Source organism: Lactococcus hircilactis, from assembly GCF_009601015.1.
GTDB lineage: Bacteria > Bacillota > Bacilli > Lactobacillales > Streptococcaceae > Lactococcus > Lactococcus hircilactis.
Map to the genome: position 1 here is coordinate 1 of NZ_WITJ01000004.1, position 115,343 is coordinate 115,343.

Here is a 115,343-nt window from a genome sequence, read left to right on the forward strand (position 1 = left end):
TTTCAACGATTAACGTTGGATCGATGGCTCATTCAACAGGTAAAACGATGTTGAATAATGTTCTTTCAGCTAATTTGGATGATGTCGCTACATTTGAAAAAATGCGCGATCTTGGCGTGACGTTTGATGTCCGTAAAGTGCCAAGCGACTCTAAAGCTGACTTGTTTGCTTTGATTAAAAAAGCAAATGTTAAATAAAAAGGAGAAATAACTAAAATGAGTGTTATATCTGTAATTTTGGTCATCCTTGTCGCGTTTCTTGCGGGACTTGAAGGTATTTTGGACCAATGGCAATTTCACCAACCTATTCTCGCTTGTACGCTGATCGGTCTTGTGACAGGTCACTTGGCTGCAGGGGTACTTCTTGGTGGTGCATTGCAAATGATCGCCCTTGGTTGGGCAAATATCGGTGCCGCTGTCGCTCCAGACGCTGCACTTGCATCTGTTGCTTCTGCTCTCTTAATGGTTAAAGGTTGGGATTGGAGCAAAGGAACCCCTACTGTTCAAGACTTGCAAACATTTATCGCGTCTGCTATCGTCTTGGCTACTGCTGGACTTGTGCTTACAACTTTAGTTCGTTTCATCAACGTTGGTACCGTTCATTTGGCTGATGCTGCTGCTGAACGTGGTTCTTACTCTGGTGTTCAAGGATGGCATATGTTTGCCCTTCTTCTTCAAGGGTTGCGTATTGCGATTCCTGCAGCAATCATCACTGCCGTTCCTGCCTCAGTCGTAGCGGATGCTTTGAATGCTATCCCTGACTGGCTCAAAGGTGGTCTTGCTGTTGGTGGTGGTATGGTTGTCGTTGTTGGTTATGCAATGGTTATTAACATCATGGCAACAACTGAAATCTGGCCATTCTTCTTCCTTGGTTTCGTCCTTGCTCCTATCTCTCAAATCACTTTGATTGGTATGGGAATCTTGGGTGTTGTTATCGCTTTGGTTTACTTGGCGCTTTCTGAAAAGGGAGGCTCTGGTAATGGTGCTGCTTCTGGTAGTGGTGACCCAATTGGCGATATTCTAAACGATTATTAAGAAAGGAGACTTATAAAAAATGGAAAATTCAAATAAAAAGTTCCACCTTTCTAAAAACGAACGTTTCAGCGTTATGGTTCGCTCAATGTTCTTGCAAGGGTCTTGGAATTATGAACGGATGCAAAACCTTGGTTTCCTCTATGCAATTATTCCTGCATTGAAGAAATTCTATCCTGCTGGCTCTGACGAGGCGAAAGCTGCTTTGAAACGTCACATGGAGTTCTTTAATACTCACCCATATCCTGCTGCTCCTATCATTGGTGTTACACTTGCCCTTGAAGAAGAAAAAGCAAATGGTATTGATGTCGATGATGCTGCTATCCAAGGGGTTAAGGTCGGTATGATGGGACCTCTTGCTGGTGTTGGTGATCCAGTCTTTTGGTTCACACTTCGTCCTATTATTGGTGCGCTTGGTGCTTCTCTTGCTTTGACTGGCTCTATTGTTGGTCCTATTCTCTTCTTCGTATTGTGGAATGCAATCCGTATTGCTTTCTTGTGGTTCACACAAGAATTTGGTTACAAACAAGGGACAGCGATCACTTCTGATCTTGGTGGAGGATTACTCCAAAAAGTAACAAAAGGTGCTTCTATTCTTGGGATGTTTATCCTTGGTGTATTGATTGAACGCTGGGTATCTATTAACTTTACTGGTGCTAATGCAATGCTTCCTAAGCAACCTTTGGCAGATGGTGCTTATACCGGTCAATGGATTTCTCATGCACACAATATTGGTACAGCCGCAAGCCCTATTTGGTCTGCAACAGATGCTTCCAAGATTGTTGATGCAACAGCTCATGGTGCTCACTATGTCGCTGTAGGTAATCTTGGCAATATCAACGTGAGTGGTTCTTCACTTGGCAACATGCTTGGTCAAGTAGGTAGTGGTCTTGGACTTAATCCATTCAAACAACAATCATTGACAGATGTCTTTAATAGCTTGATTCCTGGTTTCATTGCTTTGATTCTTACGTTCATTGTCATCTGGATTTTGCGTAAATGGAAAAATCGTAATGCTCCTTTGGCGATTATCCTTGGACTCTTTGTATTAGGTATTCTCTTGCACGTTGCAGGGCTTGCTTAACCTTTAAAAGATTAATGAAAGGCGCTTCAAAAGAGCGCTTTTTTCTTGTTTTTATTTAGGATATTTATTGAAAATAAAGCCCTTTCGTGTTACAATGAGGATATGGTAAAATCAATAAATACGCGGGCAGACTTCACTGCAGAAGCCATTGTTTATCTTGGACTTCCAAAATACGGAAAAATTATGCTTGGTGATAAGGGAATGGAGTTTTTTAGTGATCGAAATGTCGCTGATAATATGACCTTTCCTTGGCCATCTATTCGTTTAGTTGAAGGACGTGTGACGCATCATGGGCAAAAGATAGGGAAGAATTTTTATCTTGTTTTAAATAATAAGCATCGGATTCGTTTTTCTTCTGGTCAAGCTGGACATATCCTTAAAATTATTCGTGAAAATATTGGCAATGAAAATGTCGTAAAATCTGCTACTTTTTTCGGGACTCTCAGTCATGCTTTTAAAAAATTGGGCAAAAAAAAGAAAGTGTAAGCTTTCTTTTTTATTTTTCAAAGAGGTTCTTTTTTATTTTTGTGAGAAGTGCTGTGCGATACGTTTCTCGTCCGATAAACCGCGTGACTTTGCTAAAAATAAAGCATGACAGCAGTGTAGTGGCAAAATTGGGAAGGGCTAAGTAGGTGAGAAGCGAAAGCATCATCACGACGACGTCTATCCCAAAGAGGATGCGATCAATTTTGAAATTCCATTGATCTTCCATGATTCGACTAAGGAGAAGCGATCCTCCAAAGGTGCCTTCTGAAACAACCACGAGTCCAGCTCCGATACCTGAGAGGAATCCATCAAAAATCCCTGCCCAAATCATTTGATCAAAAGTAAATCCTGTAATCCCGAGCTGTTCAAAGATCAGCATCCAAAGGCTCATTGCTACAGCTCCAGGAATACTTAGTAAAAGTTCTCTTTTAGTGAGTAATTTCCATCCAAACAAAAACAAAGGAATATTGACCAGAAAAAAAGTGAGGGCTGGGTTGATTTTAAAGACGAAATTAATAAAAACTGAAAAACCTGCGATGCCGTTACTGGCAAGGAAATTGGGTAAAACAAATATTCTTACGGAGAGGATATATAGTCCTACGCCAAAAATCAATAAGATCAGGTCTTTTAGAAATTTTTGATCTATTTTTACATCGAAAATACTCAAGTCATGCTCCTTTTTGGGGGAATGTTCTCTATTTTACTTGTTTTTTTATGTTATAATGCTGTTATAGAGAAGGGAAGGTTATTTTGTCTGATTTAATAAATGATGCGATTGATTTTGAGACGCGTGCGACATTTTTTTCTGGGGCTCAAATGGAGGGAACTATTAAAATTGGAAATGTTGGGTTTGAATTTGATTATCTCAATCAACGAATTGCAAAAAATATTTTAATTGCGTTTTGTGATATTCGAAAAGTTGAGATTAATATTTCGGTTCGTGGAAAGTTGGGAAAAGAATTTACGATTGTTTTACCTACTCAGGCGGTGTTGCGTTTTTCTTCAGAAGAAACAGGGAAAGTGATTAAAATATTGCGTGAGAAAATCGGGAAAGACAACGTCGTAAGAGCGCCCAACTTATTATCTTCTTTTGGTTTGAGACGTTAAGGATTAAAGATTCGCAAGCGTTGCATCATTTTTTGTCGATACTCTTTTCGTCCGATTAACCGCGTGACTTTACTAAAAATGTAGCAGGATAAAAGTGTGACAGCAAAGTTAGGTACTGCGAGATAGGTAATGAGAGATAAGATCATCACGATGAGATCAATAAGAAAGAGGGCTTTATCAATGGGCATCTTTGTGTGACTTTCCATAATGCGGCTAAACATCAGTGAACCTCCGATGGTTCCTCTTGAGAGGATTGCTAACCCTACGCCAATCCCTGAGAGTAATCCATCTGAGATTCCTGCTAAAATCAAATGACTGTATTGTATTCCTGGGATATTGAGGGCTTCAAAAATCATGAGCCAAAGGGTCATTGCTGTGGCGCCAAATAAACTTAAGAGGAGCTCTCTTTTTTCAAGAAATTTTCCTCCAAAAATAAAGAGGGGTAAGTTTACGAGTAAAACGGTCAAAAATGGGCTCACACCGAAAACGAAATTCATGAAAACAGATAATCCTGCAATGCCATTGCTTGCGAGCGCATTTGGGATGACAAAAAGTTTGACGGAAAGAGCGTATAAGCCTACGCCGATCAATAATATTGATAAATCAATGAAAAATCTTCGATCAAAGGTAATGTGAAATAAACTAAGCGTTTTTTTGTGTTTTGGGGATGAATTTGGGTCTTTTCTTTTCAAAATGAAGGTGCTCCTTTATCACTGTTCTATTTTTTATTTCTGAAAATTAGAAATAAATGTGTTTTATAAAATTTTCCCTATAATATTATTATAACATTTTTAGGTTTTTTTTCGAAACGTTTTTCAAAATTTTTGACAAGATGAAATTAAACTGGTAAAATGAGAGGGAAGACTGGGTGTGCTAAATTTTTGTAGAGAACTTGTGGCTGGTGAAAACAAGGAAAAGCGGCAGACTTCATCTCCTTCACATTTTTTCTATGAAAATAGAAACGGCAGTCTCACGTTACGAGCGTTAGAGATCTTTGTCTTTTTCTGTCATTACTGACAGAAGTTGTATCATCACTGACAAAAATGTTTTTAGGTGGAACCGTACTTATTGTGCCCTAATTCTTCTTTTAAAGGAGGAATGAGGGCATTTTTTGTGAATTAAAAAGAAAGGTTTGATTTCTTTAATAAGAAATCAATGTGAAAAAAATGTTAGATATTAAAAAAATTCGTTCTGAATTTGATCTTGTTGCTGAAAAATTGGCAACGCGTGGTGTGGCTAAAGAAAAGTTAGAAGCTTTGCATGCGTTTGATATTAAACGACGTGAATTAATCGTAAAATCTGAAGAATTGAAAGCAAAACGTAATACGGTTTCTGATGAAATTTCTCAGATTAAACGTCAAAAAGGTGATGCTTCTGCTCAGATTTCGGACATGCAAAAAGTATCTGCAGACATTAAAGCAATCGATAGTGAACTTACTGAAATTGAAACGAAAGTTAATGAGATTATCGTGATGTTGCCAAATATTCCAAATCCGTTGGATCCAATTGGTCCTGATGAGGAGAGTAATGAGGAACAACGACGCTGGGGTAAAATTCCTGAATTTGATTTTGAACCTTTAGCGCACTGGGATTTAGGGGAGCATCTTGATATTTTGGATTGGGATCGTGGTGCGAAAGTGACTGGAGCACGTTTCCTCTTTTACAAGGGTGCTGGGGCACGTCTTGAACGTGCAGTTTATAATTTTATGTTGGATGAGCATGCTAAAGAAGGTTACACTGAAATGGTAACTCCTTATATGGTCAATGCAGATTCGATGTTTGGGACAGGGCAATATCCGAAATTTAAAGAAGATACTTATGAAGTCAAAAATGAAGATTATGTTTTGATTCCTACGGCTGAGGTTCCTTTGACGAATTACTATCGTAATGAGATTCTTGACGGAAAGGATTTGCCAATCAAATTTACTGCAATGTCTCCTGCGTTTCGTTCTGAGGCTGGATCAGCTGGGCGCGATACGCGTGGATTAATTCGTTTGCACCAGTTCCACAAGGTTGAAATGGTGAAATTTGCAAAACCTGAAGAATCTTATGATGAACTTGAATCTATGACTCAGAATGCTGAAAATATTTTGCAAAAATTGGGACTTGCTTATCGCGTGATCCGTTTGTCAACGGGAGATATGGGCTTTTCTGCAGCAATGACTTACGATTTAGAAGTTTGGATTCCAGCGCAAAATACTTATCGTGAGATTTCTTCTTGCTCAAATTGTGAAGATTTCCAAGCGCGACGTGCGCAAATTCGTTATCGTGATGAGGACGGAAAAGTTCAGTTGGTGCATACTTTGAACGGTTCTGGACTTGCTGTTGGACGTACGGTTGCTGCAATTCTCGAAAATTATCAAAATGCAGATGGTTCAATTACAATTCCTGAGGTTTTGCGGCCTTATATGGGTGGTTTAGAAGTCATCACGAAATAAAAAGATTCTGTCAGCGCTGACAGAATCTTTTTTTATTTTTGTCAGTACTGACAAAAGTAAAAATGTGTTATAATGAGTTCAATTCATTTAAAGGAGGGTGTGATGGAACGTATTTTTCCTAATAAATTACAAAAAGGTGATGAGATTCGTGTGATTTCACCAAGTTCCTCATTGATTCGTACGGGCAAATTCGAGGATAAATTAAAAGCAAAAGTGCGACTTGAAGCACTAGGATTTAAAGTCACTTTTGGGGCACATCTTTTGGAAAACGATATTCTTTCGTCGAGCAGTATTGCTTCGCGCGTTTCTGATTTTCATGCCGCGTTTAAAGATCAAAATGTAAAAGCAGTGTTATGTACGATTGGAGGCTTTAATAGCAATGAACTTTTGCCTTATCTGGACTGGGAAATCGTTCGAAACAATCCAAAAATTTTCTGTGGTTTTTCTGATATTTCCGTGCTTCATCATGCGATTTTTTCACATACTGGCCTTGTCACTTATTATGGTCCTGGTTATATCGCTTTTTTGATGGATGAATTACAGGAATTTCAAAGTTCAGAGTGGCTCAAAGCGCTCAGTACTGACAAAACGTATGAATTGCGTGCCAGTGATGTTTTTACGAGTGATGCGTGGTATCTTCCAGAAAAGCCACGTCAGCTGCTAAAAAATGAGTGGAAAATCTATCATCATGGACAGGCGACGGGGGTCAGTTTGGGGGGAAATTTGAATACACTGATGCTTGTGACAGGTACTACTTCTCAAGTATCACTCAGCGCTCCTATTGCTTTTTTAGAAAATGCAGAAGGTGAGGATTTTTATGATTGGGACAGAGAATTGGCGCATTTTTTGCAAATTTATCCTGATCTCGCTGGACTTGTGATCGGACGTTTTCCAAAAGAAGAGGGAATGACCGAGGAAATTTTACACTTTATTTTGGACAAATATCCTCTCTTACAACACATTCCTGTGATTTACGACGTTGATTTTGGACATACACAACCGATTTTTACGTTTCCATTGGGGGGGGACGTGGCACTTTCAACTGATCCACTTCGCTTAACGATTTTAAATGGCTAATTTTTATTTCTGTCAGTACTGACAAAAAAGATGAGAAAAAATTCTCATCTTTTTTTTATAATTCAATGATATTTCCAGAGTTCAGATAAACAATCCATTCGCAAAGATTGATCGCATAACCTACGATGCGCTCCAAATAAACCAATGTCAGCAAATATTCTTTTCCTGTGGTAATGGTTTCTGAATTTTCTTTCATTGCTTCTAGGATTTTATTTTCGATTTCGTGATTCATTTCTTTGACGGTAACTTGTTGCGCTGCAATTTCACGTGCACGCTCATCATCCCCTTGAATATAAGCGTTAAGTGAGGCATCTACGATTGATTTTACCTTTTCACCGAGCAACGAAATGTCTTCTTCAGCTTCAAAAATGCGTTCCTCACCTTTAAGATGAATCGTCGCTTTTGCAATGGATGCCACATGATCGCCCATGCGCTCTAAATCAGAACTCGCCTTTAATACAGTAACAATCGTTCTTAAATCACTTGAGACTGGTTGTTGAAGTGCAATCATTTCAAGTGATTGTACTTCCAATTTCTTTTCTTGCTCATTGATTTCAAGATCTCCCGCAATGACTTCTTCTGCTAAATCTCTGTCATGACTGACAAATGCGCGAACAGCCTTATTTAACTGAGCAGAAACTTGAGTTCCCATTGCATAAAATTTATTGTGAAGTCTGTTTAAATCATCTTCAAATTGTGTTCGAAGCATATTTTTTCCTTTATTCTTTCTTTTTTCAATAGAGACGTTTGATCTTAAGATGCGTTGATTTATCCAAAACGTCCTGCAATATAATCTTCTGTTTCTTTTTTATCAGGATTTAAAAAGATTTTCTTTGTGTTCGCATATTCAATCAAATCACCGTTTAACATAAATGCTGTGCGATCAGAAATTCTGGACGCTTGCTGCATGCTGTGCGTCACAATGAGTATCGTGTAGTCTTTGCGTAACTCAAGCATTGTTTCTTCAACGCGTCCCGCTGAAATCGGATCCAGTGCAGAAGTTGGCTCATCCATCAAAATAATTTCAGGATTTACCGCAAGAACACGCGCAATACAAACCCGCTGCTGTTGCCCACCAGAAAGTCCTAAAGCAGAGCTGTGTAAAATATCTTTCACCTCGTCCCAAATATTGGCTGCTTTAAGCGAATTTTCAACGACTTCATCAAGCACCGCCTTATCTTTCACTCCTTTGAGCCTCAAGCCATACACGACATTTTCATAAATCGAAAAAGGAAACGGATTGGGCTGTTGAAATACCATTCCAATTTCTTTTCTTAAATCCACTGTATCCACTTTTGAGCTGTAAATATTTTTTTCTTTATAGATGACTTCTCCAGTGATTGAAACAATCGGAATTAAATCATTCATCCGATTAATCGAACGTAAAAGGGTTGATTTTCCACACCCAGACGGCCCAATCAATGCCGTAATTTCATTAGGATACACGTCCATACTGATTTCATTTAAAGCCTTCTTTTTTGCATAATAAAGACTCAAATCGTTAATTTTTAATATCGGTTCTTTTGTCATTTTCTCTCCAAATTGCACTCACACCGCCACATTATTTTCTGTCAGTACTGACAAAAAAATTTTAGCACCGTTTTTCATCCCGCCTTACGTCAGTTTATTTTTTTATCCAAAATGTCCAGAAACATAATCTTCCGTTGCTTTTAGTGTCGGCTGTGTAAAGATTTTGCTCGTTTCATCATATTCAATCAAATCTCCTGAATAATAAAACGCGGTATAATCACTCGCACGTGAAGCTTGCGCCATATTGTGCGTCACAATAATAATTGTATAATCCTTTTTCAAATCAGACATGGTTTCTTCGATTTGCATGGTCGAAATCGGATCAAGTGCTGAAGCGGGTTCATCCATCAATAGAATATCTGGTTTCACAGAAAGTGCTCGTGCAATGCAAAGTCGCTGTGCCTGTCCTCCAGACATCGCAAGCGCAGAACCGTTGAGATTGTCTTTGACTTGATCCCAAAGCGCTGCCTGTTTTAGCGCTTTTTCCACGATCTCATCTAATTTTTTCTTCTCTTTAATACCTTCGCGCCGATGAATAAATGCAATGTTTTCATAAATTGATTTTGGAAATGGATTTGGACGTTGAAACACCATCCCAATTTGTTTTCTTACTTCGTACACATTGACTTTCGGATCATTAATATTGACGCCTTCATAAGTGATTTCACCCGTCACACGTGCCCCATCAATTGTATCATTCATCCGATTTAATGCACGAAGATAAGTCGATTTCCCAGACCCTGACGGTCCAATCAATGCGGTAATTTTATTTTTGGGAAAACTCATGCTGACCCCATGAATGGCTTCTTTTGTGCCATTATAAAAAACGCGTAAATCTGTTGTTGAGAGTGCAATCTCTCGATCAAACGTCAAAATATGACGTTCATTCCAATCATAAGTTGTTGCCATAAATTTTTTCTTTTCCTTTTTTCCTACACACGATCACGCGATTTTAATTTCCAGAAGTTAATTTTTTGTGAATCCGATTTCCAACAAAACGAGCACCTAAATTAAAGAGAAGAACAAAGATAATCAATACTGCAGAAGCGCCTGCAGAAATTTGTTGCGCCGTTGCGATTGTCCCTTCTGTATTTAACGCCCAAATGTGAACCGCCAATGTTTCAGCAGGTCTAAATAAAGAAAGTGGAGAAGTTAAACTCATCGGATTCCAATTGGCCCAATCAATCGGCAAGTTGGTTTGTCCAGCAGTATAAATCAAAGCAGCTGCTTCTCCAAAAACACGTCCAGATGAAAGGATTACTCCTGTGATAATCCCTGGTACCGCAGCAGGCAAGATGATTTGCGTCGCAGTTTCCCATTTTGATAGCCCTAATGCCAATCCGCCTTCGCGTTGCATCGTCGGAATCGCCCGAAGCGATTCTTCAACATTACGCGTCATCAACGGAAGATTAAATACCGTCAACGCCAAAGCTCCAGAGAGCACTGAAAATCCTAATCCAAATTGCAAAACAAAAACTAACATTCCAAATAATCCCACAACGATTGAAGGAAGTGAAGATAAGACTTCAATGGCTGATCTCACCCATGATGTTAACCAATGTTTTTGATTGGCATATTCAGAAAGATAGATCCCTGCTCCCAAAGAAAGCGGAACTGAAATGATTAACGTTACCACTAACAAATAGATGGAATTAAAGAGTTGTACCGCAACCCCACCACCTGTCAAAGGATTTGAGGCTGTTGTCAAGAACGTCCAAGAAACATGAGGAAGTCCTTTATATAAAATATAAATCAGTAGAAAAGCAAGAATCGCAACAATAATTCCTGAAAGGACATAGAGTACACCTGTTGCAATTTTATCTGTTCGTTTTGCATTCATTATTTAAGTTGTCCTTTCTTTGCAATGGCGCGCATGGCAAGATTAAAAATGAGTGACATAATCAAAAGCAATAACGCAAGCGACCACAGCGCATTTGATTGAATTCCTGGTGTCGCATTTGGAATTCCTGACGTCAAGATGGAAGTCAATGTACTTGCTGGTGAAATCAAATCTTTTGGCATCATCACCGCATTTCCAACAACCATTTGAATCGCAAGTGCTTCACCAAAAGCACGCGCCATTCCAAAAATAACTGCAGTCAAAATTCCTGGCGCAGCCGCACGTAAAAGCACGCGCCAAATCGTTTGCCAGCGTGTTGCACCCAGTCCAAGTGAAGCTTCTTTATAATGTTTTGGAACAGCTTTTAGCGCATCGACTGTCATGCTTGTAACAGTCGGTAAGATCATCACAAACAAAACAAAAACCCCAGAAAGAAGCCCAAGTCCTGTCCCACCAAACGCGTTTCGAATGATCGGCACAACAACCGTCAAACCAATAAATCCATAAACAACTGATGGAATTCCAACCAAAAGTTCAACCACTGGTTGCAAGATTTTTTTCCCGTATTTTGGTGAAATTTCAGTCATATAAATCCCCGCTCCTATGGCAAAAGGTGTTGCCACAAGTGCAGATAAGACCGTGACAATCAAAGAGCCTGAAAACATAGGCAATGCCCCAACAGCGGGTTTCCCATCAGGACCCATATTCCCTGGGGACCAGTTGGTTCCAAAAAGGAAATTAAAGGGATTGACTTTATCTACAAAAAAAGTTGAGAGCCCTTTTTGCGCAACAAAGACGAGAATAGAAGCAACCACAAAGACAATTAATGCAATGCAAAGAAAAGTCAATGTTTTACCAAATTTTTCAAGGCGTGAATTTTTATTACTTGAAAGTAATTTTTCTTTTATTTTTGAGTTTTCCATAAAGACCTAACTAATTTTTATTGTGTGACGAAACGTCTTTTATTTTAATACACTCACCGATCCATGCGCGTCGCGATCGACTTTCATTTCTGAAACACTGATATACCCCAATTTATTTAAGGTTTTAGTATCGTTCGTGACATAGTTGATGAATTTATCTTCAACTTTATTTTCTTTTGAATTGTTCGTGTACATGTGTTCGTATGACCAAATTTTCCATTTATTAATTTTTACATTTTCATCATTGGGTTCAACACTATTAATCTGAAGGGGTTTTACTCCTGATTTGTGAATGTATGAAAATGAAACATAAGAAATCGCACCCGGCGTTTGCCCCACTAATTGAACCACTGATCCTGAAGCATCCTGAGTTGGACCATTGATTTCTACTGCACCATTAAGACCGTATTTATCAAAATTAACTCGTGTCCCTGATCCTGCAGTCCGTCCAATGACAGTAATTTTTTGATTCGGACCTTCTACTTGCTTCCAATTTGTGATTTTTCCAGTAAAAATGTCTGTCAATTGCTGATCAGTGAGATTAGAAACTTTCAGTTTTTCGTTAACAATTGGTGCAAAACCAACGACTGCAACCTTATGATCTGTAATTTTATTTGCTGTTATCCCTGTTTTTTCTTCAGCAAAAATATCCGAATTCCCAATTTGAAAAGATCCTGCTGCAACTTGTGCTAATCCTACACCAGATCCTCCACCTTGAACCATGATGATTTCTTTTGGATTTTTTTTCATATAATCCAAAGACGCCTGTTCGACTAGTGGCTGTAATGCCGTTGAGCCGCCTGCTGTGACCTGTTTATTTCCTGCACCACATGCACTCAATAAAAAGAGGCCTGAAAGGGCAGCAAACGTGATTAAAATTTTCTTTTTCATACTCCAATTATAGCATAATCGTGTGCATCTTTTTAAAACAAGAAAGCGTTATTTTGTAAATATTTTGTAAATGAGAAACACAAACAGCACAGTCTTTTTATAAGCTGTGCCATTCTATGAAAAGAAAATTTTGAAGGCCTCAGCAGCTTTTATTTGCTAAGGAATGATTTAACTTCATATTCGTGTGATGAATGTCAAATCTCGGATCTGCTGAACGAGTGTGTTGTACTTATTTGGGAAAAGCGTATCAAAGAGAAAAAATTTGGCATCGTTTTTTCATCTTTGTTTCAGCAGATGCGAGATCTGACAGTCCTGTCACCGTTGTCAAATCGTATGTGTTTTATTTTTTCGTCACGTTTCCGCTGCTGTCGCGATCAACTTTCATATCAGAAACCGCAATGTATCCCAATTTTTTGAGGTCACTGCTGTCATTTGATACATATTTGATGAATGCTTTTTCTGCTGCAGTCACTTTTTTCGTATTGACATACATGTGTTCGTATGACCATACTTTCCAATCATTCGTTTGCACGTTTTCATCTGTTGGTTTTACTCCATCAATGCTGAGTGCTTTAACATCTGGATTCGTACTTAAGTAAGAAAATGCAACATAAGAGATTGCTCCTGGTGTTTGTCCTACCATTTGGACCACTGATCCTGAAGCATCTTGTGTTGGACCATTGACCTCAGCAGCTTTTCCTAAAGCAAAATTATCAAAGTTGACCCGCGTTCCTGATCCTGCAGTCCGTCCGATCACTGTAATTTTTTGATCTGATCCCCCCACTTGATTCCAATTGGTTACTTTTCCTGTAAAAATGTCAATCAATTGTTGTTGAGTCAAGTTGTCTGTTTTTGTTTTCGTATTCACAATCGGTGCAAATCCAACAACAGCGACTTTATTGTCTGTCAGTGCTGACGCATCGATTCCTGATTTTTCTTCCGCAAAAATATCTGAGTTCCCAATTTGGAAAGATCCAGCAACAGTTTGTGTCAATCCAACACCAGAACCGCCCCCTTGAACGGTAATTTGAACACTTGGATTTTTAGCCATAAATTCTGTTGATGCTTGTTGTACCAATGGCTGCAAGGCTGTCGAACCACCTGAAATAATTTTTCCTGACAATGCTTTTGAACTGTCAGAAGTTGAGGTAGATGATTTTGAACCACATGCTGCAAGACTAATGAGTGCAGCGCCAGCAATGATACCCGCAAGAATTTGCTTTTTCATGATATTTCTCCAATAATTTCTATTTTTGTTGAGTAGATGATCTACTCGCAAGCCTTTTTGCTTACATTATTATTGTAGCATGCGACTTTTAATTTAAATGTAAATACTAAGCAAATAAAAAGTAAATGCTTTGTAAATAAAAATGTAACATAAAAAACTGTCAGTACTGACAGCTTTTTAACGGCTATTATCGATTATAGTTTTTAAGTTGGCGCGAAATGTCTTTATTTTGCTCTCTGCGCTTAATTGTTTCACGTTTATCGTATTCTTTTTTTCCTCGCGCCAGTCCCATCAAGACTTTGGCAAATCCATTTTTTAGATAAACTTTCAATGGAACAAAGGTAATTCCTGTTTCTGTGAGCGATTTCTGGATTTTTGAAATTTCCTTTTTCTTGAATAGCAATTTTCGAGTCCTTAATTCGTCAACATTGAATCTATTTCCCTCTTCAAACGGTGCAATATGTACATTTGCTAACCAAACTTCGCCATCTTTCACGCGTGCAAAACCATCTCTGAGTTGTATTTTTGATTGCCGTATGGCCTTAATTTCTGTTCCTGTCAGAACAATCCCTGCTTCAAACGTCTCAAAAATTTCATAATCATGTCTGGCTTTTTTATTTTGCGCTAACGGTTTATCTTCTGTATTTTTAACCATATTTTCCTTGCTCTTAAAAATGTCTGTTTTTTATGATGGGAGCTGCGTTGCTTGATCTACAATTTGATGATTATTTTTGCTAAGCGAAGCATATTTTGTCATTAAATCGGACTTCAAGACAGTTTCTTTGAGCTGCCATTGGATGTGATTCCAATCTCCATCAAAACCACTGTGACTTGATGGAACGTAAAATTCAACACTCTCTGGTTTCATGACAAATTTTGCTGAATTTTTTTGTCGCGCAAGAGAGATTCCAGCATAAGCATTACCTACTTTTTGTCCATCTTGATACATTTTTGATCCATTTTGACCATCATTGACAAAATATGTCGTGAGAGTATCCACATGATAGACCGTATATTGCCCTTGACTATTTTGCAGCCATGTTGCTAAGATTTGATCTTTTTCACTGGTTGATAAATCGTCAAATCTGGCATCCTTTGAACTTTGAGAAGTGGATGTCGTTGATGAACTTGATGACGTTGGTTGAGATGATGAAGTGCTGGTGCTGTTTTTTGACGTTTGACTTGATGCCACCTGTGTTGATTGGCTAGAATGTTGCGTCGCGCTCTTTTTTTGATTAGAAGTACACGCACTTAAAACTGTAAGTGCTAAAACACTGAAAACAAATACTGGTATTTTTTTCATCTGAATTCCTCCTATTTCCTTTATTTTATCATAAAAATAGCTCAAAAACTCAGCTTCTTTCTTCTGAGTTCTTGTTTTTTATTTTAAATTTTCTGCGACATGATTAAGAAGTTCGGAAATTCCATTTGCATTCGCTCCACCTGCCATTGCTAAATCAGGTTTTCCACCTCCACGTCCATCAATGTATGGTGCAAGCGCTTTGACCACATTTCCTGCTTTAATTTCAGGCTTTTTACTTGCCACAAGTACATTTACTTTTTCACCAATTTTTGCGACCAAAATCAATTCATCTGACCATTCTTTTTGTTTCCAAAGATCCGCCAATTGTCGTAAACCATTGATGTCTGAAACTTTGACTTGTGCTGCAATAAAACTTGTTGTTCCCACATTTTGTACATTTTTGAAAAGTTCTTCGGACTGGCTTACTGCAAGTTTTCCAGTCAGTGCTTCATTTTCTTTTTGTACTGTTTTGAGTTCCTCTTGGAGCGCTGAAACTTTTGAAAGTACTTGTGTAGCTTGTGGTGCTTTGATGACATTTGCCACTTCAAGTAACGTTTTTTCACTATTCACAAACGCTTCATACGCTTTTTGACCTGTGAGCGCTGTGATTCTGCGTACTCCTGAACCAATTCCTTCTTCTTTTACAATCTTGAACAGTCCAATTTCGCTGGTGGTTTTCGTGTGTGTTCCACCACAAAGTTCAACTGAATAATCCCCAATCACAACCACGCGAATATTAGTGCCGTATTTTTCGCCAAATAAGGCTGCAGCGCCCATTTCTTTCGCTTGATCGACTGACAGATCTGTCCGCGTTTGAATCGTAATGTTTTCCCAAATTTTTTCGTTCACTTCTTGTTCAAGTGCCGCAAGTTCTTCTTTGGTCACTTGAGCAAAATGCGTAAAATCAAAACGTAAGAAGTCCACTTCATTGAGTGATCCTGCTTGAAGTGCATGTTTCCCGACAATGTTGTGAAGTGCGGCATGAAGTAAGTGAGTGGCGGTATGATTTTTGACAACCGCATTGCGACGGACCTCATCAATCTCAAGATGATACGTCTCTCCTACTGTCAGTGCTGACAAAACATTGACCGTATGCAAATTTTGACCGTGAGGAGCATGTTGCACATCTGTGACTACTGCCACAACATCCCCATCTTCATTTTTGATGACTCCGTGATCGGACACTTGTCCTCCCATTTCCGCATAAAATGGTGTTTGGTCAAAGATGATCTGTGCAGTGCCTGATGCTAGTGTTGACACTTTTTTGTCAGCACTGACAATCACTGAAATCTTACTTTTAGCTGCGTGCACATCATATAAAAATTCAGATGCTTCTTCAATTGAGCTGAGTGTTTCATTTTGCGCCCCCATAGAGCCACCTTTAACCACTGCTGCACGTGCCCTTGCTTGTTGAGCTTTCATCGCTGCATCAAAACCAGCATGATCAATCTTAAAGCCTTCATCCTGCGCCAATTCTTCTGTTAATTCGACAGGAAAACCATACGTATCGTACAAACGGAAAATATCAGCCCCGTCAATCGTGTCTTTTCCTTGAGTTTTTAGTTCACTTAATAAATCATCGATTAATTTTTGTCCAGCATCAATCGTTCGATTAAACGTTTCTTCTTCGCGATCAATAATTTTTTCGATAAAATCAGCTTTTTCAAGAACTTCAGGATAGTAATTTTCCATCACTTGACCTACAATTTTGACCAAACTTGCAAGGAATTTCCCTTGAATCCCCAATCGTTTTCCATGCATTACCGCACGACGTAAGAGCCGTCTAAGCACATAGCCGCGGCCTTCATTTCCTGGCAATGCACCATCGCCAATCGCAAAACTCAACGAGCGAATATGATCAGCAATCACTTTAAAACTCATGTTATTGCCATCAGGATCATACGTTTTTCCGGATAATCTTTCAATTTCGTGAATGATCGGCAAAAACAGATCCGTATCAAAATTCGTCCGCCCCTCTTGGATGATACAAGCCATGCGCTCAAGTCCCATTCCTGTATCAATATTTTTTTGAGGCAGCTCTTTATATTGCTTGCGAGAAACGCTTGGATCTGCATTAAATTGACTCAACACGATATTGTAAATTTCAATGTAGCGATCATTTTCAATGTCCTCACTCAACAAACGTAAGCCAATGTTTTCAGGATCATACTGTGCGCCACGATCAAAGAAAATTTCCGTATCTGGACCTGAAGGTCCTGCACCAATTTCCCAAAAATTATCCTCAATCGGTACAAGATGCGAGGCAGGTAATCCAACCTCAACCCAACGCTGATACGTTTCTTGGTCATCTGGATAATACGTCACATAGAGTTTTTCTACTGGAAAACCATAATATTTCTCATCTGTCAGCATCTCAAAAGCATAAGCAATCGCTTCTGTTCTAAAATAATCCCCAATTGAAAAATTTCCCATCATTTCAAACATCGTGTGATGGCGTGCTGTTTTTCCAACATTTTCAATATCGTTTGTGCGAATTGATTTTTGAGAACTCGTCATGCGTGGATTTTCAGGTACAACAGAGCCGTCAAAATATTTTTTCATTGTCGCAACGCCAGAGTTTATCCAAAGTAACGTCGGATCATTCACAGGAACAAGGGATTGTGACGGCATAATCGTTGATCCTTTCGACTCAAAAAAATTGAGGAAAGTGTCACGAATTTCTGCTGAGGTCATGTATTTCATTTTTTTCTCCATTTTTTACTCGATTGCCACAAAAAAACTTTTTGTCAGTGCTGACAGCTTTTTGTGATCAGAAAACTTCTGATCGTGCAAATTTCGAGCATGTTTTCATCGTAATTTTTGTCTGTACTGTCTATTTTTATTCTGTCAGTACTGACAAATTTATTTTTGTGATATTATTCACAATAAAAATTCAAAAAACGATCGTAAACAAAGGGGCGACTGTCAAACAGCGCGGTACCACCCTCATTCACGATCGTATCTTTATCGTCTCTTACGTTTGATAATGCGGTTTGCTCCGCTTTTAAGCACAGATGATTCACTTCTTTTCACCACAACAGAAGCTCTCTTTAGGATCATTCAAATGTATTATTTAGATTGACTTGATTGTGAAGTAAATTGTGAGAATAATGAAGAAAACGCACTTTCTTTCACTGTCACATTATATTTTTTCAAATAACTTCCAATCACGCCACTAACATAAGTTGAATCAGACATTTTCTGAGTTTTGATCACTTTTTTAAGTTCAGATTTGTATTTATTCATATCTGTCCCTTTGTCTGACGTTTTGATCATCTTCACCACATAATAACTGGTTTGACCCGTTGATGCATCGCTTGAAGTCACGACTCCCGAGATTTCCCCATTTTTCAACTTGTACGCTGCCGTTTTCACATCATCAGATACAGTTGTACTGGCTGAGTTAAACGTGACTTTACTAGATGCGTTATCTTTATCAAATTTTGCCGCATCTGCTTTATTTGCCGCAATCGCCTTATTTGCTGCATCACTAGAAGTTTCACTCAAAACAAAAGCAGTCACATCTGGATGATAAGTCGCCCAAGCCGTTTTGAGATTTGCTTCGGTATATTGCGTTTTAGCAATATCTTTCTCAATTGCTGCTTGTTCCAACAATTGAGTTTTCAGATAAGGTTTAAAGTTTGCTTCGGTCAATCCTTGTTGTTGCAGCGCAGAATCAAATTGTGTGCCATATTGTTTTTTGACACTGTTGAACTGAGCATCCACTTTTTTAGTGGTAGCTTCTTTTGCGATAGCGGATTCCTTTTCAAATATTTTGTCAAATGTAATATTTTGAAGCAACGTATTTGTAGGAAGATTAGGGAATTGTTTGGCTCTGTCGTACAAATCATTGACTTGAACAGTATCACCTTTCATCGTGATAATGTCTTTACTTGCTGCATTACTTGAACAGCCTGAAAGTACAAGCACAGCTGATGTTGCGACTACAGCAGAGAGAACTAAACCAAGTTTTTTGAATTTCAAAATTTTCTCCTTCATTCATTTGTCAAGTCTCATAAAACCTTGACTGAATTAACTTCTAGTAATTATAACATAAAATTTTCAATAAAACTTAATTTATGCAAATCAAAATACTGAAAAAATAATCATTAATCCTGAGGTTTAATCATCAATAACCCATCACCAAGTGGCAGAATGCTCGTCATGTATTTTGGAGTGTCTAACACTTCATCAAAAAGACGACGTAAACCTCTTTCTAATGCTCTTTGTGAGCGCTTAATGTCCTGAATTGGAATTAAAATTTCGCCCGCTTGAAAAATATCATCCATCAAGATTACTCCATTTTCTGTCAGTAATGACAAAGCTTTCGGTAAAAATTCAATATATTTTGATTTAGCAGAATCCATGAAAATCAAATCAAATTTCTCATTTTCTTGCGCTGTCAGTACTGACAAAAGATCCGCTGCATCGCCTTCAAGTAACTTAATTTGTTTACGATGATCAAAATCTACCAAATTTTTTTTCGCTAAGGCAATCATCTCAGGATTACGATCCATCGTGACAATCTGACATTCTTTTGCCGCATCCGCCATCATTAAAGCCGAAAAACCAATTGCAGTCCCAATCTCAAGAATCCGTTTTGGCTGAAGTAAATGCAACAACATCTGAAAATAAACCACTGTTTCATGAGGAATGATTGGAATATTATTTTCACTTGCTTGTTTTAAAACAATCGCCAAATCGCCCGTCACAGCCGTTTGTCGCTCCCGCATCCACTGCACTAATTCTGGCTTAACTACTGGACGGTGCATCATTGGATTACTCGTTTTTTTATAAGTTGTTTGAATCTTATCTGGCACGATGAACTCCCTTAGCCACTAATGCTTCAAGCATTGATAACCGTTTTTCAAAGCGCTCAAAAGCAGATTCCAAATACACACCAGAAGCCATATCAACGCCTGCCTTTTTAATCACATTTAGCGGATAATCTGATGATCCTGCTTTCAAATAATCCAAATATGCCCGCCGATCCGCTTCATTTCCATGAACAATTTTTTCCGCCAAATAAGATGCTGCCGCAAAGCCAGTAGCATATTGGAAGACATAAAAATTATAATAAAAATGAGGAATGCGTGCCCATTCAAATTGAATTTCTCTATTTTCAGATGCTTTCAAACCATAGTATTTTTCATTTAAACGTCCATATAAATCATTCAAAAATTCACTCGTTAAAACTTCACCCGCAGCATCAGCACGATGAATTTCTTGCTCAAACTCAGCAAATTGAGTCTGACGATAAACCGTCCCCCTAAAACCATCCAACCAGTGATTCAAAATAGCAAATCGTTCTTTTTCATCCTTAGCTTCATCAAGCAACGTTTCTGTCAAAATGTTTTCATTCGTCGTTGATGCAATCTCCGCCAAAAAAATGGGATAATCTCCATAAACATAAGGTTGATTTTCACGCGTAAATGTCGAGTGCATGCTGTGCCCCATCTCATGGACCAACGTAAACAAATCATCCAAGGTCTCTTGCCAATTTAACAACATAAAAGCATTCGTATCATAAGCTCCACCAGAATAAGCACCAGAACGTTTTCCAACATTTTCTTTCACATCAATCCACTGTTCATCAAATGCTCTTTTGACCTGCTTTAAATAAGTTTCACCAAAAATTCCCAAAACTTCTTGCGCTTTATCAACCGCTTCACTATAATTAAATTTATAATCCAGACTAGACAATGGACAGTAAAGATCATACATTTTCAAATCATCCACCCCCAAAATCTGCTGGCGTAATGCAACGTACCGATGAAGTAAAGGCAGATGGCGATTCACTTGCTCAATAAGCACATCATAAACCTGCTCAGGCACAAAATTTTGCGCTAACGCAGCTTCTCGTGCAGAAGAATATCCATGCACCTGTGCTTTAAAATTATCTGCTTTTACATTCGTCTGTAACGTTTTTGCATACGTGTGTTCAAACTGCTCATAATTACTGTATAACGCTTCATAAGCAGCCTTTCTAACCTTTCGATTTTTACTTTCCATAAATGAAATGTAATTTCCGTGTGTTAACTGAACTTCTTTTCCTTCTTCATCCGTAATCATCGGAAATTTTACATCAGCATTATCCAAGATTTCAAACGTTTCAGCAGCAGCACCAAAAATTTCACTTGCCCCTGCCAAAAGCTTCTCTTCTTTTTGAGACAATACATGTGCTTTTTTTGCAAATAACCGCTCAAAAAAATGATGATATCCTTTTAATTCTGGTTTTTCAGACAAAAACTCCGTGTAACGTGTCTCAGACAACGTCATAAATTCTGGCTCAAAAAAAGCAAAAACCTCACCAAATTTTGCATATAATGCACTTGCTTTCGCTTGATATCCTTGATATTTTGTCACTTTTGTATCTTGATCATTTTTCATTGAAGCATAAACATAAAGACGCTCTACATCTCTTGAAATCGAAAGCATCGTTGACGTTGCCTCAAAAAGCACTTCTGCTGAATCCAACAAATGACCAGAAAAATCCACTGCTGAATGCACAGCATCAGCGTCCCAACTTGACTCTCCTGAAAGATTTGAGTTCACGCAAGCAAGTTCTTGTTCCCAATCTTCATCCGTCTTAAAAACTGTCGTCAAATCCCACTTAAAATCATCAGTGATTTCATCACGTTTTTTTGCCATCGTATCTCCTTTTCAAAAGTCACATTTCTTTAATTATAGCACAGAATAAGAGAAATCGAAGTTCCCAAAAACAAAGCACACCATGATGACTTTCTTTTTTTACTGTGTGTGATAAAAATAAGGTGGATAGAGAAATGATTGATGATGTGTCTGAAAATAACGATAATACTCTTGATAATAGCGTATTGTATCTTTGTGATGTAGCTGAATGAACTTTTGTTCAACCTTTTGAAAAGGAAAACATAATAAATCCAATCCAGCAGGAGCAACATACTTTTTTGAAAAATCAAGATCAAGCAAATGCTTCTGATTTTCATAAAAAAGCGCTTGCTTTTTGAGCCAACTCGGTGCACAATGATAAAGTTGACGCTGAATAAAATCAAACTGACTTTTTCCATCTTGTTCTGGAATCTCAAGAACAGGACATTTTTGCTTTTCAAACGGCAATCGCAAAAGCGATAATAAATTTCCTTTTTGAAACTCAAAAACATCGGTCAAATACATCGTGTGGTGCGCTAAATCTTCATGAATCAAGGATTTTAATCTTAATTTCTGATTTTTTTCATCAAGTTCCCAAAAATAAAAACCACGATTTTCTGAAAAACCCATCAGATTTTTTTGAAGTGTCGTCATCCCCTTTTGTATCCACAAATCCTTGCCCATTAGCCAAATCACCTTAAATCCATATGCTTGATAGTTTTCCGTGCGTTCTTTAAGTCTTTTTAGCGATAAACTTGAACATTGAATCTCAATAGCAATCCGATCATTCACCAATAAATCAGGCGTTTGCTCAAGTTCTGGAAGATATTTTTCAAGCTCTACTTTTTCAGACTGATGAAACCACTCAAAAAGCTGTAACTTTAAAGATAAATGTTGTGCAGATTCATTTTCAGACCATGCATGACAATCTTTCAACGTGCGATGAGCAAAATGTGGCGTATAGACTAGACCATTTTTAAAAATAAGTGACGCCTTACACGCAGGACAAAAATAAGAATCCATTAAAGAAGGCTGTTGAATACTATTTACACGATTTCCATATTTATCTTCTGCAATAATCATACCTTTTTATACGTTATATCATCTTAAATGTAACAAAAATCAAAAAAATCTGCTCACAAAAAAGAAAGTTACCACCAATCACTTTCTTTTAATCTTCTCTCTCAATTTAAAATTCCAACCTATTTATTATCCCTTTTGATCTCAATAAAATGATTTTTTTACCGTACATCTCCCTTATCTTTTCAATCACTACCATCATTTTATGATTAAGTTCCTCTTAAATGCTGAATCAACTCAACAATGACAGCAATCAATCCGAGTCCCCCAACGATACTCCCAACCCAAATCATGTGTTTTTTTCGCTCATTATTCATCACTGCAATAAATTCACGAATAAATGCTGGAACACGATAATAAAATGCTGTTTTTCCGCCTTTTCCTCCCTGAGCCCCTAAATTGAGCTGTCGAGCAAAAAGCGCTGCACGAAATACATGATAGTCTGATGTAAAAAATAAAAATGAAGTTTCAGCTGATTTTTCATCAATAATTTTTGAAGAGAACACTAAATTTTCGTAAGTTGTTTTAGATTGATCCTCAAGAAGCGTGCGTTCAATAGGAAAATTTAATGTTTCAACTGCAAATTTTTGCATCGCTTGAGCTTCTGAGAGATGTTCATCTTTACCCTGTCCTCCAGAAAACACAAGAATCGTTTTTTCTGTTGCGGCATTTACTGCAGCACGAATTCGATTCCCAAGTAAAACACCGACTTTATCGCCCTGTACTAATCCTGCACCCAGCACCACATAATAAGTCGCCGTCGTTTTTTTCATTTTTCTACCATAAATCCAACTGGACAAGAAAAATACCAAGAATTGCCACGACAAGTACAATGACAAGATTGGATAAGCAAAAGAAAGAATTTTTAACCAGATCCACTGATCTGAAAGCCTGCCTACATAAAGCGAAATCCAATCCAAAATAAAGAAAAGAAACATGATAATCGGCAAGATTAAATTAGCGATGCTTTTGGATTCCCGCCGCCACATCTTCACTGTCAAAATCAAAATTGCAATCGGCAAAGCAAATCCAAAAATCAACGGAAAAATAAAAATAAGAATTCCTTCAACGACTAACGCAATAATCCCAATCCGCGTCAAAAGCGTCGGATACTCTGAAAATTGGAATGCCACAGCTGAAGCAATCAGTGAATTCAACAAGAAAAATAGGCTCAACAAAAAACCAAAACCCAATCTTCCAAGTTTTAATGTCCTCAAATCGGGAATTTTCTTTATTTTCCAATAAAATAAAAACGTAGCCCCTAAAAAAATAAATGAAAAAAATAAAAAAAAGTAAAATATGCCTTGATCTGTCATAGGTCTATTTTAGCATATTTTTCGTAAAAAAGTCGCTGTTTATCAGAAAAAGTAGCGAAAATAAAAGAGCGACAGAATAAAAATCATCGCTCGCATTTTTTAATAAATTTTCGTAAATTGCTTGTATCGACACCATAAAATTCACCGTTTTTCATTTGACTTTCTTGATTTGCCACCAGCTGCATTTCCGCGAAAAATCCTTCCCAAAGGTAAGCGTATTTTTTCATCAATTTCCAAAGAACCGACCAAAATTTTTCTTCGTCAACTGGTGGAAATTTTTCATAACGCAAATAAGCTTGAAGTAAAACTGCCGCTAAGTAATCTTTCAAAAACGGAACACTTTTTCGCGAACTAAGAAATTTGAGTTCGTAATATTTTGACAGAACCCAAGTATCCGCAAATTCCGAACTGACCGATTTTCCAACATGCGACAATGATTTTTCGTGAAAAACATAAACATAAGTAATATCATCAATACTCTTGATTCCTGGTGTTAAATTATTGATCAAGTCAATAAAATAACTATCTTCGTAGATACGCAGTTCAGAAATAAAGCGTAATTTTATTTTATTCAACCATTTTCGTGCAATCCAACAAGCATAAACTGCATTTCTGTCATAGCCTGCGATAATCTCAATTAAATCACCATTTCCATTTGGAACTTGTTCGATAAATTTAGAACGCAAAACTTGCGCATTTTCATCTGATTCAGTTGCACTAAAAAAGCTTGAAAGTGCAGCAGAGTGATTAAGATAATCGTCTGCGTCCACAAACATCAGATATTCGCCCGCGCTATGATCAATCCCATATTGTCGCGCCATACCAGGACCGACGTTTTCGTGGAGCTCGTGATAATGTAAATCCAAATTCGCAAAAATCGCGAGGTTGTCGGTGTTTATTGGCTTGCCTCCATCATTGACGAGATGGACGTCAATTTTCGCGAAATCAACACTTACTTGATTGTTAATGCTCCTGAGCGGAATCGCGAGATCGCTCTCGTTTTGCCCGTAAAAGGGGATGATGATGCTAAGCTTCTTTTTCATCGTATTCTTATGTTTGCTCATTTGAGCCTGCTTTCTACCTCACAAGGAGTTCTGATTTTACAGGTGCGCCAACGAGACACCCTGGATACCGTGCGGAATTTTCATAAAAATCGCGAAATGGTGTGAATAGTATAGCCAGTTTTGCGATTTTGCGTAAGATTATGCCGTCTGGATTTTTCATATGAAAGCCCGTCACACCTGACTTTTCACGAAATTAATGTTAGTAATATTATATCATATCCGTTAAAAATTTAGCTTTTTAACCGCAGTGTTGGGATTTTTACAAAATAAAAAGCATTACAGTTTTTCAACCAGTAATGCTTCATTACTAAATACTCTTTGTATTCCTTATTTAAGCTTCACTTTCAAACAAAAAAGAAGACACAAGTCTCTTTTTATTTTCTTTTACAAAATCGCTAATACTGCAAAGTTAATCACAAAGAGGATTGCTACAACCCAGACGACGGGTTTGATTTCTTTTGGTTTTCCGTTGACTAATTTTGTGATGATATATGTAATAAATCCTGCTGCAATACCGTATGAGATAGAGTATGCGAATCCCATGAATACTGATGTAAAGAAAGCTGGAATAGCTTCACTAAGATCTGACCAATTGATTTCTTTAAATGAGCTGAGCATCATCATTCCGACAATGATCAAGATTGGTGCTGTTGCTTGTGTTGGAACGATGCTTAGGAGTGGGAGGAAGAAACTTGAGATGGCAAACATAATCGCTACAACAATAGAAGTCAATCCTGTGCGTCCACCTGCTCCGATACCTGCTGCTGATTCTACGAATACTGTGGTGTTTGATGTTCCAAAAATGGCACCGATTGGAGTTGCAATCATGTCAGCAAAGAGGGCTTTATCCATTTTAGATGAAAATCCGTGTGACGTTTCCATGTCTTTTAAATCTTCGTCGGTGAAAATTCCTGTTGCACGACCGGTTCCAATGAATGTTCCGATTGGATCAAAGATAGAAGTTAAGGAGAATGCAAGTACAGTCATCAAAACTTCAATAATTCGATTGGAGTTTGAGAACAATGTGCCAAATCCTTTAGGGCCAAATGCTGCACCAAAAGTTTGTCCCATTTGGTGAATTGCTGTTGCGAGATTATTTTCTGCAAACAAGGTGGAAAGATTTACTTTTACTACACCTGAAAGAATTGCGATAATTGTTGTTAAAAGAATAGAAATTAAAATTCCTGCTTTAAAGATTGGGTTCTTTGAGAGACGTCCGCGAAGAACGAAGTACATCGTGATGACAACACCGGCAAGTGCAACAAGGACACCAGCATTGTTAAACGTCACTAATCCCGGAACAATGGAGCTGTTAGCTGTAATCGTGCCATGATTATTTGTGTAGGTTCCTGGATCTGCGATGAATTGGAGAATTCCAGCATTTTTAATCCCGATGTAGGCGATGAAAATCCCAATCCCTCCACCAATGGCGTGCTGTAAGCTCTCAGGGATTCCTAAAATAATGGCTTTACGAATGCTGGTAAATGTAATAATGATGTTGACAATTCCGCAAATAAAGACCATTGCGAGTGCTTCTTGCCAAGTATATCCAAGGCTTAAAACTACAGTATATGCAAAGAATGCGTTCAGTCCCATTCCTGGTGCCAATGCGTAAGGAACGTTGGCAATCAATCCGATTGCTACGGTTCCTACGATTGATGCTAGGATTGTTGCTAAAAATACGGCTTGAACAGGCATTCCTGTTGAACCTAAAACTTCTGGATTCACAAAGAGGATGTAAGACATTGCAAAGAATGTCGTAATTCCAGCCATAATTTCACGACCAACGGTCGTATGATTTTCTTCAAGTTTAAATAACTTGTTCACGAGAGTTCTCCTTTATAATAAAACAAATGCCGAATAAATACGGTACTTTACTATTTTATATCAGGTTGGTTTAAGATAACAAGTTTTCTTAAAGTTTTTTGAGATAAATGGATTAGATTGTTCGGAAATAGCATTTTGATTTGTTTTTGATCATCCAATCATTCGCTGAAATAACCTGCGCTTTTATGATATAATGAAATAAATTAGTTTAATACCTCTCATTTTTTTAGTCAGGAAAGCGATGAATAACAAAGATACAAAACTTATTGCCATCGATTTAGATGGTACAACATTGCGCAGTGATGGACGTTCTGTCAGTGCTTATACAAAATATATTTTTAAACAACTTGAAGCGAAAGGTCATTTGATTTGCATCACGACGGGGCGTCCTTATCGGATGTCTCTTGCGATTTACCAAGCACTTGAACTGACGAGTCCAATGATTAATTTTAATGGGGCTTTGATTTCTAATCCAACGAATAAACATTGGGAACATACAAAAGCGCATTATATCACACGCTCTTTTGTATTTGAGCTGTTGCGCCATCAACAAAATTTTGACTTGGAATATTTTGCTGTGGAATATCGGAGAAAATTTTTCTTAAATACGTTTAAAAATGTTCCAACGGATATTTTTGGTGTGGATCGTTTTTTACCTTATCATCGTTTGCGGGCAGATCGGGTCACTGAAAATCCTCATGCGATTTTGCTTTCTACGCGTGTCAAAGATAAATTTCGTTTGGCTAAAGAGATGCAAGATCATTACAATGGAAAAATTGCAGTGAGTGGCTGGGGCGGTCCAAATGGGATTTTAGAAGTGGTGCCAAAAGGAATCACAAAAGCTTCCGCACTTGAGCATTTGCTACGTGTCCTTGATTTGCCCCTTGAAAATCTTTATGTTTTTGGAGATGAACACAACGACATCGAAATGTTCAAACTCTCAAAACATGCTTATGCCATGAAAAATGCTTCTAAGCTATTAAAACCATTTGCAACTGAGATTTTGCCATGGACTAATGATGAAGATGGTGTCGCGCGTCAATTAGAGAAACTTTTCTTAAAATAATGTTCTGTCAGTGCTGACAGAACATTTTTATTTGAAACGTGTTATAATAGGTTTTGCTTTTTTTAGATGGAGGTGATGGGATGAAAATTTTACTTATTGGATCGTCTGGTGCTGGAAAATCTACTTTTTCAAAAAAGTTGTCAGTACTGACAGGATTTCCTGTTTTGCATTTGGATAAAATTTGGCATAAAACCGATTATTCTGAGGATGCCCGTCTTTATTTTAGGGAGGCTCAAGTCAATTTTATGTCAAAAAATGAGGATTGGATTATTGATGGAAATTATTCTGGGACAATGGAGGTGCGTTTGCCTGAGGCAGATTTGATTATTTGGCTTAAAATTTCACGTTGTAAAGCGATTTTTCGGGTCATTAAGCGTTCTTTGAAATCAAGAATTCAAGGGCACAATCGATCGGATATGGCAACAAATTTTAAAGAAAAATTCGATCGTGAATACTTTGAATTCATGTCATTCATCTGGAATTTTCCAAAACGTAACACTCCTAAAATACAACATTTGATTGAAAAATATGACAAAATGGATCATGTCTTGATTGTGAAAAATCAAAAAGATAAAGAAAAAATCATGAGTATGTTCTCATGATTTTTTAATGTTAATTTCTATTGTTTCCTGCAAATCCGAAAAGACGAAGCAAGAAGAGGAATAGGTTGAGGAAGTCAAGATAAAGCGAGAGCGCCATTGAAATCGCCCAGCCATTGCTATCGCCCATTTGATAGTAAACTTGTGAGATTTTTTGGTTATCATAAGCAATCAAACCAGAGAAAATGATCACACCAATCACGGAAGATAACAGCATCAGTGGGGTACTTTGAATGAAGAAATTCAAAATCCCAATGACAATCAAACCAATCACTCCAGCCACTAAAGCTTTGTGCCAAGCACCTAAATCACGCTTTGTGGTTCGTCCGTAAACGGCAAGTCCAAAGAACATCGCAACAGCAGTCACAAAAGCAAGTGTGATGTCTGTAGCCGTGTACATTAGCAAAGTGAAACTAATCAAAAAGCCCATGAACCCTGAGTAAACAATGAACAGTGGCAGTGCAGCAGATGAATTTTTCATCGCTGAAGTCTGCATTGGTACAACCATAAACAATGGAATGAGCCATAAAAGCAAGAAGACAAGGCTTCCTTTACTATTTATCATTGATAATAAATTATTTTGGAAAAAACGAAGCATCACGAAGCTGACAAGTCCTGAAAGAAGTACTCCAATTCCCATCAACCCATATACTTTACTGAAAAAGGCATTCAATCCATCTTTTTTATCATCAAAAATAAGATTATCATTATTATTCATTAAGATTCTCCTTATTTATTTTCTTAATTCTATTCTATCAAATTTTTTTGTAAAAGTCATACGACTTAAGTCGTATTTTTTATTGGTGTTTCATTATTTTGATAATTTTATTTTTTAAATCCGTTTTTTGTTACTTAATTTTAACTTTATCGTCATTATATTTTAACAAAAAAAGAGCATATTATTATTCATAACTTTGTTTTTTGTGCTATAATCATCTCATGAATTTAGAAAATGAACCTTGGTTTAATGATGCTGAATACATGAGTTATGTTGGTCATTTCTTAGAAATGCCTGAACTCAAAAAACTGGACACAATTGTCCATCACTACACTTCGACGCGTTTGCAACACTGCTTGCGTGTGAGCTATATGAGTTATCGTATTGCGAAAAAAATGGATTTAAATGCTAAAGCATGTGCGCGCGCAGGATTGTTTCACGATTTGTTTTATTACGATTGGCGAGATACAAAGTTTGCAAAAAGTCATGCCTATGTCCATCCTCGAATTGCATGGCGCAATGCCTGCAAGTTGACCACGATTTCTCCTCTTGAAAAGGACATCATCATCAAACACATGTGGGGTGCAACAATTGCTCCTCCGCGCTACAAAGAGAGTTTTATTGTTACTTTTGTGGATGATTATGTGGCGATGCTTGAAGGAAAAACAACAGCAAAATATAAATGGAATCGTAGAAAACATTTCAAACGTCTCCCATCTTTCTCAAATTGAGAAAAAATCCTGTCAGTACTGACAGGATTTTTTAGATGTCTTTTACAATGACATAAAAAATTTCAAGCGGGCCGTGTAAGCCGATGACCAGCTGCATTTCAATGTCCCCAGAGTTGGACGGTCCGGAAATAAAATGAAGTGTCGTATTCTCTTTTTTATGTGCGTCGTACCATTTTGCTGCGCGTTGCATATCTGGAACAATACGACTTTGCGGAATAATGGAAATGTAATGCGTTGGTAAAAAATGAATCGATCGTCCTTGTCCAGCACTGGATTCCACAGCAATTGTTGCAGATTCTGCAAGGAAAAATTGAGCAAAAGCAACAGCAACATTCGCGTGTTGCGCATTCATGATATTTTCTTCACGATATTGCTCTCCTTTTTGCCACTGGACAACTTTGTCAGCACTGACAGAAAGTCCAAACTGTTCAAATTGCGGATCATCAGGAATCATGACTTGACCACCACCAGATTTTTGGATAAGGCGATTGACCACTTCGCTCAGATCACTGGCCTTTGTTTCCACCCAATTGGCTGATACTTGCCCAGCTTGTTCTTTTGCCATTACTAACAACTCATCTATCGTACATTCTGCAAGATGACGCACAGGTAAATCCGTAGGTGCGACGTAAGGTTCAAAGGGAGTATCTCCCAACTTTTCTGTCAGTACTGACAGAAAACTTTCACGATTTTGAATGCTTCCAGCCATTATTTTCCACTCTCCTTTTTGTGATTTTTATACCATTTGCGGAATTGATCTTTCGATTTTGGTGCAACAGGTAAACTGCGAACATCTGTCCATCCTTTAGCAATCGCTGGAGCGGCTTTGACTGCGCCACGCTCAAACATATTGCTCACACTTACTTCTTCTTTGGGTAATGTACTCAAGCCAGTATGTGCCATTTGTTGTGCCATACTGAACATCCACTTATGTGATGTTCCACTTCCGATCGTATTCATCTCAAAGTTCATAAATGCACCATCGTGATGCATTTTTAAGTCATCTTCCATCACTTTTCTGTGTTCAATCAATAAATTATGAATCGGGATTTTCACAGGGCATGTCGTCGTGCAAGCACCACACAGTGAAGAAGCATAAGGTAAATCACCATATTTTTCATATCCGCCAAGAACAGGAGATAAGATAGAGCCGATCGGTCCAGGATAAATAGAGCCGTAAGCATGTCCCCCAATTTGACGATAAACAGGGCAGACATTCAAACAAGCACCACAGCGGATACACTGCAATACAGGTTGAAAATCTGTTCCTAAAGCATTTGACCGTCCATTATCCACAATGACAACGTGAAAATCTTCTGGTCCATCAGATTCATCCGCTGCTTTTTTCCCTGCAAATGTTACATAAGTGGTTAATTTCTGACCAACCGCAGAACGCGCCAACAAATTATCCAGTACTTCTGCTTCTTGAATTGACGGCACAATCCGTTCCATTCCCATCAGAACAATCTGAGTTTTTGGAATCGAAATAGTCAAATCAGCATTTCCCTCATTGGTTGAGAGATTAATTTGCCCTGTATTTGCAATTGCAAAATTACATCCAGTAATTCCGACCTCAGATTTCAAAAATAATTTTCGCATCGTATCTCTTGCGCAACGTGCTAAATTGACAGGATCATTATCTCCCGTATAACCGAGTTTTTTCGCAAAAATTTCACGAATTTGATCTCGATTTTTGTGCAAGGCTGGAAAAACGATGTGAGAAGGTTCATCCCAATCTGCAACTTGTAAAATAAATTCTGCAAGATCCGTTTCAAGGACTTCCACATTTCCAAGTGCCACAAGCATCGGATCAATATCCACTTCTGTCGTCACCATAGATTTGGATTTCACAACATGCGTCGCTTTTTTTTGAACAATCACATCACGGACGTACTCTTGTGCTTCTTTTGCTGTTTTCGCAAAAAAGACATGACCGCCACGCGCAGCAACTTGATCTGAAAATTCTGTCAAATAATGTGGCAGATGTTCAATCGCATGCTTTCGAATCGCTTCCCCATGAAGTCGCCACTCTTCCCAATTTCCTAACTCCTCACGCGCACCTTCTCTTTTAATCCACTGTGCATCTTGCGCTTTAGCCACTGCGGCTTGAGCAAATTTATCGTTCTTACTTTCTTCTAATCGTTCGGCAAATGTTTTTGTACTGGTTGAAAGTCCCATTGTTTCTCCTTTATTCTGCTCTTTTTAATGACACGTTCTATGAAATGGTGTAGCTACTGGATCTGCAACCACATGCGCCTTTTCAATGGCATCAAAATCTGGTTTTTTAATCCGTGTCAAATCAACCTGATGATTGAGCACCTCTGCAATGTGCATCACTTTGATTCTTTTTCCATCACGATTTAATTTTCCTGCAATATTCATCAAACATCCCATGTCAGCACTGACAAGAATTTCAGCACCAGTATTTACGATATCTTCTACCTTTTCACTCACCATTCTTCCTGAAATTTCAGGAGATTTTACAGAAAAAGTCCCCCCAAAACCACAACAATTTTCAAGATGTTCAAGTGCAGAATAATTCAACCCCTTCACATTTTCGAGTAAAACAAACGGTGTTTCACGCTCTCCCAATAAGCGCGTCATGTGGCACGAGCGATGATAAGTCGCAACTTCACCATCGAATGTCGCACCGACATCTTTCACACCTAAAACACGCACGAGAAACTGCGTCAATTCCCAAGTTTTGTCGGCCAATGCTTGAGCTTTTGCATGATAAGGATCGCTTGCATCAAAAAATTCAGGATATTCTTTAAACATTGCGCAACAAGAACCCGCGAGACCAACGACATAATCACTCTTTTCAAAAGCATCAATTTGATTTTTGATCGTCGCCATTGATTCTTTTACAAGGCCACTATTAAATGTCGGCTGCCCACAGCAAATTTGATCTTCTGGCAAGTCTGTCTCACATCCCAAGCGCTCCAACACTTCAACCATCGCAATTCCTACATTTGGAAACATCAAATCAACGACACACGTTGAAAAAATAGACACTCTCATTTTATCTCCTTCTTTACATCACATGACACAACATGCCTGATATTAATCTCATTATAGGAGTTTTAACGATCAAGTACAAACATCTCAGCTGTCAAACAGATTTGACAGCTCATCTGAAATCAAAAAATGATGCCATCGCATCATTTTTTAACCTTATCTAATATCTCCCATCAATCGTAAAATTGGTTTTTTAATGACGAATAAGAATAAACCAATTAAAATTCCCACTCCCCCAACGATTCCAAAAAATGCTATTTCAGTCGTTGGCTTAAAGAGTGGTGCGATTAAAGCGTTGATTGCTTGTGCGCCAGCATCAGATAAGAGCCACATGGCGACCATCTGAGATTGAAAAGCTTCAGGCGCAAGTTTGGTTGAAACAGACAGCCCTACAGGCGACACTAACAATTCTCCAGCCATCTGAATCGCAAACATCAACAAAAGCCATAAGCTGCTGGAACGTCCATTCACTCCATCAATCCACCCCGGCAGCATCATTATCACGTATGAGCTCCCAGCTAAAATCAAACCGATTCCAAATTTAACAATGGTTGACGGTTGACGAGTTCCCATCTTATTCCAGATCCGAACAATTACAGGTGTCAATAAAATGATAAATAATGGATTAAGCAATTGATACCACGATGGATCAATTGTTACACTGATACCAAACCAGACTGGATGAAGGTTAGAACGGTCCAAGCCCCACGTCGCAATGACAGTTGAACTTTGTTCTTCAATCACCCAAAAAATAATCGCTGAAACAAACATTGGAACATACGCCATCAATTTTGAACGTTCTGCTTTTGTCACTTCTTTAGAAGTGAACATTCTGAACAAATAAATGAGTGGAATGACAATGCCGATTACAGAAAGAACATTAATCAAATGATCAATAAAATCTTCTTGATTCCACGCATAGAGTCCAAATAATCCCGCAATAATCACGATCAACAGGATTCCAAAAGTCACACTAAAGCGTCTTTTTTCTTGAGCATCCATCGGATTTGAAGGAGTTTTACCAATTTCTGGAAAAAGCTTCATACGTCCATGCCAATACACAAACAATGCTACCAACATCCCAATTGCAGCAATTGAAAATCCCAAATGATAATTATAAGATTGACCCACAGTCCCTACAACGATTGGGGCCAACAAGGAGCCGATATTCACACCAAAATAAAAAATATTAAATCCAGTATCACGCCGTGTATCTTCCTTAGTGTAGAGGTGCCCCACCATATTAGAGATGTTCGGTTTAAGCATCCCTGTTCCAAAAATGATCAACACAAGCGCCAAAAATAATGACGTAAGCCCCAAAGGAATGGCTAATGCAATGTGTCCAAACATAATCAAAATCCCACCAATAAGAATGGTTTTTGAAGCTCCAATGACACGGTCCGCAATCCAAGCCCCAACAATCGTAGAGAGATAAACTAAAGCACCGTAGATAGAAACAATCGCAATCGCTTCTGATTTTGGAAGTCCAAGTCCAGCATTCGCACTGGTTGTTGTTGTATATAAGTAGTACAGCAAAATCGCGCGCATCCCATAATAAGAAAAACGCTCCCAAAGTTCTGTTTGGAAGAGTGTTAAAAGTGCACGAGGCTGCCCAAAAAATGTCTTTTCAGACTGATTTAAGTTTTCCATAGTTTTAATTATAAATGGTTCTATACAACTTGTCAAGTTCAAAAAAATCTTGCGCACTTGACCTTATTTCCTTTTTAAAATCACACCTTATTTTAAATTTTTTAACAAAAAAGCACAGAAAATCTGTGCTTCATTTACTTTTTATGATGAGATTTGATTTTCCTTCAATCTCAATTTGATTAAGGAGTGTTTTGAGTTCGTCATCCACGACTTCTTCTTGTAAAAAAGTGAATGCATCAAATGAAAGACTGATTCTATCTAAGCTGGGATTAAACAAACTGATCCATTTCTCATCTTTTGAAAAACGTAACACACCAAGGATATTATTGGCATAAAAGGTCGAAAATTCACCCGCCTTTAAGTTCTTTTCTGATTTTCGATATGCGATCCATTTTTTATAAAGGTCATAACTCTTTGAATCAATGTTGTCCCAAGGGAAAAATTTTCGATTACTTGGATCTTTGCCGCCATCAAGTCCAGCTTCATCTCCATAATAAACACAAGGCACTCCAGGAAGACTAAACATTAACCCGATTGCATTTTCGTTATTTTCTAAACCAATCATCGTTAAGATACGCTCTGTGTCATGCGTGCCTAAATTATTTAAATTATTGTAAAAAATCTCTTTAGGATAATTTTCAGACAATACCATCAATTGATGTGCCATATCATGAGCCGAAAGTCCCCCAGTAAGATATCTAATGATCATGTCTCGAAAAGGATAGTTCATACACCCATGCAAACTATCTCCCAAAATATAATTTCTTCTTTTTCCATAAGAAATCTTGTTCGAAGCATCTTCCCAAACTTCTCCAATCAGCACTGTTTCAGGATAAGCGTTTAGATTTTCACGAATGCCACGAATAAAAGAATCGGGCAACTCATCTGCGACATCTAACCGCCATCCATCAATGCCAAAATCGTTCCATTTCTTTAGCACTGACGCTTTTTTCCCATAAATAAACGCGCGGAAACTTTCATTATCTTTATCAATTTCAGGAAGATCTTTAATGCCCCACCAAGATTTATAATCGTTAGGATAATCCGTAAATTTAAACCAATCAAAATAAGGACTTTGAATTGATTTCGTCGCACCTTCTGTTAAACCGTACTCACCTGAAATATTGAAATATCGTGAATTTTTTCCCACATGCGAAAAAACACCATCCAAGATAAGATGCATCCCATTTTGGTGCAAAGTTTCAAGCAAGACTTTAAATTCTTTTTCACTGCCAAGCATCGGGTCAATCTCGAGGTAGTCATTGGTATCATATCTATGATTACTGGTCGCTAAAAAAATCGGATTCAAGTATATTGCTGTTATTCCTAGCGCTTGTAAGTATGGTATTTTTTTGAGAATTCCTTTTAAATTTCCACCGAAAAAATCCCACCGCGCAATTCCGCCTGTTTCATCTTTCACATAAAAGGGATCGTCTTTATATGATCCATAAAGAAATGAATTCGGTTTTGGTGCATTGATTTTGTCATCTTCATTTCCATTATAAAACCGATCTGGAAAAATTTGATAAAAGACAGCTTCTCTGTACCACTCTGGGGCTTGATCATCTTTATCATAAACCGTTACCTGATAAGGACGAACATCGTGCTCTGACAGATATAAAACGCCCTCACCACCTGTATCACTTTTTCCATAATACTGTCTAACAGCGCTCCATTCCGTATTTTCGGTCACTTCAAAATAATAAAAATATAAACCATGTCCAACATCAAATTGAACAGAAGAACTGTAAAGTCCCTCTTCGATCAATTGCATGTCAAACTCATGACGTTGACCAAAATCGCGACGAATGATGAATTTGACTTTGATGTTTTGTATGGTGGATGAAAAATTTATTTTCATCACATCCCCTGTTTTTATGGCTCCAAAAGGTTGTTTGTAGTGTGAGTCCCAAGAATTAAAATAGTACATTATCTCTCGTTTCATTCATTTATAAAAATTGATTTACCATCAAATTTTTGATGGCAAAACTGCTTTTATAACGCAAGTTTATTTCTTTTCTTCTACATGCCAAATCGCATCAGCATACTCTTTGATTGTTCTGTCTGAGCTAAATTTTCCAACATTTGCAATATTCATCAAGCTTGCTTTTGTCCAAGCGGTCCGATCTTTGTATAGTGTTTCTAAATCTTTTTGGGCCCGAACATAATCATTAAAATCGCGCAAAACAAAATATTCATCATTATATGTCGTCAAGGATTCAAAGATTTCTGGTCCTTCTGCACTAATATTTGGAATAGTCCCATCCACAAAAGCATCCAAAATGCGATGCACGACGGGATTTTGTTCATAAATATCACGGGCATTGTAATTGCCATTTCTATAATATTCATAAACTTCATCTTTATCTAATCCAAATTTAAAGAAGTTTCCTTTTCCTGCAGCTTCAAAAATTTCAATATTCGCACCGTCCAAAGTTCCAATCGTCAATGCTCCATTCAACATGAATTTCATGTTGGACGTTCCTGAAGCTTCTTTTGAGGCAAGTGAGATTTGTTCTCCAACATTAGCAGCTGGAATAATGATTTCTGCTTTACTTACGTTGTAATTGGCGATGAAAACCACTTTCAGTTTATTGCCAACATCAGGGTCATTATTAATCATGTTTGCAATTTCATTGATGGCTTTAATGATTGATTTCGCGTAGTGATATCCAGGTGCAGCTTTTGCTCCAAAGATAAAGACACGTGGATAGACATCAATATCTGGTTGATCTTTGATGTCAAAATAGAGTTTCAAAATATGCAATACATTCAAAAGTTGACGTTTATAAGCGTGAAGTCGCTTGACTTGGACATCAAAAATGGCGTTGGGATCAACCGTGATTCCATTGTTTTCTTTGATGTAGTCTGCTAAACGTAATTTATCATCAAATTTTGCAGCTTGCAAACGTTCTAAAGTATTGGTGTCATTTTTATGGGCTTCAAGAAGTTTAAGTTCATTTAAATTATGGCGCCATGCTTTTCCAACCGTTTCATCCAAAACTGTTGAGAGTCGTTCATTTGCAATTTGACTCCAACGACGATCAGCAATCCCATTTGTTTTATTGTTGAAACGTTCTGGATAAATGAGATAGAAATCGTGAAGTTCGACATCTTTAAGTAAATCTGAGTGAAGTTTTGCAACGCCATTGGTTGAATGTGAACCAATAATCGAAAGATTGGCCATGTGCACTTGTCCGTCTTTGATAATCCGTGTGCTATGGACAAGTTTTGCTCCTACTTTTGGTAAAAGTTCAGCGGTTCTTCTGCGGTCAATTTCAAGAATAATTTGATAAATCCGTGGTAAGAGGGATTTAACCATTTCTTCTGGCCATTTTTCAAGTGCTTCAGATAAGATTGTATGGTTTGTGTAGGACATGACTTTCACAGTGATATTCCATGCTCTTTCCCAAGCAATATCGTACTCATCAATCAAAATACGCATTAATTCAGGCACACAAAGTGCAGGATGGGTATCATTAATGTGAACTGAAACATAATCTGCCAAATGAGTGATTGGTCTTTGAATCGTACTCACATAATGTTTGATCAAGCGTTGAAGTCCTGCTGAAACAAAGAAATATTCTTGTTTTAAGCGCAAGAGACGACCATCATAATTTGAGTTATCTGGATACAGCTCTGCTGAAAGCATCGCCGTTTGACGCATATAATCCAGATTTTGGAATTGAAGATCCAAATCCTTTGGCACTTCTGATTTCCATAAACACATATTATTCACAGTGGTATTCTCAAATCCGACCATTGGCGTGTCATAAGGAACAGCAAGGACACGCTCTTGATTCCGATATTTTGGTCTTAGTTTTCCAGTCCCATCATCTTCAAGCCAAACTTCTCCACCAAAAGTAACTTCAAATGCTTTATCAGAGCGACGCACTTCCCATGGATTTCCGTTGGAGAGCCAAGCGTCTGGAAGCTCTACTTGGTAGCCGTCAACGATTTTTTGCTTGAACAACCCATAACTATAGCGGATTCCATTTCCGTTCAATGGAATTCCAGTTGATGCTGCAGAATCCATAAAACATGATGCTAAACGCCCCAGTCCACCATTTCCGATGGCCATATCAGGTTCAAGTCTTGCAATTGAATCAAGCTCAATACCCAAGTCTGCTAATCCTTCACGGACAGTGTCCAAAATTCCTAAATTGAGCAAATTACTTTTTAACATTTTACCTGGCAAGAATTCGACTGAAAAGTAATAGGCTTGTTTTTTCTTGCTTTCGTATTTATATTCATTATCTTCTTGCCAAATTTTTGAATAATACGCTTTAACAACTGAAGAAAGTGCAGCTAATTTTTCTTGTGGTCCTGCTTTTTCAATGTCTATTGCGAATTTTGTAGATAGTCTTTTTTCAAAATCTTGTTTAAATTGCTTTTTTGTAAGTTTCAAGTGTCACCTCTTTTTTTCTAGTGCTTGATCTATTTTTCTTGCTTTCTTCAGTGCATTGAGATGCTTTGCAAACTGAAAACGAGCCGAACTCAAGTGCTAGTTCAAGTAGAATTTTCTACTTTCAATTAGCATTTTATCAAATTTTATGGATTTACGCAACCGTTTGCGTATGTTTTTATCATTTTTTATGGATTTTTTATGTGAGTGTTTCATAAAGTGTAACGTAATGTTGCGCTTTTGAGGCCCATGAAAAATCTTCTGTCATTGCTGACAGAACCAATTGATCAAAGGTTTTTCGGTCATTTTGATAAAGTGAGATTGCTTGTTTGACGGTCTGTGTCAATGTGTATCCATCAAATTGGACAAAGCCAAAGCCATTTCCTGTTTTTTCAATCGGATTAAACGGCGTCACTGTATCTTTAAGTCCACCAATTTCATGAACGATGGGTAAACTACCATAACGCATGGCAATCATTTGGGACAATCCGCAAGGTTCAAATGCTGAGGGCATCAAAAAGAGATCGCTTGCCGCATAGATTTCTTGTGCGAATTTTAAATTAAATGCAATATTTGCTGAAAATCGATCTGGATATTTTGAAGAGAAATAGTTGAACCCTGCTTCGATATTTGGAAATCCAGTGCCCAAAACAACAATTTGAACATCCTCTTGTAAAAGATGTTCGAGCTCTGAGAGCACTAAATCAAACCCTTTTTGGTCAGTCAATCGGCTGACAATTCCAATCAAGGGTTTGTCAGTACTGACAGAAAGTCCTGTTTTTTCTTGAAGGGCTTTTTTCATGGCTTGTTTTCCTGAGCGATTTTTCACATCAAAATGATGCTCGATTTGTTTATCTGTGGCAGGATTAAAGAGGTCATAATCAATTCCATTGAGGATACCTGAGAGCTTATCTGAGATAAAATTCAAAATCGGATCGAGTCCGCAGCCAAATGCAGGCGTTTTAATTTCTTGGGCATAACTTGGAGAAACGGTATTCACTTTGTCAGCATACAACAATCCTGCTTTGAGCATGTTGAGCATGTTATCGTGACGAACGACGCCTTCGTTAAAACGCTCCATTCCCATGCCAAACAAATCCACTAAAGCGTATCCATCAAGCCAGCCTTGAAATTGCATATTGTGCAATGTCAAAACAGTTTTAATCTTTTGATAAGCTGTGATCCAATTGAACTTTTCTTTGAGCAAAAACGGAATCATTGCGGTCTGCCAATCGTTGACATGAATAATATCTGGAATTCCAAAATCTAAACGCTCTAACAGCTGACAAATCGCTAAATCAAAGAACGCAAAGCGCTCACCATCATTGTCATAGCCATAAAGTCCTTTGCCAGAAAAATAATGCTCATTATCCAAAAAATAGTAAGTGACACCATCTTTTTTTAAAGATTTCACACCGACATATTCTCTGCGCCATCCAACATTTACGAAATCCCAAAGTTCATCTTTTAACTCTGATTTGAAACTTTCTTTCATCTCATCTTTGAAATAAGGTAAAATAACTGCTACATCATCCACTTCTTTTTTCTTTGCTAATTCTTTTGGAAGTGCACCCGCTACATCTCCTAAACCACCTGTCTTAAAAAAAGGCGCACATTCGCTTGCAGCAAACAAAACTTTCATTTTTATCTCCTTTGATTGAGTCCATTCTAGTCTGTCAGCGCTGACAGAATTCCATCAGCGCTGACACATTTATTTTATCAAATTTTAAGCCTTGATGACATCTTCTGTGACGACTGTATTTTTAGGAATCACAATCGGATGCTCCAAACTTCCAATGACAGAAACACCATTTTCGATCACAGCGTTTTTATCAATGATGGCATACTTGACGGTCGCATTTTCTTTAATTTCGCTACTTGTGCAGACCAATGCATGCTCAATCACTGCACCAGTTCCAATATTTGTCCCACGTGAAATTAAAGACGAATCCACACTTCCTTCAACAATACAGCCTGAACCCAATTGACTATTTGTGACTTTGCTGGCTTTAGAAAAATAAGTCGGCACTTCATTTTTGATTTTAGTCAAAACAGGTTGACTGCTATAGAGCAGTGATGTGAAATTTGCAGGTTCAAGCATGGCCATATTTGCATCATAATAAGATTTAACATCCGTAATATTGCTCATGTATCCCGTATATTCATAAGTATTGACTTCAATTTCATTGAAATGAAGACGAATCAAACTTGCAATGGATGCAATTTCACCTTGTTCTTGCATTTTTTCGATAAACGCAATCAACCACTCCGTATCTACAATAAAGACATTCACACCGAGTGCTTCTTTTTCTTCAAATTGCTCAATGTCTCTCTTGTATTGCCCTGTCGCATGTCCATCTTCTTCAAATCGAAGAATCGTATCATCCGTCGCCGCAATCTCAGGCGCTACTTTTTTATACACTGCTGTCACAGGTTTTCCATTTTTCTTGTGAATTTTTAAAACGGAATTTAAATCAACATTACAAATAAATTTACTTCCAATCAGTACTGTAAACGGTGCTTTGGACCGTTTCAAGAAATTAATGTGCTGATTAAAATAAGAATCTCCTTTTGCTTTTAATCGATCAAAATCTTGTTGGATATACACAAAATAACGACTATTAAAGGAATCAAATCCCCATTCTGATCCTGCTCCAAGATGGTCAAACACTGATTGCGTTTCTCCTTCATTGAAGGTCATAAATACAGAATCCACGTGCGCATTAGATAAGGAAGATAAAGGAAAGTCAATTAAGCGATATTTACAATCAAACGGAAGCGTTGCAATCGGTCTTTCGTCTGTCAGTGGTGACAGCTCAGGATGTCTTGTCACGTTCGATAAAAGTGCTGCCATTTTATTACTATTGTTCATTTTTCTCTTCCCCCTTTACTTCACCATGACCAATCACCTCAATAGCATCTGGGCTACCAATAATTTGCACATGATCACCAATTCTTGCATTTTCACCAATGATGGCATTTTTGATGACCACATGCTCACCAATATAAGTTCCACTCATGATAAAACTATCTTCAATTTCAGTATCATTTTGAACATGAACGTTTTGAGACAAAATAGAATGATGCACCGAACCGCTCACATAGCATCCATCTCCAACCAACGAATCCTTGACATCCGCTTCAGCAGTCACAAATTGAGGTGCTGAAATATCATTGCGACTGTAAATTCGCCATCCTTTATCTTTAATGTCCAACTCCATATTTAAATCGAGAAATTCCATGCTCGCTTGATGAAGAGAATCAATCGTTCCAACGTCCTTCCAGTAGCCTTTAAAACGGTAAGCAAAGACATTTTCGCCAGATTCAATATAGGCCGGAATGACGTCCCCACCAAAATCTTCCATTGGATTTCCTTTAGAATAACCGTTAACAAGCACCTCACGCAGCCGTTTCCAGTTAAAGATGTAAATTCCCATTGATGCCAAATTCGATTTTGGTTCTTTAGGTTTTTCTTCAAATTCTATGATCCGATCAGATTCATCTGTATTCATAATTCCAAAACGAGAAGCTTCTTCAATTGGAACTTCCATGACAGAAACTGTCAGTGATGCCCCGCGTTCCTTATGACTTTCAAGCATTGCCTCATAATCCATCTTGTAAATATGATCCCCTGATAAAATCAGGACATATTCAGGATTTTGTTGGTCAATATAAGCAATGTTTTGATACACTGCGTGTGATGTGCCTTCAAACCATTTTGACCCTTCTTGAGAAGAATAAGGTTGCAAAATTGTGACTCCACTGGTCACCCCGTTTAATCCCCAAGGTGCACCATTTCCAATATGCGAATTAAGGACTAAGGGTTGATATTGAGTGATCACCCCAACATTTTTAACATTCGAATTTGCACAATTAGAAAGTGCAAAATCAATGATCCGGTAACGTCCACCAAATGGTACAGCAGGCTTTGCCACATCCTTTGTTAATTTACCAAGACGTGTCCCTTGGCCGCCAGCAAGAATAAGACCTAACATTTCGATTCCCATCTCGAAACCTCCTTTTTTTAACTACATTATAATAATTTTATAATTATAAACACATAATTCAAAATGATATAAGGATTTTATTGTTTTAATTGCACACAATATTTAGAATTAAAAATATTTTCTAACTTGAATTCATTATATCATAAATCAATCCAAAATAAGCGATTGATCTCGATTGGATTGTCCAATCAATTCTGCTAAAAAATCACAGTATTCCTCTTCTTGAAGCAAATCTTCAAGTTCAATATGTAAGCGGTATCTCCAATAATGAAATGGGTGAGTAGGCACATTAATTTGTTCTTCTTGAGGATTCGACGCACGCAAATGCTCATCCATCCCTAGCCAGTCTTGAAGCGGCAAAATCACAAGCATCGCATCTGTATTCAAGTGGCGTGTAATGATTTCTCGAATGATTTCACCTGTGGCCACATTCGGAGCCTGTCCGTACCACCCCATGACGTCGTTATAATAACGTTGCGTGTTCTCGCGGTTTTCCTCCCACCATGCCCGCAAGTTACTGGTATCATGACTTGATGTTGTCAGTACTGACAGATAAGGAACATACTGCAAAGGATTGACAAAATGATCATCATTTGGCATTCGCTCGATGATTAATCGCAAAATTTCCAAATGATACATCACATCAGGAACATTCTCTGGCACCATTCCTAAATCTTCACCACAAGCAAGCATCGCTGTCGAATTTTTAATGATTGGCAATTTTTCATAAGCCTGATTTTTCCAAAAATCATAATTTCGACCATAAAAATAATCTACGTAGAGTCGATCAAGTTGCGCTTTATAATCCGCTCCAAATTCCTGATATGAAATCGTGGACTGAAGATTAATTCGAGGATGATACAAATGGCCATTTTCGTGATCTACTAAAAAGATCACATTCTCAATCAATTGAAAAAGTCCGTCGGTCAACCACTCATCTAAGTGCGCAGCCTCAACTTTTTTTTGCGTTTCATATTCCGGCTTTAAAACATAATTTCCATGTCCTACATACGTCAAATAATTTTGAATGATCGTATCTCGATAATCCCGTCCAAAGATCTGATCCAAGACCCAATCCTTGATAAAAGGTTGTGTGAACCGCTCAATCCCCCATTGTCTAAAAGGAATTCCATAACGCTGCTCGATTTCTTTGGCGTCCAATGCTAAAGCTTTTGAAAATTGCCCAAGTAACCCTCTCACACTTCCCTTAGGAATTTCCCAAATCCGAAAGAATCCTAAGATATGATCCAAACGATAAGCATCAAAATATTGACTCATGGCGACCATTCGTTGTTTCCACCATTGATACCCATTTTCCGCCATTTTTGTCCAATTATACGTTGGAAATCCCCAATTTTGTCCATTTATCGCAAAGAGATCTGGTGGCGCTCCGGTTTGGCGATCAAGATGAAACAGTGACGGATTTGTCCAAGCATCCGCAGAATCATGTGCAATACCAATTGCAATGTCCCCTTTAATTGCAATGCCAAGCTGATGACAATAGGCCACAGCATCTGTGAGTTGAACATGAAGCACATATTGAACAAAAAAGTGCAACTCAATCTGTTCTTTTTGCATTGGGTTTTTCAAAAGTGTCTTGTAAACCAGATCAGAATAAATCTGATGTTCTGACCACTGCATAAAATCAGCCGATTGATTTTGATCTCTTAAAACACAAAAACACGCATAAGCATTTAACCAGTTTTCATTTTTTTTGATAAATTCTTGATAATCTGATTGCGCTTGAATCGTTTCTTTTTTTGCGTGATAAATTAACGTGATGTATTTCCATTTTAAGGCCAAGACACGCTCATAATCAATCTGTTTCAGAGCATTCAATCGCTGTTCTTCTTTTTTTAATGCGCCGCGCTCTTGAGTGGTCAAATCATTCAGAAATTCATGAAGATTGAAATAGATTGGATGAAGTGCAAATACTGAAATCGCACGGTAGGGATATGAATCTCGCCAGTCCATAAAAGTTGTCGTGTCATTGATTGGTAACAATTGAATCACTCGCATTTTTGTCCGATGTGCAAAATCAGCCAAACACTTTAGATCTGAAAATTGACCAATTCCTGAAGAATCCTTTGTCCTAAGGGAAAACACGGGAATCGAAAGTCCTGATAAATGGGAATGATGCTCATTTATCATAAATTTGAAAGCCTCAGTCATCTTCACTCCTTTCGTTTTTACGCTTTATTTTCTAAAAAAGAAAACGTTCTCATAACACTATTTTACACCAAAATTTCAATTATTACCACTCTTGATGTAAAAAAACGCAAAAAAAAATGAACCGAGAAGATTCATTTTTTATCTTTTTATCTTTTTATTTTTTAATTAAATGTGTCAAAACACCATTAATAAAACGTGTGGATTTCACATCAGAAAAATCCTTTGAAAGCTCGACTGCTTCATTTACAGCGACCACATCTGGGGTTTGCGTTGCTGTTATTTCATAAGCACCAACCAATAAAATCACCCGTTCAATCATCGTCAAACGCTCAAATGACCATTTTTCAGATAGGTAAGGCGAAATCATCGTTTGAAGCGCTGCTTCATCATTCAAAACGCCATCAATCAAGGTATCAAAATAGTCAGGAGCTTCAATTTCCAGCGGCTTTTCATTATCATAATTCAAAACAAAGCGTTTTGTAATATCTAATAACTTCCGATTGTTCTGAGTGTGTTTGAGCGCTGCTTCATCAAGCATGTGATGGAGTTCCTTTTGCAAAAGGACAGGTTCAAAAAATTCAAGCGTATATTTTTCTCTAATATTTCCATGTGCAAGTGAAAATATTTTGTTAAATGTTTCGAGTTGATCTTGTGCTGTATTTTTTTGTGCAATGGCACGAAGAAATTCTAAAACTTTTTGAGGTGTTGGTGTTTCTTCAAGATCAATGCTAAATAAGCGAACAAAGTTTAAGTTACTAAAGACCCCAGTATATAGCTCTAAAGCCTCATTATCTCGCATTTTTTTTGCATAACCACCAAAATCACGAACAAAATCATTTGCTTTTACTAAAGCACTATGATCTAAAGCTATCCCAAGAATATCATAAATTTCAACCAACTGACTCAAACTTGAAGTGAAACGCTTTTGAAACCCACGAACTGTGATGCGTTCATCTTGATAGTCAACCTCAAAACGGGGAGGACGATCTAAAATCGCATCAATCTTTCCAACATTAAACTGGAAATTTTTCATCACTTCATCTGACATTTCACGCTGCACGTGATAGCTGTACAAAGTCTGTACTGCGCGTTGGCGAATATCGTGTTGAGTTAGCTTTTTAGGCATTAAAGAATCCCTCATCAAACAGATCTGCAAAATTTGGTTTTGGTAACTTTTCAGTAACGACACCTACCACATGAATGTTAACATCATCAACAATGATTTCTGTAGTTTGAGCAACTGCTTCTTTCACTTCTTTTTGAATTTTAATTGCGACGGTTGGAATACTGATTCCGTAAGCCAAGTAAACATAGATTTCTACTGCTACTTTTCCTTCTTTTGTATCAATATAAACGCCACGTCCTTCCGCCTTTTTGCCAAGACTATCTGAAAAACGTTTGTTACGTAATGCATAAACACCGTCAATTTTTGCAGTCGTAATACCGATAATGACTTCGAGAACTTCTGGAGCAATAACAATGTCGCCTAATTCTTCTGAGTGAACCGTTTTTTCTGCCATATTTTATTCCTCTTTTTCATTTAAATCTATCTTGTCAATCAATAAACTTGCGCTCAGCATTAAGCACGTTTCAAATAATCCCCTGTTTGTGTATTGATTTCAAGTTTTGTTCCAGTTTCAACAAAATCAGGTACGCTAACGACAAGTCCAGTTTCCATTGTTGCTGGTTTTCCTGATCCTGTTACTGTTGCTCCTTTGATTGAAGGTTGCGTCTCTGTTACAGTCAATACTACAGTAGTTGGAAGTGAAACACCGATGACTTCTGAGCCATAGAATTGGATTTTTACTTCTTCGTTTTCAAGCATGTAAAGCAATTCATTTGCAATTGTTTCTGTAGGGATTTCGTATTGATCATACGTTTCAGTATTCATGAAGAAAGCTGTATCATCCATCTTGTAGAGGTATTGTGCGCCAACAGTATCAATCACTGCTTGTTCATATTTATCGTCTGGACGGTAAGTATCATCAAAAGTTGATCCTGTGCGGACGTCTTTAAGTTTCATCCGCATGATGGTATTTCCTTTACCAGGTTTGTGGTGACTTGCTTCTACCACGCGCAGGAGTTTATCTCCATTCAAGAATGTCATACCAGCTTTAAGTTCGTGTGCTGCAACCATTATTATTTATTCTCCTTAAGAAATTACATTTATTTTCGCCAAATGACTTTTGATTGTCGTTAAATAGCGGATTACATCACTTCATTTTACCATAAGATTTATTTTTTTTCAAATAACGATGAGCTCTTTGGGGGCTTTTGTCAAAAGCTCGCATCCCTCTTTAGTAATTAAGAGGTCATCTTCGATACGAACTCCGCCAAATGAAGGAAGATATATTCCTGGTTCGTCTGTTACTACCATATTTTCAAGGAGTTTTTCTTGAATCATATTTTGACTAAAATATGGAATTTCATGGATATCTAGTCCAACTCCGTGTCCAATTCCATGCGTGAAAAAGGAGCCAAAATTTTCTTGTTCGATGATTGTTCTTGGGATTTTATCAAAAGCTGCATAAGTCAATCCTGCTTTTGCTTGAGCAATTAACGCTTGATTTGCACTTAAAACGACATGATAGATTTCTTTCATTTTTGGATCAACTTCACCGACAAAAATCGTTCTGGTCATGTCACTTGCGTAATGATCATAAAAACACCCAAAATCCAGTGTAATAGGATCCCCAAAAGCAATCGGTTTATGACTTGCAACGCCATGTGGCAGACTACTTCTTGCCCCACTTGCAACAATGGTTTCAAAACTCACCCCACTTGCACCCAAATCTCTCATTTTAAAATCTAAAAAATTAGCGATTTCGATTTCTGTACGACCAGGTTCAATAAATTTTAAGACTTCTAAAAATGCTTGATCTGAAATTTCGCACGCTTTTTTGATTTTTTTTATTTCTGTGGCATCTTTGATTTGTCTCAATTCCATCAAAAAATTGCTCGTGGCAAAAAGTTGGAGTGTGTCAAGCGTCTGTGTGAGGCGCTTGAAAAATTGATAGGTGATGTTTTCTTCAAAACCAAGCGTTTTAATTTTTCCATCTTTTGTGATGGAAAGCACTGAGCCAATGGCATCACGCGTCTCAATGATTTCAAAATCATGAATCAGATTTTTTGCCATCTCACTATAGCGACTATCGGTCATAAAGATATTCCGATCTCGTGTGAGTAAGATGCTTCCAGCCGTTCCAGAAAAACCTGTTAAATAATAAATATTTTTCATGTCTGTGATCAAGAGACTCTCAAGTTTTTCTGATTTCATTTTTTGTTTTACTTGTTCAATTCTCATTGGATTCCTCTTTTTTTGTTTTCCTTAATCATAACAAAGAAGGCTAGCAATTGCTAGCACTTTCATTGTTTACTTTCTTTTTTGAGCGGAAAAACTGCATCGGCCAACTTTGCAAAATCTGCTATTGAAAGTGCTTCTGCACGAATGCTCGGTGAAATTCCAGCTTCATTAAGACATTTTTCAATTTCGGGCTTAGCTTCTTTTCCAAATTCTGCTTGCATATTATTCATCAGTGTTTTTCTACGATGAACAAAGCCTGCATGCATGATTTTGAAAAACCAGTCTTCATCTTTGACATCAACAAGTGGACTAGATCGTCTCGTCATTTTCAAAATGGCCGAGTCAACATTTGGTGCTGGGATAAATACAGTACGTGGTACGGTAAATGCAACTTGTGCTTCCATGTAGTATTGGACAGCGATAGACAAGCTACCATACGCTTTTGTTTTGGGCTGCGCTGCGATACGATCGGCCACTTCTTTTTGCATCATCACGATAAATTCTGTAAAAGGAATCTTTGACTCAATCAAGTGCATTAAAATGGGTGTCGTAATGTAATAGGGGAGATTTGCAACCACTTTAATGGGGAGATTTGGATTTTTGAACCGTCGAATGTATGAGTTAAGATCAACTTTGAGCACATCTGCCAAAACCAATTGGAAGTTATCATACGCTGCAAGTGTTTCTTCAAGGATTGGAATCAAAGTTTTATCAATTTCAAATGCCATGACTTCTGCCGCTTCTTCTAAGAGGTATTGGGTAAGTGAGCCAATGCCTGGTCCAATTTCAATGACATTCACTTCTTTTGTAAGTGTCGCTGTTGCAGTAATTTTGGACAAAATGTTATGGTCTGTCAAAAAGTTTTGTCCGAATTTCTTTTTGAAGTTAAAGTCGTGGCGACGCATGATATCTTGTGTGCGAATCATATTTGCAATGCGGGTAATGTCCGTTTTTTCTGTTTTTGTCATGTTTACTATTATAACAAAATTTCTCCCTTTTTGACGGTGGTGTGAGTCTTTAAGACAAGAAATGAGCAGATCAATAAGAGCACGCCAAGGATTGCTGGAGCACTTGATCCAAGTAAAATGTAGAGTTCTCCTCCGATAAGCGGTCCTACAACACGTGTGAGCGATTGGATGGCTTGAGCGCCACCTTGAACTTTTCCTTGTGATTTGGATGATGCCAAAAGGGAGAGTTGACTATTGAAGGCAGTGCCGAAAATGGAATCTCCAAATGCAAAGATAAACATGCCAACAACGAACAGTTCCCAAAATCCAGTCCAAGCTGATAATGCTAAAAGCACGTATCCAATCCATTCACTAACAACGCCTAAGGGGAGTAAGTAACGCGTTTTAAGCTTATTTAAAACACGAGGTAGGATGATTAATTGTGTCAAAATGTCTTGTGCACCCATGATTGCAAATACAAGTCCAATCTCCACGGGTTGGAAGGAAAAGCGATCCAGTGAAAATTGACTGATGATGGCTTGTAAACTTCCTGCGGGCAACCAAAGCAGGAGTGCAGCAAAAAGGAGTGGCGTGATTTGCTTCATTTTGAACACAGTGAAAAGTTGTGCAAGTGGATTTAATTCACGAAGTTTGAGCGGTGCTGGTGTGGTTTCTTGAACCAATGTTTCAGGCATAAAAAAGAAGCCATAAGCCATATTGAGCGCTGTAATTGCGGCACCGAAGTAAAAAGGGATGCTATTCCCAAAATGCGCAAGCATTCCGCCAAGGACTGGTCCAGATATTGTTCCTACACCAACACTTGCAGCAATCCAGCCAAATATTTTGGTTCGATTTTCTTCATCGGTAAAGTCTGCAAAATAAGCAAAGAGTGTCACGATGTTGCCAGCCGTTAACCCATCAATCACGCGGCCCAAAAAGAGCATCCCAATGGAGTGTGCCATCCCAAAAACAAGAAAGCCAAGGGTAGAGCCAGCAAGGCTCAAAAGTAGGATGGGCTTGCGACCAAAACGGTCAGATAACAGTCCAAATAAAGGAGCGGATAGAAAAGTGCAGGCAGCATAAACGGCCGTTAATGCGGTCACAATCAGTGCTTGTGAATGCGCATTGGCAAACGGCTGAACCATAAAGGGCACGACTGGGCTGATGACCGTAAAGCCAAATCCAGTCAAAAATGTTGAGATGAGCCCAAAAATGAGGGCATTATTGTAACGATGAGATGTCATAAGTTTCATTCACTTTCATTTATTGTTTCCTGGGAAACAACTTAAGTATATTATTTTATTGTTTCCTTGTCAACAATAAATGCACAAAAAAAACAATCTATTTTTGATTGTTTCTGATTGCTTGGTCCAAGTGCGTGTTATAGCGCTCTAAAAAATGAATGATTCGATCTTCGTCTTCTGGCGTCAACTCTGAAAAAATGGGGCGATCATGCGCTAAAAATTTCAAATGCATGTCTTCATGTGCTTGATTAATCTCCGTTCCTTTTTTGGTGAGTACAAAATAGATTTCTTTTTTATTTTCTTTTTCTTGATAAGGCGCGATGAGTTGCTTTTGGATGAGCTTTTTTGTGATTTTACTGACTGCGCCTCGTGTGATATAAAGGGCATCTGCAAGTTTTGTGACGTTGGGTTGATCAATTTTTGCGATGATCTCAATGCATTCTATCTCAGATAAGGAAAGCTCTGGAAAGAGTGCCTCCATTTGAGGGCGATAAAAAAAGTTGATTTTGGTAAATAAATCCGTCAATTGACTCAGAATTTTTGCTTGATTTTCCATGTTTCACTTTCTTTTTCATATTTTTTCATAACGTTTTCTATCGCTTCAAGAGAAATTCCAAACATGTTTAATCGCTTGAGCAGTTGTTTGCCATTTGCATAGCCAATGCGTAACTCAAAGCAGAGTACTTCTCGGCATTTTCGGCTGTCCTGTCGCATGATTAAACCCAATCGTATCAAATCTGATTGTGTCAGTGCGAAAGCTTGTTCTGTCAGTACTGACGACGTTTCAACGTGATTCAAAGCTGCTGTCAAAGCACTAAAATCAGCGTGTTCAACGCCTAATGAATGTCCTTTTGATTTTGACTTTGGAATGCCTTCATCGCGTTGGATAAAAGCGTGTTCGGCGGTTGGGATTGCTTGCATTATCATTTTTCTAATGCGCTCTCCTTGAAAATCAGGATCTGTAAACACAATAATACCGCGCTTGGTGTGAATTTTTTTGAGACGCTCAAGATCTTGTGCATTAATGCTTGAGCCGTTTGTTTCATAAGTATCCACGTCGAAAAAACGTTTCAGTTGAGCGGTGTCATCTCTACCTTCTACGACGATTACTTTTGTAATTTTTTTCTTCTTCTCCACATTTTATCCTAATTTCTTTATAATAATCATAATAACGGTAAGTATTACTGGTAAAAAATAAATCCAACGATACAAAAGTTTTTCTTTTTTATCCAAATTAAAGAGCATGCAGCCAATGACAAAACAAGGCAACGCTAAGATTCGCAATCCTGCTTGACTTACGTCAGAATCATCCCATGTACTGATGGGCGTGGCCGCGTTCAAAAATGATAAATAGGAAAAATAAAGTGTTAAAAATACGAATAAAATCCAAATGATTCTCATGATATTCTTACTCAATTTTAAAAATCCTCATCGCATTTTCATACGTTTTTTCAGCAACGGTTTCTATAGGAAGCCCTCGAAGCTCTGCTATTTTTTCAACCACATAGCGTGTATAAGCTGGAGTATTTTCACGGCCACGATAAGGAACTGGAGTCAAATAAGGAGCATCTGTTTCAACTAAAATGCGATCCAGTGGCAATTTTGAAACAGCTTCTTGCTCTGCCACCGCTTTTTTAAAGGTTACCACACCTGAAAACGAAAGCATCATTCCGAGATCTAAAAATTTTTTGGCTTCTTCGTAAGTTCCAGAAAAGGAGTGCATGATTGCACCAGCTGATCCAACACCTTCTGATTTAATGATGTGATAGGTTTCTTTTAAAGCATCACGACTATGGACTTGAAAGGGAAGATTGAGTTGCTTTGAAATTTCGATTTGACGTCTAAACACCTGTTCTTGAACCGCTTTAGACTCCACCATCCAATGATAATCAAGCCCAATTTCTCCCACGGCGATCACTTTAGGTTTTGTCAGCACTGACAATAAATAATCTTGTGCGTGTTCGTCAAATGTTCCTGCATCATCAGGATGCCATCCAATCGTTGCATAACACGCGTCAAATTGTTCCGCAATTTCAACAGCACAACGATTTAGTTCTAAATTACTCCCTACGATATTCATTTTTGTCACGCTAAAATTTTTTGCTTTTTTTACTTCATCTGCGATGCGATGCTTAAACGGTTCATCATTGAGGTGCGTGTGTGTATCGAAAATATTCATATGTTCATTATACCACGAATTCGCGCTACTTTCTTCTTCGTCAATAAAAAAATGTATAAAAAAAGACACTACTGTGTCCTAAAAATGAGTCCGGTTTTTTTAAAAAATAAAAAATTAAATTGCGCTGCGCAATCGTGCACCACCATTTTCCAAAATCCGTACTGTGCGAGGTAAAAATGCTCTAATTTCTTCTTCATTATATCCCACATGAAGTCTTTTTTCGTCCATAATAATTGGACGACGCATGATTTGTGGATGTTCAGAAATTATTTTTATCGCCGCAGATAAGGAAAGATCTTCAAAGTCAACTCCCAGCGTTTTTACAAAACGGTTTCGATTCGAAATTAACCCCTCAACTCCATCATCACATTTTTCAAGAATTCGACTGATTTCTCCAACGGATAATGGGTTTGCAATAATATTGCGCTCTTCAAACGGGATACGGTGATAAGTGAGCCAAGTTTTGGCTTTTTTGCAGCTCGTACACGATGGCGCTGTATAGATAGTAATCATCTTTCCTCCTTCATTAAGATCTGATCCTGAAATTTTTTTCAGAAATCATTTTTAGTTTCATTTCTCTAATACTGTTAAATATTTTATCAAAACTAACGATTGTTCAATTATATCATATTTGCGTAATGAAAAAAAGACCTATTTCGCACTTTTTTCATTTTTTTTTGATTTTTTTTTTGACAAAAAAATAAAAAGCTGTCAGTACTGACAAAACCTGATTTTACAAGGGATTAATCAGCATGATTGCTTTAAATATCATAATGTTGACGCTTTAAGAGTGCTGGATAAATATTTTGCGCTTGATTGAGCGCTCTTTTTTTCGTTTCAATATCATCCGTAATCTCAATTGAAAAATTTTCAAAAATGGGACGTGATTCTTTAAAAATATATCCTCCATTTTTCAAATCTTGTTCATCATCAAAAACAGCTAGATGATGAGATAGTTTTTTGAAAAAAGTATTGAGATAATAGGTTGGTAAATAAAGATTATACATCGATGAATAATTTTTAAGAAAATTATAATCATAAAATGGAACTTTGACATCGTTTTGAGGGCTAATCAAATCGGTATCGTCTCCTGCGATTGGACGATTTAAAATTTCAATAATTTTTTGATTTAGCGTATTTCTAGCTTCAATTTCTCTGATCAGTTTTTCAATCGCCAGCCGTTTTTTATAACGATTTTCGTCATAAATTTTATAAATAAAAATGCCCGCAATCGTCAAACAGCTCCCAAGAATTAGGCCAAAAAGCATCGCAATCATAAGCTGTGTTGTCATGCCTTTATTATAGCAAATCCTAAAGCATTTGTGAATTTATTTCATTTCCTTTTTCATTTTTTTTATCATTTTTTTCATTTTAAATTATTTTTACTCATCAAAATCTTTTCCTTTGACCTTTTCTGACCTTTATTTTATAATATTAATTATAAAGAAACGAAAGGAACATCGGAATCTCTTTACCGATGGACTTATTCACTTCTTCACACTTTTCTCATTTAATGAAAAGATCATGTGAAAGTTAAAAAGTCAGGAGACACTTATGGGTTACTTAGTTCCAACAGTTATTGAACAATCATCACGAGGTGAGCGCGCTTACGACATCTATTCACGGCTTTTAAAAGACCGGATCATCATGTTGACTGGTCCAGTCGAAGATGGCATGGCAAACAGCATTATCGCACAGCTTTTATTTCTCGATGCACAAGACAACACAAAAGACATTTATCTCTATATTAACAGTCCTGGAGGTTCTGTTTCTGCAGGACTTGCGATTGTTGATACGATGAATTTCATTAAGTCTGATGTCCAAACGATTGTAATGGGAATGGCCGCATCAATGGGAACAATTATTGCCTCATCTGGTGCAAAAGGCAAACGCTTTATGTTGCCAAATGCAGAATATCTTATTCATCAACCGATGGGCGGCACAGGTAGCGGCACGCAACAAACAGACATTGCGATTGTTGCTGAATCAATTTTAAAAACGCGGAATCGACTTGAGAAGATCTTGTCTGAGAATTCAGGTCAATCCATCGAAAAAGTTCATAAAGATTGCGAACGTGATCACTGGATGGATGCCAAAGAAACACTCGAATACGGATTCATTGATGAAATCATGGAACGCAACGATTTGAAATAAAAATTTTTTCTCTGTCAGTGCTGACAGAGTTTTTTTATCCTCATTTTCATCAAAAAAAATCCTGTCAGTTGTGACAGGATTTGAAAAACAGTCTTGATGCATGACAGCACCCATTTTTTTGGAATGAAAATTTTTTGTCAGTGCTGACAGAGTTTCTTACCGAATCTCAATCAGTAAATCTTTGGTTTGAATGGCTTCACCTTTGTGAACAAAGACATCCGCAATCACCCCAGAAAACGGTGCTTCAATGGACGTTTCCATCTTCATTGCTTCTGTGACCATCAATGTTTGCCCTTTTTTCACATGATCGCCAGGTTGAATCAACACATCCAACACAGAACCTGGCATGGTTGCACCAATTTGATTGACATTTCCTGTCTCCGCTTTTCGTTTTGCCACAACTTGAGTTTTGACAGATTTGTCATTAATGACAACCTCGCGCCGTTGTCCGTTCAAATTAAAGAATAGCACACGATCTCCTGACAAATCAGGTTCTCCGATTTCATCCAATCGAATACTCAACGTTTTCCCTTTTTCAATTTGAACTTCTATTTTCTCACCCAAAGTCATGCCATAAAGAAACGTTGGCGTATCCAGTAGCGTGACCGAGCCAAATTCTTGTTGCATTTTTTGATAATCCAAGAAAACTTGAGGATACAAAAGATAAGAAATTACTTCATGATCCCCCGGATCATAACCGATTTTCTCAGCCAATTCTGCTTTGACCTGCTCAAAATCAACAGGTGCAGTATGCAATCCTGGTCTGTCAGTAATGACAGATTTATTTTTCACAATAATTTGCTGTAATTTTTCAGGGAATCCTCCTACCGGTTGTCCCAAATCTCCACGGAAAAACGAAACGACTGACTCAGGGAAATTCAACTCCTGACCGCGTGCATAAACGTCTTCTTCGGTCAAATTATTTTGCACCATAAAGAGTGCCATATCCCCGACAACTTTTGAACTTGGCGTCACTTTAATGATGTCACCAAACATCATATTCACCGTCCGATAAACCCGTTTGATTTCATCAAAACGATGTCCCAATCCCACTGCCGCAGCCTGTGATTTTAGATTAGTGTATTGTCCACCAGGCATTTCATGCATATAAACTTCCGTTGATGGACTCGTAATCCCGCCTTCAAACGCCGCATAGTATTTGCGCGTATCTTCCCAATAATGATCAATTTGCTCTGCATTCTTCACATTAATGTGTGCATGACGAGGCCCATGTTCAAGCGCATAATAAATGGATTGCATTGATGGCTGTGACGTTCCGCCAGCAAGACTTGCCGTTGCCACATCAATTATATCCACTCCCGCTTGAGTTGCACCAGAATAAGTAATGATTCCATTTCCTGAAGTATCGTGCGTATGCAGATGAATCGGCAAATCAACGGTATCTTTTAATTCAGAAATCAAACGATATGCTGCTTGAGGTTTCAACAGTCCAGCCATATCCTTAATGGCAAGAATGTGCGCACCAGTTGCTTGCATCTCTTTTGCCAAATCTGTATAGTATTTCAAGTCATACTTTGAACGCATTGGATCAAGAATATCGCCCGTATAACAAATTGTCGCTTCAGCAATTTTACCTGCATCACGAACAGCCTGAATTGATTTTTCCATTTGAGGTAACCAATTTAAACTATCAAAAATACGAAATACATCAATTCCTTCTCGACTGGAAATTTTAATAAACTCAGCAATCACATGATCTGGATAATTTTGATAACCGACCGCATTTGACCCACGAAAAAGCATTTGGAACATCGTATTTGGCATCAATTTACGCAATTCACGCAGACGGTACCAAGGAGACTCATTTAAGAAACGATACGCAACATCAAACGTTGCCCCGCCCCACATTTCAGCAGAAAACAGCTCTGGCAATCCTTGATCAATCGCACCTGCAATTCCTTTCATATCCTGCGTTCGCAAGCGCGTCGCAAGTAACGATTGATGCGCATCGCGCAAGGTTGTATCTGTCAAGAGGACATCTTTTTGATTTTTAATAAAGTCAACAACTGCACTTGGCCCCTTTTCATCTAAAATATTTTTTGCCGTCACCACGCTGTCAGTACTGACAGCATCAAATTGCGGCTGACGCGGAAGATCAAAGTGCTTTTTTTGTCCACTTTCAATCCCAGGAAAACCATTCACTGTGATATTTGACAAATAATGTAGCGTTTTAGTCCCACGATTACGTAATCGAGGAAAATTAAAGAGTGATGGCGTATTATCAATAAATGTTGTCGTTGCTTGACCACTCGTAAAGTGCGTATCAGCGACCACATTGATCAAAAATGGAATATTTGTTTTCACCCCACGAATTCGAAATTCATGCAACACGCGATCCATTTTACGCACGCAATCTTCAAAACTTGGTGCGAAAGTACACACTTTAACCAACAAAGAATCAAAATAAGGCGTCACTTCATATCCAGCATAAGCATTTCCAACATCAAGACGAACCCCATATCCACCAGGAGAGCGGTACGTGTTGATTTTTCCAGTATCTGGCAAAAAGCCATTTTCAGGATCTTCAGTTGTGATTCGACATTGAATTGCAGCGCCCAAAAGTGGAATTTCCTCTTGCTTTGGCAACCCAATCTCAGTATGTAAATCCTTTCCTTGTGCCACTAAAATCTGAGTTTGAACAATATCAACTCCAGTAATCAACTCAGTGATCGTATGTTCCACCTGAACACGAGGATTTACTTCAATAAAGTAAAATTCATTATCCTTAACCAAAAACTCAACAGTTCCAGCATTAATGTAACCTACATTTTTACAAAGCTTCACTGCTGCATCACAAATCCGCTGACGCAATTCAAGCGACAATCCAACAGCGGGTGCAATTTCAATCACTTTTTGATTTCGACGTTGCACAGAACAATCCCGCTCATGCAAATGCAAGATATTCCCATGAACATCCCCCATAATCTGAACTTCAATGTGTTTTGGATTTTCAATGTACTTCTCAACATATATTTCACCCGAACCAAATGCACCAATCGCTTCTGATTTTGCACGTGCATAGCCATCACGCAATTCATCATCATTGCGCGCAACACGCATTCCACGACCGCCGCCACCAAGTGCAGCCTTGATCATGACAGGATAGCCGTATGTTTTGGCAAATTCAAAAGCCCCATCAATATCCACAGCGCCAGGAGTACCAGGAATTCCAGGCACATTCGCTTCATCCGCTGCCGCCTTAGCCTTGATTTTATCCCCAAAAATATCCAAATGATGGAGTTCAGGACCTATAAATGTCAACCCCGCATCACGCACTTTAGTCGCAAATTCCAAATTCTCAGAAAGCAATCCATAACCAGGGTGAATCGCATCCGCACCACAATCCAATGCCGCTTGAATGATACTATCCATATCCAAATAAGCTTCAATTGGTTTTTTTCCTTCACCAATCAAATAAGACTCATCTGCTTTAAATCGATGAACAGAATACTCATCTTCTTTTGCATAAACCGCAACAGTAGCCAAGCCAAGCTCATTTGCCGCACGGAAAACTCGAATTGCAATTTCACCGCGATTAGCAACTAATAGTTTTTTCATTAATGGGACTCCTTTTTCTAAATTCAAATTTATTCAAAATAAAAATCAACAGCATCCGCCAACATTTATTTATTTATTTATTACACTCTCTAATATAGCACTAAATAGAGAAAAATGCACGTTTGAATATTAAATTCAAAACATTCCAAAGATAAGAGAGATACTCTGCCAATGACAGAGTATCTTTTATGCTCAAATCGAATCATTTTGATCCGCTTGAGTGAAATATTGATTCGAAAGTTCACTAATTTCTCGCCGCTTCTCATCTGCAGAAATATTAAGAACAAAAGCGACACCTAAAGATAAGACAAAGAAAGAAGATCCCCCTTGAGAGACAAACGGGAATGTGACCCCCGTCTCAGGAATCACACCAATTGCTCCGCCAACATTGACTAAAACTTGAAGCAACAATAACGAGGCAATCCCAATCGCAATCAAACTGTTAAACGGATTTTTAGCACGGATTCCCACAGTCAACATTCGACCAATCAAAAAGAATAGAACGCCAAGCACTAAAATCCCTCCAATAATCCCTAATTCTTCTACAATAATTGGAAAAACAAAGTCTGTCGTCGCTTCTGGTAAAAATCCATTTTTTTGGATGGAATTCCCTAATCCTCGACCCAACCATCCTCCATTTACAACCGCATAATAAGAATTCGCAAGTTGATGACCTGACTTGGCAAGATCAGTAAATGGATTGACATAAGCCCTAAATCTGGCATTGACATAAGAGCCAGGAATTAAATTACCACCCGTTGCAAATAAAACACCGATAATTCCCAAAATAAACACTAAAAATATTTTTCCATAACCACTAAACCAGCGCCATGAAATTCCACTTGCCCCCACCATAATTAGCACAAGCCCTGTCAAAATAATCGTATTTCCCAAATCGGGCATAATCAACTCAATCACAATTAAAGATAAAATCGGGAGTCTCCACCCACCAATCAAACGTTGTGTGATCGATTTTCCTTTAAATACTTCTCTAATATCATAATTTTGAATCTCCTCTTGTTTTTCTGAAAAAACAGAAGAAAGATACCAAACCACAAAGATTTTAGCAATTTCAACAGGCTGGATCGTCCCAAATCCCGGAATGATGATCCATCCATGTGCACCATTTAAAGGTCGGAAAACAAAACGTGCCGCAAGCATTGCTAAAATCAACACCACCATCACAAAACCTAGAATTTTTTTACTCTTTAATGCCCCTAATTTCAAGCGAAAAATAACGGCAATTGCAACAAAACTCAACAGCATAAACGCTGTTTGATTGATCACCTGAGTGTAAGGAGGATAGCCATGTATCAGCTGATAAGGCACCGTCGTTGAAAAAACCATGATAATTCCAATTGCAGAAAGCAACAAATAAGGAACTAAAATGGAGTAGTTTAAAAAATTACCTTTTTTTAATCCGTCTTTCATTTTTCTCTCAAATTCATTTTTTTAATTTAAATTTACAGTCTAATCGTGTTTCAATTTATTGTTTCCCTACATTATATCATTTTTTTAATCATAATTTAGTCATTTAACATTTTTATCCAGAAAAGTTCAACATTTCTCGACCACATCACAAACACAAAAAAGAGGAAAATTCCTCTTTTAAACTTCACGATGGAGCGTAACCATCCGCTCCTTTGGACAAAATTTCATTGTTTCAACCTTTTCAGGATGATTTGCTTTATTTTTACTACTGATATAATTTTTATTGCCACACGAAGTACAACGTAATGTAATTTTCACTCTCATTTTAAAGGATACTCCGTTGATGTAAAAATGGACGGAAATTGATGAACGACCAAATAAAGTTAAGTGCAACAAACAAACTCGTCACAATAATTGCCAAACGATAAGAATAAAGTCCTGCCACCGCAGATCCAATTAATGGCCCTGCGACAACCCCAAAATTTGAACACATTTGGCTGTATGCAAATATTCGTGAAACCCCTTCTTTTGGCGTGATTTTAGCCAATAATGAATTCACAGACGGCATTAATGCTCCTGTCCCAAAACCAAGTAAAAATCTCAATAATCCCAATTGAAGAGGTGTATGGACAAATGCCATAGGCAAATAAACCGCAAAACTAAAAAGTAAACCAAGTAAAATCAACCGATGAGAACCATATTTATCCCCAATTTTTCCCAGCGTTGAAGCAGATAACATCGCAGAAAGTCCAACCGCCGAAACAATCAACCCAGAAATAAACATCAAATTATTCGTTGAAGAAGACAATGTTTTAATATACAACGTCACAAAAGGCTCAATTGATTGAGAAGAAATTTGCAAAATAAAGCACGTAATCATCAGTCCCACCAAAACATGCTTATTTGACACTTGATTAATGACCTCTTTTGTCGAAAGCATATCTTTTTTAGCAATCGGTTCAAAATTTTCATGGACAAGAAAAACAGTCAAAACCGCATCCACAAAAAGGAGCACACCAACGATGATAAACACATTACTCATCCCAAACCACTGTGCCATCAAACCACCTGCAGATGGTCCAATTAAAGTTCCCGTCACCATAGCCGTTGAAAGCAGACCTAAAGCATAACCTGATTTATCTTTTGGCGCTTGAGAAGCAATCATTGCAGTAGCATTCGGAATAAAACCTGAGAAAAATCCCATCAATAATCTCAATCCAATTAACCAAAAAACTCCCATCTTCCCAAAAAGTGGAGAAATCGCAATAAATCCCATTGTGAGTGACATTGCAAAAGAAGCGCGCACCATCATCGGTTTTCTTCCGTACTCATCCGCAAGCTTTCCCCAAAATGGAGCCACTAATCCCGAAGCTAAAGCACTAGAAGCAAACGCAATTCCTGAATAAAACGTCGCCGCTGATCCCGTAACTCCCAAATGTTGAATATATAATGGCAAAAAGGGCATGACCAATGAAAAAGACGATCCCACAATAAAACAACCAATCCATGTAATCCACAAATTAGTTTGCCAGTTCACTTTTTTAATTTTTTTCGTTTTCGTTTTTCTTCCTCTTTAATGACTTTCTAAATCCAGTAAATACTGTTCTACTATTTTTCTTGTTTCTAAGATTGTTCCTGAGCTATCAATGATTCGCGTGGCTTTCTTCTTCTTTTCTTTAAGAGACATCTGAGCAGCTATTCTTAACCTTGCCTCACTTCTTGAGAGATGATCTCTTTGCATCACCCGCTCCAGTTGTATTTCATGATCCACAGCAACCAACCAAACTTCATCAAACCCATCATAATTTTGCTCAAATAATAAAGGAATATCCATAAAAACAATCCCTTCCTCTGGCATTATTTTTAAAAGATCAGATTTTCGACGATAAATCTCTTCTCGAATCGTTTGATTTTGAAGTTCTGCCAATTTTTGACGTGCTGCTTCATCTGAAAAAATGAATTTCCCCAGTTTTTGACGATCAAGCACCCCAGAAGACTCAAAAAAGCGTGGACCAAAGGTCTTTAAAATGCGTTGCGCCAATTTTCCTCCAGGTTCTTGTAATTCACGCACGACCTTATCCGCATCAATCACGAAATACCCCTTGGAACTCAAAAAATCAACGACTGTTGACTTTCCACTTGCAATTCCCCCAGTTAATCCAATTACTTTACTCATACCTCTTATTATAACAAAAAATAGACAACATGTACTTTCTAAAAATCAATTGTATCGCTATTTTTTTCAACCGTATTTATTACAAAAAAATAAGCCTCTATGCTTAGAGACTTATTTCAATCATTTTAATGTTCAATTAGATATTTGAAGTGTGCATTACTTCATCGTCTTCGTCTTGTGAAAGCACTTCGTGGAAGACACGTTGAGTCAACTCAGTTTTTTGTTCTGGAGTCAAATATTTAGTATTGACACAGTAACCAGAGATACGAACGATAACATCTTCACCATTCATGATCTTGTCATAAACATCTTTAAGATCCATAACGTTCAAGTTGACGTGTTGTCCAGCAAACTCAGTACCAGCAATCAAAGCACCTGGAGTGAAGTAACCATCAAGGATTTGAACCAAGTTATCCACTTGTTCATCACGAGTTTTACCAAGTGCACGTGGAGAAACTTGAGTAGTCAAAGAGATTCCATCATTTGCATCTTTGAAGTCCAATTTAGCCAATGAACGGAGGTTTTGCAACCATCCACCTTGAGCTTTGTTAGATGGGTTAGCACCTGGGCTAAAGAATTCAAGTTTAGATTTATTTACTGTACCATCTTCATTGAGGAAGACACCTTTGTGAACTGGTGAATTACCTGTTTGTTTAGAGTATGCAACGTTTGAAGTAATCGTCAAAAGTGAAACTGTAGCTTCTGCACCTTTATAAAGTTTGTGTGAAGCCAATTTTTCATGGTACATCTTCATCACAAGTTTAGCGATATCATCAACACGATCATCATCTTCACCATAACGTGGGAAGTCACCTTCTACTTCATAATCATAAACATAGCCATTTTCATCACGAAGTGTTTTCACTTTAGCATATTTGATTGCTGAAAGTGAATCAACAGTATTTGCGAAACCACAGATACCAAATCCCATATTGATACCAACACGGGTTGGCAAGAATGCCATTTGAACAGCTTCGTAGTTATATTTATCTGTCATATAGTGAATGATATTCATTGCGTCAACATAAGTATCCGTCAACCAATTCAATGATTTATCAAAGTTTTCCATTACTTCATCGTATTCAAGATATTCAGAAGAAATACCATCAATATCAAATACTTTGTAATCTTTGTGAACATCATCATATCCACCATTAATACCAGTCAACATTGCTTTAAGCACGTTAACACGAGCACCGAAGAATTGGATATTGTGACGTGCATTTTCAGATTCTGGATCAAGTGGAGATACACAACAAGAGATACATGACATTTCACCATAACCATCTTTAGCCATTGTTTCAACACCTTCGTATTGGATAGAAGAGTGTTTGTGACTCATAGACATTGCATAGTGTTTGAATGAATAAGGAAGTTTAGAATCCCACAAAACAGTCAAGTTTGGTTCTGGAGCATTACCAATTGTATCAAGCGTATTCAAGAAACGGTAGTCCATCTTAGTAACACGGTGACGTCCGTCATTCCCCATACCAGCCATAGATGTTGTGATGAATGTTGGGTCACCAGAATAAAGTTCATCATAAGCAGCAGCACGAGCGAATTTCATTGTACGAAGTTTCAAAACGAAATCATCCGTGAATTCTTGGATTTCTTGTTCAGTGAATGTACCACGAGCTAGGTCACGTTCAGCATAGATGTCAAGAACGATTGGCACACGTCCAAGTGAAGTTGCAGCACCATTAATCACACGACATACAGCCATATATGCGATATTAACCCATTGGATTGCTTCTTTTACGTTCATTGCTGGACGCGTCACATCAAGACCATACAATTTACCAAAGTTTACAACTTGTTGCAAAGCTTCATACTGCATGTGAATTTCTTCCTTAAGACGAATGTTTTCATCATTGATTTCAGTGATAGCATCCCATTCACGAGATTTTTCTTTCATCAAGTAATCTGCACCATAAAGTGCAAGACGAGCATAAACACCTACGATACGTCCACGTGAGTAAGCATCAGGAAGACCAGTTACAGTGTGAGCGTGACGTGCTTTACGGATTCCTGAAGTGTAAGCGCGGAAGATTCCGTCATTAACAGATGTCATAGTTTGTGATAAAACATTGTGCAATTCAGGATCAACTGAAAGACCATGTTCAGTCAAGATTTTTTCAGCAACACGAAGGCCACCTCTTGGCATAAAGTTCAAACGGTAAAGTTCTTTGTTTTGCATACCATAGATAAGTTCAAGTTCCTTATCATTAGCATCAACATATCCAGCAGGAATTTTATCGATAGATGTTACAACATCAGTATCAAATGGGAAACCTACTTCTTCATAGTGGTTGCGTGTGTCTTCAATGATTTTTTTAACTTTAAGTGTGCGTTCAGTTGGTCCTTCGAGGAAGCTTTCGTCTCCATCGTAAGGGGTGTAGTTTGCTTGAACAAAACGTGATACACTAGCTTTATCACGCCAGTCAGCGCCTTTGAAGCCTTCCCAGGCTTGGTCGAATAATTCTGATGTTACTTCAGTTTTCATTTTGAAAATCTCCTTTGATTTCAACATCTGAACTTCTGTTTCAGATTATGATTTAATTATATCATACAGATTTGCGATTTCAAGCCAAAAACAAGAATAAAAGCACTTTCTTTGCTAGTACAGTTCAATTTATTTTATTATCTGTTACATATTTTGACCGTTTTTTTAAATAGAACTAAAAAAGTTCATTTTCATTAACGATAAATAAACTTTTCTCACATTTTTAATGACTCCTCTTTTATACGAAAACTTTTTAGTATCAAATCATATCTTTTTTGCGAAGCAATCTAACCACAAGAACACTGACCACAATTGTCACAACTAAAATCAGCCAAACCATCCAATGAAATGTCTGTCCTGGAATCGGCACATTAATCCCATAAAATCCAAAAATTGCTGCAGGAATCCCTAAGACAAATGTCGCAGATGTCATGATTTTCATGACAATATTTAAATTATTACTCACGATATTTGAAAATAAATCACGTAAATTTTCAAGTAATTTGAGTTGAATTTTTGTTTCAGTGTAAGCTTGATCCATTTCTACAAAAACATCATAGATTTTATCCGCAAAACCATCCTCATCCTCCTTGCGCAAATAATCAATAAATTTTTGGATAACCTTTCGATTATTGGATAACGCATCTTCAAAATAAATCAAACTCGCTTGAATTGCAATTAAATCCACAATCTGATCATTTTTTGTAGAATTTTTAATCCCAACCTCTAACTTTCTTCTTCTCGCTCTAAAATCCTTTAGGTATATATGAAACACATGTGTCAATTGATACATAATCTGAAAAACCAATTGATGCTTATAGCGTTTGAAGTCATAATTTCGATCAAAAATTTCAGTATTTTCAATCTCATGATTCAAAGCGAGTACAACAGATTCATTTTTCGTCCAAATCAAAGAATAAGGAAAAGTCGCCACCTCGCCATAGTTAGATTCTGAAGGATATTGTAACAAAATCAAATTATTATCATTTTCATCCGTTTCAAACCGCGCATTCTCATAATCATCAAGAATCCCACCCAAATAATCAAAAGGAAAATCAAAATATTTTGAAACTCTCCCTATTTCCTCACGATTCGGATTGAGAACATAAGTAAAATTTTTCATTTCATCTGTTGATACCAGCTTCTTTGTTTCAGACAATTCATAGTTTTTTATCATTTTTACTCATTTCTTTTCTTGCAGTGTTTGCTTTAATTATAACACAAATCACTTCTCATCTTTACCATCAAAAAAACCCCTCAGGGCTTTTTAGTAGAGATGCTATTCTCTTATTTTGGATTTAAATAATATCCTCCAAAAAATGTAAATTATAAATAGAACTAAAACGAGCAATAAAAATGAATATAACATGATCCGTTTGAATTGGTATTGCTTCGTTGCATTGATTTGCTGATTCAATTTTTCTCCAACATAAGGAACTCTGTATCCAGTGACTAAAAGTCGATGCGTATTAATCATATAAGGGGTACAAGTAACCAAAGTCACTTGATCAAGATGCCGATCAATTTTTAAACTGTCCAGCTCATTAGGCAAAACGGTTTTAAAATTATTAATTTGATAGGCCAGTTTTTTTCCTTCAACTTGAATATAAAAGACGTCCCCTTTTTTCAATTTATTCAGATCAGTAAATAACTTTTTTTCTGGCACACCAGTATGTCCCGTAATAACAGAGTGCGTTCCAATTCCTCCGATTGGAAAAGAGCTGCCTTGTAAAACTGTTGCTCCTTCGTCAAGAAATGCATCATTTGTTTCATCAAATAAAGGTAAGCTTACCTTTATTGCGGGAATAAAAATCGCACCTATGATATGCTTTTTTACATTGTCTTTATTTGCTAATTCTGATTTTTTTGATTCCGAAGCAAATGGATCTTTTACTGTTCCCATTCCCGGAATGTTCGTAAGTTCATTATTCTCTAATAATTTTTTATTTTCTATTTTTAATTTATTTAGCCGATTTTCTTGTTCTTGTTTTGATAAGTCATTATACTCTTTCTTATAATTATCAATGACTGCTTGATCATGTAAACCATTAATCGCATCCGATAAAAAAGGATAAGCAAAAGTCATTAATCCAGAAACGAATAAGACGACCATAATGATTTTTATAGCAATCGTTTTATGGACGCCTGTTTTTTTAGACTTTTCGTTTTTCATATTTCCCCCTTTTATCACCATTACCGAACCGATCTTTTATTAAATAAAACTGGGTTCTTCCCCAGCTTTATTTATTTTGTAAAAATTTTATGCTTGTTTTTTAGATTTTTTATACCAAACTAAGGCAGAAGTCATCATAATCACACCAAGAATCAAGAAACCATAGATTCCTGCGCCACCTGTAGAAGGAAGAAGTCCTTTTGGTGTGTTCTTAACATCTAATTCAGATTTGCCATATTTTCCGTGTTCTACCGTAAATTTGATTGTTCCATCTTTTAGTTGTACGTAGTTATTTGAAGGTGCTTTAGTTTCATTAAGTACGTAATCCCCATTTGTAAGTCCAATTACATTGAATGATCCATCATTTCCAGAAACAATTTTTGTTGCTTGATCTTTTGAGACCCACGAATCAAAGACATATTCACCTTTTGAGTTTTGACCACTAAATTTTGCAAATTTTGATTGATCACTATTAGCCACGACAAACTCTGCCCCAGATAAGTTTTTTCCAGTTTGAGCATCCTTTTTGATAAATTTGTAACCACCAGTACCTACAGGAGTTGGAGGGGTGATTTGTTGTTCAGGCGAATTATTAATTTGGACACTCGCTTTGTTACTTTGTAAATTATCCGGATTCACATCTGCCGTCAATTTCATATTATAAGTTAATTGTATTTTTTTACCAGCCAATGCTTTAACATTATCACTGTTCAGATGTAAATTAACCGTGAATCCACCATTTACATAAGCAATATCATAATCCCCTGAAGTTCCATTTCCCGCAGTCAAACTTCCCACAGTCACTGTATTGTTAACGAGTGCAAGTCCATCAGATGGTTTATCAAAAATCGAATATTTATTAACAGCATTTGCATCACCAATATTAGCAGGAATGTTAACGGTCAAAGTATAGTTTAAAACATCGCCTGTTGTCACATTAGCAAAAGACTGATCTCCAACAGTTACCTTACTAAATGATCCAACATTTGTAAATTCTTTTGTATCTTTAGATGTAACGTTTTTAGGATAAAGTTGAATGTCTTGATTTAGTGTGTCAGTAGGTTGTTGTTGTTTATCTAAAGTGTAAATCGGCATTGCCAACACAATAGGAGCTGACAATTTTGTAACTGTAATATTGTCAGGGGTTTTAGTTTCAAGGAAAAGATAAACGTTATATTGTCCTGATTTATTCTTTACTGACAAATCATTGAATAAAGCCTGTCCTTGCCCAGCAGTGGTAACTGATTCAATTTTTGTTGCATCATTTGGAGCAACTTGACTTGCGTCTGCTTGAATTTGGCTAATGGCTGCTTGTTGGCTCTTATTAGCAATATAGTTATAATATTGACTTGTAACATCATAAAGCGTAAATTCAGATCCATTTAATGGTGTAGCTGAACCGTCAAAGTTCATTTTTGCACCTGTATTTTGGAAATCAGTTGGTGCATTATCATTCCAAATCAGTTTATTTAAGGTCACATTAACCTTTGTAGAGTCATCAATCGTGTCATCCGCAAAAGCAGATGAAATTGGGGCAACAATAGCTATCAACGCTAGCAATAACGTCATTACTAATTTTAATAATTTTTCTTTTTTCATTTTATTCTCCATTTTTGAGTGAGTGAGTGAGTGAGTGATTTTTACATTGTGCTTCGTTTTAAGGTGTGTCTCTATCTCCTTTCAAAATCAATCTATAAAAGATCATCTTAATTTTTCCTTATTATTAATAAATAATATGCTCCAACAATAATAAACAAAATCAATAAAGCACTACCAACAATCCAATAAACAATTGGACCGTTTCCTCCTGTGGTTGGAAGGGTTCCTATCTGATGATTTTTGATGTTTAGCGCTATCGTATGATTATTTGAGACAACTGCTTTTCCATCAATTTCCACTTTACCATTTGGCAAGACGGTGATCAGTATTGAATTTTTCAGAAGTACATATCCACTCGGTGCTTTTACTTCCGTCAAACTGTACTGTCCTGCAATAAGATTTTGATATGTAAAAAGTACCCCAGAAGCATCAATCGATCCTATAATTTCTTTTCCATTGGAATCTGTCAACTTAAATTGAGCCCCTGCTAATCCTCTTCCATTATCATCTGTTTTATTTATCTTCAGTGTGAAGGGAACAAATTGCTTGCTGTTTTTATAAGTCGTCTCGTCAAGTGCTGTTGCCGTGTACCCTGGAACCCGAGACTCACTCTTGATCGAATAGGTAAAGGTTTGTCCATTTGTATTGTATTTTGGTAGCCAAAGCGTTTGAGGATCTCCTGCTTTAGCAGAGAGTTGTGTGACATTATTCTTTTGCCAAGTATCTGTATCATTTGTCCCTGAGACATCAATAAATCCTGATGTCCAAGTACTATTTAGTGTAGTATCACTTCTTTTTATTTCAAATGTCACTTTTTGGGGCCGTCCAGATTTATCCCCATCATATTCTTCCCAAATTTTCTTTAAATTGAGTTGTGTTCCTTCTCCTTTAGCAGATGGAATTGCAAAATCAACTTTATTATTTGGACTGTTACTATTCGGGGTGAAGGTCGTCCGTCCATTCATCTGGTACCATTTTTCTGGTACAAAATCACTAGTCTCAGTATTGAGTTGCACTTGATAATGAAATTGTAATTCCTGTCCTTTACCGAGATTAATATTGGAGACGTTAATCTGATTTTCAGACATTTGAGCACTCGGTAAGTTAGTGAGCTGTGTTCCCCCAACACTTGTAACTTCTACTTTTGTATCTTTATATTTAAATTGAGAACCTAAAGGATCAGAAATACTGCCATTAACAACAGTATTGAAACTACTCACAACATCTTTTGCTTGATCCTCTAAATATTTTTGAACTTGCGATACACTATCTGCATCTTGATACAGATTTGGGGAAGCCAACAACTTCATCTTATCTCTTACTTGACTCTGCGTAAGGTATGGTTGCTGATAGCCGTTTACACCCCCATCCATCCCCAATTGGATCCCTAGAGCTCGAATTTCAATATTTTGCTTAATGATATTTGATTCACCTAATGTAGCAGCCCATGTATCCTTTATTAGATTGCCTGAAGCGTAATATGGAGATGGACTCCAATAATTATTAAATTGCGAAGTGTTTCCTGGACTATCTATACGATCTGTTTCAAATTGTGTTCCATATACCACTCCGTTAATTTTTTGTGATTCTTTTACTGCATAGCTGAAGGTTGGAACACCATCTGTTAAAAGAATCATCGTTTTCGGATTACTGCTTGTATCATTTTTAAGCATTTCAGCACCTTTTCGGATTCCGAGTTGAGTAAATGTTCCTCCGTAAAATGTTGTTTGTAGCTTTTGATTTATCGTTGTAATTTGCGATGAATTTTCTAAATTATTGATTGGAATAGTAAAGTAACCAGCTTTTCCTGTTGCACCTTCTCCAGGACTTGAAAATCCTACCACCCCAACATTCACATATTTTCCAATGCCAGCATTTTGAATAGATTTTAAAAAATTTTCTACTCCACTTCTTACTGCTCCTGCTCGGTCACTATTTGTCGAATTATTCGAAGGTTCCATTGATCCTGACATATCTACAACGAGTACAATGTCAACAGGTTTTATCGTTTTTTGTTCATTTCCTCTTACATTAAGATAAACATCATAGAGACCTTTAGTTGTTGTTTCTCTTGCATATTTTCGGATAGCAAAATCTGCATTGGCTCCTGCTGCGCCATACTCAATATATGAGTTTGTTTTATTTCCAGGATCTCCATTCCAACTCTTGACACCATCCCAATTATTTGATCCATAAATCCGTCCTTGATGATTGATGACTGTTGTATTACCACTTGGTGTCCAGCTTGGTAAAGGATAACTTCCATTATCATCTGCATAGCTTGGAGAAACGTTCGTATATTGTGTTGAGGTTAAGAGATTGTTTACTACAAAATTATTTGAAGTTGCTGTTGTTGCCTTGGATTCAGCAAGTAAATTGGAATTTGACGGTTCATTTTGGGTTGCTTTTCCAACACTCTTTGACACTGTGCTTTTCGAAATCGATTGTTCAGAAGATACGGATGGAGCTTTCGTATCTTGAAGTTCCTTTTTAAACTGCAACAGATCTTTTGCTTTGCTCTCTGAGTCACTAAGAATGTTCGGTGTGATTGAATCGTGTCCTTCATTCACTACTTGTGAACTCAATTCCAATTTCACTAATAATTTAGAAATGGACTTGCCTGAAGAAATTTTTAAGTTTCCATTATCAGTCTTTAAAAATTTTAAACTTTCTACACTATCATCTTTTACAGTAAAATTTCGTGCTTGTTCAATTTCTATTGCTTGATCGTGATCAAATTGAAATTTCAAACTCAATTTAGAGTCATCTTTAGTATCAGCAAACTGATAAGAGATATTCCACGTGTAAGAATTTTTATTTTCAATGACAGTATAAGAAATTTTTAACTTATCCTGATTGATCAACTCAATACGCTTTGGAGGTTCGCCTAATGATTCTGCTATAACTTTTGAGCTCCCCAAAAAACCAGAAACTACGTGTAGTAACAAAATCATTAATAAAACTATATTAAACGTCTTTTTCATTAATCTCTCCTTTCTAATATGTTTTAATTTTCATTTAAAATTACGCACATTTCATTATAGCAAATAATATTTATTTATGCACTATTTTTTTACTTTTAAATATTTAATTTTTCTTTTTTTACATATAAATTAATTTTGAAATATTGTGTTTGATTTTTTTGTGCTTTTTTAGTAGAAATGAAAAGAGATTAACTATTTAATTATTTATTTACACTGATTTATGATATAATTTAAAGGATAAAAATTGTATCATAGAAAGGATATTCCTTTGAATAAAAAAAGACACCATCATCATACGAGTGGAAAGCGACATCATCATCTTAAAAAACATTTGGGACTCAAGATTTTTCTTGGTATTGTGGTCTTGCTGTTAGTTGTTGCGGGTGCAGTGGGTTACAGTGTTTATAGTTCTGTCAACTCTACTTTTAAGAGTTCTTATGAAAAAATGCCTTTGACTACTGCTACTGATCTTAAAAAATCTAATGCTTTTACGACGCTTTTAATTGAAACAGGGACGTTAAATAATCAAAAAGCATGTTTTGCGACTGTCCTTACTGCTACAAACAAGGCAACAAATCAGGCAACATTTTTAAATATTCCAGTTTCTGATGTGCTTCCTAATCAAGAAACCATCAATTCTATCTATGCTTCTGGTGGTGAAAAAGGTGTGATTCAATACGTTAAATCTACTTTTGGAGTTGATATTAATAAGGTTGTAAATGTTAATATTGATAAGATTGGGACGTTTATTGAAGCAACTGGTGGCATTAGTTTACAAAATCCAAAAGCCTTTGTTTCAAATGGCTATGAATTTAAGCAAGGAACGATTCATCTTGTGACCGCTGAGCAAGTGCAAGCTTATATTTCTAAAGTTGATCATTCTGATATCAATGCTGCCATTACTCGGATACAAAATGTTTCTATGGGACTTTATAGCAATCTTCAAGAAGTCGCTCATGTTAAAAAAATAAAATCTGTTAATTATTATCGTCAGCTGCTCTATGCTTATACTGAAACTGTCAGGACAAATATTGATTTTGGTGAATTTAAATCCATTGTCCTAAATTATAATAAGGCTTTGCAAAACACAAGCAAGCTTAACCTTCACGCCTCAACAGTCAATAATATTAAGGTGATTCCTCAAAGTGAAATTGATAGTAATAAAAAATTATTTGCTGAAGCACTGAAATAAAAACGCGATTCAAAGTAAAACAAAGTTTAAAAACTTTGTTTTTTCTGTTTATTTTAGTGAATTGCAAAACGTGTTTTAAGTGATAAAATATGCAAAAAAAGTGAAACACTGTTCACTTTTTTACATATGATTTTTCGTTTTTTGACCTTTGAATGTCTTTATTGATCGGATGATTTTGAAATCTTATTTTTGGGCAGCTAATACTTCTAATATTCTCTCGCTTGCATGGCCATCACCATAAGGATTTGATGCTTTTAACATCTTTTTGTACTCCTTATCGTCTGATAACAACGTGTTTGCTGCTATGAATACACTCTCTTCATCTGTCCCTGCCAATTTGAGCGTGCCAGCTTCAACTCCTTCTGGACGTTCAGTCGTATCTCTTAACACCAAAACTGGAACGCCTAATGATGGTGCTTCTTCTTGAACCCCACCAGAATCTGTCATGATTAAGAAACTCCGTTTTGCAAAATTTTGAAAATCTACCACATCGAGTGGTTCAATCAAATGGATTTGCTCTGATTCAATTAGAATTTTCTGTGCGATTTGACGTACTTTGGGATTTTTATGGATCGGAAATAAAATTTCTACATCTTTATATTTTTCAACAATGCGATTGATTGCTCGGAAAACATTTTCCATCGGAATTCCTAAATTTTCACGCCGATGCATTGTGACTAATACAATTCTTTTTCCTTTCAGGCGCTCTAACAATTCGTTTGAGTAATGATTTGAGATTGTATAGTTCATTGCATCAATCGCTGTATTTCCTGTGACGAAAATCGCATTTTCGGGATGATTTTCTTTGATGAGATTTTCTTTACTTTTTTCAGTCGGAGCAAAATATAAGTCTGCAAGGACGTCTGTCACTTGTCGATTCATCTCTTCAGGAAATGGAGATAATTTATTCCATGTTCTTAATCCTGCTTCGACATGTCCAATTGGGATTTGGTGGTAAAAAGCTGCAATTGATGCCGCAAACGTTGTTGTTGTATCCCCATGAACAAGGACAATATCTGGACGGATTTGCATAAATACTGCATTTAATTCTTTCATTACTCTTGTCGTAATATCCGATAGTGTTTGTCCATCTTTCATAATATTGAGGTCGTAATCAGGTTTAATCTTGAAAATATCTAATACTTGGTCCAACATTTGTCTGTGTTGTGCTGTCACGACCACTATTGATTGAAAGCGATCATCTTCTTCCATCTTTTTTATTAACGGAGCCATTTTTATTGCTTCTGGTCTTGTCCCAAAAATAGTCATTATTTTTTTTGTCATTTTTATCTCATTTCTGATTTAGGTCAATCTTTAATCAAGGCCGCTATGAATCATGAATAATAGAGTCTCAAGAGTTATAAATTCGTCACTTTTTAATACAGTTTAAGTAACACCATTGTTTTTAAGGTGTCGCCATAGTAATCTTTTCCATTCAACGGATGTTCGAAAACCCATCTCTGAGAAGCATACAATCCCGTGTAGTTTTTTTGGTTGTTTGTGGCATAAAGAATTGGCGCTGAATAACTAGCAGATTGATTATCAACTAATTTTTTTCCAGTCAAGGTATAGCCGCCTCTGATAACGGGTTGTTTTTGGAAAAAGGTTAACATTTTGTTTAGTGCTTTTTCTACTTTTTTATCTTTAGAATCTGATAGTCTTAATGGAATTCGAGCTGCATTATACGAATAATCCCCATCGTACTTTCCTGAAATTTCTTTTGGTTTTACTGGGGTTATTTGGTTGCCTTTTACCCAAGCAAAGTCAGGAATCAATCCTGATGCGTGTTGGTCACTTAATTCTGAAATCGCCCAAGCGGATCTTTTTTCTAATTGAGTCCAAAAATCATCGTTGGTAAATTTTGAAAATGTATTAAAGTAGGTTGGTATAATATCTGAGGGACGTAAAAGTTTGTTTTGTTTTTCATTTGGTGTTGCCCAATTGCCGACCGTAAGAAGTCCTGTTTCTGGATTATAATTATATTTTTTTATTGCATTTAATATTGCTTCTGCCGCTTTTCCATAGTGATATTCTGAATTTGGCCAAAGCCGCTGTGCTAAAATTAAAGCATAAGCGATATCTAAATCTCCATCCGTTGCATTATTTTTATCAACAGATATCCAACCCTTTGAGGTTTCATGTTGTTTCCACATCATCAATGGTATATTTTCACTGATCGTATGATCTTTATAATAGTTAAATAGGCGAGAAAATTGTGCTTCACTCGCAAATCCTTTTTGGGCAGCAAGTGCTGTTATCACCATTCCATAACCTTGACTCTCTGATAAAGCAGTAGGATGATCTTCATCTCCAGTATTAACATAAGTTCCTTTTATGGATTGGATTACATAATTTCTATACCATGCTTTATAGGTTGTTGCTTGTAAGTTTTTTTTATTTGAAGAGATAGAAAAAATAATTAAGACGACATACGCTATTATAATGGCAGTTATAAAGAGATATTTTCTGATGAGACTTTTCGACATTTTTCTTACTTTCTAGTTTGAAAATCGTTGTGTTTTATACCATTTTGTTCCATCTCTTTTGAAAATTTTATCAAACATCAAAGAAAAGAATGCACTTGTTGCCACTACAATAAAGAGCTGTGAATAAGTAAAGTACGAAACAATGGAATAGATCAAATTTATTGTGGTTGCTTGCCCGTATTGGCTCACTAATGCAACGTTAATTTGAAGGATATAAATAAAGAACATGAGCGCCCAATTTACTAAAAGGAGAGCTGCTATTTTTCTATTGGATGATGCAAATGCAAATGGGATGATCATTTGTGGGATAAATAATTTGATGATTTGAGCAATTAAATTGACAACAAATAAAAAATTTGAGACGAGAATCGCCGCGTTAAACCAAAAAAATGTACTCGTGTAATAAAGAACTTCTAACTTAATTCTCCAGTTGCTTTTAAAATTAAAGAGATGATGAAAATTTTCTAGGATTACTTCGTAGTTTCCTTTTGCCCATCGTTTTCTTTGATAATAGTACGCTTTTAGACTTTCTGGTTCTTGTTGGAATGCTTCTGATTTTGGGGCTAATGCTATTAATTTGTTTTGCTGCATGATTTTGAAAGAAATTGCGGTATCCTCAGTTAATGCACCATTGTCCCATCCACCGATTGATCTGACAAAATCTGTTTTTATGATAAAATTTGTTCCTGGAATTCTTCCGATTTTAAATAAATTCCAAAGTCCTACGTGATGGATTCTTTGTGTGGTTACAATTTCTAAGTTGATGCAGCGTGTCAAAAAGTTCTGACGATAATTTCTTGTTTTATTTCTTCCAAAGACTGCTGCAAAATCTTTTTCATTCTCTAAAGATTTTGCAATTAAAAAGTAAAGTGCATCTTCTTGTGGCATGGCGTCCGCATCATAAACGCAAATCCATTCTCCTGTGGCTTTAGCGAGCATATCATTGAGCACACCAGCTTTCCCACCTTTTCCTGTTCGTTTGATGACTTTGATATCTAGTGCTTTCGATTTATTTCTTTTGATTATTTCATTTGCCACTTCAAACGTTTTATCTGAGCAATTATCTGCCACGATTCTGATTTCTAAGGATTCTTTGGGATAATCTAGTGCCATCAAAGCAGTGACGGTGTCTTGAATGACTAATTCTTCATTGTGTGCTGGCACAACAATTGTAACTTTGGGGTATTTCTCCAATTTTTCTTTTTTCATTGGAGAAACATCTTTTATTCCTTTTATTAATGCTACAACCGCTCCGAATAAGATAACAAGCGTAATCAGAATAGACATCCAAATCGATATCAGTGCAAAAATTACGGTCACTTCACTCATAATCACTCCTTCTTTTATAGTTGGCACTTACTAGAATATTTATAATAATGAGACAGATCAATAAAATCAGTGTGGCTACTGCAAAAAGTATCGTGATGATTTCGCTAAAATTAATAAAAAAGCTGAATAAATTTTCCATTGGTGCTCCTAAATGTACTCTACTGCCAAATCTGTCTCAGCTCTTCGATATAAATAATGAAGGACTTGATCTGCTGTTAACGTTGTTTTTCGTGTGATGAAACATTCACTTTGTCTAATCGTAATGCCTTGTACGATATTTGTTTTAAAAAATAGTGTGTTGAGACTCTCTTTTGTGATTTTATTTCTATCTAAAATGCTTTTTCGCTCTTGCTCATTATCATAAATGATGGAAAGGACAACAAACGCTCCTTTTTTCATATAAAAGAAAAGTTCTTCTGGATTTCGCTTGTCTAGCAAAACTTTTCCCATGTCTCGAATGAGCTGATCCGTTGATTCTTTGCTTCTATAAAAGTATTGATCATAAAAATCAACATAGAAAAGACTTGCAACAACGACTCGAGAATCCGCATGATTCACATTAGAAAGGCTGGAAATAAATTCTGGATATTTACTGAAAAAAGACTCTACTGTACGATAACCTGTCAATGGATCTCTATATTTGAGGTATCCTCTAATGTCATCTTCACGGAAAGATAATAATTTTCTAATATAAACCGACTTTTTCATATAATATGCGATTGTAGCATAAACGGGAATCACAACGATTAAAAATAACTTAAAATTTGTCGGCATGATAATTGGCTCAAAAAATAAGAGAAACGCCCCCAAAAATATGACAATGATACTGGAAGACAATAACATAAAGGAGGTGCTTAATAATCCTAGAATCAGACCTAGAAAGGTCAATAAAACGGAAACATAAAAAATATCTCCACTTAAGATGTTATAGAAGACTAACTCTTGAATCAGATACATCGTTAATGTGAAGGAGACTACCATTTCTAGGGAGATTTTATTTTCTAATTGACTCAATAAACTTTTTTTCATCACTTTTTCTTTCTATAAAATAACATAAAAATCACTATTATTAATTTAATCAGTGGTATAATAAAAAATTAAACAACATATATTAATTATATAGCTAGTGTTACGAATATACAACACATTTATTAGATTTTATCTAAATTTTTAATGTTAATTGTTACACATCAATGTCTTTTCTTTACAAAATAAAAAAACTATCATTTGATAGCTTTTTTGATTTTTTTATTTTATGACGATGTAGTCTGGGACTGCACGGTCGTCTTGGCTTGGGACGATTGTTTTTCCGTTTAGGGAAAGTTGACTTGATCCTCCGCTGTCAAGGAGAAGCATATTTTCTAAGTTGAGTGATGCTACAGACTTCATAATATTCTCATATCCTGCGTTGGTGTCGCTTAGGATAACATAGAGATTATTGGCTTTATCATTGGCGATAAAAGCATGAATCTCCCAATTGACAGAGCCATCACTAGGTAAGACTTGTCCATCTCTTATCAAAGCTGCTCCAAAGTCATAGCTTTGTGCGCCACCGTTTTGGATGATGGTGCTCGCGGGTGTTTTTGAGTCGTATATCTTGCACGTTCCATCTTTGTTGATGACAAAGGCATACTGTAACGTTGTGCTTTGGCTCCAGTCTTGAAAAAGTTTGCCATTATTGATCTGAAATCCTGCGACTTGACCTGTGGACATATTAAAGGCTGAGGCGTTCATGATGAGTGTGTTAGGATATTTTGCTACGACATCCGCCATGCGCATGCGCTGATCGGTTAGGTTTGTTGCCGTTTTTAAGACTTGTCCGTTATTGATCCGATAGATGGTTACGCCGTTGTTTGAGAGGTCTGTGAACTTTTCTTTATTTTGTTTGGAAGGAACTTTGACCCACTCTGGTGTTCCGATATCACTCACTAAATCCCAGCTCCCTGTGGCTGGCTTGACTGCTGGCGCTTCTACATAACCGTCTTTTTTTGAAGTTTTTTTCGGCTGGTCACCCGCACTTGACGACTGCGTTGTTTTTGTTGGTTTTGAGGTTAGTGAATCTTTGAGAAAATAGCCTCCAATTCCCAGAATGATGAGTAAGATGACTACTGGAATGATCCAAAATTTACTTTTTTTCTTTTTGTTTTTCCGTTCCATGATTGTGCCTTTCTTGCTGTTCCTTGCTTTTTACTTGACAAAGTTATTCGCCTAATTCATTTTTAAACCATTCTTTTAGCTCTTTTGGGGAGTGCTCTTCTTGTGCAATTTTCTCCATTTTTGATACAAGGATATTTAAACCTTGAGCGAATTGATATAATTGCTTTTGGTCTTGAACTTTAAGATACTCTCTTTTTTTGCTCATCATTATACTAAGCTCAGCGATGAAATCTGATAGTCTTATTATATCATTTTTGTTTAACTCATCATTAAATGTTACATTTTTTAGTGTGTTCTCAAAATTATTAAGAGTTGTCAAAAAGTTCGCATGAGATAATCTTTCTTTTTCATCGACCTCTTGAAAAAGAATGTCAAATTGATCAATCGAAGCTTCAATCGTATCTAATGGGTGTTCGAGAATTTCTTGGTCTTGATCTATGCGGATATGATTTCCTGACACCCGATTCTGCATTTTTCCTAAAAGATCTGATGCCATAAGCCATAGCTGTGTTTTTAATAAGATGTTAGAGAGGATATAGATGAGAATTCCTACGACAATTTGGAGTATCAGCTGAATCATTGTCATTTTAAATGATTGATTCATCCAAAAAACGACGACAAACATCAATAGACCTGAGATAAAATATTTCCAAAGTCCACCAAATAAATCACTGAATGAAAACTCTTTTCTGATTGAAAAATATTGGTAAGCTGTAACTGCAAATTCAGATATCACAGTCGCTACCGTTGCTCCAATCACTCCAAATAACGGTATCAAAGCAAAATTTATTATGATATTTAATACTGCACCAAAGGTTACTGATAAGGTAAAAGCTCTCATTCTGTTGAGTGGAAGGAGGTATTGAATACCAAATACATTACTCATTGGAATAAAGATGATGATGGGGGCTTCTAGCATCATTATCACTCCGACCATCTCAAAGGATTTTCCAAAAAAGAATGGTGCAAAGTGTAGTGCAATCCCTAGAATTCCAAAAAAGATACCAAATGAAATCCCTGTTGCGATATTAAATGTTTTTACAATCGATGCTCTGATTCCTTTCATGTTTCCTTCTGAGTGCATACTTGCAATACGAGGTAACATGACGACACCTATGGTTCCAATCACGGATAATGCCATCTTTATTATTGTGTCTGCTTGTTGGTAAAATCCGGCATGTGTGACAGAATCCATAAGTCCAATCATGGATTTATTTGCTACGAGATAAATCTGGGTAGCGATTGTTGGGATAAATAAGATGATTGTGTAATGTAGATGTTTTTTTAAGTTGAGGTGTCTTAAATTTGGCTTATTAATCTCATGTCTGAGGTAGGGCCATAAAGATAAGCTTCCTAGTAAACTCCCAATCCCCATGATTGCAACATAGATTGGTAAATCATTATGATTTCTTACAAAAATAAAAATAGAAATAACGGTTAAAATTTTTATGATGAAATTTCTGGTTACAGTAACTTTGAACTTTTCTCGTCCCATAAAGTACCATGAAACATCAAAAAGGCTTGCCAAAATCAGTAAACTTTGCCAAATATAGATATTCTGATACTCATGTGTGAGCAAGATAAAGCAAAAAAATGCAATAAAGGAGAAGGCTGCTGTAATCCAACTTAAAAAATTGATTCCCCAAAATATTTGACTTCTCTTATATTTATCATTTTGATGATAAGCAATCTCTCTATTGCCGTAAGTCGCTGTCCCTAATACTGCAAATAATATAAAATATTGAACATTTGCTCCAGTAAATGCGTATATTCCAACACCATGTGCGCCAATGACACGAGAAATATAAGGAGCTGTGATCAGGGGCAAGATAATCAAAAGTAACTGATATGAACTGTTTAATATAAAATTTTTAATTAATTTCATCTTATTGATACGATAAAAATCATGAATTGTATTATTCATGAATTTATCTTTTTTATTCCTTAAATTCTTTTTCGACAGCTTTTAATGCCGCGCCAAACACTTGATCCATATCATAATATTGATAATTTCCAAGTCTTCCACCAAAAATAACGTTATCGACTTTATTCGCTTCTGATTTATATTTTTTAAATAGATCTGAATTTTTGGCATCATTGACAGGATAATAAGCCTCTTTTGATCTGTCCCAATCTTGAGGATATTCCTTGGTCAAGATGGTAAAGCCATCATCTGCTTTTTTATCAAAATGTCGCCACTCCATCACGCGCGTGAATGGTGTTTCGGCATCTGTATAGTTAATCACTGCATTTCCTTGCTCATTGTCATTTTCGAAAGTTTCAGACTCAAATCTAACTGAGCGATACTCTAATTCTCCAAACTGATAGTCAAAGAACTGGTCGATCATCCCTGTGTAGATCACTCGTGGAAATTCTTTTAAATAGGTTTCTTTATCTTCAAAGAAATCTGTATTTAACTGAACATCAATCAAATCTGATGCTAACATTTTATCAAAAATTGCTGTGTAACCATCTACTGGAACTCCTTGATAGCGATGGTTAAAGTAATTATTGTCATAAATGTATCGCACTGGGAGACGACGAATAATGAATGCAGGTAATTCTGTAGCTTTACGTCCCCATTGCTTTTCTGTATAGCCTTTAATCAACTTGGTGTATATATCTGTCCCAATCAAAGAAATGGCTTGTTCTTCTAAATTTTGTGGTGTTTTTGATATTCCAGCTGCTTGACGTTGTTGCGCAATTTTCTCTTGTGCTTCTTTGGGTGTTTTGACTCCCCACATCTGGTAAAATGTGTTCATGTTAAAGGGAAGGTTATATCGCTCTCCTTTATAATCCGCAACAACTTGGTTAATGTAGCCGTTAAATTCAGTAAATTGGTTAACATAATCCCATACTTCTTTATTATCTGTATGAAAAATATGCGCTCCAAAGTCATGGACATTGATTCCGTGTTCTTTGTGTGTTGCCATGTTTCCACCGATTGATGGGCGACGTTCAATAATTAATGATCGTTTTCCACGCTTTGCTGCTTCGTATGCAAAGATAGAACCATAAGGGCCTGCACCAACAATCAAGTAGTCGTATTTTTTTGTGTTATATTTCATCTTTTTTAAATTCTCCACTCCATCACAGCTTTCCCCCATGAATTTGTTGCATCTGCTTCAAAAAAATCATGGATATCATTTATTGTTTCTATTTTCTTTTCGATTCCTACTAAATTTTCAAAGCGTCGTCTTGCCGCTTGATGTGTGGAAAGAAATTTGATCGTATTTTCAAAATCCTGTATTCCACTACGACTTGTACCAGAAATTATTAATCCTTTTTCCAATACTAATCGTGTATTTATTTCAATTGGATGCTCACTCACTCCCATGATTGCGATACTTCCTTGTGGTTTAATCTGGTTAATCATCTGGTCAAGTGCATATTGACTTCCTTTTCCTCCGACACACTCGAAAGCTTGAGAAATTTCTATGTTTTCAGGAACATCATCAACAGAAAATATTTCATCCGCAAAACTAAAGAAATTTAATTTATCTCTATTTTTTCCAAAAACGAATAATTTAGATTCTGGAAGCATTGCTTTGATGAGTGTGGATACTATGTACCCTAAATTTCCATCTCCCCATACTCCTATAACTTCTTTATCTTTATTCATCAATGAACTCAAACGAGAGATACTATGCATGGCTACTGAAATCATTTCTGTGTAGGCAGCAACATTCATTGGTACGTCATCAAGAACTCTAACAAGTCTGTCTGTTGTCGTAAAAACATATTCCTGCATTAATCCATCAAAGCCTGATGAGCGAAACTTAGAAGTAGGCAAGTAATTTTCTTGGATAGTTTCATTTGTTTCAAATGGAGTATTCGGTACAATTATTACGCGCTCCCCAGTCTTGAAATTACCTGAATAGTCTTTTACTACCTCACCTACTCCCTCATGAATCAGAGCCATTGGTAATTTTCTTTTTAGTACAGAAACATCTCTTGCTCCTGTATAATACCGCTGATCAGCATGGCAGATTGATAAATGAGTAGGGCGAACAATCACTGTATTCTCTGATGCTTTTTCATCTACTACAACTGCTTCAAACTGTTTTGGTGACACTAAACGATAAACTGTATTAAGCATTTTACTCTCCTGCTGTATGTCCTGTCAAAAGGATTGCGTTTGCTATTCTTAAATCATAAGGTGTCGTGATTTTAATATTTGAAAGTTCACCAGCAACCATCCCTACTTTTTTTCCACTTAATAAAATGATTTTTGCTGTATCAGATAATATTGCTTTTTGTTCATCCGATAATGCGGAAAAACCATCTTGAAATGCTTTAATCTTAAAACTTTGCGGAGTTTGTCCTTGATACATCTCATCGCGCACAGGAATCTCAGAAACTTCAGTCCCATCTCCACGTACAATCGTATCAAAAGCTGGAACGACTGTATCCACTGCTTCAAAATTTGATGCTGCTTTTATATTTTCATCAATGATTTTTTTTGTAATGAATGGTCTCACTGCATCATGAGCTACAATCCAATCGTCATCATTTAATCCTATATTTTTTTCAATATAATTGATTGCATTTTGAATCGTATCATTCCGCTCTTTTCCTCCCGCAATGACACGAATACGATCATCTTTTACTTTGTATTTCTCAAAAATTTCATTTGTATAATCAATCCAAGATTCTGGAATCGAAACTAAAATCATATCAAACTGGTCGTTTAATATAAATTTTTCAATGGTATGGATGATAATAGGCTTTGAGCCTAACATTAAAAATTGTTTGGGCAGTGGAACATTTCCCATCCTTTTTCCGATTCCACCCGCCATAATTTGTGCATATAACATTTATATTCCCCCTACTAAAAAACTAAAAAGTTATTGAGCTTTTATTTCTGTCCATAAAATGTTTCGATATCAAATAAAAAATAAATATTATTATTATGTATTTGATAATATTTGTTGTGATTGATTCATAAAATTTATTACTAAAAAATCCAAATATAATTGAGTATGAGAAGAATGAATATCCTGCAGCTCTCCAAAAGAATGGAATTCTTTCATTTGAATTATTATTATATAGTTCATAAGTTTTAATATAAATTAATTTATAAGTAAAGTTTACAATCAATGACATAATTGCTGTACATATTATTACTCCGATAATGCCAAAATCAATTAAATACGGGAAAATCATTGTATATACATTTCCTGTTACTTGTCCATTTACTACATTAAAGGGAAGATAAGGAATTATACTCTGAGATGAAACCCAATTTATTTGTGCAACAAATGTATATAATCCCCAACTTGTACTCTGGACAATTAATTGATGATTAACAAAAGAATTAAGATTAATTAAAGGAGCTCCAAGATAATGAGAAAGATATTCAAAAGTGTTCATAGTTGTAGCACTAGAACGACCTAAACCTCTCCCAATAGCACCAAAAATTATTGCCCCAATAACTCCAATTGCTAATGCAGATATTAAATATTTAGGATTTAAACTTCTTTTACCAGATGCAAATCTATTTTGTATTAAAAATATTATAACCATAGAAACTAAAAGATATAAACTCAGTCCTCTTGATCCTTGCATCATTCCTGATATAACGCTTATTAAAAAACTAATTAAAATGAAAATATCTATTTTTTTTCTAACTATAAAATTATTTATCCCTATAAAACCCATCCCATATCCAATATAATTATTAATATAATATGAATTGGAAGAAATTCTAGATAACTGCTGTACGCTACCTATTATCTTTGTGTCTGCATATGATGAGATTGCAGCAAATAAATTTCTCTGCCCTGTTACCTCTTTTACACCTTTAATTACTAAAAGCAAAAGAAATACTTGTGCTATTATGGTAGCGATAATAATAAAAGTAGGGATAGGAATTAATTTAAATTTAATTTTCTTTTTATTAAAAAACCTAATATATTTTCTTGAAGAAAATAAAAGAGAACAAACATAGAAAACTATCATTGATATTATAATTATTACATATGTTTTTAATGATATATTTCCCCAATCATTTGTATTTAATAGTAAATCTAACGAAGAAACAAAGAAAAAGAAGCACAGCAAAATTGACGGTGCAAGATAATCTTTTCCTTCAATATAGTAGAAAAACACAAGTAACGTCAGTAAAGAACAGCATAATAAAAAATTCATCTATATATCACCATTTACCATTCGTAATTCACATTATAAGTTTTAATTTTAATATTATTATGATGCACCCAAATATTTAATAACCGCTCACTTAAAAAACCAAAAACTCTTTGTTGATAATCTGATCTATTTTTAAAATCAATATTCTCTTCAACTTTGAAAAGAATTGAAAATAACCATTCACAATAATTATCAAATAACTTTTTATTACAAATTAGCATATTGAAACAATATACCCCTTTTCCATTCGAAAATTCTTCAAAATCAGATATGTAATCAGGAAAATCAGTAGCAATTATGTTTTTTACCACATTGTAATCTCCAAAAGGATGATCATGTTCATATTGTTCACTATTGGAAACATTTAATTTAAAATAATGTTTTTTTGGTAAGACAATTGTGTTCCCGTCTGAAATAATATCTAAAATATTTTTATCATTTATTAATTTCTCTTGTAAAAAATTTTTATGAAATATTTTTCTTGTAATTCTATTAATAAAATGGTTAAAAGGATGTACGAAATATCTTCTATAATGAACAAATCCAATATTATCAATAGTTAAGTTTTTCCAAGCCCAATAATACGCCGTTAGTTCACAATAATACTTATTTTTATCTGAAATATTATCGCCGAAATCATCTCGATAACCTTCCATATCAATATTATCTTTTTTTGGTCCAACAAGAATTGGGTAATAATTCTTCATTTTTGGTAATTCAAAATTTTTATGTGCTACTATTAACATTTTCAATTCACTATTCATAAAGTATACTCTTTCTGTTTCACATAAAAATAGCAGTTAAATAACTTATTAAATCTTTAACCCCATAGTAATTTTTATAATCAATTATAGTATGAAAAATTTTTTTATGTTCTAAGTTATTTTTTTTGATAATGATTTTATTTAATGTTAGTGAAAACATTTTTTTCATTTCTTCATTTTGTGGATAATATTTTGAAACATAATTATTTACTGCAGCATAACATAATAATTTATTATTTACAATTTTTAACATCTTATTATACCTACTATTTTGATGAATTTCCTTTGTCATTGAGCTTGAAGAGTGCTTTCTCCAATTTATCAATTTTTCTTCTAAGAGATATAAATTCGATGAAAGTATTCCTACGAAATATGCGCAAGAATCATGAGGAATTTTACAATCTGACAAAATAAATAAATTTTTTATTTTTTCTTTTTCACTTTTTCTTATTGCCATTGTACAACCTGGTCTAATATTAATTCGATCGAAATTTTGAGGCAAAACTTTAAATAATTTATTTCCTATCCTTTTTTTGGAGTACGAAATTAACTCTATATTTATTTCTCTATTTTTTTTTGAATCAAAAAATAATTCATAGTCAGACATTAAAATACCTATATTTGGATATTTTAAAAATGTATCGTACATTAACTCAACTTTATTAGTTTCCCAAATATCATCTTGATCACAAAAAAATACAATATCGCCAGTTGATTTCTCTAAAAGTTCTATAAAACTTTTTTTCCATCCTATATTAACTTTATTTTCAATTACTTTCCAATCCTTTAATTGATATTTTAAGATATAATCATTAATAATTTTTATTGTATTATCTGTTGATTCATCATCTTGAATTATAATTTCATCAATTTTTTTAGTTTGAATTCTTAAACTATCTAATTGAGAGAGAATATAATCTTCTCCATTGTAAGTTGCCATTACTACGCTAGTTTTCATAAAATTATCCTAATATCTTTAAAATTTAATCAAATATTTTTTATACATTCCAATAAACATAATTAAATATAATCTAATAGTTCTGGATTTTTGGAATCTATATATTTCGTTTCTCTTGAAAAATCTAATTGCTTTAAATCCACCAATTTGAATAACTTTCAAAATTTTATTAGTATATTCATTTTTACCATATCTACCTTCAATTAACTTAATTGTGTACAAAGATTGATTAAGAGTATTACTAGTTTTCTCAGATAACTCAGTTAAATCAAATTTTTTTAAATAATCTTGAAATTTTAATTTGTATTTTTCTTCGGATGACACATTGTTTCCATGTCTTCTATATTGGGTTAATTGTTCCTTCAAAAAAATAACAGTTCCTAAAACATTAGCCACATTCACAAAATAATTGTCATGAGCTAGTTTTTCAAACATTTTTTTAGGATCCACTTCCGGAACGCTTTTCATTAATGCATCATTAAAAAATGAAGCGCATCCCCATACTCTTTCTCTAGCAAAAAAAGTGATTTGACTTGAACCAATATTCATTCCAACGATTTCATCCAAACTAGAAGAAACTAAGTTATCATTACCGTCAATGATAGACATATCATGTTGAATAAATATTGGATTTTTTTGATTTTCTAATTCTATCCGCAAAATTAATTTACTTAATTTATCAGAAGTCCAAATATCGTCTTGATCACTAAAAGCATAATAATCTGCAGAATATTTTTTTTGTACATATCCTATTACATTAAAAAAATTTATAAATGCTCCGTGTCTTCCCGAATTGTTATGTATAATTTCTATTTTTTCTGGATTATTTTCTTGAAGATTTTCGATAATTTTTAAAGTGTTATCTGTTGAATGATCATCAGAAATAATTAATTTCCAATTTGAAAAATTTTGATTAATAATACTTTCGATTTGTTTCTTTATGTATTTTTCACCATTAAATGTTGCCATTAAAATAATGACCTTCTTATTCTCAATCATTATTTTTCTCCCAATATTTCTTTTAAAGATCCAAGCATAATGATTAAATTAAGTAGAAAGTATCCAATTGTAAAGAGATCAAGAATATTAAAAATAATAGCGACTAACATTAATACTTGTACAAAACCAGCTATAGAAATTAAATTAAGGGCAATAATTTTTATAATTCCATAACTATCTTTTTTCTTAAGACCAGAAATTTCTTCTTTTTCTCCTATAGTATTAATTGCCTTGTGCATAATAAATCTTGGAAAAATCGTAAAAATACCAGAGAGTGCACCTAAAATAATATAGGTTTCAGATGGTATATTTACTAAACTACTAAACAATCCAGTGTTATGTGCAGCACCAACGCCCCAAGCGAAAAATGAAAGAATCATAGCTATGTAGCCACTCATTGCATCCCAAACACTCCCCATAGGAGAAAATTGTTTTTTATATCGTGCAATGTTTCCATCCACTCCATCAAGTAAATTCCATAAGAAAAAACATAACCAACCCAAAAGCATAGCTAATTTACTTGTTGTTATTGACATTATAATAAACCCAATTATTACTGGAAAAATTGAAATTAATGATACCATGTTTGGAGTAATATTTGTGTATAAAAAAGGAATTGTTAAAACATATGAAAGTGGTCTACCAACATAAAAGGCAAAATAATCATTTTTTGCAAGTTTTCTTTTTTCTGGAGACATTGTTGCATTTTCAATTTGTTTTGGTGTTATCATTTTTTTATTACTCCTGTGTATTAAAAATCATTTCTTAGAAAAATATTTTAAAGGTTACTCAAATATTCTTCATAAATACCGCTCATCATTTTATTTATTGTGAATCTATTTTCAAAACTATTTATTATTTCTGGTTTTTTTAATTTTTTACTTAATTCAATAAAATTAAAAACTTCATCAATATTTTTTAGAATATCAAAAGATTCAAATAATCTTCCATTAACTTCTGGAATGACTATTTCACTATGTCCCATAACATTTGTTAAAAATACAGGGACACCGCTTCGTAAAGCTTCAACAGCCGAATAACCAAAGCTCTCACCGTTAGATGTTGAAATAAAAGCATCAAACTCTGAAACTATAAATTCAGCATTATCTTTATGTCCTAGAAAATGAATGTTCTTTTCGAGAAAATTTTCTTTAACCTTTTTCTCCATTTTTTCTTTTAAATTTCCATCTCCAATCCAAATAAAATGAATATTAGAGTCAATTTTTATAACTTTCATCGCAATTTCAACAAATAGTTCGGGGTTCTTTTGGTGGTTTAATCTTGCTGTATTTCCAAAAATAAAATTTTGAGGTGTTAAATTTAATTCTTTTCTTAAAAAAGCACTACTGCTAATAGGTATTGTGGATAACCCATTATAAATTACTCTAAACTTATCGGGTTTATCTAGTTTTTCTTCAATCGCTCCTTGTTTTTCTCCATTCGACGTGCTAAAGGTTCTGGTAGTTGCATATCTGCTTAGCATTTTTTCCAAAAAAACAAAAATCTTTCTCTTTAAATTTGAAAATTCGGGAGACAAAAAGGAATACCAATGGGAAGTGTAAAATATTTTTTTTACATGATTTTTTTTAGCAGCAATTCGTCCAATAACACCAGCTTTTGAACTATGGCAATGAACAATATCTGGATGAACACTTTTAATCAATTTATTGATTTTTATATAAGAAATAAAATCATTTTTTAAATTAATTTCTCTTACAAATTCTTTAATAAGAACTGGTTTAATATTATTTTTATTTTTTATAATTGTATTTCTAAAGATATCATCAACTTCATCATCATTATAAGCAATCCAAACTTCAAATTTCCCATAATCTAAATTTTCTAACAAATCACATAAATGTTTTCTTAATCCTCCTTTTCCACTTTGAGTAATTAATAATAACTTTATTTTATTTTCTTCCATTTTTTTAATAAGCGTCCTTCCCGTGCATGCTTTGCGTGATGGTCATAAAGATGAGTGCGAGGTCAAAGAGAAAGCTGTGGACTTCGAGGTAATGAAGCTCTAGGTCTGCTCTTTTAGGGAACAGGATGGCACTTCTTCCGTGAGTGGTCCAGTAGCCTGTGATGCCTGGCTTACACATCAATAGATAGGGAAGTCGATCCCCGTATTCTGTGTCTTCAAAAAGAAGAATCGGACGCGGGCCGACGAGACTCATCTCGCCTTTTAGGACGTTGAGAAACTGTGGGAGTTCGTCAATTGAGTGTTGGCGAATGAATCTTCCTATTTTTGTGACACGGGGGTCATTTTCAAGCTTATTTCCATTATCGTGATAGGCTTGCTTTACTTCTGGATGATCTTCAAGATATTGCTCTGCATTCAAAATCATGGTGCGAAATTTCCAGATGTAAAAGATATTTCCACGTCTGCCATATCTTTTTTGCTTGTAAAGCATTGGTCCACGATCCTTTTTTGGTGCTGTGAGGTATGGGATAACTAAAATAAGCGCTGCGATAAGAAATAAGAAACTTCCGACGAGTCCACCCAAGATGTCAACAGCTCTTTTTACAATCAGCTCAGAGGTTGTGAATGGTTTGAATTTGCAAAGATTTTGCTCTGCTAGTATTGCGCTATAACGCTCTTTCGGGAATTGCACGGTTTCTCCTTTCTACTAGCATTGCTCTGCTAGAATAGTCCTAAAAATTTTTTCTTTTTGATTTTTGTTGGGGTGTTTGCGTAGATGGCGTTGTCAGTAATGACAGCTTCTGCGTTTTCTTTGAATGTCTGTGCGGTCGCAAAACCGAACTCATCAGTGATGATATCAAAGGCATCTTTCATCTTGAATGCACGTGATATGACATTGTGTGCGTCAGAGGCGACAAAATGAGTAAGGTCATGCTCGATGATATCAAACGTGAGCTTTTGGATTTTCTTTCCAAAATGTCCTGTGACGCTCGATGCGGTAATCTGACTCAGTACGCCCTGCTCGATGAAATTGTATAGAATTTCAGGATTTTCGATGATTCCTGTGTTTCTTTCAGGGTGCACTAAAATAGGCTGAAGGCCTTTTAGAATCATATTGTAGAACAACTCTGACGCATACTTTGGGACATGATTGGACGGAAACTCAATCAACATGTAGTGAGACTGGTCTGTAGAGGTGAGGAGCTTTCCTGCGGCATAGTCTTCTAAGACATTGCCGTAAATCCGGACTTCTTGTCCTGGTAGGATTTCAATGGGCAACTGATTGACGCGGACAATCTCACGCACTTCTTTGACTTTTTCTAAGATGAGTGGGCGTTCATTGTTGAATTCTGGGTTGTGGTGTGGAGAGACGGCAATGGTGGTAATGCCTTCATCAATGGCTGATTTTAGCATGATCAGTGTATCTTCGGGTGTTTTCGCCCCGTCATCTATCCCTGGTAAAATATGACAATGGATATCAATCATTTTTTCTCCTAATTCTTATCGCTTTTTTGAGATAGCGGTGAGGACTTACTCGGCACCGTAGTAATAATAGTAAGCAGAATCTGATGCTTCAACACCGTGTAAAACAACTCCTAAAATGTTGGCATTGACTTGGTCAAGAAGTTTTTTGGTCTTTACGACACTTTCTTTTTTGGTTTGGTTGGCTCTGACGACAATCACTGCTCCACCGACGTATCTGCTCAAGATTTGAGCATCTGTCACTGCTGAGAGTGGTGGCGTATCAATCAAAACGATATCAAAAGCTTCTGTGACGGAGTCAATAAGATTTTTCATCGCAGCTGATCCTAAGAGTTCTGATGGATTAGGTGGGACAGGACCTGAGCTGATGATTGCAAGATTTTCAGAGAAATTTGTCCCTTGCATCGCGTCGTTGACTGAAATTTGACGTGTCAAAACGTTGGTCAGTCCCGAGCGATTTTGAAGTCTGAAGGTCATGTGAACTGAGGGTTTGCGCAAATCAGCATCAATCAAGAGTACTTTTTTGCCTTGTTGGGCAAAAGTAACGGCAAGATTGGCGATGGTCGTTGATTTCCCTGCTGCGGCTTCGGCTGACGTTACAAGGAAACTTTTTAGACCCTGGTCTGCTAATTTAAATTCTATTGTTGTACGAATGGTACGATATTGCTCTGAAATTGGTGATTTTGGGTTGACGCTGGTGATCAGATAACGATTGCTATCTAATTTTTCATTCTTTTTAGACATCATAAGCTCCTTATCTTCTTCTACGTGGTGCTGGTTTTTCTGTCAGTGCTGACGATGTTCCAGATGTTGTCGCACTGTGGGAATTTGCAGATGGTGTGTGTGAACTTACACTTGGGGCATGTCCACTTGCGGATGGCATTTTTGCTGCACTATTTACAACATTTGCAAAGTCGCTTTCTGTTGCGTATGGTGTCACACCAAGAACGGACAGTCCAAGTGCTTCGAGATCTTCTTCTTTGGTGATTTTATTATTTAAGGCTTCCATCAAGAAGGCAATTGCAATCCCAATAATCAATCCTGCAACGACTGAAGCACCAAGATAGAGCGTTGGTCGTGGACTGACTGGAGCAGTATTTACTTTTGCTTGTGCTAAAATGCTGACGTTAGTCACATTGAGCAGTTTTCCTGCATCATCACTGAATATTTTTGCAGTTTCATTTGCGATTTTTTGAGCAGTATATGGATTTGAATATTTTACTGTCAGTGTAATGACTTGTGAATTCGTCGTATTTGATGCTGTGACATTTTTTTGGAAATTGTCATTTGCCAAATTGAGGTTATTTTGTACTTTGTCTAAAATAACTGGGCTTACGATAACTTGATTGATGGTGTTTGCCATCTGGATATTTCCTGTGACTTGTCCTGCATATGCAGCAGAGCTGTTTGAGTCAGGAAGTTTTGCAACCAACTGTGTGGTTGCGGTGTACATGGGTGTTGCAATGAAAAAGGTATAAACAGATCCGAGGACTGTTACAATAAAGGTTACTAAAATAATCAATCCCAGTCTTTTATATAAAAGGCGTAGGATACTTCTCAAATCGATGGATTCTTCTTTTTGGGCTGGCATGCGTTCTCCAAACTATACTTTTTTTATTTTTTTCTTATTTAGTGGTAAAGGTTTTGATCAAAGCATCTGACCAGATTTTTTGACCTGCTTCGTTTAAGGTTCTATAATTTCCGTCATCTACAACGAGTGCTTTCATCGCATCAGAGGCTCCATCAGGGAAGTTTGTCCAATAATCAAGATACGTGTACTGAGCTGGTAGTGTCGCTTTAAATGCTGCGTTCCATGTTGGATAAATCTTTCCATTGTAGATGGGGTTTGAAGGCTCAACTAGAATGGCTGCTTTTGTTTGTGCTAAGGCAGTCAAGACTGCTTGATTACTTGCTGTGGACTCATCTTGTGAGATGTTTAAGTTGTCATTGAGCAATGGCGCTTCATATAAAATAACATCTGGATGTGTCGCTACTACTTGATCTGTCAGCTTTGCTGCCAAGAGAGCAGATGATGTATCTTGGGCATAAGTGATGACATTGACTTTCCAAAATGAATCGCCATAATTTGCCGTTAATGCTGTTTTCAACGCTTTCGTGACGTTATTATCGTCTTGCACCAACAGGGTTAAAACCGCTTTTTTGTTGTTTTTCACTTTATTTTCAACCGTCGTTTGAGCAGCTTGCGGTAAATTTTGTAACAAAGTGAAATATTTTGTCATATTAGCTGAATCTATCGATGTCTGATTTGATGATGGCGTTGAAGTCTTCTCTTGGCTTGATTTCATAACCATTTGGTGAGAAGAATGAGACGCAACATCGGAGAGTTTTGAGTGGTAAAAACGATAGCCCAAAGCGACGACGACAATTCCTGCGATGATAACAACAAAGTACATAATTTTTTTAAACATATATTCTTTATTCTTTCCTCATTTTTTTAATGCCTGAAATGGCGATATGGCGTAATTAACTATTTTATTTTATCACAGTATCTAGTTTAATTCAAACTTAATCGTTATTTCGATGAAATAATATTAAAACTATAATTTAATATTTTACAATACTTGTACTTATAGTGCTTAATATTTAAAATAATACGTTTTCGTAATAAAAACGCTTCGCGATGTTTCTTTTCTACGCCCGTCTATGTCCGCTGGGTCTATCTATCTGATAGATAGATAGATAGATAGATAGATAGATAGATAGATAGATAGATAGATAAGAATACGCTCATTTCATGACGCTAGCATTACAGACAGGATAAATTTTGTTTACACTGTACTGTTTTTGAATTTTTTGTTGTAGGCGTTTCACTTCATTTTTAGGGAGAAAATATTATGTTTGACATATTATTATTTTGTACAAAAAAATGCACGTCATACGCCAGATTTCAGGTACAAGTCGTGCATTTTATTTTTTAATTCATTTTCGAATCATTCCAAGATTAGTCAACAAATTTGTTGTTAGGAATGTTGTAGAATGATTTAAGACCTTTGTATTGTGCTACTTCAGCCAATTGATCTTCGATGCGGAGCAATTGGTTATATTTAGCGATACGGTCTGTACGTGAAAGTGAACCAGTTTTGATTTGACCAGCGTTAGTTGCAACAGCGATATCAGCGATTGTTGCATCTTCTGTTTCACCTGAACGGTGAGAAACGATAGCTGTGAAGCCTGCTTCTTTAGCCATTTCGATTGCTTCAAATGTTTCTGTCAAAGTACCGATTTGGTTTACTTTGATCAAGATTGCGTTTGATGCACCAAGTTTGATTCCTTTTGCAAGGTAATCTGTGTTTGTAACGAAGAAGTCATCACCAACGAGTTGAACTTTGTCGCCAAGTTCTTTAGTGAATTTAACCCATCCATCCCAGTCGTTTTCATCAAGACCGTCTTCGATAGAGATAATTGGATATTTTTCAACCAAACCTTTGTAGTAGTTGATCATGTCATCTTCAGTACGGAGTTCCCATTCTGATTCAGGTTTGTTTGCCAATTTACCGAATTCGTAAAGACCAGTTTCTTTGTTGTAGAATTCTGATGATGCAGCATCCATCGCAAAGACGATGTCTTTTCCTGCAACGTATCCAGCTTTTTCGATTGCTTCAAGGATAACATCGAATCCTTCATCGTTAGATTTAAGGTCAGGAGCATATCCACCTTCGTCACCAACAGCAGTTGAGTAACCTTTAGATTTCAATACTGCAGCCAAAGCGTGGAATACTTCAGCTCCGTAACGGAGTGCTTCTTTGAAAGTAGGAGCTCCGATAGGCATGATCATGAATTCTTGGAAGTCGATTGAGTTTGCAGCGTGTGATCCACCGTTGATGATGTTCATCATTGGTGTTGGCAATACTTTAGCGTTGAATCCACCAAGGTAGTTGTAAAGTGGAACACCAAGTTCGTCAGCAGCAGCACGAGCAGCACCGATAGAAACACCAAGGATAGCGTTAGCACCAAGTTTTGCTTTTGTTGGTGTGCCGTCAAGAGCGATCATTGCACGGTCAATGGCTTGTTGATCTGTCACTTCATAACCGATGATTGCTTCAGCGATGATGTTGTTTACATTGTCAACTGCTTTTTGAACACCTTTTCCGCCGTAGCGTGATTTGTCGCCATCACGAAGTTCAACTGCTTCGTGTTCACCAGTAGAAGCACCTGAAGGTACCATACCGCGACCGAATCCGCCGTCTTCAGTGTAAACTTCAACTTCAAGTGTTGGGTTACCGCGTGAGTCAAGGACTTCGCGAGCGTAAATATCAGTAATAATTGACATTTTTGTCTCCTTATTATTTTTAAGTGCGTCTGCACTCTTAATACTCCTTCATTTTACTATTTTTACAATTTTTTTTCAAGTGAAAATTGTGTCACATCCAAAGTTCACAAGGTTTCACGCTTACATTCACTTACTTGTATTTTTTTATATGAAAAAAGCGAGGAAAACTCGCTTTCTTTTGGATTAATGGAATTGCATTCCACCATCTACGATGATGGTTTGTCCTGTGATGTAGTTTGAATCTGGTCCTGCAAGGAATCCGACTACGTTCGCTACGTCTTCTGGTTCTGAGAGGCGTTTCATGGCGATGTCTTTTGCGAATGTTTGCATTCCCCATTCGTCATCTTTTCCTGCATTTTTACCGACTTGGTGTGCAATGTCATACATCATTGGTGTTTTGACAATTCCTGGTGCGTATGCATTTACTGTGATGCCTTCTTCTGCGAGATCACGTGCTGCGATTTGTGTCATGCCACGTACTGCGAATTTTGATGATGAGTAGAGCATCAAGTTTGGATTTCCAACTACTCCTGCTTGCGATGTTGCGTTAATGATTTTTCCGCCATGTCCTAAGCGACGATAGATTGCTGTGGCGGTTTGTGTGCCCCACAACACGCCTCCGATATTGATGTCATAAACTTTATGGAAAAGTTCTGGTGTGATGGTTTCGATTGGTGTGGTTGGTGCGATTCCTGCATTATTTACAACAACGTTTAAGTCGCCAAATTTTTCTACGACAGCTTCAAATGCCGCAATAACTTGATCGCGATTTGACACGTCTGCATTCACTGCGATTGCGTCTTCTCCGAGTGCTGTGGCTGCTTTTTGTGCGATTTCTTCGTTGTAGTCCAATACTGCAACTTTGAATCCATCTTTATAAAGTCGTTTTGCAATTGCAAATCCAATCCCTTGGCCTGCTCCTGTAACGATTGCTACTTTTGACATAATTGTCTCCTATCTGCCTGTTTTAAATATTTGTTACTCTTACATTTTACCGCTAAAATGTTTAAATGTCAATAATTTAATAAATAAATTTAAAAAAGGCTGACATTTGTCAACCTTTTTACATTTATTTCGTTTCGATAACACCAAAGCGACCATCTTCTCGACGATAAACAACGTTTGTTGCATCTGTTTCTGAGTCTGTGAAGACGTAGAAATCATGTCCGAGCATCTCCATTTGGAGGACTGCTTCTTCGGCATCCATAGGTTTTAGGGCGACATGTTTTGTCCGAACAATCGTAATTCCAGCATCTTCAACTTCTTGGGCTGGTGCTAGTGGTGCAAACTCATCGGTAAAGATTTTTGCTGTTGGAACACTGTTGCGTGGCCGACGGTTTGTCCGTGTTTTGTATTTCCGGATTTGACGTTCTAATTTTTCTTCTACAAAATCAATTGAGGCATACATATCTTCTGAGGTATGCTCAGCTCTTAGTGTGACATTCTTTGCGGGAATTGTTACTTCAACCTTTGCGCGTTTCTCAGTATATACTTTAAGATTTACGTAGGCTGTCACTTCATGACCATCGTTGAAATACTTGTCGAGTTTTTGGATTTTTCCTTCAACGTAAGCGCGGATTGCTTCAGAAACTTCTACATTTTCTCCACGGATATTAAATTTGATCATAAGATGCACCTTTGTGATTTAGAGCATTCTTATTATCACTCAATTGCTGTTGAGATGATGCGTTCAATCTTCTCGAAGCAAGTTGAATCATAAACCTTACTTGATGTGCGTAGAACTTTGAGGAGTTCTTTTCAAGTAATCTTCTAACACTCTTAGAACCACCCTTTCCTTTATTTCTAATTAAATTATAACATGAAAACGTTTTTATCTCAAATATTATGTGTAACTTTAATTTTTTTGTTATTTACTCCGATAGAAATAGCCTCTCCTTTTTTAATTTCACCGCGGAGCAATTGCTCTGCGAGAAGGTCCTCAATTTCACGTTGGAGTGCTTTACGCAAGGGTCTTGCACCATAAACTGGATCAAAACCTTCGTTTGCAATGTATTGGATTGCTGACGAAGTTAGTTTCACATTTATTCCTTGTTCTGATAAACGTTTGATGAGAGAGTTACTCATAATTTTTACAATTTCTCTGATTTCTTCTTCGGTTAAAGAATGAAAGACGATAGTTTCATCAATTCGATTGAGAAATTCAGGACGATAGTGTTGTTTTAATTCTTCTAAAATGCGCTTTTTCATCGCTTGATAATCTGCGTGCGATGATTTTGCACCAAAACCAACTGTTTTATCATCTCGAAGTGCTGTTGCGCCAAGATTAGATGTCATGATGATGATGGTGTTTCTAAAATCAACTTTGCGGCCTTTGGTATCTGTCACAAAGCCATCATCAAGAATTTGAAGCATGATATTGAACACATCAGGATGTGCTTTTTCCACTTCATCCAGTAAAACAACTGAATAAGGATGATTGCGCACGCGCTCTGTTAGCTGTCCTCCTTCGTCATAGCCAACATATCCTGGAGGAGCACCGATCAAACGAGAGGTGGAGAACTTCTCCATGTACTCACTCATGTCAATGCGAATCATGTTTTCCTCACTGCCAAAAACACTCTCTGCTAATGCTTTTGCGAGTTCTGTTTTTCCAACACCAGTCGGTCCTAAAAACATAAATGAACCCATTGGGCGGCGGCCGTCTGCAATCCCAGAGCGTGAGCGTCTAATCGCACGTGCAACAGCTGATATGGCTTCTTCTTGTCCAATTACACGCTGATGTAATTCTTTTTCAAGCTTGATGAGACGCTCGCTTTCAGATTTGGTCATTTGTTTGACTGGAACACCAGTCAAGTTGCTAACGACATTAACAACGGCTTCTTGTGTAACGGCTTCTTTTTTATTACTTGTGAGCGTAAAGTCGTTCATTTGTTTGTTGAGTGTTTTGAGTGTTTTTTCAAGTTGATGGGCTTTTTTGATGTTCAACTCTGAAATGGCTTGGGTCAGTTTTTCTTCGGTTTGATCGTAGTCATTCTCTAAGTCAATCAGTTTGGATTGATTATTTTTTGAGGTGATCTTGACCGCTGCAGCTGCTTCATCAAGTAAGTCAATGGCTTTATCTGGTAAACGACGACTCGGCATATAGCGCATGCTGAGTTTCACCGCTTGCTCGATTGCTTGATCCGTAATGGTAATGTCATGAAAGGCTTCAAATTTTTCTTTGAGTCCTGTCAATATTGCAATCGCGTCCGCTTCATTTGGTTCATCAACAGTGACGCGTGCAAAGCGGCGTTCGAGTGCTTCATCCTTTTCAATGTACTTTTGGTATTCATGATATGTTGTTGCACCAATGAGCTGGAAACTTCCTCTTGCCAGTGCTGGTTTTAAAATGTTTGATGCGTCTGTGACCGAATCCATCCCGCCACCTGCTCCTACGATAGTGTGTAACTCATCTACAAAGACAATCACTCCATCAGCTTGGCTGACTTCATCAACAATCGCTGTTAATCGGTCTTCAAATTCACCGCGGAATTTTGTTCCTGCGACTACTGCGGCCATATTTAACGACATGATGCGGCTGTTGATCAAACCAAACGGCACATCTCCTTTTGCTACACGCGCTGCTAATCCTTCGATAATTGCTGTTTTTCCTACACCGGGTTCACCGACAAGGACAGGATTATTTTTGGTTCTTCGACTCAAAATATGGATCAAACGCTCGATTTCTTTTTCGCGTCCAATCATTGGATCAAGTTTCCCCTCACGCGCAGCTTGGGTGAGATTGATTGATACGGTGTCTAATGTGGGCGTATTCGAATTTTCGTCAATGTCTTGATTTAGTTCACGTTTTGACATCGGCGTCACCGCTTTTTTCGGTTTTGGCGTGCGCAGCTGGGTTTTCTTTTTTAATTCATCTCGTAAGGCTTTATGACCAACTTTTTGCAGATTTAATAATTGAATCGCTGAGCCTTGATCATGCTGTAACATCGCATAAAGGAGATGCTCTGTCCCAATCTGCTCACTGTCATTAAGAAGTGCAATATTTGAGGCTACTTCAATGATTTCTTGTAAGCGAGGGGAAAAAGTGATTTCGCTACGCTTTGTTTTAATGTGACTCGAAATTTCCTCTAAATCTAAAAGCATGTCTTCTGGGTCAATGTTTTGACTCATTAAGATAGAGTAGGCGATGGATCCTGGTGTATTGGCCATCGCGCTCAATAAATGTCCACTCTCGATCACACCAAATTCGTATTGATAGGCTAAATCTGTTGCTTTTTCAATTATTTTTATTGCTATGGGGGTTAATTCAACATCATAATCATTCATTTTATTCTTCCCTGTCTAATCTTTGGATTAAATTTTTCATCATTTGGCTTCTTGCTCCAGCACTTACAGCGTCGTCAGTGATGACAAGTAATAACAAATTTCCTTCACGCTCTGTGAGCACTTTTTCATCAAAGAGTAACTGAATAATATCGTGTGCTACTCGAGCCGGTATGCTTATTGGAATTTTTTGATATAAATCTGTCAAAAATTCGTGTCTGGCAGAGTAGTGATATTTTACAATTTTGATATAGCCGCCGCCGCCGCGTTTTGATTCGACATCAAATCCTTTGGAAGCTGTGAATCTTGTCTTGATGACATAGTTGATTTGTGAGGGCACCACGTCAAATTGATTGGCCAAATCAACGCGCTTAATCTCAATTTCAGCCGCATCTTCTAGGAGCTTTCTCAAATAGGCTTCTATAATGTCTGAGGTGTTTGGTGTCGTCATTTTCGCTCCTTTACTTTTTTCTTTATTTGTTTGACCTTTATTGACTATTTTATCGTTTTATTGGATGAGATACAACTATTATCTCCTCTCGTGAATTTCAAATCTGGATTTTAGTGTGATAATCCCGTTCTTTTTTTTTTAAAATTGAAGTGTTTTTGGTGTAAAATTACAGGAAGTGAGAAGTTTTCTAAGTTTTCTCATTTTTTTGATCAAAACGTCAAAAAAATGACTTGTCCTAAAACTGGGACAAGTCGTTTTTTTCAATCTTAGATTTTTATTGCACTGCTTTGATTGTAACTTCCATCTCACCTACTGGGAGTGGGATTTTTACTGTATCGCCGATTTTTCGACCAATCAATGCTTGTGCGATTGGAGATTCATTTGAAATTTTTCCAGAAAACGGATCTGCTTCTGCGGTTCCGACAATGGTGTATGTTTCTGGCTCTGGCTCTCCAAGTTCTTGGAAAGTGACTGTTTTTCCGAGTGAGACTTCGTCTTTTGCTACTGAGGTGCTATCGACAATTTCAGCGTAGCGAATCATGGTTTCAACAGTTGATATGCGTCCTTCAATGAAAGCTTGCTCGTCTTTTGCTGCCTCATATTCGGAGTTTTCTGAGAGGTCTCCGTAACCCCGTGCAACCTTTATCCGATCAATGACTTCTGGACGTTTCACTAATTTGAGATTTTCAAGTTCTTTTTCTAATTTTTCAAGACCATCTGCGGTCATTTGATATGTTTTTTCTACCATTTTTTGAGTTATCCTTTTTAACATTTTGGGTGAAGTATTTTTTTATTTTTTAAGTTTCGCATTGACGTAGGTTTGGACATTTTCATTTTGCTCAGCAAGTGTTTTTGCAAAATATACTTTTCCAGTCGTGACGTCTGCTACAAAATAATAATATTGATTTTGTGCTGGCTTTAATACGGCAGTGATGGATGATAAACTTGGACTATCAATTGGTCCAGGTCCAGCTCCCTTGTAAAGATAAGTGTTGTATGGGGAGTTTAGAGACGTATTAATGGTGGCATCTTGTGTGAGCGTCGTATGATCGCCCAATTTCCCTTCGGCATAGAGCACGGTTGAATTTGAATCCAGCGTCATTCCTGCTGCTTCTCGATTATTAAAGGTGCCTGCTACATTTCTACGATCATCGTCATTGTTGGCTTCTTTTTCAACAATAGAAGCTAAGCTTAAGACTTGATTGACAGAACGTGTGCTTGATGCGATTTGTGAATAATAAGGCGTCAATTGTGTGTTCATGGCTTCAATCATACTTGTCACCAGTGTTTCAACGGTTGATTTTTTTGTATAATCATAGGTCGCTGGGAACAAGTAGCCTTCAAGCTGATATTTTACCCCTGCACTCTTTTGAGGAAGGGACTTAAATAGATTTGGATATGCTGTCGCCATCTTTGCAATAAACGTCGGATCTTGGACGACTTTCATGAAATCTGCTTCGCTAAATGGTGTTTTTGCATTTTTTTCGTCAGCGTTGATGGTAATGCGCTTTGCGATTTGCTCAAGCGTAAGTCCTTCTGGAATGGTCACTTTTCCAAGTGTTGGATCAACCGGTTTTTGAGTGCCTCCTTCTTGGAGGTCTTTTGCGATACTTGAGAGGGACATGCTAGGAGATAAGTTATAATATCCTGACTTAAACCCTGTATAATTTTTAAATTTCGTGTAATACTGGAAAATTGCTCCATTTCGGATGATGCCATCTTTTTCCAAAATCGATCCAATCTGCTTGCTGCTTGACCCTGCTGGAATGTTAATGGCTTTGATCGTGTGATCTTTAGGATTAAGCGGTAAAACACCTGATTTGACATAGCTGTAACTATACCATCCTGCGGCTGCGGCTGCCAAGACAAAAATTACAACAATCACTGCGATAATCCGACCTGCAGTATTTTTTGTTTTTTTCTTTTTGTTTTTTTTCTTATTTTTGTGCTTTGGCGCTGGATGTTTTGAATTTTGACGTTTTGTTTGGGGCATTTTTTCTACTCCATCTTCACCTTGGGTGAATTCGTCTTGCGTTTGGGCACTTTTTCTTGAATAATGCGGCTGGTCGATTGGATCAAAAATAGGGCGCTCAAAAGCGAGTGGGGCTTGATATTCAACTTCTTTTTTTATGGCGTCAAAATTATTCTTATCAAAATGATAAGGTTCGCTTGAAGCTTTTAGAAAGTCCTCTTTTGTGACTTCTCCTGGTTCTTTTGGTTGATCATTTTGTTGCTTTAGTTTCTCACCAAAATCTCCTTTGTTAAAGGGCGTGGGGAGATCAAAATCATCCGGGATATGTGGGAGACCATTTTTACGCGTAAAAGCAGGTTCTTTTTCTTGCAAAAACTGAGGGAGCGTTGGTTCTTCTTGCGATCTTTTTTCAAAGTCTTGCTTTACCATTCTTCCTTCATTGCCTTCTTCAAGTTGGCGTAAAATTTTTTCCTTGAAACTTTCTCTTGAAAATTCAGTAGTATCTTTTTCGACCAATTTTTTTCTCCTTGAAAGTTGAAAATTTGGATAGATGTCGTTTTTTACTCATTTGAGCTTTAAAACGGCGCTTAGTTCTATTTTAGACTATCGCCCTATTTTATTCAATTAGAACGAAATATTCATAAAAGTGAGGATGCGCCCTCACTTTTATTCCTCTTAATCTTCGTCGTCTTCCCTGTCGTCATCATCGTCGTCGTCATCTACATCGATGTCCACGTCGTCTTCGACATTATCCAACTCGACTTCTTTGAGTTCTGCATCATACGCTTCAACTTCGTCTTTTTCATCATCTGGATTTTCATCGTCATAAATGACTTCATCTTCTGGGGTTGGCGTTGCTTCGTCTTCTGGATCAATTTCATCTTCGATGCCAAAGGCATTGACTTTGCTGCGTTTTTTGATGGGTGCTTCGTCTTCATCATCCAGCTCATCAAGCGCAATCACTTCTTCGTCAATTTCATCAATTGCATACCATGAACGCAAAGCCCATACGTTATTTCCAAGTGGAATGAAGCTTCCGTCTGTATTCATTTCAGTGTAGAAGCGACCGATGGTGGCTTTGATTTCGTCATCTGATTTTTGTAAGTAATCTTGAACAGCATTCAAAATTTCAGCAAAAGTTAATTCTTTCCCATTTTGCTCTAAAATAGCATGGGCGACTTCAATCATTGAAAGTTCTTCGATTTTTTGTCCTTCTAAGGCTGTAATTTTCAACTTTTAGCTCTCTTTTCTGATTTTTCTTTATTGTGATATTTTATATCAATTTTCGCGCGCTGTCAATATGTAACTGCTTGCTTATGCGCTTTTTATGTTGTTTTTTATTGATTTTAGTAGTGCATCAACACTTTATAGTCGTAATTTCCGATTTTGTCGCGTCCGTGGAGTGCGTCAAGTTCGATAAGAAATGCTGCACCAACAACGATGCCTCCTAATTTTTCAACGAGCTCAATTGTGGCTTTAATGGTTCCACCTGTGGCCAGTAAATCATCCACAATGAGGACGCGTTGCCCTTTTTTGATGCTGTCAGCGTGCATGGTCAATGTATCTGTCCCATATTCTTTTTCGTAAGTCGCTTCGATCACTTCACGGGGTAATTTTCCTGGCTTACGAACGGGTGCAAATCCAACGCCAAGTGCAAAAGCAACAGGACATCCAATGATAAAGCCACGTGCTTCAGGACCTACAACCATATCAATTTGTTTATCGCGTGCATATTGAACAATTTCAGTCGCCGCGTAATTATACGCATTTCCGTCTGCCATCAAAGGGCTAATGTCCCGAAAAACAATGCCTTTTTTAGGATAATCGTTGATGGTTGCAATATAATCTTTAAGTTCCATGTTCTTTGTGTCAAATCTTCTTTTTGTCAGTGCTGACAGCGCTTTTTGAGCTTTTGTCAGTACTGACAGGATTTAAATTTTGACTTCTCCTTTTTTTAAAGTGTGATAAATTTCTTTTACTGGTGCGAGGGCAAACAATTCTTGCAAACGGACAAGTTTTTTTAAATTTTGATAGATGTTACTTTCAGAAATTTCTCGTCTTGCGGCATCTTTATTGACTTTCATGAGTCCATCAGTGATGCTCACAAAATCAAGTTCTTGAAAAACTTGAATCATCTTAATCAGCAACAGTTCTGGAATTTTGAGATAGTCTGCTAAACTTTTGAGCTTATATCGGACGTCAAATTCTGGGAATTTCTTAATTGCTTGATATAATTTTGCATACTGCTCGCGTGTCCCAAAACCGGTCAGATAATACGCTTTTGCGATTTCATTTTTAAAGTAAATCAACTTGAGCTCTGGCATGTCAATCGCTTTTGTCAGCACTGACAGCCCGTCAGAAGTTGTTGGTGCATCAGCTAAAATAAGCACTTCTTTCATTATATCATTTTTTAGTGTATTATTTGCAAAAATAACTGTATGTTCTGGTAAATTAATTTTTTGACTACGAATGTCAATCAACTCAATGCCACAGGCTTTTGCATCTTCGATTCTAAGTTGGAGACTGGTGTTGCCGTTCCATGTATTTGTTGCAAGGCTGACGGCGAGCTTTGTGTCGGATTGATTGAATTCTAATTGCTGAGGACCATGACCAAAGTATATGGCATCTAATGTGGTTGAATCTTGCTTGATTCTGAGTTTCAGGTGTGCATTATCTTTGCCCATGCTACGACTTTGTGTGACCTCAAAATTTTCAACCAAAAATCGAGGTTTAGGATGATCCATACCAAAAGGAGCAAGCTTTGAGAGATTCTCAATGGTTGCTAAAGACAGGTCTTTAAGCCTACTTTCTTGTTCTAATTTAAGGATTGGTTTTTTTGTCATGTCGAGTTTTTCAGTCATAATATAATCTGACATGGCTTTTTTTATCGCAGGCACATTTTCAAGTTCAAGCGTCATTCCTGCAGCCTGTTTATGCCCACCAAATGCAATGAATAATGAGCGATGTGCATTCAACGCTTTGAAAATATCAAAATTTTCAGTCGAGCGCGCAGAGCCACGTAAAATACCATCTTCGAGTGCCAACATGATGACCGGTTTTTGAAGTTCTTCGAGTAAACGTCCAGCAACAATGCCAAGAACACCTTTGTGCCAATCTTTGTGGTAAAGCACTTGAACGGGCTCGTCTGTCACCATCGTGCGCGCTTTTTCAAAGATCTGCTCTGTGATTTGTTTTCGCGCTGTATTTTTTTCTTCGATCATTTGAGCGATGGCTGCGCCCTCATCCTCGTCCCATCCAGTCAATAACGTCACTGCTGGATTGGGATCATCTAACCGACCGAGCGCGTTTAATCGTGGTGCAATCATGAATCCTACGGTTTCTTCGTTGATATTTTCAAAATCGCATCCTGCAAGGCGCATCAGCTCTTGCAATCCTACACGTTCTGTTTGTGCAAGAATTTTCAGTCCATAAGTCACTAAAACTCGGTTTTCATCGGTCAACGAAACCATGTCTGCGATGGTCCCGATAGCGACTAAATCAAGCATCTCTGTCGGAATGTACTCAAGGAGTGCACAAGCCACCTTAAAAGCGACGCCAACACCCGCCAAGTATTTGAAAGGATACTCACTATCTGGATGCTCTGGATGCACGATTGCATAAGCTGGCGGAAGTTGTTCTGGCATACTGTGATGATCTGTCACTACAACGTCAACGCCTGCGTTTTGCGCGTATTTAATCGCCTCAAATCCTGCCACACCATTGTCCACTGTAATGATCAAATCAATCTGTTCATTTTCGATAAAATACTTGTACACTTCAAGATTTGGTCCATAGCCATCTGTAAAGCGATTGGGAAGATAAACTTGAACTTGCGCTCCAAGCTCATCGAGCGCTGATTTCATGACCGAACTTGATGTCATTCCATCGGCATCATAATCACCGTAAATAAGGATGCGCTCATTTTTTTCGATGGCTTGCAAGATTCTTGTGACTGCTTTTTTCATGTCATGCAGCAAAAAAGGATCATAGAGCTGCTCAAGCGTTGGATTTAAAAATCCTGCAAGCGCTGCTTTTGTCTGAATTCCTCTTTGCCACAAAATCTGACTTGTCAGACGATCCATGTGGTAGGGTTTTGTTAAGCTAAGGAAATCTTCTGAAACAGTGGTTTCATCCAATTCCCAATTATAATGTGAATTTATCATTTCTTATTTTTCTCTTATTTCTTTGCATGATGCGTGATAAAATCTCATGAGATTTTACCAAATTATTTGAAATCGAAAAATTTTCTGGCCATCCGGTCTGTCAAAATTGGCGCGAGTGCTCTACATTTTGCGACCACTGCCATTTGCCAGGGCAGATTTAATTCGGGTTTGTTTTTTCCGAGGATGTGAATGATTTTTTCTGCAACAAATGCTGCACTGACCGCATTTTTTCCTACTTTTTTCAGGTATTCTGAATGATTTTGATGGAATTTTGTCAAAACTGGTCCTGTGTTGACTGTGGTGACCAATAGTTCTTGTCGCTCCATGCGCAAGGCATCCGAAAAGCTGATAATGGCGGCTTTGCTGGCGGCATAAATGGTTGATTTGCTACTGGGAATCTTCCCTGCAATTGAGGCAATAGTGATCAGCTGGACTTGCGGATTAAAATAGCGCACACACTGGATTGCAAAGAGCGTATTGACAGCAAATTGTTGCTTAATTTCGCTTTCTGTCAGTGCTGACAGCTTTTTGAAAACGCCAAATCCAGCATTATTGATTAAAATATCCACTTTCATCGGAGGATTTTTCTCAAGTGCTGCATTTTCCATCAGTGTGACATTTTTTAAATGCCCATATTTTTCTGTCAGTACTGACAGATTTCTTGAGAGCAAAATCAAGTGGTCATTTTGTAACCTTGTGATCAGCTCCTGCGCAATATCTCCTGTTGCTCCTGTAATTACAATCGTTCTAGTCAATTTTTTCCTCGTAAAAATCTTTCACAACGTATGAATTTTCATGCACTTGCTTGGCTTCATTTGACAGTAACTGCACGAGTGGGCCGACATATCGCGCACTGATGTGCGTCAACAATAAGCGCTTTACTTGTGCTTCGTGTGCAACTTGTGCCGCTTGTTTTGAGGTCGAATGCCCATGATTTTTCGCCATTTTCTCTTCTTGAGCTTCATACGTCGCCTCATGAACCAGTAAATCTGCCTGATAAGCCAGTCTTATCGCAGCGTTTGTTTTTCTCGTGTCCCCCAGAATGGTCACAATTTTACCAATTTTTTCATCCCCAATATACTGCTTTGGGTCAAAGATTTTACCATTGTATTCCACACGCTCGCCTTTTTTCACCTTGCCAAATAATGGACCAAATGGCAATCCGTCTTGTTTCAGACGCTCTGCATCCAACTCTCCAACACGATTTTTTTCAACGACGCGATAACCTAAGCAAAAAATCGTATGATCAAGCGCTTGAGTGTGAACCTCGAACGTATCGTCTTCAAAGACTTTTCCCTCTTTATCCAGCTCATGAAAATGAATCCGATAAGCTAGTCTGGATCCCGAAATCCGTAAGCTTGTCAATACAAAGTTTTTTAATCCCACAGGACCATAAAGCTCAAGATCCGTCTGCTCATCCGAAGATTGAAAACTTCGACTAGAAAGAAAACCAGGCAGACCAAAAATATGATCCCCATGCAAATGGGTAATAAAAATTTTCGTAATTTTACGTGGTTTGATTGTGGTGTTCAAAATTTGATGTTGCGTCGCTTCGCCACAATCAAAAAGCCAAATTTCATTGCGTTCATCTAATAATTTGAGCGCAATTGCTTGTGTATTGCGACTTTTGGAAGGTTGCCCTGCCCCTGTACCTAAAAATTGGATTTCCATGCTGACCTCATCTTTTGGATTAAAAAAATATTGCGAAAACTCACAATATCCGATTTTACAGTGTTAAACGAAAGGCGCACGCCCATAAACTGCCATGCAATCTATGCGTCCGGAGGGAATCGAACCCCCATCTCAAGAACCGGAATCTTACGTGATATCCATTACACTACGGACGCTTATTCAACTTCTCTATTTTACAAGAAAAAATGGAAAATATCAAGCTTCGATTTTTATTTCTCAAAAAAAAGAGAAAAGTTCTTTCTTTTCTCCTTTAATGTCCTGCTTTTTTTATCGCATGATTTCTTTGTGACAAAAGCTTAGTTTTTAGCAGCTGCCAGAGCTGACAAGAGTTGCGTTCTTAATTCTTCAGCTCCTTGCGCACCACCTGGAAGGAAAATCGTTGAATTTCCATGATCTGCAAATTGATTGAGCGTATCCAGATATTGGTTGGTCAATAAGATGGACATGATTTGTTCTTCATCAAGTGCCACACCAATTTTTTTAATTTCTGTAATTTGTTCTGCAAGTCCATCCACGATGGCTTTTCTTTGTTCTGCGATTCCGACCCCATGTAGCCGATCTTTTTCTGCTTCAGCTTCTGCTGCGGTAACCACTTGGATTTTATTTGCGTTAGCGAGCATCTGCGCTGCATCTTGTTTCCGTTGAGCAGCATTGATTTCATTCATGGATTGTTTCACTTCAGCATCTGGTTCAACTTTAGTGATAAGGGTTTTCACGATGATGTAGCCATACGTTTGCATTTCTTCAGCAACCGTTTTTTGAACTTCAAGGGCGATTTCATCTTTTTTCTCAAAAACATCATCCAAAATCAATTTTGGAACTGCTGAGCGGATTGCATCCTCAATATAAGCTTTGATTTGCTCTCCTGGATTCATCAATTTGTAATACGCGTCTTTAATGGACTGTTCATTGACACGATATTGTGTCGCAATATTCATCGTGACAAAGACATTATCTGATGTCTTTGTCTCAACAGTCATCTCCGTTTGTAATAAACGCAATTGGATCCGTGCTGCAATCCGATCGATTCCCCACGGCAATTTCAAATGAAACCCTGGGCCTGCTGTAAATTGATATTTTCCAAAACGCTCAACAATAGCCACAGATTGTTGTTTGACAACAAAAGCCAACGTACTGAAACTTGCAATCAAGAGAATCAAAATGATGGCTAAAATAATAAGGGGGACTAAAAATACTGACATAACATAACCTCCTAGCACATGTTTGATGTGCTCCTTTTCTATACCTCTTATTATATCATGGAATTGTGCCAAAATAAAAAACGTTCCAAACTTGGAACACTTTTTTAAAATAATTTTTTAATATAAAGATGAAATTTCTTTTGTTCGTATTGTAAAAGAGGCGGTTCAAAATATCGGATTTTTTCTGCTTCTTCGAATAAATCGTCGATATTGTAACCTGATAATCGCATGAATTGTTCGTTTTCAGCTAAATCTGTCAGTGCTGACAAACTCTCCATCGGCTCAAATGCTGCCTGAAACTGTGCTGGCTTCATCAAAATGCGTTCATTCTCATTTTGTAAAACATAATCTGGAAAAATTTGTGCGATTTCAAAACATAATTCCCGTGTGATTTTGATTGGAAACTCACTAAAAACAATGGCTTCTTCTTTTTCATTTTTATAACAAAAACCAAATGATTTCCCAGATAGATTTAATCGGACAAATCGAAATTGTGCTGCACCAGCTTTTCCTTCCAAATGAAAATCAGGCGTCTCTTGAAACATCTCAAGCGCTTGTGTGAGCTGGAAAAAATAGTCCGTCGCTTCTTTTGGAGACCGTTTTTGATATAGCTCTGCAAAATAAGCATTTAAAACACTCGCTGGCGGTGCGACAAGCGCTCTTTTTTCTTCATCCGTCTTCAAATTTGCCAGGCGATTTTCTAAAAAAACACGATCCTGATCCATAAATCCACCATATTTAATGGCCAAATCCACCCATTTTTTATTCATTTTCTCATCCATTTCTAATTTAACGTTCCTTTTCATTATATCACGAAACAGGGGATTCTTCGAGAAATTTCTGAGCTGCTTCTAATACATTTTGAGGGTAATTTTCATCTCGAACATCAAAAAAAGGAACAGACATCCGATTTTTAAACCACGTGAGTTGACGTTTGGCATACCTGCGCGAATTTCTCTTGACATTCTCTAGTGCTTCTTTATCTGTGATTTCATTTCTAAAATATGGAAAAAATTCCTTATATCCGATTGCTCGGGCAGCTTGAACATTTGGAAATTCATCAAACAGTTGCCGTGCTTCTTCTACTAATCCTTTTGTTCTCATGACATCCACGCGTGCATCAATTCGCTCATAAAGCACGTCACGCGAAGTATTTAAACCGATTAAAAAAAAGTCGTAGGGAGAGCCAACATTCTCTCCTTGTCCATATTGATCAAGTTCTAGCGCGCGAATGGCGCGTCTTCTGTTGGGTTCATTAAGCACAATGTTTTTTTGAGTCAGTTTTTCAAACAGCTCAGCATCTGTCAGTACTGACAGCTCTTTTCTAAGCACCATCATCTCCTTATGGGCACTTTCACCACCCAGATGATAGCCCTCAATCAAAGCCTGAATATAGAGTCCTGTTCCACCAACAATGACAGGAATTTTTCCCTCACTCAAAATCTGTTCAATCTCTTGATTTGCCTCATGGACAAAATCAAATGCGGAATAACTTTCTTCCACATCGCGCACATCAATCAAATGATGAACCGCAGCATTTTGCTCACTTTGGGATGCTTTTGCTGTTCCGATGTCTAGTCCACGATACACCTGCTGTGAATCGCCAGAGATTACTTCACCATTAAATTTTTGGCATAATTCGATGCCTAACGCCGTTTTTCCGACCGCAGTTGGTCCAACAATAACAAAAACTTTATTTTTCAATGATTTCTCTTGATTTTTCTTCTCCAATATCATATATTAAGTATAACACAAGAAAATGAGAAAACGTTTAACCTTTATTAATGTTTTTCTCTTCCAAAATGAAAGGAGTTCTTATGAACAAATTCGTCAAAGGGTATTTTATCGGAAAGTCTATTGAAATCGGTGTCGCTGTCGCAGCACTCACCGTAAAGCACTTCACGTCTGGACTACCAAAATACATTGATAAAGAAGAATTTATCGAACAAAGTCGTAAAAAATCACAACGCAAACGTCTTTCACGCTAAAAAAGAGCCTTGGCTCTTTTTTATTTTTTCTTATTTCTAAATTTTTTGATGCGTGAAATTTTTTGTTGCTTGATCAGATCTTTTGGTTTTAATACAGTTGTCGTTGATGGAACTCCATCTTCATTCATGTTTGGCTCAACTTCTGGAATTCGTTCATGAATTTCTAAGTTGCGCACATCAGATAATACAAGCGGTACTGTTTCCATCGTAACCTCAGAAAATTGAAGCCCAAACCAGCGACTTGGTGAGGAGGTAAATTTTTTGATGGTCGCTTTTGTCGTCAAAACAAATCGATCAAATCCGTTCATTTGACGGGCATTGGTCAATTTTTCCTCGATGACAACAAATCGAAAATCGCCTACTTTTCGTCCAGGGCTGATCGAATAATCCTGATGTTGTTTTGGCAAGCGCCCTGATTCCATCAGATCCGTCACGATCGTTCTAAGATACCGTGGAATTTCCTGACGCATTCGGAATCCAAGATAAATCACCACGCGCACAATATAGTCCGTGCCCATCATATCTACCTTGTATTCAGCTGTGAAGGGTTCATCTGTCACTTTCACATTGACAAACCAATACACTTGTGCACGTTTTGGACGTTTGTCCAAAATTGAATATAAAATCGAACGATCTATCCATTCATGATCCATTCGACTCGTCAAATAAACCACATTCGTTTGATAAACATCAATGGTTGAATCGTCTCTCAATGCCTTCAATTGATGTTTATAATCATTCAAATTCAGAGATTTGATGTACTTAAAGACAATGGCATTGCCGTGATGCCAAATGAACATGACAAACATGATGATCAAAGCAATGAGCACCACAACATAGCCACCGTGCATAAATTTTATGGCTGAGGCGATGAAAAACATTCCCTCAATCAAGATAAAAAATGCCATAATTCCAAAAGCAAGCGCACGAGGTAATCCTTTTTGAACTAAATAATAAGACAAAAGTACACTCGTCATCAGCATCGTTACCGTGATGGCTAAACCATAAGCAGCTTCCATATGCGCTGACGTTCTAAAATAAATCACAATACAGCTCGTCGTAATCCACAATGCAAAATTGACTGCTGGGATATAAAGTTGTCCTAAGGTCTGACCAGGATAATAAATCTTGAGCATGGGCAATAATTTCAAACGTATCGCTTCAGACACCAATGTAAAAGAACCAGAAATCAGGGATTGCGACGCAATGATTGAGGCAAATGTAGCTAATATGACCCCATAAATCATCAATCGAGTGGGTAAAATTGCAAAGAACGGATTGAGATTCCCAAGATCACTCCCGCGATGTGCAATCAACCATGCACCTTGACCACAATAAGATAAAATAATACAAATCTTAACAAACGGCCAACTCACATGAATGTTGCCTTTTCCCACATGTCCCAAATCAGAGTACAAGGCTTCTGCCCCTGTGGTTGCAAGAAAGATGGATCCCAATACAAATAATCCTGCCTTATTTTCAGGACTCAATAACAGATGAATCGCATAATAAGGATTTATGGCTTTAAAAATTTGCAAATTCAAAAATGAATTGATAAAACCACTGATTCCAAGAAAACTAAACCATATCATCATCAAAGGACCAAAAACTTTGCCCACAAATCCAGTCCCAAACCGCTGAATCAAAAATAATAACGCTAAAATAATCAAGGTTGTGATGACCACAATGTTTTGATCACTATAAAGTGTGGCTAAACTTGGAACACCTCTTAGTCCTTCAATCGCTGATGTCACCGTTACAGCAGGGGTTAGCGCCCCATCAGATAATAATGTGGCCCCTCCAATCATCGCGGGAATAATCAACCATTTGGCCATTTTACGCACAAGTGTAAAGAGGGAAAAAATCCCGCCTTCATGGTGATTATCTGCATTAAGCGCAATCATCACATATTTCACTGTCGTAATCAGCGTCAATGTCCAGATAATTAAACTCACAGCACCCAAAATAAAGTTTTCAGAAATATGCTGAAGCCCTCCTTGTCCCTCTACGATTGATTGCATCGTATAAAGTGGGCTTGTCCCAATATCTCCATAAACAACACCAAGTGCAATAATAAATCCGGCTTTTGTAGCCTTATTAAAAGATTTATGCTGTGCAGTTTTACCCATGATAAAACCTCAACTTTCATTACTTTAAATGCATATTAAATATTTTATGAGACTATTATAACAAAATAATTTTATATTGCATGAAAAGAATGTCAAACGAAGTGAAAATTTTTCATTTGTTGCGTCAATCTTTTAACAACCAATCCAACGTCACCACACCGAGATCACTGATTTGGATACAATAATCAAGTAACGGCACACCAAAATTATTTTCCCAGTATTTTACCGTTTCTGGAGAAACTTCAGGTTTTAAAAGTAGTGCAAATTCGGCTTGTGAATATCCTATTTTTTCACGCACACGTTTGATCTTATCTCCTAATTTTAGAGGAGCTTCTGAAAATTCAAAACTTGTTTCGTTATCTTTTTCTTTTACAACACGTTCTTTTTCAATTACTTCAAGTGCTTCTTTACTCATTGGTGCTTCTTCAACTTTTTTTTGCGCCGCTTGCTCGATTTCCTCAATCGCTTTTCTGATGTCTGAAATCAACTGATCGCTTGGCAATTTTCTAAAAAAGAGATAATCTGATAAATACGCACTGTCCATATTGAGTTGTTTTGCCAACTCGATGGTCGTAATTCGTTTTGATTTTAGTTCTGTTCTGATGTCTTTTAAGACTGCAACTTTTTTTTCGTCGTTTTTTAGCATTTTATTTCCCACTATTTTCTATAAAAGTATTACAATAGGTAGATAGAGATAAATTTTCGCCAATGCGCTCGTGCAAAAACACAAAAAATCAACAAATGTAAAAAATTATCTGCATTTAATTATATTATGTGATATAATATAATTATTTATATTACAATATGACAAATTTAATATGAATCGTACCAACGTAATCAAATAAGTACGTCTTGATTATATACCAGATTCTACGTTTTGTCAACAATTTAACTATATTTTTTGAGGAGAAAAATAAATGACATTCTATGATCGATTAAAAACTCTCGTGGTTGAATCGAAAAAATCATTCAATCAAGTAGAGCGGGAATTAGGTTACCCTCGTAATGCGTTAGCAAATTACCGTTTGGGAAAACAACCGAGCGCAAGAAGACTCTCAGAGTTAGCTGAATTTTTTGATGTCTCAGATGAATTTTTACTTGAAAAGAGTGATGATCGCGACCACAAAAAAATTCAAAGATTATTTAATAAACTAAATCCAGTCCATCGCCAAGAAACGATTGATTTCATTCACGAAAAATTAGCACAACAAAGCTTGCCTAAAGAGGGATGTACGACAATTCCAATTACAAGTTTGATTTACCGTGGAGATTCTGTATGGCAACAAGGACGATTGGATTCAAAAGTCGATGTTCCAAGTGATAATCTGCCAAAAGATTATGACCTTGTCATTGAACCCATTGGATCTGACTTCTTTTCTAATGTTGAAGATGGTGATTTAATGTTTATCAAATATGATCACGATGTCGATCTCAACAAAATCGGCGGATTTATCTTTAACGGCGAAGTTTTCGTACGTGTCGCTACTTCAGGTGGTCGTCTGCTCTATGTTCATCAAGAAAATCCAGATTACAAACACTATTTGGATGAAATCAAAGCAGCACATAAAGAATTTTTGGAATCAAAAATTGTTGAAATTTTCCACTCGAAAACACATTCTTGGGAATTCGCAGGGTATTAAGCGATAAATAGTGCTGTCAGTACTGACAGCATCTAAAAAAATAATGTTCAATCACAAAAAATTTCTGTCAGTACTGACAGAAATTTTTTTCGTCTGAATCAATAAAAAATAGATCCCCTAAGGATCCATTTTTTAATCTTCTGTGTACCAGTCGTAGTGGAATGCTTCACCACGTGCTTTATCTGTACGTTCATAAGTGTGCGCACCAAAGTAATCCCGTTGTGCTTGGATCAAATTTGCTGGTAGATTTTCTGAACGATAGCTGTCATAGTATGCAATCGCTGAGCTGTATGTCGGTGCTGGAATTCCTGACTGTACAGCAAGGCTTACAACATCACGGACCGCAGATTGATAATTTTTTGTCACATCAATAAAATATTCATCGAGCAAAAGATTTTCAAGTGCTGCATTTTTATCAAACGCATCCGTAATTTTTTGCAAGAATTGAGCACGAATGATACATCCAGCACGCCAAATGGATGCAATCGTAGCAAATGGCAAATCCCATGAATACGCCTCAGAAGCACGACGAAGTTGTGCAAAACCTTGTGCGTAACTCATAATTTTTGAGAAATAAAGTGCTTTACGGATTTTTT

General features: G+C 36.9%; 103 protein-coding genes, 1 tRNA gene and 1 pseudogene (1 of these 105 running past the window's edge). 14 read left to right on the top strand and 91 right to left on the bottom strand.

Going from position 1 to position 115,343, the window contains the following annotated elements; translation table 11 throughout:
• The 4 genes from GHI93_RS03080 to GHI93_RS03095 form a co-directional block, all read left to right on the top strand.
• A partial coding sequence (locus tag GHI93_RS03080; RefSeq protein WP_170272375.1) for a PTS sugar transporter subunit IIB occupies positions 1–197 on the top strand: 197 nt, incomplete at its 5' end.
• A gap of 18 nt (positions 198–215) precedes the next feature.
• Positions 216–1,034: a mannose/fructose/sorbose family PTS transporter subunit IIC gene (locus GHI93_RS03085; protein WP_153495510.1), complete on the top strand. Its 819-nt coding sequence runs from the start codon at positions 216–218 to the stop codon at positions 1,032–1,034.
• Between the two features lie 19 nt (positions 1,035–1,053).
• The gene (locus tag GHI93_RS03090; RefSeq protein ID WP_153495512.1) at positions 1,054–2,115 is read left to right on the top strand and encodes a PTS system mannose/fructose/sorbose family transporter subunit IID; all 1,062 of its coding nucleotides are present in this window, start codon (positions 1,054–1,056) and stop codon (positions 2,113–2,115) included.
• A gap of 102 nt (positions 2,116–2,217) precedes the next feature.
• Positions 2,218–2,601 (top strand): DUF956 family protein, encoded by a 384-nt coding sequence (locus GHI93_RS03095; protein ID WP_153495514.1) that lies wholly within the window; start codon positions 2,218–2,220, stop codon positions 2,599–2,601.
• A 10-nt stretch (positions 2,602–2,611) separates the two neighbouring features.
• Here the strand turns inward: GHI93_RS03095 and GHI93_RS03100 are convergent, their stop codons facing one another.
• The gene (locus GHI93_RS03100; RefSeq protein ID WP_153495516.1) at positions 2,612–3,268 is read right to left on the bottom strand and encodes a YitT family protein; all 657 of its coding nucleotides are present in this window, start codon (positions 3,266–3,268) and stop codon (positions 2,612–2,614) included.
• A gap of 83 nt (positions 3,269–3,351) precedes the next feature.
• On the opposite strand from GHI93_RS03100, the gene GHI93_RS03105 reads away from it, so the two are divergent.
• Positions 3,352–3,708 carry a DUF956 family protein gene (locus tag GHI93_RS03105; RefSeq protein WP_153495518.1) on the top strand — a complete coding sequence of 119 codons (357 nt, stop codon included), beginning with the start codon at positions 3,352–3,354 and terminating at the stop codon, positions 3,706–3,708.
• On the opposite strand, the gene GHI93_RS03110 is transcribed toward GHI93_RS03105, so the two are convergent.
• Positions 3,705–4,340 carry a YitT family protein gene (locus GHI93_RS03110; RefSeq protein WP_415579488.1) on the bottom strand — a complete coding sequence of 212 codons (636 nt, stop codon included), beginning with the start codon at positions 4,338–4,340 and terminating at the stop codon, positions 3,705–3,707. The two genes, GHI93_RS03105 and GHI93_RS03110, sit on opposite strands and share 4 nt — an antisense overlap.
• Positions 4,341–4,874: 534 nt before the next feature.
• Between GHI93_RS03110 and serS the strand changes: the two genes are divergently transcribed.
• Together serS and GHI93_RS03120 are read left to right on the top strand one after the other, a co-directional pair.
• Positions 4,875–6,146: a serine--tRNA ligase gene (gene serS / locus GHI93_RS03115; RefSeq protein WP_153495522.1), complete on the top strand. Its 1,272-nt coding sequence runs from the start codon at positions 4,875–4,877 to the stop codon at positions 6,144–6,146.
• 102 nt (positions 6,147–6,248) lie between these two features.
• Positions 6,249–7,223 carry a S66 family peptidase gene (locus GHI93_RS03120; RefSeq protein WP_153495524.1) on the top strand — a complete coding sequence of 325 codons (975 nt, stop codon included), beginning with the start codon at positions 6,249–6,251 and terminating at the stop codon, positions 7,221–7,223.
• Between the two features lie 55 nt (positions 7,224–7,278).
• Here GHI93_RS03120 and phoU read toward each other — a convergent pair whose 3' ends face one another.
• The 17 genes from phoU to GHI93_RS03205 all read right to left on the bottom strand — a co-directional run bounded on the left by phoU (position 7,279) and on the right by GHI93_RS03205 (position 26,855).
• Entirely contained in the window at positions 7,279–7,932 is a 654-nt protein-coding gene (gene phoU / locus GHI93_RS03125; protein ID WP_153495526.1) for a phosphate signaling complex protein PhoU, read from the bottom strand.
• A 59-nt stretch (positions 7,933–7,991) separates the two neighbouring features.
• Positions 7,992–8,753, bottom strand: a complete 762-nt coding sequence (gene pstB / locus GHI93_RS03130; protein ID WP_153495528.1) for a phosphate ABC transporter ATP-binding protein PstB — start codon at positions 8,751–8,753, stop codon at positions 7,992–7,994.
• A gap of 102 nt (positions 8,754–8,855) precedes the next feature.
• The gene (gene pstB / locus GHI93_RS03135; protein ID WP_153495530.1) at positions 8,856–9,662 is read right to left on the bottom strand and encodes a phosphate ABC transporter ATP-binding protein PstB; all 807 of its coding nucleotides are present in this window, start codon (positions 9,660–9,662) and stop codon (positions 8,856–8,858) included.
• Between the two features lie 43 nt (positions 9,663–9,705).
• Positions 9,706–10,593, bottom strand: coding sequence for a phosphate ABC transporter permease PstA (pstA, locus tag GHI93_RS03140; protein ID WP_153495531.1), 888 nt, complete (start codon positions 10,591–10,593; stop codon positions 9,706–9,708).
• On the bottom strand, positions 10,593–11,516 hold the full coding sequence (gene pstC / locus GHI93_RS03145) for a phosphate ABC transporter permease subunit PstC (RefSeq protein ID WP_153495533.1): 924 nt from the start codon (positions 11,514–11,516) through the stop codon (positions 10,593–10,595). The genes pstA and pstC overlap by 1 nt, the downstream gene beginning before the upstream one ends.
• Positions 11,517–11,555: 39 nt before the next feature.
• Positions 11,556–12,407: a phosphate ABC transporter substrate-binding protein PstS family protein gene (locus tag GHI93_RS03150; protein WP_153495535.1), complete on the bottom strand. Its 852-nt coding sequence runs from the start codon at positions 12,405–12,407 to the stop codon at positions 11,556–11,558.
• 340 nt (positions 12,408–12,747) lie between these two features.
• Complete coding sequence (locus GHI93_RS03155; protein ID WP_153495537.1) at positions 12,748–13,635, bottom strand: phosphate ABC transporter substrate-binding protein PstS family protein; 888 nt, start codon at positions 13,633–13,635, stop codon at positions 12,748–12,750.
• Between the two features lie 187 nt (positions 13,636–13,822).
• Positions 13,823–14,290: an SsrA-binding protein SmpB gene (gene smpB / locus GHI93_RS03160; protein WP_153495539.1), complete on the bottom strand. Its 468-nt coding sequence runs from the start codon at positions 14,288–14,290 to the stop codon at positions 13,823–13,825.
• 30 nt (positions 14,291–14,320) lie between these two features.
• Entirely contained in the window at positions 14,321–14,938 is a 618-nt protein-coding gene (locus GHI93_RS03165; protein WP_153495541.1) for a hypothetical protein, read from the bottom strand.
• A gap of 78 nt (positions 14,939–15,016) precedes the next feature.
• On the bottom strand, positions 15,017–17,641 hold the full coding sequence (gene alaS, locus GHI93_RS03170) for an alanine--tRNA ligase (protein WP_153495542.1): 2,625 nt from the start codon (positions 17,639–17,641) through the stop codon (positions 15,017–15,019).
• Between the two features lie 366 nt (positions 17,642–18,007).
• Positions 18,008–18,922 carry a peptidyl-prolyl cis-trans isomerase gene (locus tag GHI93_RS03175; RefSeq protein ID WP_153495544.1) on the bottom strand — a complete coding sequence of 305 codons (915 nt, stop codon included), beginning with the start codon at positions 18,920–18,922 and terminating at the stop codon, positions 18,008–18,010.
• A 125-nt stretch (positions 18,923–19,047) separates the two neighbouring features.
• Positions 19,048–19,713, bottom strand: a complete 666-nt coding sequence (locus tag GHI93_RS03180; RefSeq protein WP_153495786.1) for an O-methyltransferase — start codon at positions 19,711–19,713, stop codon at positions 19,048–19,050.
• Between the two features lie 34 nt (positions 19,714–19,747).
• Entirely contained in the window at positions 19,748–21,589 is a 1,842-nt protein-coding gene (pepF, locus tag GHI93_RS03185; RefSeq protein ID WP_153495546.1) for an oligoendopeptidase F, read from the bottom strand.
• Between the two features lie 99 nt (positions 21,590–21,688).
• Complete coding sequence (locus GHI93_RS03190; RefSeq protein ID WP_153495548.1) at positions 21,689–22,651, bottom strand: competence protein CoiA; 963 nt, start codon at positions 22,649–22,651, stop codon at positions 21,689–21,691.
• A gap of 206 nt (positions 22,652–22,857) precedes the next feature.
• The gene (locus tag GHI93_RS03195; RefSeq protein WP_153495550.1) at positions 22,858–23,964 is read right to left on the bottom strand and encodes an ElyC/SanA/YdcF family protein; all 1,107 of its coding nucleotides are present in this window, start codon (positions 23,962–23,964) and stop codon (positions 22,858–22,860) included.
• A gap of 83 nt (positions 23,965–24,047) precedes the next feature.
• Entirely contained in the window at positions 24,048–25,007 is a 960-nt protein-coding gene (locus tag GHI93_RS03200) for a glycosyltransferase family 2 protein (protein WP_211368873.1), read from the bottom strand.
• A gap of 405 nt (positions 25,008–25,412) precedes the next feature.
• Entirely contained in the window at positions 25,413–26,855 is a 1,443-nt protein-coding gene (locus GHI93_RS03205) for an NCS2 family permease (RefSeq protein WP_343030304.1), read from the bottom strand.
• Positions 26,856–27,096: 241 nt separating this feature from the next.
• On the opposite strand from GHI93_RS03205, the gene GHI93_RS03210 reads away from it, so the two are divergent.
• Both GHI93_RS03210 and GHI93_RS03215 read left to right on the top strand, forming a co-directional pair.
• The gene (locus tag GHI93_RS03210; RefSeq protein ID WP_153495554.1) at positions 27,097–27,921 is read left to right on the top strand and encodes an HAD family hydrolase; all 825 of its coding nucleotides are present in this window, start codon (positions 27,097–27,099) and stop codon (positions 27,919–27,921) included.
• Between the two features lie 80 nt (positions 27,922–28,001).
• A complete protein-coding gene (locus GHI93_RS03215) occupies positions 28,002–28,523 on the top strand; it encodes a P-loop NTPase family protein (protein WP_153495555.1) in 522 nt (173 codons plus the stop codon).
• 10 nt (positions 28,524–28,533) lie between these two features.
• Here GHI93_RS03215 and GHI93_RS03220 read toward each other — a convergent pair whose 3' ends face one another.
• Positions 28,534–29,238: a Bax inhibitor-1/YccA family protein gene (locus GHI93_RS03220; protein WP_153495557.1), complete on the bottom strand. Its 705-nt coding sequence runs from the start codon at positions 29,236–29,238 to the stop codon at positions 28,534–28,536.
• Between the two features lie 221 nt (positions 29,239–29,459).
• On the opposite strand from GHI93_RS03220, the gene GHI93_RS03225 reads away from it, so the two are divergent.
• Positions 29,460–29,969, top strand: a complete 510-nt coding sequence (locus GHI93_RS03225; protein WP_153495559.1) for an HD domain-containing protein — start codon at positions 29,460–29,462, stop codon at positions 29,967–29,969.
• Between the two features lie 31 nt (positions 29,970–30,000).
• On the opposite strand, the gene GHI93_RS03230 is transcribed toward GHI93_RS03225, so the two are convergent.
• The 22 genes from GHI93_RS03230 to GHI93_RS03335 all read right to left on the bottom strand — a co-directional run bounded on the left by GHI93_RS03230 (position 30,001) and on the right by GHI93_RS03335 (position 54,187).
• Positions 30,001–30,678: a LutC/YkgG family protein gene (locus tag GHI93_RS03230; RefSeq protein WP_153495560.1), complete on the bottom strand. Its 678-nt coding sequence runs from the start codon at positions 30,676–30,678 to the stop codon at positions 30,001–30,003.
• Positions 30,678–32,147 (bottom strand): LutB/LldF family L-lactate oxidation iron-sulfur protein, encoded by a 1,470-nt coding sequence (locus GHI93_RS03235; protein WP_153495562.1) that lies wholly within the window; start codon positions 32,145–32,147, stop codon positions 30,678–30,680. Before GHI93_RS03235 ends, GHI93_RS03230 begins: the two co-directional genes overlap by 1 nt.
• A gap of 24 nt (positions 32,148–32,171) precedes the next feature.
• Positions 32,172–32,990, bottom strand: coding sequence for a (Fe-S)-binding protein (locus GHI93_RS03240; protein ID WP_153495564.1), 819 nt, complete (start codon positions 32,988–32,990; stop codon positions 32,172–32,174).
• 153 nt (positions 32,991–33,143) lie between these two features.
• Complete coding sequence (locus GHI93_RS03245) at positions 33,144–34,637, bottom strand: peptide MFS transporter (RefSeq protein ID WP_153495565.1); 1,494 nt, start codon at positions 34,635–34,637, stop codon at positions 33,144–33,146.
• A 130-nt stretch (positions 34,638–34,767) separates the two neighbouring features.
• A complete protein-coding gene (locus GHI93_RS03250) occupies positions 34,768–36,567 on the bottom strand; it encodes an alpha-amylase family glycosyl hydrolase (RefSeq protein WP_153495567.1) in 1,800 nt (599 codons plus the stop codon).
• A 78-nt stretch (positions 36,568–36,645) separates the two neighbouring features.
• A complete protein-coding gene (locus GHI93_RS03255; RefSeq protein WP_153495569.1) occupies positions 36,646–39,045 on the bottom strand; it encodes a glycogen/starch/alpha-glucan phosphorylase in 2,400 nt (799 codons plus the stop codon).
• Positions 39,046–39,241: 196 nt separating this feature from the next.
• The gene (gene glgA / locus GHI93_RS03260; RefSeq protein ID WP_153495571.1) at positions 39,242–40,684 is read right to left on the bottom strand and encodes a glycogen synthase GlgA; all 1,443 of its coding nucleotides are present in this window, start codon (positions 40,682–40,684) and stop codon (positions 39,242–39,244) included.
• Positions 40,685–40,768: 84 nt separating this feature from the next.
• Positions 40,769–41,914, bottom strand: a complete 1,146-nt coding sequence (glgD, locus tag GHI93_RS03265; protein ID WP_153495572.1) for a glucose-1-phosphate adenylyltransferase subunit GlgD — start codon at positions 41,912–41,914, stop codon at positions 40,769–40,771.
• Positions 41,904–43,049, bottom strand: a complete 1,146-nt coding sequence (locus GHI93_RS03270; RefSeq protein WP_153495574.1) for a glucose-1-phosphate adenylyltransferase — start codon at positions 43,047–43,049, stop codon at positions 41,904–41,906. The genes glgD and GHI93_RS03270 overlap by 11 nt, the downstream gene beginning before the upstream one ends.
• Before the next feature lie 147 nt (positions 43,050–43,196).
• Positions 43,197–45,221, bottom strand: coding sequence for a 4-alpha-glucanotransferase (locus GHI93_RS03275; RefSeq protein ID WP_153495576.1), 2,025 nt, complete (start codon positions 45,219–45,221; stop codon positions 43,197–43,199).
• Positions 45,222–45,375: 154 nt separating this feature from the next.
• A complete protein-coding gene (nusB, locus tag GHI93_RS03280; protein WP_153495578.1) occupies positions 45,376–46,347 on the bottom strand; it encodes a transcription antitermination factor NusB in 972 nt (323 codons plus the stop codon).
• Positions 46,340–46,741, bottom strand: a complete 402-nt coding sequence (locus GHI93_RS03285) for an Asp23/Gls24 family envelope stress response protein (RefSeq protein ID WP_153495580.1) — start codon at positions 46,739–46,741, stop codon at positions 46,340–46,342. The genes nusB and GHI93_RS03285 overlap by 8 nt, the downstream gene beginning before the upstream one ends.
• 59 nt (positions 46,742–46,800) lie before the next feature.
• A complete protein-coding gene (efp, locus tag GHI93_RS03290; RefSeq protein WP_153495582.1) occupies positions 46,801–47,358 on the bottom strand; it encodes an elongation factor P in 558 nt (185 codons plus the stop codon).
• A 108-nt stretch (positions 47,359–47,466) separates the two neighbouring features.
• The gene (locus GHI93_RS03295; protein ID WP_153495583.1) at positions 47,467–48,525 is read right to left on the bottom strand and encodes a M24 family metallopeptidase; all 1,059 of its coding nucleotides are present in this window, start codon (positions 48,523–48,525) and stop codon (positions 47,467–47,469) included.
• A gap of 62 nt (positions 48,526–48,587) precedes the next feature.
• The gene (gene rsmA, locus GHI93_RS03300; RefSeq protein ID WP_153495585.1) at positions 48,588–49,493 is read right to left on the bottom strand and encodes a 16S rRNA (adenine(1518)-N(6)/adenine(1519)-N(6))-dimethyltransferase RsmA; all 906 of its coding nucleotides are present in this window, start codon (positions 49,491–49,493) and stop codon (positions 48,588–48,590) included.
• Between the two features lie 8 nt (positions 49,494–49,501).
• Complete coding sequence (locus GHI93_RS03305; RefSeq protein ID WP_246177005.1) at positions 49,502–50,725, bottom strand: MFS transporter; 1,224 nt, start codon at positions 50,723–50,725, stop codon at positions 49,502–49,504.
• An 88-nt stretch (positions 50,726–50,813) separates the two neighbouring features.
• Entirely contained in the window at positions 50,814–51,272 is a 459-nt protein-coding gene (locus GHI93_RS03310) for a MarR family transcriptional regulator (protein WP_153495587.1), read from the bottom strand.
• Positions 51,248–51,853 (bottom strand): ribonuclease M5, encoded by a 606-nt coding sequence (rnmV, locus tag GHI93_RS03315; RefSeq protein ID WP_343030305.1) that lies wholly within the window; start codon positions 51,851–51,853, stop codon positions 51,248–51,250. The genes GHI93_RS03310 and rnmV overlap by 25 nt, the downstream gene beginning before the upstream one ends.
• A gap of 3 nt (positions 51,854–51,856) precedes the next feature.
• The gene (locus GHI93_RS03320; protein WP_170272376.1) at positions 51,857–52,132 is read right to left on the bottom strand and encodes a hypothetical protein; all 276 of its coding nucleotides are present in this window, start codon (positions 52,130–52,132) and stop codon (positions 51,857–51,859) included.
• The gene (locus tag GHI93_RS03325) at positions 52,125–52,895 is read right to left on the bottom strand and encodes a TatD family hydrolase (RefSeq protein WP_153495591.1); all 771 of its coding nucleotides are present in this window, start codon (positions 52,893–52,895) and stop codon (positions 52,125–52,127) included. The genes GHI93_RS03320 and GHI93_RS03325 overlap by 8 nt, the downstream gene beginning before the upstream one ends.
• A 114-nt stretch (positions 52,896–53,009) precedes the next feature.
• The gene (gene spx, locus GHI93_RS03330) at positions 53,010–53,408 is read right to left on the bottom strand and encodes a transcriptional regulator Spx (protein WP_153495593.1); all 399 of its coding nucleotides are present in this window, start codon (positions 53,406–53,408) and stop codon (positions 53,010–53,012) included.
• Between the two features lie 248 nt (positions 53,409–53,656).
• Positions 53,657–54,187 (bottom strand): hypothetical protein, encoded by a 531-nt coding sequence (locus GHI93_RS03335; protein ID WP_170272377.1) that lies wholly within the window; start codon positions 54,185–54,187, stop codon positions 53,657–53,659.
• Positions 54,188–54,449: 262 nt separating this feature from the next.
• Here GHI93_RS03335 and GHI93_RS03340 point away from each other — a divergent pair, with 262 nt between their 5' ends.
• Positions 54,450–55,049: an ATP-dependent Clp protease proteolytic subunit gene (locus GHI93_RS03340; protein ID WP_153495595.1), complete on the top strand. Its 600-nt coding sequence runs from the start codon at positions 54,450–54,452 to the stop codon at positions 55,047–55,049.
• A 156-nt stretch (positions 55,050–55,205) separates the two neighbouring features.
• Here the strand turns inward: GHI93_RS03340 and GHI93_RS03345 are convergent, their stop codons facing one another.
• From GHI93_RS03345 to GHI93_RS03390, 10 genes are all read right to left on the bottom strand, one after another.
• Positions 55,206–58,628, bottom strand: coding sequence for a pyruvate carboxylase (locus GHI93_RS03345; protein ID WP_153495597.1), 3,423 nt, complete (start codon positions 58,626–58,628; stop codon positions 55,206–55,208).
• Positions 58,629–58,820: 192 nt separating this feature from the next.
• Positions 58,821–60,059 carry an FtsW/RodA/SpoVE family cell cycle protein gene (locus GHI93_RS03350; RefSeq protein WP_153495598.1) on the bottom strand — a complete coding sequence of 413 codons (1,239 nt, stop codon included), beginning with the start codon at positions 60,057–60,059 and terminating at the stop codon, positions 58,821–58,823.
• A gap of 177 nt (positions 60,060–60,236) precedes the next feature.
• Positions 60,237–60,383: a 50S ribosomal protein L33 gene (gene rpmG, locus GHI93_RS03355; protein ID WP_153495600.1), complete on the bottom strand. Its 147-nt coding sequence runs from the start codon at positions 60,381–60,383 to the stop codon at positions 60,237–60,239.
• Position 60,384: 1 nt separating this feature from the next.
• The gene (locus GHI93_RS03360; protein WP_484496931.1) at positions 60,385–61,605 is read right to left on the bottom strand and encodes a multidrug efflux MFS transporter; all 1,221 of its coding nucleotides are present in this window, start codon (positions 61,603–61,605) and stop codon (positions 60,385–60,387) included.
• Positions 61,606–61,632: 27 nt separating this feature from the next.
• Complete coding sequence (gene coaE / locus GHI93_RS03365) at positions 61,633–62,235, bottom strand: dephospho-CoA kinase (RefSeq protein ID WP_153495602.1); 603 nt, start codon at positions 62,233–62,235, stop codon at positions 61,633–61,635.
• Positions 62,236–62,371: 136 nt separating this feature from the next.
• Entirely contained in the window at positions 62,372–64,738 is a 2,367-nt protein-coding gene (gene pflB, locus GHI93_RS03370; RefSeq protein WP_153495604.1) for a formate C-acetyltransferase, read from the bottom strand.
• 259 nt (positions 64,739–64,997) lie between these two features.
• Positions 64,998–65,915, bottom strand: a complete 918-nt coding sequence (locus tag GHI93_RS03375; RefSeq protein WP_170272378.1) for a magnesium transporter CorA family protein — start codon at positions 65,913–65,915, stop codon at positions 64,998–65,000.
• 102 nt (positions 65,916–66,017) lie between these two features.
• Positions 66,018–66,911 carry a class C sortase gene (locus GHI93_RS03380; RefSeq protein WP_246177006.1) on the bottom strand — a complete coding sequence of 298 codons (894 nt, stop codon included), beginning with the start codon at positions 66,909–66,911 and terminating at the stop codon, positions 66,018–66,020.
• Positions 66,912–66,998: 87 nt separating this feature from the next.
• Positions 66,999–68,510: a SpaH/EbpB family LPXTG-anchored major pilin gene (locus GHI93_RS03385; RefSeq protein WP_246177007.1), complete on the bottom strand. Its 1,512-nt coding sequence runs from the start codon at positions 68,508–68,510 to the stop codon at positions 66,999–67,001.
• Positions 68,511–68,617: 107 nt separating this feature from the next.
• Positions 68,618–71,494, bottom strand: coding sequence for a SpaA isopeptide-forming pilin-related protein (locus GHI93_RS03390; protein ID WP_153495609.1), 2,877 nt, complete (start codon positions 71,492–71,494; stop codon positions 68,618–68,620).
• 268 nt (positions 71,495–71,762) lie between these two features.
• On the opposite strand from GHI93_RS03390, the gene GHI93_RS03395 reads away from it, so the two are divergent.
• A complete protein-coding gene (locus tag GHI93_RS03395; RefSeq protein WP_153495611.1) occupies positions 71,763–72,686 on the top strand; it encodes an LCP family protein in 924 nt (307 codons plus the stop codon).
• Positions 72,687–72,869: 183 nt separating this feature from the next.
• On the opposite strand, the gene wecB is transcribed toward GHI93_RS03395, so the two are convergent.
• The 36 genes from wecB to miaA form a co-directional block, all read right to left on the bottom strand.
• Positions 72,870–73,970 carry a non-hydrolyzing UDP-N-acetylglucosamine 2-epimerase gene (wecB, locus tag GHI93_RS03400; protein WP_153495613.1) on the bottom strand — a complete coding sequence of 367 codons (1,101 nt, stop codon included), beginning with the start codon at positions 73,968–73,970 and terminating at the stop codon, positions 72,870–72,872.
• 92 nt (positions 73,971–74,062) lie between these two features.
• Positions 74,063–75,172 carry a glycosyl hydrolase family 8 gene (locus tag GHI93_RS03405; protein WP_153495615.1) on the bottom strand — a complete coding sequence of 370 codons (1,110 nt, stop codon included), beginning with the start codon at positions 75,170–75,172 and terminating at the stop codon, positions 74,063–74,065.
• A 12-nt stretch (positions 75,173–75,184) separates the two neighbouring features.
• Positions 75,185–76,501 (bottom strand): glycosyltransferase family 2 protein, encoded by a 1,317-nt coding sequence (locus GHI93_RS03410; protein ID WP_153495617.1) that lies wholly within the window; start codon positions 76,499–76,501, stop codon positions 75,185–75,187.
• 147 nt (positions 76,502–76,648) lie between these two features.
• On the bottom strand, positions 76,649–77,530 hold the full coding sequence (locus tag GHI93_RS03415; RefSeq protein ID WP_153495619.1) for a hypothetical protein: 882 nt from the start codon (positions 77,528–77,530) through the stop codon (positions 76,649–76,651).
• Positions 77,531–77,749: 219 nt separating this feature from the next.
• Positions 77,750–78,658, bottom strand: coding sequence for a phosphodiester glycosidase family protein (locus tag GHI93_RS03420; RefSeq protein ID WP_153495621.1), 909 nt, complete (start codon positions 78,656–78,658; stop codon positions 77,750–77,752).
• A 43-nt stretch (positions 78,659–78,701) separates the two neighbouring features.
• Complete coding sequence (locus GHI93_RS03425) at positions 78,702–80,582, bottom strand: flippase (RefSeq protein ID WP_246177008.1); 1,881 nt, start codon at positions 80,580–80,582, stop codon at positions 78,702–78,704.
• Between the two features lie 13 nt (positions 80,583–80,595).
• Positions 80,596–81,726, bottom strand: a complete 1,131-nt coding sequence (glf, locus tag GHI93_RS03430) for a UDP-galactopyranose mutase (RefSeq protein ID WP_153495623.1) — start codon at positions 81,724–81,726, stop codon at positions 80,596–80,598.
• A gap of 5 nt (positions 81,727–81,731) precedes the next feature.
• Positions 81,732–82,757, bottom strand: coding sequence for an alcohol dehydrogenase catalytic domain-containing protein (locus GHI93_RS03435; RefSeq protein ID WP_153495625.1), 1,026 nt, complete (start codon positions 82,755–82,757; stop codon positions 81,732–81,734).
• Between the two features lies 1 nt (position 82,758).
• A complete protein-coding gene (locus GHI93_RS03440) occupies positions 82,759–83,475 on the bottom strand; it encodes an IspD/TarI family cytidylyltransferase (RefSeq protein WP_153495627.1) in 717 nt (238 codons plus the stop codon).
• Positions 83,476–83,497: 22 nt separating this feature from the next.
• Positions 83,498–84,808 (bottom strand): O-antigen polymerase, encoded by a 1,311-nt coding sequence (locus GHI93_RS03445; protein ID WP_153495629.1) that lies wholly within the window; start codon positions 84,806–84,808, stop codon positions 83,498–83,500.
• 14 nt (positions 84,809–84,822) lie between these two features.
• Complete coding sequence (locus GHI93_RS03450) at positions 84,823–85,572, bottom strand: DUF4422 domain-containing protein (RefSeq protein WP_153495631.1); 750 nt, start codon at positions 85,570–85,572, stop codon at positions 84,823–84,825.
• 19 nt (positions 85,573–85,591) lie between these two features.
• Entirely contained in the window at positions 85,592–86,530 is a 939-nt protein-coding gene (locus GHI93_RS03455) for a glycosyltransferase (RefSeq protein WP_153495633.1), read from the bottom strand.
• An 18-nt stretch (positions 86,531–86,548) separates the two neighbouring features.
• Complete coding sequence (locus tag GHI93_RS03460; protein WP_153495635.1) at positions 86,549–87,529, bottom strand: glycosyltransferase; 981 nt, start codon at positions 87,527–87,529, stop codon at positions 86,549–86,551.
• Positions 87,529–88,260 (bottom strand): CDP-alcohol phosphatidyltransferase family protein, encoded by a 732-nt coding sequence (locus tag GHI93_RS03465; RefSeq protein WP_246177009.1) that lies wholly within the window; start codon positions 88,258–88,260, stop codon positions 87,529–87,531. The genes GHI93_RS03460 and GHI93_RS03465 overlap by 1 nt, the downstream gene beginning before the upstream one ends.
• 47 nt (positions 88,261–88,307) lie before the next feature.
• The gene (locus GHI93_RS03470; protein ID WP_153495637.1) at positions 88,308–89,453 is read right to left on the bottom strand and encodes a glycosyltransferase; all 1,146 of its coding nucleotides are present in this window, start codon (positions 89,451–89,453) and stop codon (positions 88,308–88,310) included.
• A gap of 4 nt (positions 89,454–89,457) precedes the next feature.
• A complete protein-coding gene (locus tag GHI93_RS03475) occupies positions 89,458–90,144 on the bottom strand; it encodes a sugar transferase (RefSeq protein WP_343030306.1) in 687 nt (228 codons plus the stop codon).
• A 29-nt stretch (positions 90,145–90,173) separates the two neighbouring features.
• A complete protein-coding gene (locus GHI93_RS03480) occupies positions 90,174–90,938 on the bottom strand; it encodes a tyrosine-protein phosphatase (RefSeq protein WP_153495638.1) in 765 nt (254 codons plus the stop codon).
• Between the two features lie 45 nt (positions 90,939–90,983).
• On the bottom strand, positions 90,984–91,682 hold the full coding sequence (locus GHI93_RS03485) for a polysaccharide biosynthesis tyrosine autokinase (RefSeq protein WP_153495640.1): 699 nt from the start codon (positions 91,680–91,682) through the stop codon (positions 90,984–90,986).
• Between the two features lie 7 nt (positions 91,683–91,689).
• A complete protein-coding gene (locus GHI93_RS03490; RefSeq protein WP_153495642.1) occupies positions 91,690–92,526 on the bottom strand; it encodes a Wzz/FepE/Etk N-terminal domain-containing protein in 837 nt (278 codons plus the stop codon).
• Positions 92,527–92,560: 34 nt separating this feature from the next.
• The gene (locus GHI93_RS03495; RefSeq protein WP_153495643.1) at positions 92,561–93,364 is read right to left on the bottom strand and encodes an SGNH/GDSL hydrolase family protein; all 804 of its coding nucleotides are present in this window, start codon (positions 93,362–93,364) and stop codon (positions 92,561–92,563) included.
• Between the two features lie 533 nt (positions 93,365–93,897).
• Entirely contained in the window at positions 93,898–95,226 is a 1,329-nt protein-coding gene (gene eno / locus GHI93_RS03500; protein ID WP_153495645.1) for a phosphopyruvate hydratase, read from the bottom strand.
• A gap of 183 nt (positions 95,227–95,409) precedes the next feature.
• Positions 95,410–96,171, bottom strand: coding sequence for a (S)-acetoin forming diacetyl reductase (locus GHI93_RS03505; RefSeq protein WP_153495647.1), 762 nt, complete (start codon positions 96,169–96,171; stop codon positions 95,410–95,412).
• Positions 96,172–96,295: 124 nt separating this feature from the next.
• The gene (hpf, locus tag GHI93_RS03510) at positions 96,296–96,853 is read right to left on the bottom strand and encodes a ribosome hibernation-promoting factor, HPF/YfiA family (RefSeq protein ID WP_153495649.1); all 558 of its coding nucleotides are present in this window, start codon (positions 96,851–96,853) and stop codon (positions 96,296–96,298) included.
• Between the two features lie 209 nt (positions 96,854–97,062).
• The gene (locus GHI93_RS03515; RefSeq protein ID WP_153495651.1) at positions 97,063–99,513 is read right to left on the bottom strand and encodes an ATP-dependent Clp protease ATP-binding subunit; all 2,451 of its coding nucleotides are present in this window, start codon (positions 99,511–99,513) and stop codon (positions 97,063–97,065) included.
• 1 nt (position 99,514) lies between these two features.
• Positions 99,515–99,961, bottom strand: a complete 447-nt coding sequence (locus GHI93_RS03520) for a CtsR family transcriptional regulator (protein WP_153495652.1) — start codon at positions 99,959–99,961, stop codon at positions 99,515–99,517.
• A gap of 274 nt (positions 99,962–100,235) precedes the next feature.
• Positions 100,236–100,709, bottom strand: coding sequence for a transcription elongation factor GreA (greA, locus tag GHI93_RS03525; RefSeq protein WP_153495654.1), 474 nt, complete (start codon positions 100,707–100,709; stop codon positions 100,236–100,238).
• A 42-nt stretch (positions 100,710–100,751) separates the two neighbouring features.
• Complete coding sequence (gene mltG / locus GHI93_RS03530; RefSeq protein WP_153495656.1) at positions 100,752–102,449, bottom strand: endolytic transglycosylase MltG; 1,698 nt, start codon at positions 102,447–102,449, stop codon at positions 100,752–100,754.
• A 159-nt stretch (positions 102,450–102,608) separates the two neighbouring features.
• Entirely contained in the window at positions 102,609–103,166 is a 558-nt protein-coding gene (gene rpoE, locus GHI93_RS03535) for a DNA-directed RNA polymerase subunit delta (RefSeq protein ID WP_153495658.1), read from the bottom strand.
• Positions 103,167–103,279: 113 nt separating this feature from the next.
• The gene (locus GHI93_RS03540; protein WP_153495660.1) at positions 103,280–103,792 is read right to left on the bottom strand and encodes an adenine phosphoribosyltransferase; all 513 of its coding nucleotides are present in this window, start codon (positions 103,790–103,792) and stop codon (positions 103,280–103,282) included.
• Between the two features lie 72 nt (positions 103,793–103,864).
• Positions 103,865–106,096, bottom strand: coding sequence for a single-stranded-DNA-specific exonuclease RecJ (gene recJ, locus GHI93_RS03545; RefSeq protein ID WP_153495662.1), 2,232 nt, complete (start codon positions 106,094–106,096; stop codon positions 103,865–103,867).
• Between the two features lie 62 nt (positions 106,097–106,158).
• On the bottom strand, positions 106,159–106,851 hold the full coding sequence (locus tag GHI93_RS03550; protein WP_153495664.1) for an SDR family NAD(P)-dependent oxidoreductase: 693 nt from the start codon (positions 106,849–106,851) through the stop codon (positions 106,159–106,161).
• The gene (gene rnz, locus GHI93_RS03555; protein ID WP_153495666.1) at positions 106,844–107,767 is read right to left on the bottom strand and encodes a ribonuclease Z; all 924 of its coding nucleotides are present in this window, start codon (positions 107,765–107,767) and stop codon (positions 106,844–106,846) included. The genes GHI93_RS03550 and rnz overlap by 8 nt, the downstream gene beginning before the upstream one ends.
• A 104-nt stretch (positions 107,768–107,871) precedes the next feature.
• Positions 107,872–107,943 (bottom strand) — tRNA-Arg (locus GHI93_RS03560).
• Positions 107,944–108,084: 141 nt separating this feature from the next.
• On the bottom strand, positions 108,085–108,990 hold the full coding sequence (locus GHI93_RS03565) for an SPFH domain-containing protein (RefSeq protein ID WP_153495667.1): 906 nt from the start codon (positions 108,988–108,990) through the stop codon (positions 108,085–108,087).
• 104 nt (positions 108,991–109,094) lie between these two features.
• Complete coding sequence (locus GHI93_RS03570) at positions 109,095–109,760, bottom strand: hypothetical protein (protein ID WP_153495669.1); 666 nt, start codon at positions 109,758–109,760, stop codon at positions 109,095–109,097.
• Between the two features lie 40 nt (positions 109,761–109,800).
• On the bottom strand, positions 109,801–110,694 hold the full coding sequence (miaA, locus tag GHI93_RS03575; protein WP_415579489.1) for a tRNA (adenosine(37)-N6)-dimethylallyltransferase MiaA: 894 nt from the start codon (positions 110,692–110,694) through the stop codon (positions 109,801–109,803).
• Positions 110,695–110,807: 113 nt separating this feature from the next.
• Here miaA and GHI93_RS03580 point away from each other — a divergent pair, with 113 nt between their 5' ends.
• Positions 110,808–110,978, top strand: a complete 171-nt coding sequence (locus tag GHI93_RS03580; protein ID WP_153495672.1) for a DUF3042 family protein — start codon at positions 110,808–110,810, stop codon at positions 110,976–110,978.
• Between the two features lie 140 nt (positions 110,979–111,118).
• Here the strand turns inward: GHI93_RS03580 and GHI93_RS03585 are convergent.
• Both GHI93_RS03585 and GHI93_RS03590 read right to left on the bottom strand, forming a co-directional pair.
• Positions 111,119–113,107: pseudogene (locus GHI93_RS03585) on the bottom strand (KUP/HAK/KT family potassium transporter); the annotation flags it as partial.
• A 124-nt stretch (positions 113,108–113,231) separates the two neighbouring features.
• Positions 113,232–113,753: a helix-turn-helix domain-containing protein gene (locus GHI93_RS03590; RefSeq protein WP_153495676.1), complete on the bottom strand. Its 522-nt coding sequence runs from the start codon at positions 113,751–113,753 to the stop codon at positions 113,232–113,234.
• 271 nt (positions 113,754–114,024) lie between these two features.
• Here GHI93_RS03590 and GHI93_RS12985 point away from each other — a divergent pair, with 271 nt between their 5' ends.
• The gene (locus GHI93_RS12985; protein WP_211368874.1) at positions 114,025–114,747 is read left to right on the top strand and encodes a helix-turn-helix domain-containing protein; all 723 of its coding nucleotides are present in this window, start codon (positions 114,025–114,027) and stop codon (positions 114,745–114,747) included.
• Positions 114,748–114,879: 132 nt separating this feature from the next.
• Here GHI93_RS12985 and gndA read toward each other — a convergent pair whose 3' ends face one another.
• Positions 114,880–115,343, bottom strand: the 3' end of a protein-coding gene (gene gndA / locus GHI93_RS03600; protein ID WP_153495677.1) for an NADP-dependent phosphogluconate dehydrogenase. It continues 961 nt past the right edge of the window; only the last 464 of its 1,425 coding nucleotides appear in the window; its start codon lies off the right edge, out of view — the gene reads right to left on this strand; the stop codon is at positions 114,880–114,882.

Coding starts and splice junctions, on each gene's coding strand:
- GHI93_RS03085 (WP_153495510.1), top strand. CDS start 216: ATGAGTGTTATATCTGTAATTTTGGTCATCCTTGTCGCGTTTCTTGCG.
- GHI93_RS03090 (WP_153495512.1), top strand. CDS start 1,054: ATGGAAAATTCAAATAAAAAGTTCCACCTTTCTAAAAACGAACGTTTC.
- GHI93_RS03095 (WP_153495514.1), top strand. CDS start 2,218: ATGGTAAAATCAATAAATACGCGGGCAGACTTCACTGCAGAAGCCATT.
- serS (WP_153495522.1), top strand. CDS start 4,875: ATGTTAGATATTAAAAAAATTCGTTCTGAATTTGATCTTGTTGCTGAA.
- GHI93_RS03120 (WP_153495524.1), top strand. CDS start 6,249: ATGGAACGTATTTTTCCTAATAAATTACAAAAAGGTGATGAGATTCGT.
- phoU (WP_153495526.1), bottom strand. CDS start 7,932: ATGCTTCGAACACAATTTGAAGATGATTTAAACAGACTTCACAATAAA.
- pstB (WP_153495528.1), bottom strand. CDS start 8,753: ATGACAAAAGAACCGATATTAAAAATTAACGATTTGAGTCTTTATTAT.
- pstB (WP_153495530.1), bottom strand. CDS start 9,662: ATGGCAACAACTTATGATTGGAATGAACGTCATATTTTGACGTTTGAT.
- pstA (WP_153495531.1), bottom strand. CDS start 10,593: ATGAATGCAAAACGAACAGATAAAATTGCAACAGGTGTACTCTATGTC.
- pstC (WP_153495533.1), bottom strand. CDS start 11,516: ATGGAAAACTCAAAAATAAAAGAAAAATTACTTTCAAGTAATAAAAAT.
- GHI93_RS03150 (WP_153495535.1), bottom strand. CDS start 12,407: ATGAAAAAGAAAATTTTAATCACGTTTGCTGCCCTTTCAGGCCTCTTT.
- GHI93_RS03155 (WP_153495537.1), bottom strand. CDS start 13,635: ATGAAAAAGCAAATTCTTGCGGGTATCATTGCTGGCGCTGCACTCATT.
- smpB (WP_153495539.1), bottom strand. CDS start 14,290: ATGGTTAAAAATACAGAAGATAAACCGTTAGCGCAAAATAAAAAAGCC.
- GHI93_RS03165 (WP_153495541.1), bottom strand. CDS start 14,938: ATGAAAAAAATACCAGTATTTGTTTTCAGTGTTTTAGCACTTACAGTT.
- alaS (WP_153495542.1), bottom strand. CDS start 17,641: ATGAAATACATGACCTCAGCAGAAATTCGTGACACTTTCCTCAATTTT.
- GHI93_RS03180 (WP_153495786.1), bottom strand. CDS start 19,713: ATGATGCACCGTCCAGTAGTTAAGCCAGAATTAGTGCAGTGGATGCGG.
- pepF (WP_153495546.1), bottom strand. CDS start 21,589: ATGGCAAAAAAACGTGATGAAATCACTGATGATTTTAAGTGGGATTTG.
- GHI93_RS03190 (WP_153495548.1), bottom strand. CDS start 22,651: ATGATTATTGCAGAAGATAAATATGGAAATCGTGTAAATAGTATTCAA.
- GHI93_RS03195 (WP_153495550.1), bottom strand. CDS start 23,964: ATGACAGATCAAGGCATATTTTACTTTTTTTTATTTTTTTCATTTATT.
- GHI93_RS03200 (WP_211368873.1), bottom strand. CDS start 25,007: ATGAAAAAGAAGCTTAGCATCATCATCCCCTTTTACGGGCAAAACGAG.
- GHI93_RS03210 (WP_153495554.1), top strand. CDS start 27,097: ATGAATAACAAAGATACAAAACTTATTGCCATCGATTTAGATGGTACA.
- GHI93_RS03215 (WP_153495555.1), top strand. CDS start 28,002: ATGAAAATTTTACTTATTGGATCGTCTGGTGCTGGAAAATCTACTTTT.
- GHI93_RS03220 (WP_153495557.1), bottom strand. CDS start 29,238: ATGAATAATAATGATAATCTTATTTTTGATGATAAAAAAGATGGATTG.
- GHI93_RS03225 (WP_153495559.1), top strand. CDS start 29,460: ATGAATTTAGAAAATGAACCTTGGTTTAATGATGCTGAATACATGAGT.
- GHI93_RS03230 (WP_153495560.1), bottom strand. CDS start 30,678: ATGGCTGGAAGCATTCAAAATCGTGAAAGTTTTCTGTCAGTACTGACA.
- GHI93_RS03235 (WP_153495562.1), bottom strand. CDS start 32,147: ATGGGACTTTCAACCAGTACAAAAACATTTGCCGAACGATTAGAAGAA.
- GHI93_RS03240 (WP_153495564.1), bottom strand. CDS start 32,990: ATGAGAGTGTCTATTTTTTCAACGTGTGTCGTTGATTTGATGTTTCCA.
- GHI93_RS03245 (WP_153495565.1), bottom strand. CDS start 34,637: ATGGAAAACTTAAATCAGTCTGAAAAGACATTTTTTGGGCAGCCTCGT.
- GHI93_RS03250 (WP_153495567.1), bottom strand. CDS start 36,567: ATGTACTATTTTAATTCTTGGGACTCACACTACAAACAACCTTTTGGA.
- glgA (WP_153495571.1), bottom strand. CDS start 40,684: ATGAAAGTTTTGTTTGCTGCAAGCGAATGTGCGCCTTTTTTTAAGACA.
- glgD (WP_153495572.1), bottom strand. CDS start 41,914: ATGAACAATAGTAATAAAATGGCAGCACTTTTATCGAACGTGACAAGA.
- GHI93_RS03270 (WP_153495574.1), bottom strand. CDS start 43,049: ATGGGAATCGAAATGTTAGGTCTTATTCTTGCTGGCGGCCAAGGGACA.
- GHI93_RS03275 (WP_153495576.1), bottom strand. CDS start 45,221: ATGACTGAGGCTTTCAAATTTATGATAAATGAGCATCATTCCCATTTA.
- nusB (WP_153495578.1), bottom strand. CDS start 46,347: ATGCCTAAAAAGCTAACTCAACACGATATTCGCCAACGCGCAGTACAG.
- GHI93_RS03285 (WP_153495580.1), bottom strand. CDS start 46,741: ATGGCAGAAAAAACGGTTCACTCAGAAGAATTAGGCGACATTGTTATT.
- efp (WP_153495582.1), bottom strand. CDS start 47,358: ATGGTTGCAGCACACGAACTTAAAGCTGGTATGACATTCTTGAATGGA.
- GHI93_RS03295 (WP_153495583.1), bottom strand. CDS start 48,525: ATGAGAATTGAACAAGTAAAACAAAAAATGAAATCAGAAAAACTTGAG.
- rsmA (WP_153495585.1), bottom strand. CDS start 49,493: ATGACAAAAACAGAAAAAACGGACATTACCCGCATTGCAAATATGATT.
- GHI93_RS03305 (WP_246177005.1), bottom strand. CDS start 50,725: ATGAAACTTATGACATCTCATCGTTACAATAATGCCCTCATTTTTGGG.
- GHI93_RS03310 (WP_153495587.1), bottom strand. CDS start 51,272: ATGGAAAATCAAGCAAAAATTCTGAGTCAATTGACGGATTTATTTACC.
- GHI93_RS03325 (WP_153495591.1), bottom strand. CDS start 52,895: ATGAATATTTTCGATACACACACGCACCTCAATGATGAACCGTTTAAG.
- spx (WP_153495593.1), bottom strand. CDS start 53,408: ATGATTACTATCTATACAGCGCCATCGTGTACGAGCTGCAAAAAAGCC.
- GHI93_RS03335 (WP_170272377.1), bottom strand. CDS start 54,187: ATGACAACACAGCTTATGATTGCGATGCTTTTTGGCCTAATTCTTGGG.
- GHI93_RS03340 (WP_153495595.1), top strand. CDS start 54,450: ATGGGTTACTTAGTTCCAACAGTTATTGAACAATCATCACGAGGTGAG.
- GHI93_RS03345 (WP_153495597.1), bottom strand. CDS start 58,628: ATGAAAAAACTATTAGTTGCTAATCGCGGTGAAATTGCAATTCGAGTT.
- GHI93_RS03350 (WP_153495598.1), bottom strand. CDS start 60,059: ATGAAAGACGGATTAAAAAAAGGTAATTTTTTAAACTACTCCATTTTA.
- rpmG (WP_153495600.1), bottom strand. CDS start 60,383: ATGAGAGTGAAAATTACATTACGTTGTACTTCGTGTGGCAATAAAAAT.
- coaE (WP_153495602.1), bottom strand. CDS start 62,235: ATGAGTAAAGTAATTGGATTAACTGGGGGAATTGCAAGTGGAAAGTCA.
- pflB (WP_153495604.1), bottom strand. CDS start 64,738: ATGAAAACTGAAGTAACATCAGAATTATTCGACCAAGCCTGGGAAGGC.
- GHI93_RS03375 (WP_170272378.1), bottom strand. CDS start 65,915: ATGATAAAAAACTATGAATTGTCTGAAACAAAGAAGCTGGTATCAACA.
- GHI93_RS03380 (WP_246177006.1), bottom strand. CDS start 66,911: ATGAAAAACGAAAAGTCTAAAAAAACAGGCGTCCATAAAACGATTGCT.
- GHI93_RS03385 (WP_246177007.1), bottom strand. CDS start 68,510: ATGAAAAAAGAAAAATTATTAAAATTAGTAATGACGTTATTGCTAGCG.
- GHI93_RS03390 (WP_153495609.1), bottom strand. CDS start 71,494: ATGAAAAAGACGTTTAATATAGTTTTATTAATGATTTTGTTACTACAC.
- wecB (WP_153495613.1), bottom strand. CDS start 73,970: ATGACAAAAAAAATAATGACTATTTTTGGGACAAGACCAGAAGCAATA.
- GHI93_RS03405 (WP_153495615.1), bottom strand. CDS start 75,172: ATGTCGAAAAGTCTCATCAGAAAATATCTCTTTATAACTGCCATTATA.
- GHI93_RS03410 (WP_153495617.1), bottom strand. CDS start 76,501: ATGAGTGAAGTGACCGTAATTTTTGCACTGATATCGATTTGGATGTCT.
- GHI93_RS03415 (WP_153495619.1), bottom strand. CDS start 77,530: ATGAAAAAAAGTTTATTGAGTCAATTAGAAAATAAAATCTCCCTAGAA.
- GHI93_RS03420 (WP_153495621.1), bottom strand. CDS start 78,658: ATGGAACGGAAAAACAAAAAGAAAAAAAGTAAATTTTGGATCATTCCA.
- GHI93_RS03425 (WP_246177008.1), bottom strand. CDS start 80,582: ATGAATAATACAATTCATGATTTTTATCGTATCAATAAGATGAAATTA.
- glf (WP_153495623.1), bottom strand. CDS start 81,726: ATGAAATATAACACAAAAAAATACGACTACTTGATTGTTGGTGCAGGC.
- GHI93_RS03435 (WP_153495625.1), bottom strand. CDS start 82,757: ATGCTTAATACAGTTTATCGTTTAGTGTCACCAAAACAGTTTGAAGCA.
- GHI93_RS03440 (WP_153495627.1), bottom strand. CDS start 83,475: ATGTTATATGCACAAATTATGGCGGGTGGAATCGGAAAAAGGATGGGA.
- GHI93_RS03445 (WP_153495629.1), bottom strand. CDS start 84,808: ATGAATTTTTTATTATGCTGTTCTTTACTGACGTTACTTGTGTTTTTC.
- GHI93_RS03450 (WP_153495631.1), bottom strand. CDS start 85,572: ATGAATAGTGAATTGAAAATGTTAATAGTAGCACATAAAAATTTTGAA.
- GHI93_RS03455 (WP_153495633.1), bottom strand. CDS start 86,530: ATGAAAACTAGCGTAGTAATGGCAACTTACAATGGAGAAGATTATATT.
- GHI93_RS03460 (WP_153495635.1), bottom strand. CDS start 87,529: ATGATTGAGAATAAGAAGGTCATTATTTTAATGGCAACATTTAATGGT.
- GHI93_RS03465 (WP_246177009.1), bottom strand. CDS start 88,260: ATGATAACACCAAAACAAATTGAAAATGCAACAATGTCTCCAGAAAAA.
- GHI93_RS03470 (WP_153495637.1), bottom strand. CDS start 89,453: ATGGAAGAAAATAAAATAAAGTTATTATTAATTACTCAAAGTGGAAAA.
- GHI93_RS03480 (WP_153495638.1), bottom strand. CDS start 90,938: ATGATTGATATCCATTGTCATATTTTACCAGGGATAGATGACGGGGCG.
- GHI93_RS03485 (WP_153495640.1), bottom strand. CDS start 91,682: ATGATGTCTAAAAAGAATGAAAAATTAGATAGCAATCGTTATCTGATC.
- GHI93_RS03490 (WP_153495642.1), bottom strand. CDS start 92,526: ATGCCAGCCCAAAAAGAAGAATCCATCGATTTGAGAAGTATCCTACGC.
- GHI93_RS03495 (WP_153495643.1), bottom strand. CDS start 93,364: ATGTTTAAAAAAATTATGTACTTTGTTGTTATCATCGCAGGAATTGTC.
- eno (WP_153495645.1), bottom strand. CDS start 95,226: ATGTCAATTATTACTGATATTTACGCTCGCGAAGTCCTTGACTCACGC.
- GHI93_RS03505 (WP_153495647.1), bottom strand. CDS start 96,171: ATGTCAAAAGTAGCAATCGTTACAGGAGCAGGCCAAGGGATTGGATTT.
- hpf (WP_153495649.1), bottom strand. CDS start 96,853: ATGATCAAATTTAATATCCGTGGAGAAAATGTAGAAGTTTCTGAAGCA.
- GHI93_RS03515 (WP_153495651.1), bottom strand. CDS start 99,513: ATGAATGATTATGATGTTGAATTAACCCCCATAGCAATAAAAATAATT.
- GHI93_RS03520 (WP_153495652.1), bottom strand. CDS start 99,961: ATGACGACACCAAACACCTCAGACATTATAGAAGCCTATTTGAGAAAG.
- greA (WP_153495654.1), bottom strand. CDS start 100,709: ATGGTAGAAAAAACATATCAAATGACCGCAGATGGTCTTGAAAAATTA.
- GHI93_RS03540 (WP_153495660.1), bottom strand. CDS start 103,792: ATGGAACTTAAAGATTATATTGCAACCATCAACGATTATCCTAAAAAA.
- recJ (WP_153495662.1), bottom strand. CDS start 106,096: ATGATAAATTCACATTATAATTGGGAATTGGATGAAACCACTGTTTCA.
- rnz (WP_153495666.1), bottom strand. CDS start 107,767: ATGGAAATCCAATTTTTAGGTACAGGGGCAGGGCAACCTTCCAAAAGT.
- GHI93_RS03565 (WP_153495667.1), bottom strand. CDS start 108,990: ATGTCAGTATTTTTAGTCCCCCTTATTATTTTAGCCATCATTTTGATT.
- GHI93_RS03570 (WP_153495669.1), bottom strand. CDS start 109,760: ATGAATAAAAAATGGGTGGATTTGGCCATTAAATATGGTGGATTTATG.
- GHI93_RS03580 (WP_153495672.1), top strand. CDS start 110,808: ATGAACAAATTCGTCAAAGGGTATTTTATCGGAAAGTCTATTGAAATC.
- GHI93_RS03590 (WP_153495676.1), bottom strand. CDS start 113,753: ATGCTAAAAAACGACGAAAAAAAAGTTGCAGTCTTAAAAGACATCAGA.
- GHI93_RS12985 (WP_211368874.1), top strand. CDS start 114,025: ATGACATTCTATGATCGATTAAAAACTCTCGTGGTTGAATCGAAAAAA.